Origin of the sequence: Pantoea sp. (assembly GCF_032114055.1) — a bacterium.
Taxonomy (GTDB): domain Bacteria; phylum Pseudomonadota; class Gammaproteobacteria; order Enterobacterales; family Enterobacteriaceae; genus Pantoea.
The window spans coordinates 220,880-336,222 of the sequence record NZ_DAMCTB010000004.1; the positions used below are offsets into that span (position 1 = coordinate 220,880).

At 55.4% G+C, this 115,343-nt stretch carries 97 protein-coding genes, 1 riboswitch and 1 other annotated feature (2 of these 99 running past the window's edge); of the genes, 50 read left to right on the forward strand and 47 right to left on the reverse strand.

What is annotated here, in order from left to right:
* Positions 1–936: the 3' portion of a PTS fructose transporter subunit IIBC gene (gene fruA / locus RT657_RS09240; protein WP_313653972.1), read on the forward strand. It extends 783 nt beyond the left edge of the window; 936 of the gene's 1,719 nt are visible here — the last part of the coding sequence; its start codon lies beyond the left edge, outside the window; its stop codon occupies positions 934–936.
* A gap of 159 nt (positions 937–1,095) precedes the next feature.
* Here fruA and nfo read toward each other — a convergent pair whose 3' ends face one another.
* Positions 1,096–1,941 carry a deoxyribonuclease IV gene (nfo, locus tag RT657_RS09245; RefSeq protein ID WP_313653974.1) on the reverse strand — a complete coding sequence of 282 codons (846 nt, stop codon included), beginning with the start codon at positions 1,939–1,941 and terminating at the stop codon, positions 1,096–1,098.
* Between the two features lie 51 nt (positions 1,942–1,992).
* Complete coding sequence (locus tag RT657_RS09250) at positions 1,993–3,048, reverse strand: YeiH family putative sulfate export transporter (protein WP_313653976.1); 1,056 nt, start codon at positions 3,046–3,048, stop codon at positions 1,993–1,995.
* 106 nt (positions 3,049–3,154) lie between these two features.
* Between RT657_RS09250 and RT657_RS09255 the strand changes: the two genes are divergently transcribed.
* The 5 genes from RT657_RS09255 (at position 3,155) to RT657_RS09275 (ending at position 8,230) form a co-directional block, all read left to right on the forward strand.
* Positions 3,155–3,529 carry a YkvA family protein gene (locus RT657_RS09255; RefSeq protein WP_313653977.1) on the forward strand — a complete coding sequence of 125 codons (375 nt, stop codon included), beginning with the start codon at positions 3,155–3,157 and terminating at the stop codon, positions 3,527–3,529.
* A gap of 9 nt (positions 3,530–3,538) precedes the next feature.
* Complete coding sequence (gene yieE / locus RT657_RS09260; RefSeq protein ID WP_128086512.1) at positions 3,539–4,405, forward strand: DNA-binding transcriptional regulator YeiE; 867 nt, start codon at positions 3,539–3,541, stop codon at positions 4,403–4,405.
* A gap of 116 nt (positions 4,406–4,521) precedes the next feature.
* On the forward strand, positions 4,522–5,988 hold the full coding sequence (locus RT657_RS09265) for an amino acid permease (protein ID WP_313653978.1): 1,467 nt from the start codon (positions 4,522–4,524) through the stop codon (positions 5,986–5,988).
* A 377-nt stretch (positions 5,989–6,365) separates the two neighbouring features.
* Positions 6,366–7,442, forward strand: coding sequence for an iron ABC transporter permease (locus RT657_RS09270; protein ID WP_313653980.1), 1,077 nt, complete (start codon positions 6,366–6,368; stop codon positions 7,440–7,442).
* Entirely contained in the window at positions 7,442–8,230 is a 789-nt protein-coding gene (locus RT657_RS09275; RefSeq protein ID WP_313654164.1) for an ABC transporter ATP-binding protein, read from the forward strand. The genes RT657_RS09270 and RT657_RS09275 overlap by 1 nt, the downstream gene beginning before the upstream one ends.
* Positions 8,231–8,332: 102 nt before the next feature.
* Here the strand turns inward: RT657_RS09275 and fghA are convergent, their stop codons facing one another.
* The 3 genes from fghA to ptrR all read right to left on the reverse strand — a co-directional run bounded on the left by fghA (position 8,333) and on the right by ptrR (position 11,324).
* Positions 8,333–9,175, reverse strand: a complete 843-nt coding sequence (gene fghA / locus RT657_RS09280; protein WP_313653982.1) for an S-formylglutathione hydrolase — start codon at positions 9,173–9,175, stop codon at positions 8,333–8,335.
* A 12-nt stretch (positions 9,176–9,187) separates the two neighbouring features.
* Entirely contained in the window at positions 9,188–10,312 is a 1,125-nt protein-coding gene (locus RT657_RS09285) for an S-(hydroxymethyl)glutathione dehydrogenase/class III alcohol dehydrogenase (protein ID WP_313653984.1), read from the reverse strand.
* 100 nt (positions 10,313–10,412) lie between these two features.
* Positions 10,413–11,324: a putrescine utilization regulator PtrR gene (gene ptrR, locus RT657_RS09290; RefSeq protein ID WP_140917204.1), complete on the reverse strand. Its 912-nt coding sequence runs from the start codon at positions 11,322–11,324 to the stop codon at positions 10,413–10,415.
* A gap of 117 nt (positions 11,325–11,441) precedes the next feature.
* Here ptrR and RT657_RS09295 point away from each other — a divergent pair, with 117 nt between their 5' ends.
* The 7 genes from RT657_RS09295 to mglC all read left to right on the forward strand — a co-directional run bounded on the left by RT657_RS09295 (position 11,442) and on the right by mglC (position 19,682).
* A complete protein-coding gene (locus RT657_RS09295) occupies positions 11,442–12,569 on the forward strand; it encodes a YbfB/YjiJ family MFS transporter (protein WP_313653986.1) in 1,128 nt (375 codons plus the stop codon).
* Between the two features lie 125 nt (positions 12,570–12,694).
* Positions 12,695–13,360 (forward strand): GTP cyclohydrolase I FolE, encoded by a 666-nt coding sequence (gene folE / locus RT657_RS09300; protein WP_061062924.1) that lies wholly within the window; start codon positions 12,695–12,697, stop codon positions 13,358–13,360.
* Between the two features lie 50 nt (positions 13,361–13,410).
* Positions 13,411–14,571 carry a DUF418 domain-containing protein YeiB gene (gene yeiB / locus RT657_RS09305; protein ID WP_313653988.1) on the forward strand — a complete coding sequence of 387 codons (1,161 nt, stop codon included), beginning with the start codon at positions 13,411–13,413 and terminating at the stop codon, positions 14,569–14,571.
* 147 nt (positions 14,572–14,718) lie between these two features.
* Positions 14,719–15,759: an HTH-type transcriptional regulator GalS gene (gene galS, locus RT657_RS09310; RefSeq protein ID WP_313653990.1), complete on the forward strand. Its 1,041-nt coding sequence runs from the start codon at positions 14,719–14,721 to the stop codon at positions 15,757–15,759.
* Positions 15,760–16,067: 308 nt separating this feature from the next.
* The gene (gene mglB, locus RT657_RS09315) at positions 16,068–17,063 is read left to right on the forward strand and encodes a galactose/glucose ABC transporter substrate-binding protein MglB (protein ID WP_313653992.1); all 996 of its coding nucleotides are present in this window, start codon (positions 16,068–16,070) and stop codon (positions 17,061–17,063) included.
* A 68-nt stretch (positions 17,064–17,131) separates the two neighbouring features.
* Positions 17,132–18,652, forward strand: a complete 1,521-nt coding sequence (gene mglA / locus RT657_RS09320) for a galactose/methyl galactoside ABC transporter ATP-binding protein MglA (RefSeq protein WP_313653993.1) — start codon at positions 17,132–17,134, stop codon at positions 18,650–18,652.
* A 19-nt stretch (positions 18,653–18,671) separates the two neighbouring features.
* Positions 18,672–19,682: a galactose/methyl galactoside ABC transporter permease MglC gene (gene mglC, locus RT657_RS09325; protein ID WP_313653994.1), complete on the forward strand. Its 1,011-nt coding sequence runs from the start codon at positions 18,672–18,674 to the stop codon at positions 19,680–19,682.
* Positions 19,683–19,952: 270 nt separating this feature from the next.
* Here the strand turns inward: mglC and RT657_RS09330 are convergent, their stop codons facing one another.
* The 7 genes from RT657_RS09330 to metG all read right to left on the reverse strand — a co-directional run bounded on the left by RT657_RS09330 (position 19,953) and on the right by metG (position 27,483).
* The gene (locus RT657_RS09330; protein WP_313653996.1) at positions 19,953–20,288 is read right to left on the reverse strand and encodes a hypothetical protein; all 336 of its coding nucleotides are present in this window, start codon (positions 20,286–20,288) and stop codon (positions 19,953–19,955) included.
* Between the two features lie 54 nt (positions 20,289–20,342).
* A complete protein-coding gene (gene sanA / locus RT657_RS09335; protein ID WP_313653997.1) occupies positions 20,343–21,062 on the reverse strand; it encodes an outer membrane permeability protein SanA in 720 nt (239 codons plus the stop codon).
* A gap of 136 nt (positions 21,063–21,198) precedes the next feature.
* Positions 21,199–22,896 carry an NAD-dependent malic enzyme gene (locus tag RT657_RS09340; protein WP_313653998.1) on the reverse strand — a complete coding sequence of 566 codons (1,698 nt, stop codon included), beginning with the start codon at positions 22,894–22,896 and terminating at the stop codon, positions 21,199–21,201.
* Positions 22,897–23,164: 268 nt separating this feature from the next.
* Entirely contained in the window at positions 23,165–24,055 is an 891-nt protein-coding gene (gene cdd, locus RT657_RS09345; RefSeq protein WP_313653999.1) for a cytidine deaminase, read from the reverse strand.
* Between the two features lie 120 nt (positions 24,056–24,175).
* Positions 24,176–24,868, reverse strand: a complete 693-nt coding sequence (locus RT657_RS09350) for a CidB/LrgB family autolysis modulator (RefSeq protein ID WP_313654166.1) — start codon at positions 24,866–24,868, stop codon at positions 24,176–24,178.
* Entirely contained in the window at positions 24,861–25,253 is a 393-nt protein-coding gene (locus RT657_RS09355) for a CidA/LrgA family protein (RefSeq protein ID WP_313654001.1), read from the reverse strand. The genes RT657_RS09350 and RT657_RS09355 overlap by 8 nt, the downstream gene beginning before the upstream one ends.
* Positions 25,254–25,449: 196 nt before the next feature.
* Positions 25,450–27,483, reverse strand: a complete 2,034-nt coding sequence (metG, locus tag RT657_RS09360; protein WP_313654004.1) for a methionine--tRNA ligase — start codon at positions 27,481–27,483, stop codon at positions 25,450–25,452.
* A 177-nt stretch (positions 27,484–27,660) separates the two neighbouring features.
* On the opposite strand from metG, the gene apbC reads away from it, so the two are divergent.
* The gene (gene apbC / locus RT657_RS09365; protein WP_313654007.1) at positions 27,661–28,773 is read left to right on the forward strand and encodes an iron-sulfur cluster carrier protein ApbC; all 1,113 of its coding nucleotides are present in this window, start codon (positions 27,661–27,663) and stop codon (positions 28,771–28,773) included.
* Here apbC and RT657_RS09370 read toward each other — a convergent pair.
* Positions 28,770–29,225: a GNAT family N-acetyltransferase gene (locus tag RT657_RS09370; RefSeq protein ID WP_313654009.1), complete on the reverse strand. Its 456-nt coding sequence runs from the start codon at positions 29,223–29,225 to the stop codon at positions 28,770–28,772. The genes apbC and RT657_RS09370 overlap by 4 nt on opposite strands.
* Before the next feature lie 236 nt (positions 29,226–29,461).
* On the opposite strand from RT657_RS09370, the gene ahpC reads away from it, so the two are divergent.
* A complete protein-coding gene (gene ahpC / locus RT657_RS09375; protein WP_313654011.1) occupies positions 29,462–30,025 on the forward strand; it encodes an alkyl hydroperoxide reductase subunit C in 564 nt (187 codons plus the stop codon).
* Between the two features lie 71 nt (positions 30,026–30,096).
* Positions 30,097–31,665: an alkyl hydroperoxide reductase subunit F gene (gene ahpF, locus RT657_RS09380; protein ID WP_313654013.1), complete on the forward strand. Its 1,569-nt coding sequence runs from the start codon at positions 30,097–30,099 to the stop codon at positions 31,663–31,665.
* 61 nt (positions 31,666–31,726) lie between these two features.
* Here ahpF and RT657_RS09385 read toward each other — a convergent pair whose 3' ends face one another.
* Positions 31,727–32,686: an AEC family transporter gene (locus RT657_RS09385; RefSeq protein WP_313654015.1), complete on the reverse strand. Its 960-nt coding sequence runs from the start codon at positions 32,684–32,686 to the stop codon at positions 31,727–31,729.
* Positions 32,687–32,782: 96 nt separating this feature from the next.
* Entirely contained in the window at positions 32,783–32,980 is a 198-nt protein-coding gene (locus RT657_RS09390) for a hypothetical protein (RefSeq protein WP_313654018.1), read from the reverse strand.
* 292 nt (positions 32,981–33,272) lie between these two features.
* Positions 33,273–33,369, forward strand: a riboswitch (TPP riboswitch).
* Positions 33,370–33,403: 34 nt separating this feature from the next.
* Between RT657_RS09390 and thiM the strand changes: the two genes are divergently transcribed.
* Together thiM and thiD are read left to right on the forward strand one after the other, a co-directional pair.
* On the forward strand, positions 33,404–34,201 hold the full coding sequence (gene thiM / locus RT657_RS09395) for a hydroxyethylthiazole kinase (protein ID WP_313654168.1): 798 nt from the start codon (positions 33,404–33,406) through the stop codon (positions 34,199–34,201).
* Complete coding sequence (thiD, locus tag RT657_RS09400) at positions 34,188–34,988, forward strand: bifunctional hydroxymethylpyrimidine kinase/phosphomethylpyrimidine kinase (protein WP_313654019.1); 801 nt, start codon at positions 34,188–34,190, stop codon at positions 34,986–34,988. Before thiM ends, thiD begins: the two co-directional genes overlap by 14 nt.
* A gap of 37 nt (positions 34,989–35,025) precedes the next feature.
* Here thiD and RT657_RS09405 read toward each other — a convergent pair whose 3' ends face one another.
* The 13 genes from RT657_RS09405 to RT657_RS09465 form a co-directional block, all read right to left on the reverse strand.
* A complete protein-coding gene (locus tag RT657_RS09405; protein WP_313654020.1) occupies positions 35,026–35,712 on the reverse strand; it encodes a GntR family transcriptional regulator in 687 nt (228 codons plus the stop codon).
* A 55-nt stretch (positions 35,713–35,767) separates the two neighbouring features.
* Entirely contained in the window at positions 35,768–37,273 is a 1,506-nt protein-coding gene (locus tag RT657_RS09410) for a mannitol dehydrogenase family protein (protein WP_313654021.1), read from the reverse strand.
* Positions 37,274–37,339: 66 nt separating this feature from the next.
* Entirely contained in the window at positions 37,340–38,623 is a 1,284-nt protein-coding gene (locus RT657_RS09415; protein ID WP_313654022.1) for an MFS transporter, read from the reverse strand.
* A gap of 76 nt (positions 38,624–38,699) precedes the next feature.
* On the reverse strand, positions 38,700–39,710 hold the full coding sequence (locus RT657_RS09420; protein ID WP_313654023.1) for a Zn-dependent oxidoreductase: 1,011 nt from the start codon (positions 39,708–39,710) through the stop codon (positions 38,700–38,702).
* Between the two features lie 10 nt (positions 39,711–39,720).
* Complete coding sequence (gene manD, locus RT657_RS09425) at positions 39,721–40,935, reverse strand: D-mannonate dehydratase ManD (protein WP_313654025.1); 1,215 nt, start codon at positions 40,933–40,935, stop codon at positions 39,721–39,723.
* A gap of 208 nt (positions 40,936–41,143) precedes the next feature.
* Positions 41,144–42,043 (reverse strand): lipid kinase YegS, encoded by a 900-nt coding sequence (gene yegS, locus RT657_RS09430; RefSeq protein WP_313654026.1) that lies wholly within the window; start codon positions 42,041–42,043, stop codon positions 41,144–41,146.
* Between the two features lie 218 nt (positions 42,044–42,261).
* Positions 42,262–43,644, reverse strand: a complete 1,383-nt coding sequence (gene yegQ / locus RT657_RS09435; protein WP_313654027.1) for a tRNA 5-hydroxyuridine modification protein YegQ — start codon at positions 43,642–43,644, stop codon at positions 42,262–42,264.
* 122 nt (positions 43,645–43,766) lie between these two features.
* A complete protein-coding gene (gene baeR / locus RT657_RS09440) occupies positions 43,767–44,474 on the reverse strand; it encodes a two-component system response regulator BaeR (RefSeq protein WP_313654028.1) in 708 nt (235 codons plus the stop codon).
* Between the two features lie 6 nt (positions 44,475–44,480).
* On the reverse strand, positions 44,481–45,869 hold the full coding sequence (gene baeS / locus RT657_RS09445; RefSeq protein WP_313654030.1) for a two-component system sensor histidine kinase BaeS: 1,389 nt from the start codon (positions 45,867–45,869) through the stop codon (positions 44,481–44,483).
* Positions 45,866–47,272 carry an MFS transporter gene (locus RT657_RS09450; RefSeq protein WP_313654031.1) on the reverse strand — a complete coding sequence of 469 codons (1,407 nt, stop codon included), beginning with the start codon at positions 47,270–47,272 and terminating at the stop codon, positions 45,866–45,868. The genes baeS and RT657_RS09450 overlap by 4 nt, the downstream gene beginning before the upstream one ends.
* A 52-nt stretch (positions 47,273–47,324) precedes the next feature.
* Positions 47,325–50,399 carry a multidrug efflux RND transporter permease subunit MdtC gene (gene mdtC, locus RT657_RS09455; RefSeq protein ID WP_313654032.1) on the reverse strand — a complete coding sequence of 1,025 codons (3,075 nt, stop codon included), beginning with the start codon at positions 50,397–50,399 and terminating at the stop codon, positions 47,325–47,327.
* The gene (locus RT657_RS09460; protein WP_313654033.1) at positions 50,396–53,518 is read right to left on the reverse strand and encodes an MdtB/MuxB family multidrug efflux RND transporter permease subunit; all 3,123 of its coding nucleotides are present in this window, start codon (positions 53,516–53,518) and stop codon (positions 50,396–50,398) included. The genes mdtC and RT657_RS09460 overlap by 4 nt, the downstream gene beginning before the upstream one ends.
* Positions 53,518–54,753, reverse strand: coding sequence for an MdtA/MuxA family multidrug efflux RND transporter periplasmic adaptor subunit (locus RT657_RS09465; RefSeq protein ID WP_313654035.1), 1,236 nt, complete (start codon positions 54,751–54,753; stop codon positions 53,518–53,520). Before RT657_RS09465 ends, RT657_RS09460 begins: the two co-directional genes overlap by 1 nt.
* A gap of 221 nt (positions 54,754–54,974) precedes the next feature.
* Between RT657_RS09465 and RT657_RS09470 the strand changes: the two genes are divergently transcribed.
* Both RT657_RS09470 and RT657_RS09475 read left to right on the forward strand, forming a co-directional pair.
* The gene (locus RT657_RS09470; protein ID WP_313654037.1) at positions 54,975–55,136 is read left to right on the forward strand and encodes a hypothetical protein; all 162 of its coding nucleotides are present in this window, start codon (positions 54,975–54,977) and stop codon (positions 55,134–55,136) included.
* A 285-nt stretch (positions 55,137–55,421) separates the two neighbouring features.
* Entirely contained in the window at positions 55,422–56,759 is a 1,338-nt protein-coding gene (locus tag RT657_RS09475; protein ID WP_313654039.1) for a carbohydrate porin, read from the forward strand.
* 200 nt (positions 56,760–56,959) lie between these two features.
* Here the strand turns inward: RT657_RS09475 and yegD are convergent, their stop codons facing one another.
* The 3 genes from yegD to RT657_RS09490 form a co-directional block, all read right to left on the reverse strand.
* Positions 56,960–58,312 carry a molecular chaperone gene (gene yegD, locus RT657_RS09480; RefSeq protein ID WP_313654041.1) on the reverse strand — a complete coding sequence of 451 codons (1,353 nt, stop codon included), beginning with the start codon at positions 58,310–58,312 and terminating at the stop codon, positions 56,960–56,962.
* A gap of 75 nt (positions 58,313–58,387) precedes the next feature.
* Complete coding sequence (locus RT657_RS09485; protein WP_313654043.1) at positions 58,388–61,720, reverse strand: diguanylate cyclase; 3,333 nt, start codon at positions 61,718–61,720, stop codon at positions 58,388–58,390.
* A gap of 163 nt (positions 61,721–61,883) precedes the next feature.
* The gene (locus tag RT657_RS09490) at positions 61,884–62,498 is read right to left on the reverse strand and encodes a phosphatase PAP2 family protein (RefSeq protein ID WP_313654045.1); all 615 of its coding nucleotides are present in this window, start codon (positions 62,496–62,498) and stop codon (positions 61,884–61,886) included.
* A 283-nt stretch (positions 62,499–62,781) separates the two neighbouring features.
* On the opposite strand from RT657_RS09490, the gene udk reads away from it, so the two are divergent.
* The 3 genes from udk (at position 62,782) to asmA (ending at position 65,918) form a co-directional block, all read left to right on the forward strand.
* Positions 62,782–63,423 carry a uridine kinase gene (gene udk / locus RT657_RS09495; protein ID WP_313654046.1) on the forward strand — a complete coding sequence of 214 codons (642 nt, stop codon included), beginning with the start codon at positions 62,782–62,784 and terminating at the stop codon, positions 63,421–63,423.
* A gap of 80 nt (positions 63,424–63,503) precedes the next feature.
* Entirely contained in the window at positions 63,504–64,085 is a 582-nt protein-coding gene (gene dcd / locus RT657_RS09500; protein WP_111139190.1) for a dCTP deaminase, read from the forward strand.
* A 12-nt stretch (positions 64,086–64,097) separates the two neighbouring features.
* Complete coding sequence (asmA, locus tag RT657_RS09505; RefSeq protein ID WP_313654047.1) at positions 64,098–65,918, forward strand: outer membrane assembly protein AsmA; 1,821 nt, start codon at positions 64,098–64,100, stop codon at positions 65,916–65,918.
* A 25-nt stretch (positions 65,919–65,943) separates the two neighbouring features.
* On the opposite strand, the gene RT657_RS09510 is transcribed toward asmA, so the two are convergent.
* Positions 65,944–67,515, reverse strand: a complete 1,572-nt coding sequence (locus RT657_RS09510) for a TerC family protein (RefSeq protein WP_313654048.1) — start codon at positions 67,513–67,515, stop codon at positions 65,944–65,946.
* A gap of 796 nt (positions 67,516–68,311) precedes the next feature.
* Between RT657_RS09510 and wbaP the strand changes: the two genes are divergently transcribed.
* The 25 genes from wbaP (at position 68,312) to gndA (ending at position 100,260) form a co-directional block, all read left to right on the forward strand.
* A complete protein-coding gene (wbaP, locus tag RT657_RS09515) occupies positions 68,312–69,745 on the forward strand; it encodes an undecaprenyl-phosphate galactose phosphotransferase WbaP (RefSeq protein WP_313654049.1) in 1,434 nt (477 codons plus the stop codon).
* Positions 69,746–70,028: 283 nt separating this feature from the next.
* Complete coding sequence (locus tag RT657_RS09520; protein WP_313654050.1) at positions 70,029–71,168, forward strand: polysaccharide export protein; 1,140 nt, start codon at positions 70,029–70,031, stop codon at positions 71,166–71,168.
* Between the two features lie 9 nt (positions 71,169–71,177).
* Positions 71,178–71,612, forward strand: coding sequence for a protein tyrosine phosphatase (locus RT657_RS09525; protein ID WP_313654051.1), 435 nt, complete (start codon positions 71,178–71,180; stop codon positions 71,610–71,612).
* Positions 71,613–71,624: 12 nt separating this feature from the next.
* Complete coding sequence (gene wzc, locus RT657_RS09530; protein ID WP_313654052.1) at positions 71,625–73,808, forward strand: tyrosine-protein kinase Wzc; 2,184 nt, start codon at positions 71,625–71,627, stop codon at positions 73,806–73,808.
* A gap of 274 nt (positions 73,809–74,082) precedes the next feature.
* Positions 74,083–75,219 (forward strand): EpsG family protein, encoded by a 1,137-nt coding sequence (locus RT657_RS09535; protein WP_313654053.1) that lies wholly within the window; start codon positions 74,083–74,085, stop codon positions 75,217–75,219.
* 124 nt (positions 75,220–75,343) lie between these two features.
* Entirely contained in the window at positions 75,344–76,261 is a 918-nt protein-coding gene (locus RT657_RS09540; RefSeq protein ID WP_313654054.1) for a glycosyltransferase family 2 protein, read from the forward strand.
* Positions 76,262–76,331: 70 nt separating this feature from the next.
* Positions 76,332–77,084, forward strand: a complete 753-nt coding sequence (locus RT657_RS09545) for a glycosyltransferase family 2 protein (protein ID WP_313654055.1) — start codon at positions 76,332–76,334, stop codon at positions 77,082–77,084.
* A gap of 46 nt (positions 77,085–77,130) precedes the next feature.
* Entirely contained in the window at positions 77,131–78,165 is a 1,035-nt protein-coding gene (locus RT657_RS09550; RefSeq protein ID WP_313654056.1) for a glycosyltransferase, read from the forward strand.
* A gap of 82 nt (positions 78,166–78,247) precedes the next feature.
* The gene (locus RT657_RS09555; RefSeq protein ID WP_313654058.1) at positions 78,248–80,464 is read left to right on the forward strand and encodes a phage tailspike protein; all 2,217 of its coding nucleotides are present in this window, start codon (positions 78,248–78,250) and stop codon (positions 80,462–80,464) included.
* Between the two features lie 157 nt (positions 80,465–80,621).
* Positions 80,622–81,884 carry a colanic acid biosynthesis pyruvyl transferase WcaK gene (wcaK, locus tag RT657_RS09560; RefSeq protein ID WP_313654061.1) on the forward strand — a complete coding sequence of 421 codons (1,263 nt, stop codon included), beginning with the start codon at positions 80,622–80,624 and terminating at the stop codon, positions 81,882–81,884.
* 4 nt (positions 81,885–81,888) lie between these two features.
* Positions 81,889–83,112 carry a glycosyltransferase gene (locus RT657_RS09565; protein ID WP_313654062.1) on the forward strand — a complete coding sequence of 408 codons (1,224 nt, stop codon included), beginning with the start codon at positions 81,889–81,891 and terminating at the stop codon, positions 83,110–83,112.
* Positions 83,109–84,449 (forward strand): lipopolysaccharide biosynthesis protein, encoded by a 1,341-nt coding sequence (locus RT657_RS09570; protein WP_111139201.1) that lies wholly within the window; start codon positions 83,109–83,111, stop codon positions 84,447–84,449. The genes RT657_RS09565 and RT657_RS09570 overlap by 4 nt, the downstream gene beginning before the upstream one ends.
* 278 nt (positions 84,450–84,727) lie before the next feature.
* Entirely contained in the window at positions 84,728–85,630 is a 903-nt protein-coding gene (gene galF, locus RT657_RS09575) for a UTP--glucose-1-phosphate uridylyltransferase GalF (protein ID WP_313654064.1), read from the forward strand.
* A 42-nt stretch (positions 85,631–85,672) separates the two neighbouring features.
* Positions 85,673–86,686: a UDP-glucose 4-epimerase GalE gene (gene galE, locus RT657_RS09580; protein WP_313654066.1), complete on the forward strand. Its 1,014-nt coding sequence runs from the start codon at positions 85,673–85,675 to the stop codon at positions 86,684–86,686.
* A gap of 434 nt (positions 86,687–87,120) precedes the next feature.
* The gene (rfbB, locus tag RT657_RS09585; RefSeq protein ID WP_313654067.1) at positions 87,121–88,200 is read left to right on the forward strand and encodes a dTDP-glucose 4,6-dehydratase; all 1,080 of its coding nucleotides are present in this window, start codon (positions 87,121–87,123) and stop codon (positions 88,198–88,200) included.
* Positions 88,200–89,087, forward strand: a complete 888-nt coding sequence (rfbD, locus tag RT657_RS09590; RefSeq protein ID WP_313654068.1) for a dTDP-4-dehydrorhamnose reductase — start codon at positions 88,200–88,202, stop codon at positions 89,085–89,087. The genes rfbB and rfbD overlap by 1 nt, the downstream gene beginning before the upstream one ends.
* 44 nt (positions 89,088–89,131) lie before the next feature.
* On the forward strand, positions 89,132–90,010 hold the full coding sequence (gene rfbA, locus RT657_RS09595) for a glucose-1-phosphate thymidylyltransferase RfbA (protein WP_313654069.1): 879 nt from the start codon (positions 89,132–89,134) through the stop codon (positions 90,008–90,010).
* Positions 90,011–90,012: 2 nt separating this feature from the next.
* The gene (gene rfbC / locus RT657_RS09600) at positions 90,013–90,561 is read left to right on the forward strand and encodes a dTDP-4-dehydrorhamnose 3,5-epimerase (protein WP_313654071.1); all 549 of its coding nucleotides are present in this window, start codon (positions 90,013–90,015) and stop codon (positions 90,559–90,561) included.
* Between the two features lie 172 nt (positions 90,562–90,733).
* Positions 90,734–91,555 carry an ABC transporter permease gene (locus tag RT657_RS09605; RefSeq protein WP_313654072.1) on the forward strand — a complete coding sequence of 274 codons (822 nt, stop codon included), beginning with the start codon at positions 90,734–90,736 and terminating at the stop codon, positions 91,553–91,555.
* The gene (locus RT657_RS09610) at positions 91,545–92,915 is read left to right on the forward strand and encodes an ABC transporter ATP-binding protein (RefSeq protein WP_313654073.1); all 1,371 of its coding nucleotides are present in this window, start codon (positions 91,545–91,547) and stop codon (positions 92,913–92,915) included. Before RT657_RS09605 ends, RT657_RS09610 begins: the two co-directional genes overlap by 11 nt.
* Entirely contained in the window at positions 92,905–94,866 is a 1,962-nt protein-coding gene (locus RT657_RS09615) for a class I SAM-dependent methyltransferase (RefSeq protein WP_313654074.1), read from the forward strand. The genes RT657_RS09610 and RT657_RS09615 overlap by 11 nt, the downstream gene beginning before the upstream one ends.
* 1 nt (position 94,867) lies before the next feature.
* Positions 94,868–96,481, forward strand: a complete 1,614-nt coding sequence (locus RT657_RS09620) for a glycosyltransferase (protein WP_313654076.1) — start codon at positions 94,868–94,870, stop codon at positions 96,479–96,481.
* 15 nt (positions 96,482–96,496) lie between these two features.
* Positions 96,497–97,753, forward strand: coding sequence for a glycosyltransferase (locus tag RT657_RS09625; protein WP_313654077.1), 1,257 nt, complete (start codon positions 96,497–96,499; stop codon positions 97,751–97,753).
* A 111-nt stretch (positions 97,754–97,864) separates the two neighbouring features.
* Positions 97,865–98,677 (forward strand): glycosyltransferase family 2 protein, encoded by an 813-nt coding sequence (locus RT657_RS09630; RefSeq protein WP_313654078.1) that lies wholly within the window; start codon positions 97,865–97,867, stop codon positions 98,675–98,677.
* 173 nt (positions 98,678–98,850) lie between these two features.
* Positions 98,851–100,260, forward strand: coding sequence for an NADP-dependent phosphogluconate dehydrogenase (gndA, locus tag RT657_RS09635; protein WP_313654079.1), 1,410 nt, complete (start codon positions 98,851–98,853; stop codon positions 100,258–100,260).
* 38 nt (positions 100,261–100,298) lie between these two features.
* Here gndA and RT657_RS09640 read toward each other — a convergent pair whose 3' ends face one another.
* The 12 genes from RT657_RS09640 to hisL all read right to left on the reverse strand — a co-directional run bounded on the left by RT657_RS09640 (position 100,299) and on the right by hisL (position 110,374).
* On the reverse strand, positions 100,299–101,594 hold the full coding sequence (locus tag RT657_RS09640) for a M14 family metallopeptidase (protein WP_313654080.1): 1,296 nt from the start codon (positions 101,592–101,594) through the stop codon (positions 100,299–100,301).
* Positions 101,595–101,699: 105 nt separating this feature from the next.
* Positions 101,700–102,491, reverse strand: coding sequence for an ABC transporter substrate-binding protein (locus RT657_RS09645; protein WP_313654081.1), 792 nt, complete (start codon positions 102,489–102,491; stop codon positions 101,700–101,702).
* A 66-nt stretch (positions 102,492–102,557) separates the two neighbouring features.
* Positions 102,558–103,034 (reverse strand): YbaK/prolyl-tRNA synthetase associated domain-containing protein, encoded by a 477-nt coding sequence (locus RT657_RS09650; RefSeq protein ID WP_313654082.1) that lies wholly within the window; start codon positions 103,032–103,034, stop codon positions 102,558–102,560.
* A 114-nt stretch (positions 103,035–103,148) separates the two neighbouring features.
* On the reverse strand, positions 103,149–103,760 hold the full coding sequence (gene hisIE / locus RT657_RS09655; protein WP_313654085.1) for a bifunctional phosphoribosyl-AMP cyclohydrolase/phosphoribosyl-ATP diphosphatase HisIE: 612 nt from the start codon (positions 103,758–103,760) through the stop codon (positions 103,149–103,151).
* Positions 103,754–104,530 carry an imidazole glycerol phosphate synthase subunit HisF gene (gene hisF, locus RT657_RS09660; protein ID WP_128084194.1) on the reverse strand — a complete coding sequence of 259 codons (777 nt, stop codon included), beginning with the start codon at positions 104,528–104,530 and terminating at the stop codon, positions 103,754–103,756. The genes hisIE and hisF overlap by 7 nt, the downstream gene beginning before the upstream one ends.
* A complete protein-coding gene (gene hisA, locus RT657_RS09665) occupies positions 104,512–105,249 on the reverse strand; it encodes a 1-(5-phosphoribosyl)-5-[(5-phosphoribosylamino)methylideneamino]imidazole-4-carboxamide isomerase (RefSeq protein WP_313654088.1) in 738 nt (245 codons plus the stop codon). Before hisA ends, hisF begins: the two co-directional genes overlap by 19 nt.
* Positions 105,249–105,839 (reverse strand): imidazole glycerol phosphate synthase subunit HisH, encoded by a 591-nt coding sequence (gene hisH, locus RT657_RS09670; RefSeq protein ID WP_313654090.1) that lies wholly within the window; start codon positions 105,837–105,839, stop codon positions 105,249–105,251. Before hisH ends, hisA begins: the two co-directional genes overlap by 1 nt.
* Positions 105,839–106,906, reverse strand: a complete 1,068-nt coding sequence (gene hisB / locus RT657_RS09675; protein ID WP_313654092.1) for a bifunctional histidinol-phosphatase/imidazoleglycerol-phosphate dehydratase HisB — start codon at positions 106,904–106,906, stop codon at positions 105,839–105,841. Before hisB ends, hisH begins: the two co-directional genes overlap by 1 nt.
* Positions 106,903–107,979: a histidinol-phosphate transaminase gene (gene hisC, locus RT657_RS09680; RefSeq protein WP_313654093.1), complete on the reverse strand. Its 1,077-nt coding sequence runs from the start codon at positions 107,977–107,979 to the stop codon at positions 106,903–106,905. The genes hisB and hisC overlap by 4 nt, the downstream gene beginning before the upstream one ends.
* A complete protein-coding gene (gene hisD, locus RT657_RS09685) occupies positions 107,976–109,280 on the reverse strand; it encodes a histidinol dehydrogenase (RefSeq protein ID WP_313654094.1) in 1,305 nt (434 codons plus the stop codon). Before hisD ends, hisC begins: the two co-directional genes overlap by 4 nt.
* 3 nt (positions 109,281–109,283) lie before the next feature.
* Positions 109,284–110,183 carry an ATP phosphoribosyltransferase gene (hisG, locus tag RT657_RS09690; RefSeq protein ID WP_313654096.1) on the reverse strand — a complete coding sequence of 300 codons (900 nt, stop codon included), beginning with the start codon at positions 110,181–110,183 and terminating at the stop codon, positions 109,284–109,286.
* A gap of 47 nt (positions 110,184–110,230) precedes the next feature.
* Positions 110,231–110,351: a sequence feature (His leader region), on the reverse strand.
* Positions 110,327–110,374 (reverse strand): his operon leader peptide, encoded by a 48-nt coding sequence (hisL, locus tag RT657_RS09695; RefSeq protein ID WP_118665699.1) that lies wholly within the window; start codon positions 110,372–110,374, stop codon positions 110,327–110,329. (Overlaps the previous feature by 25 nt.)
* 179 nt (positions 110,375–110,553) lie before the next feature.
* Here hisL and RT657_RS09700 point away from each other — a divergent pair, with 179 nt between their 5' ends.
* Complete coding sequence (locus RT657_RS09700) at positions 110,554–111,381, forward strand: SDR family oxidoreductase (protein WP_313654097.1); 828 nt, start codon at positions 110,554–110,556, stop codon at positions 111,379–111,381.
* Positions 111,382–111,546: 165 nt separating this feature from the next.
* Here the strand turns inward: RT657_RS09700 and RT657_RS09705 are convergent, their stop codons facing one another.
* The 3 genes from RT657_RS09705 to puuD are packed head-to-tail and all read right to left on the reverse strand — an operon-like array spanning position 111,547 to position 114,161.
* Complete coding sequence (locus tag RT657_RS09705; RefSeq protein WP_313654098.1) at positions 111,547–112,824, reverse strand: FAD-binding oxidoreductase; 1,278 nt, start codon at positions 112,822–112,824, stop codon at positions 111,547–111,549.
* Between the two features lie 19 nt (positions 112,825–112,843).
* Complete coding sequence (puuR, locus tag RT657_RS09710) at positions 112,844–113,401, reverse strand: HTH-type transcriptional regulator PuuR (RefSeq protein ID WP_313654100.1); 558 nt, start codon at positions 113,399–113,401, stop codon at positions 112,844–112,846.
* Positions 113,394–114,161 carry a gamma-glutamyl-gamma-aminobutyrate hydrolase gene (gene puuD / locus RT657_RS09715; RefSeq protein WP_313654102.1) on the reverse strand — a complete coding sequence of 256 codons (768 nt, stop codon included), beginning with the start codon at positions 114,159–114,161 and terminating at the stop codon, positions 113,394–113,396. The genes puuR and puuD overlap by 8 nt, the downstream gene beginning before the upstream one ends.
* Before the next feature lie 204 nt (positions 114,162–114,365).
* On the opposite strand from puuD, the gene RT657_RS09720 reads away from it, so the two are divergent.
* Positions 114,366–115,343, forward strand: partial view of a glutamine synthetase family protein gene (locus tag RT657_RS09720; RefSeq protein ID WP_288474920.1) — the 5' portion only. 438 nt of this gene lie beyond the right edge of the window; 978 of the gene's 1,416 nt are visible here — the first part of the coding sequence; the start codon lies at positions 114,366–114,368; the stop codon falls past the right edge of the window.

Genomic DNA, 115,343 nt, shown 5'->3' on the forward strand with positions numbered 1-115,343 from the left:
TCGTTCGCCTTTGGTATCACCGCTTTTAAAGAGCCGGGCACGCTGGCAGCCGCGCTGATGCAGATCGGTGGTGGCAGCGCCTTTGCCCTGATGGTACCGGTGCTGGCGGGCTTTATCGCTTTCTCCATCGCTGACCGTCCGGGTCTGACGCCGGGTCTGATTGGCGGTATGATCGCCACCAGCATCAACGCAGGCTTCCTGGGCGGGATTATCGCGGGCTTCATTGCCGGTTATGCGGCGAAGCTGATCAGCGGCAAAGTGAAACTGCCGCAGAGTATGGAAGCGCTGAAACCGATACTGATTATTCCGCTGTTCGCCAGCCTGATCACCGGCCTGCTGATGATCTATGTGGTCGGTAAACCGGTAGCGGGCATTATGAACGGCCTGACGCACTGGCTGGCAAACATGGGTACGGCGAATGCGGTCCTGCTGGGTGCGATTCTGGGCGGCATGATGTGTACCGACATGGGTGGCCCGGTGAACAAGGTGGCCTACGCGTTTGGTGTCGGCTTACTGAGTTCGCAGACCTATGCACCGATGGCCGCCATCATGGCAGCCGGTATGGTACCGCCGCTGGCGATGGGGCTGGCAACGCTGGTTGCGCGTCGTAAATTCAACAAAGGTCAGCAGGAAGGGGGTAAAGCGGCACTGGTTCTGGGTCTCTGCTTTATCTCTGAAGGTGCGATTCCGTTTGCTGCCCGTGACCCGATGCGCGTGCTGCCATGCTGTATCATTGGTGGCGCAGTGACCGGTGCTATCTCAATGGCGATTGGTGCCAAACTGATGGCCCCACACGGCGGACTCTTTGTTCTGCTGATCCCAGGCGCGATTACGCCGGTCGTGGGTTATCTGATGGCGATTGTCATCGGCACCGCGATTGCCGGTCTGAGCTATGCGGTTCTGAAACGTCCGGAAGAGCAGCTGGCGAAAGCCTGATTAACACTGCGGAAGTGAATATAACAGGGAGCCGGATGGCTCCCTGTTTGTTTTTGCAGAGGGCGCAGGCAGAGTATTAGGGAGCAGGGATGGCAGGGCACAGATTCTTTGAAGCCGCAGGCGATGCCAGCAAAAAGGGAGCCTTCAGGCTCCCTTTTATTATCCCTGCTGCTCAGCTTTCAGCCAGGCAATCTCATCTTTCCAGATATCAGGATTGATGGTTTCCAGAATCAGCGGGATCCCGTCAAACCGGGGATCTTTCATCAGCCAGCTGAACACCGTCCGGCCAATGTTGCCTTCACCCAGGCTGTGGTGGCGATCAACGCGGCTGTCAAACGCACTTTTGGCATCGTTGAGGTGCATACCGCGCAGATAGTCGAAGCCCACGACGCGCGCAAACTCGCTGAAGGTCGCTTCACAGTCGGCTTCGGTGCGCAGGTCATAACCGCCGGCAAACGCATGGCAGGTGTCAATGCAGACCCCGACGCGCGACTTATCTTCGACGTGCTCAATGATGGTCGCGAGGTGCTCGAAGCGAAAGCCCAGGTTGCTGCCCTGGCCTGCGGTGTTTTCAATCACAGCAGTCACGTTCTGCGTCTGGTCAAGCGCGACGTTAATCGACTCGGCAATCCGCTTCAGGCAGGCTTCTTCCTCGATCTGATGCAGATGGCTGCCGGGATGGAAGTTCAGCAGCGTCAGTCCCAGCTGGTCGGCCCGGCGCAGTTCGTCGATAAAAGCCGCACGGGACTTCTCCAGCGCCTCCTCAACCGGATGACCGAGGTTAATCAGAAAACTGTCGTGCGGCAGGATTTGCTGCGGACTGAATTTATAGGTCTCGCAGGCGGTGCGAAAAGCATCAATCATCTCTGTAGAGAGCGGGGCGGCCTTCCACTGACGCTGATTTTTAGTAAAGAGGGCGAAGGCGGTGGCTTCCAGTTCATGGGCACGGATCACGGCCTGATCCACGCCCCCTGCGGCACTCACATGTGCGCCGATATATTTCATGCCTTTCTCCTGGGGCTATGCACGAATGAAACGGCATGATACCTGATGGCGTCAGCCCAGGAAATGTTGCACCAGCAGATTGATGGTGCCGCCGCCCGCAATTAACCAGCCAAAGACCAGCGCGCCCAGCAGCAGCGGCCTGACACCCGCCTCGCGCAGTGACCCGAAACGGGTAGTCAGTCCCAGCGCGGCCATCGCCATCGCCAGCAGCAGCCCGGCAAGCTGATTCAGCGTGGTCACCAACGCCGCGGGTAGCAGCTGGAGTGAGTTAAACAGGGCCACGGCAATAAACAGCAGCGCGAACCACGGAAAGGTGACCGGCTGACGGGCGTTGCCTGCGTGGCGTTTGCCGCGCATAACCGCACTCAGGCAGAGCAGGAAGGGGGCCAGCATCATCACCCGCAGCATTTTCGCGATCACCGCGCTGTTTTCCGCCTCCGGGCTGATACTGTGCCCGGCGGCCACCACCTGCGCCACTTCATGAATGGTGGAGCCGGTGAAGACCCCGAACCGGGCCGCACTCAGTCCTGGAAAGAGATGATGAGCCAGCGGCCACAGCAGCGGATAGACGAAGATCGCCAGGGTGCCGAACAGTACGACGGTCGCGATCGCCACCGCGACTTTCGACGGCGCGGCTTTCACTACCGGTTCGGTCGCCAGTACGGCTGCGGCACCGCAAATACTGCTGCCCGCGCCAATCAGCCAGACGGTATCGCGATCCAGCTTCAGCAGCCGGATACCCAGCAGGCAGGTCACAAAGAACGTACTGGTTAGCGTCAGCGCATCGATCAGGATGCCACTGAAACCGACATCCGCAATCTGTTGTAAAGTGATACGAAAGCCAAACAGGATAATACCCAGCCGCAGCAGCTTCTGTTTCGCCAGTATCACGCCGCTGTCGCAGCGGGAGGCCAGCAGGGGATAGACGCTGTTGCCGGCCACGATGCCCAGCATAATCGCCAGGGTCAGCGAGCCCAGCCCCAGCGAGGCGATCAGGGGCTGCTGCGCCAGCCAGCTGGCCGCTGCGGCAATGGCGGCGGTCAGCAGCAGGCCAGGGAACCAGAGCGAAAGGGGGTGGTGCGGTTTAGCGATGCTCAGTTCAGTCATGGTGGTCACTCCTCCTGGTTGAGTTATGATCATGAAGGCGAGTAGCTTAAAAGTGAAATTGATAATATATTTATAATTAACCAGAATTAACGATAAGGCTGCTGTCATGATAGTGTCACGTCTGCGCCGCTGGGCGACGCTGGTCAAACGCGATGTGTTGGTGCTGGGGTTCGCCTTCCGCGATCCGCGCACGCCCTGGTGGAACAAGCTGGGGATGCTGGGGCTGGTCGCGTACGGCATCAGCCCGATCGATCTTATTCCGGATGTGATCCCCTTTGTGGGACTGCTGGATGACGCAGTCATCATCCCGACTGGCGTCATGCTGCTGCTGCGGTTACTGCCGAAAGAGGTGCGCCAGAGCAGCCTCGATCGGGCAGATGCGCAGCGCAGCCGCGGCAAAAAGATCGCCGGCTGGCTGGTGGTCATTGGACTGATCTGGCTGGCGCTGATCGTCTGGCTCATCAGGCAATCACTGAGTTAAGAGGCAACGATGCACATTACGCTGCGACAGATTGAAGTGTTTACCGAAGTGCTTAAGAGTGGTTCCACTACCCAGGCGTCTCAGCTACTGGCTCTGTCGCAGTCGGCGGTCAGTGCGGCGCTGGCCGATCTGGAGAGTCAGCTCGGGGTGCAGCTGTTTGACCGGGTCGGCAAACGGCTGGTGCTGAATGAACATGGACGGCTGCTCTATCCGCGTGCGGTAGGGCTGCTGGAACAGGCGGGCGAGATCGAGCAGCTGTTTAAAGAGGACAACGGCGCAATCCGCATTTTTGCCAGCAGCACCATCGGTAACTATCTGCTGCCCGGGATGATGGCGGCCTACCGCCGCGATTTTCCCGGCCTGCCGCTGGAGCTGAGCGTCGGCAACAGTCAGGATGTGATTCAGGCGGTGTCCGATTTCCGCGTCGATGTGGGACTGATTGAAGGACCGTGCCACATGACTGAGCTGGTCAGCGAACCCTGGCTGGAGGATGAGCTGGTGGTGTTTGCCGCGCCCGATGCGCCGATTCTGCAGCAGCCGGTGACGCTGAAAACCCTGGCGGAGGCACCGTGGATCCTGCGCGAACGCGGCTCCGGCACCCGGGAGATCGTTGATTACCTGCTGCTGTCACATCTGCCCAGCTTTCAGCTGGGGATGGAGCTGGGCAATTCCGAAGCCATCAAACATGCGGTGCGTCACGGCATGGGGATCAGCTGCCTGTCACGCCGGGTGATAGCCGATCTGCTGGAGGCAGGCACACTGACCGAACTGGCGATCCCGCTGCCGCGGCTGACCCGCACGCTCTATCGTATTCATCACCGGCAGAAGCATATTTCAAAAGCCCTGACCCGCTTTCTCTCCTACTGCCGTGAGTGACTGCTAATAATCCGGGCGCGATCATGAACTTAACTAATAACAGCATGGCATCGCTATACAGAGGCGGTCTGGCTGCTACAATCGCGCCTCATTTTTACCCAGCGTAGCGTTAACACATGCATAATGACTCAAAAACAACACAACAACCTGCATTACGACGTGCGTTAAAAGCCCGTCATCTGACGATGATTGCCATCGGCGGCTCCATCGGTACCGGCCTGTTTGTGGCTTCCGGTGCCACCATTGCCCAGGCCGGACCCGGCGGGGCACTTCTCTCCTATATCCTGATCGGTCTGATGGTCTACTTCCTGATGACCAGCCTGGGCGAACTGGCCGCCTTTATGCCCGTGTCAGGCTCCTTCGCCACTTATGGCGCAAAATATGTTGAAGAGGGCTTTGGTTTCGCGCTCGGCTGGAACTACTGGTACAACTGGGCGGTGACCATCGCGGTTGACCTGGTGGCCTCACAGCTGGTGATGAACTACTGGTTTCCCGACACGCCCGGCTGGATCTGGAGCGCACTGTTCCTGGGACTGATGTTCCTGCTCAACTACATCTCGGTAAAAGGCTTTGGCGAGGCGGAATACTGGTTCTCGCTGATCAAAGTGGCGACCGTGATTATCTTTATCGTGGTTGGCGTGCTGATGATTACCGGCATTATGCGCGGCGCGGAGCACGCGGGCTGGCATAACTGGCAGGTCGGGGATGCGCCGTTTGCGGGGGGCTTTGCCGCAATGATTGGCGTGGCGATGATTGTCGGATTCTCCTTCCAGGGCACCGAACTGATCGGTATCGCGGCGGGCGAATCTGAAGATCCGGCGAAAAACATTCCGCGCGCGGTCCGCCAGGTTTTCTGGCGTATCCTGCTGTTCTATGTCTTCGCTATTCTGATCATCAGCCTGATTCTGCCTTACACCGACCCACAGCTGCTGCATAACGATATCAACGATATCAGCGTCAGCCCGTTCACGCTGGTCTTCCGCAATGCCGGTCTGCTCTCCGCGGCGGCGGTGATGAATGCGGTGATCCTGACGGCGGTGCTGTCGGCGGGTAACTCCGGCATGTACGCCTCAACGCGCATGCTGTACAACCTGGCCTGCGAAGGCAAAGCGCCGCGCATTTTCGCGAAGCTCTCAAAGGGCGGCGTGCCGCGCAATGCACTCTGGGCGACTACCGTCGTGGCAGGCCTCTGTTTCCTGACCTCAAAGTTCGGGAATCAGGAGGTCTACCTGTGGCTGCTGAATACGTCCGGCATGACCGGCTTTATCGCCTGGCTGGGCATTGCCATCAGCCACTATCGTTTCCGCCGGGGCTATATCGCCCAGGGGTATGACCTGAACGATCTGCCGTACCGTTCCGGCTTCTTCCCGCTGGGGCCGATTTTCGCTTTCGTGCTCTGTTTGATCATTACACTGGGTCAGAACTATCAGGCGTTTCTCAACGAGAGCATCGACTGGTACGGCGTGGCGGCGACCTACATCGGCATTCCGTTGTTCCTGATCATCTGGTTCGGCTACAGGCTGGTACGCGGCAGCCGTCTGGTGAAGTACAGCGAGATGACGTTCCCGGTTCACAAAGCGTAACGCGGTTCCGTCAGATGCCTGACACCGTGCGTGGCGGTTGCGCCAGACCTTATGGCGAGGGGAGCAGACCGCCGAAGCAAAGCAGCGCACCGCCCGGACAAAAACCCGGCAGCGTTTTTTGGAAAACCTGAAGCGTTAACCCGGCGACAACGCACCTCACGGATGAGGTGCGTCGTCGCCCGCGTTCGTGCTGAACCTCGCATTTACAAAAGCGCCGTGCGTCCTGAGCAGATGTTCCATCTGCCACTCTCCCGCCCATAACAACACCCTTTTTTACTGTTTTTTCACGTCTCGCTTGCGCTAACGAATTGATAATTATTATCACCTGGACTATTGTGGCTGCGTTTTCTGACGTGATAGCCACACAGGGTTAAAACATGACTACCGAAACTTCGCTGCTGGTGGGGGAAGAGACGCTTCACCACACCATGCAAAACTATCACCAGGTGCTGCGCCGCCGCCTTGTCTGGATTGGCGTGCTGCTGCTGGCGATCGTCGCTTCACTGATTCTCGATTTCACGCTGGGGCCCGCCGGGCTCTCGCTGGAAACGCTGTGGAATACGCTGCTCAATCCTGACAATGTTGATGCCGGCACCCGCGTCATCGTCTGGGATATTCGTCTGCCCTATGCGCTGATGGCGCTGGTGGTGGGACTGTCACTGGGCCTGGCGGGCGCGGAAATGCAGACCATCCTCAATAACCCGCTGGCGAGTCCGTTTACCCTGGGCGTTTCATCGGCGGCAGCCTTTGGTGCGGCGCTGGCCATCATTCTTGGCATAGGGATCCCCGGCATTCCCGATCAGTGGTTAATCTCGGCCAACGCCTTTGTGTTTGCGCTGTTTGCCGCGCTGATGCTCGATGCCGTCACCCGCTGGACGCAGGTTTCCTCGGCGGGTGTGGTGCTGTTTGGCATTGCGCTGGTCTTCACCTTTAACGCGCTGGTCTCCATGATGCAGTTCATCGCCAGCGAAGATACCCTGCAAGGTCTGGTCTTCTGGACCATGGGCAGCCTGGCACGCGCCTCCTGGGAGAAGCTGGGCGTGCTGAGCCTGGCGCTGGTTATCCTGGTGCCGTTCTCGATGATGAGCAGCTGGAAACTCACGGCGCTGCGTCTGGGCGAAGATCGAGCGGTGAGCTTTGGTATTGATGTACGTCGTCTGCGCCTGGCCACCTTGCTGCGCATCAGCGTCCTCTCCGCGCTGGCCGTGGCCTTTGTCGGGCCGATCGGCTTTATCGGCCTGGTTGCCCCGCACATCGCCCGCATGATGTTTGGTGAAGATCACCGCTTCTATCTGCCTGCCAGTGCGCTGGTCGGCGCGCTGGTGCTGTCGCTGGCGTCGGTCGCCTCGAAAAACCTGATCCCTGGCGTGATCATCCCGGTCGGCATCGTCACCTCACTGATTGGCGTACCGTTCTTCCTGAGTATTATTCTGCGTCATCGGGGGACAGTATGATGGAACAGGGTCTGACCTTACGCGGCTTCAGCGCCGGGTATCCCAAACACAAAGTCATTGAAAATCTGAATATCGCGCCGCTGCCGCGCGGCGAGATCACGGTGCTGCTGGGGCCGAATGGCTGTGGTAAATCGACGCTGCTGCGTGCGCTGGCGGGGCTGAACAAAGGACAGGGCGAGATGTGGCTGAACGGCGAGGATCTGATAACTCAGCCGTTTGCCCGTCGTGCAAAGAACGTCGTCTATCTGCCGCAGTCGCTGCCTGCGGGTGTCCATCTGCATGTGCTGGAGTCCATTATCGTGGCGCAGCGCGCCTCGGGCGGACTGCACAGCGCCGGTAGCGAAGCGGAAATCATGCATCTGCTGGAGCAGCTCGGCATCGCCCATCTGGCGATGCGCTATCTCGATCAGCTCTCTGGCGGCCAGAAGCAGCTGGTCGGGCTGGCGCAGTCGCTGATCCGTCGCCCGGCGCTGCTGCTGCTGGATGAGCCGCTGAGCGCACTGGACCTCAACTATCAGTTTCACGTCATGGATTTAGTGCGGCGCGAAACGGCCCTGCGCAACATCGTCACGGTGGTGGTGGTGCATGATATCAATATCGCGCTGCGTCATGCGCAACATGCCCTGATGCTGAAGCAGGGCGCGCTGGTGGCGGAAGGGCAGCCGGATAAGGTGATTACGCCTGACACGCTGGCGAAGGTCTACGGGGTTAATGGGCGTATCGAACACTGCTCACGCGGCATTCCGCAGGTGATGATCGATGGGCTGACCGGCCCGGCGCTGGTCTGACAGGACGGGACGTCCCGGCTGAAGAGAGGAAACGAGCGGCAGTCACGTTAATTCGCCTCTCCGGTAAATATTCAGGGCCGCATTGGCGGCCCTGATGGTCAGCTATACCAGCAGATGCTGGGCATGGAAGCGCAGGTGATCTTCCACGAAACTGGCAATAAAGAAGTAGCTATGGTCATAACCCGGCTGAATGCGCAGGGTCAGCGGGAAACCCACGTCGCGGGCAACCGCGTCTAACCGCTCCGGTTGCAGCTGGTCGGCCAGGAACTGATCGCTGTCGCCCTGGTCAATCAGCATCGGCAGTCGGTGCGACACCTCCGCCATCAGCTGGCAACTGTCATACTCCCGCCACGCCGCACGATCCTCACCCAGATAGGCCGTAAACGCTTTCTGCCCCCAGGGCACCTGCATCGGATTAACGATCGGTGCAAAAGCGGAAGCCGAGGCAAAACGGTTGCCCAGTCGCAGCGCCAGCATCAGCGCGCCGTGGCCGCCCATAGAGTGACCCATAATCGACTGACGTTCACTGACCTTGAAGTTATCCGCAATCAGGGCGGGCAACTCGCTGCTCAGATAATCGAACATGCGGAAATGGCTGGCCCAGGGCTGCTGCGTGGCGTTGAGATAGAATCCCGCGCCCTGGCCCAGATCGTAAGCCTCGTCATTCGGGACCTCTTCGCCGCGCGGGCTGGTGTCCGGCATAATCAGCACCAGACCCAGTTCCGCTGCCACCCGCTGCGCGCCCGCTTTGGTGGTGAAGTTCTCATCGTTGCAGGTCAGCCCGGCCAGAAACCAGACCACTGGCGGCGGCGCGTCACCCTGCGGATCGGGCAGATAGATGCTGAAGGTCATCGGGCAGTTCAGCAGCGCTGACGGATGCCGCCAGCGCTGCTGCCAGCCGCCAAAGATACGGTGTTCTTCCAGTAGCTCCAGAGTAGATGCCATAACGCCTCCTGATTACTTATTAAAATGCACGACCGAGCGAATCGATTTCCCTTCATGCATCAAATCAAAGGCGTCATTAATCTCTTCCAGCGGCATGGTGTGGGTGATGAAATCGTTCAGTGCAAATTTGCCGTCGAGATAATCCTGCACGATGCCCGGCAGCTGCGAACGGCCTTTCACGCCGCCAAAGGCGGAGCCGCGCCAGACGCGTCCGGTCACCAGCTGGAAAGGACGGGTGGCGATCTCCTCACCGGCACCGGCGACGCCGATAATCACGGACTCGCCCCAGCCCTTATGGCAGCACTCCAGCGCGGAGCGCATCACGTTGACGTTCCCGATACATTCAAACGAGAAGTCCACGCCGCCGTCGGTCAGCTCAACAATGACATCCTGAATCGGCTTATCGTAATCTTTCGGGTTGATCAGATCGGTGGCACCCAGCTTGCGCGCCAGATCGAATTTGCTGGTGTTGAGGTCGATAGCGATGATGCGGCCCGCCTTCGCCATCTTCGCACCGATCACAGCGGAAAGACCGATGCCGCCGAGACCGAAGATCGCCACGGTGTCACCCTCTTTGACTTTGGCCGTATTCATCACCGCGCCCATGCCGGTGGTGACGCCGCAGCCCAGCAGGCAGACCTCTTCCAGCGGCGCTTCTTTGCTGATTTTGGCCAGTGCGATTTCCGGGATAACGGTGTACTCAGAGAAGGTCGAGGTGCCCATGTAGTGGAAAATCGGCTTGCCATCTTTAAAGAAGCGGGTAGTGCCATCCGGCATCAGCCCTTTGCCCTGGGTGGCGCGGATAGCCTGGCAGAGGTTGGTTTTGCCCGACAGGCAGAACTTACATTTACCACATTCTGGCGTGTAGAGCGGGATCACATGGTCCCCCACTTCCACGCTGGTCACGCCTTCGCCCACGGCTTCTACGATGCCGCCACCCTCATGGCCAAGGATTGCCGGGAAAACGCCTTCCGGATCGGTGCCGGAGAGGGTGTAGGCATCGGTATGGCAGACGCCGGTCGCGACAATACGCACCAGCACTTCGCCTTTCTGCGGCGGCATTAAGTCCACTTCCTCAATTTTCAGTGGCTCGCCAGCAGCCCAGGCAACAGCGGCACGGGTTTTGATCATGTTCATGCAATCCCTCTTCCAGTCAGATTGTGGCGCGCAGGCGCGCCGGGTGGTCGTGATGATTCAGGGCCGGATAGGCCAGACTCTTAAACATAGCGCGGAACACTTATTCCGCCGCCTGCAACGGGTGCATCAGCTCATCATTGAGCGGACGATCGTCAAACTGTTCGATAATCAGGTACTTCAGCGCCTCAACATTAGGCGTAAAGGCGTCGCGTCGCCACATCAGCCAGGTGGCCGTATCGCGGTAAGCGGGCGGCAGCGTGTGCGCCTGGACGCGCGACCGATCCGCCATCTGCTTCAGCACCGACGCCGGGATCATTGCGACACCGGCTCCGCCCGCTACGCAGGCCAGCATGGCGTGATAGGACTGGATCTCCATCACATTATCGGGCGCGGTCTGGCTGTCGCGATACCAGCTCTCCAGTTTGACCCGGTAGGAGCAGCTGTTGCGGAAGGCGAACAGGGTGTCGCCCTGAACGTCGCGCGCCGTGGTAATCGGCGCATGGTCGAGCCCGGTGATCAGCACCATCTCCTCACGAAAAGCGATGCAGCCATTCAGATCGTCGTGGGCAACGGGGCCATCCACCAGCGCGGCGGCCAGCGTGCCTTCACGCACCCGATCGATGATTTCGCCCGACGTGCCGGTGATCAGCGACAGCGCCACCGCCGGAAAACGCTGGTGATAGGCGGCGAGCAGTCCGGGCAGACGGGTCGCCGCGGTGCTCTCCATAGAGCCGAGCGCAAAGTTGCCCGCCGGTTTGCCGGTGCGGGTCATGCTCATCGCCTCTTCGCTCAGTGTCAGAATGCGCTGCGCATAGTTGAGAAAATTATGGCCCATCGGCGACAGGCGAATGCGCTGCTTCTCACGAATAAAGAGATCCACGCCTAATTCTTCTTCCAGCTGGCGCAGCCGCGTGGTGAGATTAGAGGGAACACGATGCAGCTGCTCTGCCGCGCGAGCCAGTGAACCCGTTTCGGCGACGGAACAGAACATACGCAGCTGAACCAGATCCATATCTTCTCTTCCTGTAAACAAGTTGGTTAATAATATTCACTTTCCGTGAGTTTAGTCATCCTGCATGCTGTTAGCAAGTCAGATGAGATCACCGGGCAGACCAGCAGGAGTTCAGCAATGGCGTTACGCGTCGCGCTCAGCGCGTTTTTAACCTTATTTGTGGCAATGGGGATTGGCCGCTTTGCCTTTACGCCCCAGGTGCCGCTGATGATTCAGGCGCATCAGCTGACGCTCACCAGCGCCAGCCTGGTCGCCGCGTTCAACTATCTGGGCTACCTGTGTGGCTCGTTTGATGCCATGCGGGCACACAGACGGGTCGAGCTGCGGCTGCAGGCAGGTGTGTGGGGCGCGGTGATCCTGACCCTGCTTTCCGCGTTCGCCAGCGGGCCGTGGCTGCATGGCACAATCCGCTTTCTGATTGGCTGGGCCAGCGGCTGGGCGATGGTGCTGGTGGCGGCGTGGAGTAATGAACAACTGCATCGTCACGGACGGGCGGGCCTTTCGGCCGCAGTGTTTGCAGGACCAGGTTGTGGCATTCTGATCAGCGGTCTGCTGGGCGTGCTGCTGCAATCGCTGCAGGTCTCAGCCGGGGTGGCCTGGGCCGCCTATGGTGCGCTGGCGCTGCTGCTGATTGTGCTCATCACCCGGCATCTGCCGCGTCAGGGTGAACTGCATCGTCCCGATCAGGCGCCTGCGCCGCTGGTGCTGGATCGCAATCTCAAACGTCTGGTTGCAAGTTACAGTCTGGCGGGCTTTGGCTACATTCTGCCCGCGACCTTTTTGTCGCAGATGGCGGCTACGCGCTTTCCTGACGGCATCTTTGCTCAGTTCGTCTGGCCCGTTTTCGGGGGCGCAGCGGTGATCGGTATCGGGCTGGGGATCCTGACGCGGCGCTGGGGACACAGTCACGTCCGGCTGGCGCTGGTGCTCTGGGCGCAGGCGCTGGGCGTCTTTGCCGCGGCGCTGCTGCCGGGCTTCAGCGGCCTGCTGGCTGGCGCGCTGCTGGTGGGTGGCGGCTTCCTCAGCGTGGTGCAGCTTTCTATGCTCTGCGCCCGTGAGCTGGCACCCAGCCATCTGCGCTACATGGCGGGTCTGCTGACCACCGGCTATGCCATAGGACAACTGGCGGGACCGCTGCTCTCATTTATGTCGGCCATGTTGTGGCATCGGCTGGAGCCTGCCTTGTGGGTCGCCGGGGGCAGCCTGATCGGGGCGGGACTGCTGGTCTGGCGACGGGCCGGCTAAAAAGCTTTCTTCACCAATCTGATTGATTGCTGGATTCCCCGCAAAGAAAGTTTCACAATACGCGCCTGATTACAGGGCCCGCAGGCAAAGGCGTGCGGGCGCAACACCAGCCGGAGAAGAGTACGATGAGCACCTTAAGTCAGGAAGCTGCTCTGGTCCATGAAGCGCTGCTGGCGCGAGGACTGGAAACGCCGTTACGTGCACCGACGCGCGACATTGATGACGAAACGCGTAAAAGCCTGATTGCCGGGCACATGACGGAGATCATGCAGCTGCTGAATCTGGATCTGGAAGATGACAGCCTGATGGAAACGCCACACCGCATCGCCAAAATGTATGTGGATGAAGTCTTTTCCGGCCTCGACTATGCCAACTTTCCCAAAATCACCGTTATCGAAAATAAGATGAAGGTCGATGAAATGGTGACCGTGCGTGACATCACGCTGACCAGCACCTGTGAACACCACTTCGTGATCATCGATGGTAAAGCCACCGTCGCCTACATTCCCAAAGAGAAGGTGATTGGCCTGTCGAAAATCAACCGCATCGTCCAGTTCTTTGCCCAGCGTCCGCAGGTGCAGGAGCGTCTGACGCAGCAGGTTCTGGTCGCACTGCAGACGCTGCTCGGCACTAACAATGTCGCCGTTTCTATTGATGCAGTGCACTACTGTGTGAAAGCGCGTGGCGTGAAAGATGCCACCAGCGCCACCACCACGACCTCACTGGGTGGTCTGTTCAAATCCAGCCAGAATACCCGTCAGGAATTTTTGCGCGCGGTGCGCCATAGTTGAGTTTACGGCGGGCGCATAACGCTGCCCGCCTCATTGGGGCAGGGTGCCGCATGCAACGCTATCACGCGCTGGATTTCATTCGTGGCTGTGCCATTCTTGGCATTCTGCTGCTCAATATCGTCGGCTTTGGCTTGCCCTCAGCCGCCTACCTTAATCCCGCCTGGCAGGGGAGTGTCAGCCTGAGTGACGCCTGGACCTGGGCGCTCTCTGATACGTTCGCCCAGCTCAAATTTCTCACCCTGTTCGCGCTGCTGTTTGGCGCGGGTCTGCAGCTGCAGCTGCCGCGCGGCGGCCGCTGGCTGACGGCCAGACTCTCTCTGCTGGTGGTGATCGGGTTTCTGCACGGGCTCTTTTTGTGGGAGGGCGATATCCTGCTGGATTACGGTGTGATCGGGCTGGTGGTCTGGCGGGTGTTGCGCGACGTTCCCTCTACCCGCAGCCTGATGAACACCGGTATTCTGCTCTATCTGGTGGGCTGCGGCGTGCTGCTGGTGTTTGGATCCCTCTCCGATCCTGAACCCACCCGCTCCTGGCTGCCAGGCGCCGCCGATCTGCAATATGAACAGTACTGGAAACTGACCGGCGGCTGGGAAGCCGTACAGAACCGGCTGGATCATCTCTCCTCCGGGCTGATGGCGCTGGCGGCGCAGTATGGCTGGCAACTGGCGGGACTGATGATGATCGGCGCTGCGCTGCTGCGCAGCGGCTGGCTGACCGGCCAGTTTTCCACACAGCATTATCGCCAGTCGGCGGCATGGCTACTGACCATCGGGTTTTCGATTGCGGTGGCCGGCGTGGCCGCGCAGTGGCTGTTACACTGGGAGTTTCGCTGGAGTGGTTTCTATCTGCAGACGCCACGTGACCTTGCCAGCCCGCTGATCAGCCTGGGTTATGCTGCGCTCTGCCTGGCTTACTGGCCGCAGATTGCGCGCTGGCGCATCAGCCATGCCATTCAGTGCGTAGGGCGCATGGCGCTGACCAACTATCTGCTGCAGTCTCTTCTCTGCACCACGCTCTTTTATCGCGTTGACCTCTATATGCACTTCACCCGGCTGGAGCTGGTGCTGATGGTGCCGCTGATCTGGCTCATCAACATTCTGTTTTCACTCATCTGGTTACATTTCTTTGCTCAGGGGCCGCTGGAGTGGCTGTGGCGGCGGCTGACGCTGCTCTCTGCCGGTAAATCACACCTCACCGATCGCGCAGGATAATGACCGCCATCACAAAGGTTACATAATTGTATGTAACCGTTTTCATTGATGTGACGTAATTCACGCTGCACGTTGTATCCCCCTGACAAAATAGCGCCGGTGTACAACCCGGCGTGATGCCCTATTTTTCCTTTCTGGAACTGCTGCATGATAACAATCCGTGATGTTGCCCGTCAGGCTGGCGTATCCGTAGCGACCGTGTCGCGCGTCCTCAACCAGAGCAGCGCCGTCACCTCTGACACCCGCGACGCCGTGTTACAGGCAGTCGAAGCGCTGGGCTATCGCCCCAATGCCAACGCCCAGGCGCTGGCGACGCAGGTCAGCGATACCATTGGGGTGGTGGTGATGGATGTTTCCGACCCCTTCTTCGGGGCGCTGGTGAAAGCGGTCGACACTGTGGCGCAGCGCGTTCACAAGCATGTATTGATCAGCAACTCCTGGCATCAGGAAGAGAAAGAGCGTCATGCGATTGAGGTACTGATCCGGCAGCGCTGCAGCGCCCTGGTGGTACATGCCAAGACCCTGCCGGATGCGGAGCTGGCGGAGTTTATGCAGCATGTACCGGGCATGGTCGTCATTAATCGCATCGTGCCCGGCTTTGAGCATCGCAGCGTCAGCCTGGATAACGTTACCGGGGCGCTGATGGCATCACGCACCCTGTTACAGCAGGGACATAGCCGCATCGGTTATCTCTGCTCCAGTCATCCCATTGAGGATGTGGCGCAGCGTCGCGACGGCTGGATGCAGGCAATGGCAGAGCAGGGCATCCGGCCTCAGGAGAGCTGGATTGCCAGCGCGGAACCCGATATGCAGGGGGGCGAAGCCGCGATGGTAGAACTGCTCGGACGAAATCTGAATCTCAGTGCAGTATTTGCCTATAACGACGGTATGGCGGCGGGCGCACTCACTGCGCTGAAAGATAACGGCATCCAGGTGCCACAGCATTTTTCTGTCATTGGTTTTGATGACATTCCCATCTCACGTTACACCGATCCACAACTCACTACTGTCCGCTATCCCATTATTTCTATGGCAAAAATTGCCACTGAGCTGGCATTGCAGGGCGCGGCCGGGCTGCTTGATGACACGGCAACCCACATCTTTATGCCGACGCTGGTGCGGCGTCATTCGGTGGCGCAGCGGCAAAGTGTGGAGTCCGTCACTAATTCAGGCGATTCAGGCATGTAACCGTTTTCAATCTGTGATTACATTCACAGTTAATTAACATTGCCCTCACTATGATGGCAGCGTCTTACCGGACTGAAACATTATGTAACGCCAGTGTAACGGCATCAGTTGTGGTCTCAGTAGCCGGTTATCGGGTTTACACCCGTCTCATGGAAGCGTTCTGGCACAGGGAAGTCAGGTTTGAGATGGCGTTTCACGGCTTAGCCCCTTATTACATCAGCCAACGCGTCAATCTGTTTTACCGATTGTACTGCCGCCTGATTGTGCGGCAGCGCTAAAAGACCCTGCATAATAAAACCGGAGATACCATGAATAAGAAGGTTTTCACGCTTACCGCCCTGGTTGCCAGCATGATGTTTGGCGCAACCGCTCACGCAGCTGATACCCGCATCGGCGTGACCATTTACAAATATGATGACAACTTCATGTCAATGGTGCGCAAAGATATCGAGAAAGAAGCAAAAGCCATCGGTGGCGTGCAGTTGCTGATGAATGACTCGCAGAACGACCAGTCCAAACAGAACGATCAGATTGACGTCCTGATGGCAAAAGGCGTGAAAGCGCTGGCGATTAACCTGGTTGACCCGGCAGCGGCGGCGGTAGTGGTGGATAAAGCACGTGCCAACGACGTGCCGGTTGTCTTCTTCAACAAAGAGCCGAATGCCAAAGTGCTGGCCGGTTACGACAAAGCCTATTACGTAGGTACTGACTCTAAAGAGTCCGGCATCATTCAGGGCAAGCTGATTGAGAAACACTGGAAAGCGACGCCGGCCTGGGATCTGAACAAAGATGGCACCATCCAGTTCGTGTTGCTGAAAGGCGAACCAGGCCATCCGGATGCGGAAGCCCGTACCAAATATGTGATCGATACCCTGAACAAAGATGGCCTGAAAACGCAGCAGTTAGCGATGGACACGGCGATGTGGGATACCGCACAGGCTAAAGATAAGATGGATGCGTGGCTATCTGGCCCGAACGCGAAGAAAATTGAAGTGGTGATTGCGAACAACGACGCCATGGCGATGGGAGCGGTTGAAGCGCTGAAAGCGCATAACATGACCTCTATTCCGGTCTTCGGCGTCGATGCCCTGCCAGAAGCAATGGCGCTGGTGAAATCCGGTGCGCTGGCCGGTACCGTGCTGAACGATGCAGAAAACCAGGCGAAAGCGACGCTGGATATTGCTAATAACCTGGCGAACGGCAAAGCAGCAACCGACGGAACCAACTTTAAAATGGTTGATAAAATTGTCCGCGTTCCTTACGTACCGGTTGATAAAGAAAACCTCGCTCAGTTCCAGAAATAAGATCGATTACGGGCGCGACCGCTGTCGCGCCTTTTTTATGTCACCACCGTTTTTTAGCCAGGTAAATTATGGCCAGTGATAACACGACCGCGCAGCGAGAATATCTGCTGGAAATGACGAATGTCTCTAAATCATTTCCCGGTGTTAAAGCGTTAGATAATGTGAATTTAAAAGTGCGGCCTCACTCTGTTCATGCATTAATGGGCGAGAACGGTGCCGGGAAATCCACCTTATTAAAATGCCTGTTTGGTATTTATAAAAAAGATACCGGCAGTATCCTGTTTCAGGGTAATGAGATCGATTATAAGAGTTCTAAAGAGGCGCTGGAAAATGGCGTGTCGATGGTGCATCAGGAATTAAACCTGGTTCTGCAACGTACGGTCATGGATAACATGTGGCTGGGACGTTATCCGCGCAAAGGATTCTTTGTCGATCAGGACAAAATGTACCAGGACACCAAAGCAATTTTTGACGAGCTGGATATTGATATCGATCCGCGCGACAAAGTAGCCAATCTTTCTGTCTCGCAGATGCAGATGATTGAAATTGCCAAAGCGTTCTCTTATGACGCGAAAATTGTGATTATGGATGAGCCGACCTCCTCGTTAACCGAGAAAGAGGTTAATCATCTGTTCACGATTATCCGTAAGCTGAAAGATCGCGGCTGCGGCATTGTTTATATTTCGCACAAAATGGAAGAAATTTTCCAGCTGTGTGATGAGATCACGATTCTGCGTGATGGTCAGTGGATCACGACTCAGCCGCTGGAAGGGCTGGATATGGATAAGATCATCGCGATGATGGTCGGCCGTTCACTGAACCAGCGTTTCCCCGATCGTACCAACGTGCCGGGCGAAACGATTCTTGAGGTGCGCAATCTGACCTCTCTGCGTCAGCCTTCCATTCGCGACATCTCGTTTGACTTACGTAAAGGGGAGATCCTCGGCATTGCCGGGCTGGTGGGCGCCAAACGTACCGATATCGTCGAAACGCTGTTTGGCATTCGCGAAAAATCGGGCGGCACCATAAAACTGCATGGCAAACCGATTAATAACCACAGCGCCAATGAAGCCATTAACCACGGCTTTGCGCTGGTGACGGAAGAGCGTCGTTCAACCGGTATTTATGCTTACCTCGATATTGGATTTAACTCGCTTATTTCCAATATTAAAAAATATAAAAACAGTATGGGGCTGCTGGATAATAAACGCATGAAGAGCGATACCCAGTGGGTGATCGATTCAATGCGGGTAAAAACGCCCGGCCACCATACCCAGATTGGTTCGCTTTCGGGCGGTAACCAGCAAAAAGTGATTATTGGACGCTGGTTATTGACCCAGCCTGAAATCCTGATGCTTGATGAACCTACGCGCGGTATTGACGTAGGGGCAAAATTCGAAATTTACCAGCTGATTGCTGAGCTGGCGAAAAGAGAGAAGGGCATCATTATTATCTCATCCGAAATGCCGGAACTGTTGGGCATTACCGACCGTATTCTGGTAATGAGCAACGGTCTGGTAGCAGGCATCGTTGATACCAAAACAACCACGCAGAACGAAATATTGCGTTTAGCGTCATTACACCTTTAATGAAGCAAGGGCTGTTAACATGAAAGCGACTACAAAAAAGAATGCGCTAACCTGGTTAAAAGAGGGCGGCATTTATGTCGTTCTGCTGGTATTGCTGGCTATTATTATTTTCCAGGATCCGACATTTTTAAGTTTAATGAACCTGAGTAACATCCTCACCCAATCTTCGGTGCGCATTATTATTGCACTGGGCGTAGCGGGCCTGATTGTCACCCAGGGTACTGACCTGTCAGCCGGCCGTCAGGTGGGCCTGGCGGCGGTGGTGGCCGCAACGCTGCTGCAGTCGATGGACAATGCCAACAAAGTTTTCCCGACGCTGGACACGCTGCCGATCCCGCTGGTTATCCTGACCGTGTGCATCATTGGCGGGGTGATTGGTCTGGTCAACGGGGTGATCATTGCGTACCTGAAGGTCACGCCATTCATCACTACCCTGGGCACCATGATCATCGTTTACGGTATCAACTCCCTCTATTACGATTTTGTTGGCGCATCACCGATTGCCGGTTTTGATGCCGGGTTCTCTAAATTCACTCAGGGCTTCCTGCGTTTCGGTGATTTTAAACTGTCGTTCATTACCTTTTACGCCGTAATCGCGATTGTCTTCGTCTGGGTGCTGTGGAACAAAACCCGCTTCGGCAAAAACATTTTTGCTATCGGCGGTAACCCGGAAGCGGCGAAAGTGTCTGGTGTGAACGTGCCGCTGAACCTGATCATGATCTATGCGCTGTCAGGTGTCTTCTATGCCTTTGGCGGGATGCTGGAAGCGGGTCGTATCGGTTCGGCCACCAACAACCTCGGCTTTATGTATGAGCTGGATGCGATTGCTGCCTGCGTGGTCGGTGGCGTCTCCTTCGCCGGGGGTGTGGGTAGCGTGGCGGGTGTGGTTACCGGTGTGCTGATCTTCACCGTGATCAACTACGGTCTGACCTATATCGGCGTTAACCCTTACTGGCAGTACATTATCAAAGGCGGCATTATCATTTTCGCCGTGGCGCTGGATTCACTGAAGTATTCGCGCAAGAAGTAGGGCTGATTCAGCAACAGGAAAGCGACCTTCGGGTCGCTTTTTTTATGGGTCAGACAGGGAGAAAGCTGTCAGGCGTAGCAGGCGCAGGGAACCGGGGCAGATCGGAAGATGTAAATCCCGTTCATGAGATGGCTGTCAGCCGGAGCAGGCGCAGGGAACAGGGTCCGATCGGAAAGACGCAAAACCTGTCATCCATGACATGCCTGGCCCGCGTGATTACGCATCTCATCCCTGAGATGCGCCCGTTGCCGGGCCAACGCGTTGCGTTGTTCAAAAACGCTCCCGGCGTTTTTGTCCCTGACGCGGGACGCTTTCCTCTTCTGACCCTGTTCCCTGCGCGCTGAGCTTACTCATTGCGGTGAGAATTACCGGGCCGTTCGCGTTGAGCTTACTCATCGCGGTGAGAATTACCGGGCCGTTCGCGCTGAGCTTACGCATCGCGGTGAGAAGTACCGGGCCGTTCGCGCTGAGATTACGCATCGCGGTGAGAATTACCGGGCCGTTCGCGCTGAGATTACGCATCGCGGTGAGAATTACCGGGCTCTGCGCGCTGAGCTTACGCATCGCGGTGAGAATTACCGGGCCGTTCGCGCTGAGCTTACGCATCGCGGTGAGTATTACCGGGCCCCGCGCATCAGTGCCGCAACGGCTTTTCAGGCGCTATTTCTTCAGCTTCTGCTCTAATTCCAGCAGTTGCTCCGGCGTCACAGCCGGGTAACTCTGCGTATCCTCGGGCACATCACGGATGGCAGGAATCGGCACCAGCGGGCCCAGGAAGCGGGGTTCGCGTTTCAGCAGGAAAAGATCCGCCAGCGCACCCAGCCGGGCCCCCACCTCGCGGAAACGTACGCTAAGCATATTTTTAGGCGATGGCACGGCATAGCATTGCGCCTGAATGCCGAGCTGCAGGGCGATAAATAGAGCCCGCTCACAATGAAAGCGCTGCGTGATAATAATGAAGTCGTTGGTATCGAATACTTTGCGGGTGCGGACTATCGAATCCAGTGTACGAAAACCGGCATAGTCGAGCACGATATCGGCCGGATCGACACCGGCTTTGATGAGATCACGACGCATGGTCATCGGTTCGTTGTAGCTCTGCTGAGCATTATCACCGCTCAGCAGCAGATAGTTTACCCTGCCGCTGTTATAGGCATTCAGGGCACCCTGAATACGGTAGAGGTAATACTGATTGATGACGCCGGTCCGGTAATATTTCGCCGTTCCCAGCACCACACCAACCTGACGATGGGGTAAAGAGGCGACATCCTCGTAAATAAAAGGCGCCGTTTTCCAGCTGATCCAGCGATCAAGGCCGAGCGCAGTCGCTATCATCAATAAAATGATGAAAAGCAGACCAATGAGAACGCGTTTCAGCATGCGCCTGGAGACTCGATATCAGAATGTTGAGATGGGACAAGGCTACTTGAGCTGCTGCATTGAAGCAAGTCGGAGGCGGCTGGCTGTGCTCTTTTTGAACACTGCCGGATCGAAACCCGATCCGGCAGTCAAAGGATTAAATCGAGGTACGACGATAATGACGGTACTGCGGCAGCCAGAAGTTATTGGCAATCGCCTGCGACAACACATCTTCAGAGGTCACTACGGCAACGCCAGCCAGCTGCGCGGCTTTGCCCACTTCCATGGCGATAATCTTCGAGACGCCCTGAATATCTTTGATTTCAGGCAGAACCGGACCTTCACCTTCGTTGACCAGCGGAGAGCAGTCGGCGAGCGCACGGCTGGCGGTCATCAGCATCGAATCGGTCACGCGGCTGGCACCCGATGCAATCACGCCCAGACCAATACCCGGGAAGATATAGGAGTTGTTGCACTGCGCAATCGGATAAGTTTTACCATTCCAGCTTACCGGTGAGAACGGACTGCCGGTAGCCACCAGTGCGGCACCGTCTGTCCACGCGATGATATCAGCAGGCGTCGCTTCCACACGTGAGGTCGGGTTCGACAGCGGCATCACGATAGGGCGGCTGCAGTGCTTGTGCATCTCGCGGATGATCTCTTCGGTGAACAGGCCCGGCTGGCCGGAAACGCCAATCAGGATATCCGGTCTGGCATTGCGCACTACATCCAGCAGGGAGATAGCGTCGTTAGTGACATCCCAGCCCTGCAGGTTTTCGCTCTTCTGCACCAGTTTGCTCTGGAAATCGAGCAGGTTTGGCAGTTTGTCCGTGAGCAGACCAAAGCGGTCCACCATCAGAACACGGCTGCGCGCTTCATCATCACTCAGACCTTCTGACTTCATCTGCGCGATGATCTGTTCCGCGATGCCACAACCGGCGGAACCGGCACCCAGGAACACCACTTTCTGCTCACACAGGCGGCTTCCGGCGGCGCGACTCGCGGCGATCAGTGTGCCTACAGTCACGGCAGCAGTACCCTGAATGTCATCGTTAAAGCAGCAGACTTCATCGCGATAGCGATCCAGCAGCGGCATTGCGTTTTTCTGGGCGAAATCTTCAAACTGCAGCAGCACTTTTGGCCAGCGGCGTTTAACGGCCTGGATAAACTCGTTCACAAACGCATCATACTCTTCGCCGGTGATGCGTGGATGACGCCATCCCATGTAGAGCGGATCGTTCAGCAGCTGCTGATTATTGGTACCCACATCCAGCACCACCGGCAGGGTATAAGCCGGGCTGATGCCACCACAGGCGGTGTAGAGAGAAAGTTTACCAATCGGGATGCCCATACCGCCGATACCCTGATCGCCGAGGCCCAGGATACGCTCGCCATCGGTGACGACAATCACCTTCACGTTCTGTTTGGTGGCGTTCTGCAGCATGTCTTCAATGCGATCGCGGTTAGGATAAGAGATGAAGACCCCGCGCGCACGACGGTAAATTTCAGAGAAGTGTTCGCAGGCAGCACCCACGGTCGGGGTGTAGATAATCGGCATCATCTCTTCGAGATGATTATCCAGCAGGCGGTAGAACAGCGTTTCGTTGGTGTCCTGGATGTTTCGCAGGTAAACATGCTTATCGTTATTGTTTTTGAAGTCCTGGAACTGACGCCAGGCGCGCTTCGCCTGCTCTTCGATCGACTCTACCGCTTCTGGCAGCAGACCGTTGAGGTTGAATTCGTTACGTTCTTCGAGGGTAAAGGCGCTGCCTTTGTTCAGAAGGGGAAATTCCAGCAAAATCGGGCCAGCATAAGGGATATACAGCGGGCGTTTACTTTCGTATTCGAGTTCCATGCAGTGATGCTCCGGTTGCAGTGTTGTCTGGCGTCACGCCGGACAGGTAGCGCCAGTTTTTTTACCCCTCATAGCTCAGACTGCAGATCTGGCAACGGCAGCGCGATGCTGCCGAAAAATTCACGACCGTGCTGCCATCCCGCAACCTGAATTATTCAGAGTAATTTGTAATGACGTGAATTCTGGCGCCAGATCCTATGAAATTTCCCACAGAAATACAGCGTTTTTTCATAAAAGCTCACAAAAGTGTGGCCGCCCTGACAGCGGGTTATGCTTTGTTCAGCGTCACCTGTAGCAGCTCACGGCAACCAAATGTCTGAAGCGTCGCCTGTGTGGCGGCGAACTGGCTTAACGTGGCATTTTCTGCTTCCGCCAGGACCGCTTTTTTTATCTGATGCACATCGCCACCCTGCATATTCAGCAGCACCAGCGCCGCCTGAAGCGGCGGGAAGCTCGGATTAAACGCCGCGTTTTCGGCATAGCGGCCGGCGACAATCGTGCCGGTTTCAGTCAGCAGCGCCACGCCCGCGTGTGACTGACTGTAGGGCGCGTGGCTGGCATTGGCTGCCGCCACTGCCGCCTGCACCAGCGCGTCGCCGGCGGCCACATAGCCATGATCCACCTCATCCATCAGGAAGGTGGTGATAGCAAGATCGCGCGGGCCAAACGCATCCGGCAGATAATCAGCCAGTGTACTGACCGCGCGTTGCGGCAGGCTGATGCGAATACCGGTGCCGCTGTTCAGCTCGTTCATAAACTGACGGCAGTGGCCACACGGCGTGTAGTTCACGGTGATCGTCTCTATCTGACGCTCGCCCCGTAGCCAGGCATGCGTAATGGCGCTCTGCTCGGCGTGCACCGTCTGTTGCATAGGCGTGCCGACAAATTCCATATTGGCCCCAAAGTACCAGTTGCCACTCACGCCACGGGCGATAGCGCCGACGTTAAAATGGGAAACGGTAGCAACCGCACAGGCCGCTGCCAGCGGCAGCAGCGCCAGCGCCAGCGCGTCGGCTTCCATCCGGGTCTGTTGCAGCAGCAGGTTAACCTGGTCGGCACTGAGTACCGCCTGAAAATCGGGATCGTTCAGCAGGGGAGCGAGAGCGGTCTGTAGCGTTGACGGCAATGCTTCAAACGCAGAGAGGAAACGGGATTGCATGTGAGCCTCATTAAAGTCAGCAGGGCAATGTGCCAGTCAACGGTTTATATGTGATCTACATCGCTCTGACAATGTAACCTGTGTTGCATGTTTCAACTTTGCGAGATCTCTCGCAAAGTTTTAGCTTAACCCGTGCAGCAGCAGCGGAAAAATAAAGGGTGCCAGCAGTGAGGTGATAATGCCGCAGATCACCAGCGCCAGTGAGCTGAATGCTCCTTCCTGAAAGTCGAGTTCAGCGGCCCGCGCAGTGCCAAGCGCATGCGAGGCGTTACCAATTGCCAGTCCACGCGCCGCTTTCGATTTCACGCCCAGCAGATTCAGCACCGTATGGCCGAAAACGGCACCCAGCACCCCGGCAATCAGCACACAGATTGCACTGATGGCAGGAATGCCATGCAGCGATCCGGAAACGGCCATGGCAATAGGTGTCGTCACCGATTTAGGAACAATCGTGGCGGCAATTTCCGGAGTTGCTCCGAGCCACAGCGCAATGGCCGTACCGGAAGTCATGGCGCTCAGGCTGCCGATAAAGCAGACGCCAATGATCGATTTCCAGCGGGCACGAATCTGGTGCATCTGCTCATACAGGGGCAGCGCCAGCGCAACCACCGCAGGCTGAAGGAGCTGATTGAGGATCTGACTGCCCGCGAAATAGCGTGAGTAGGGCAGATGCAGCAGCAGCAGAATCGGAATGATGATCGCCATGGCGACCAGCAACGGGTTAAGCAGCGAAATTTTCAGCCGCATCGCCAGCCTGCGCGCCAGGAAAAAGGCAACCAGCGTCAGCGGCAGTGACCACCACATTTCACTCATCATCAGGTTCTCCTGCCGGACGACGGCTGTGCAGATGCTGGGCGCTCACACCGACAATGGAGAGCACCAGAAACGTGCTGACGACACAGGAGATGACGATTGGCCCGAACTGGGCGGTCAGAACATCGGTATAACTCATCACCCCGACGCTGATTGGCACAAACAGCAGCGCCATATAGCGAATCAGCAGATGGCAGCCCGGCTTAACCCAGCTTACCGGCAGGATCTGTGAGGCCAGCAGCGCGAACAGGATCAGCATGCCCAGAATACTGCCGGGCAGTTTAATGGGCAGCAGGGCGGCGAGGCCGATTCCGGCGTACAGGCAGAGATAGATAATGATAAAGGCGCGAAGATAACGGCCGCAGACAGAGAGTAGGGTGCGCATGGCAGGCTCCTGTTTTTACTGCGTATCATCATACGCATTAACCGCTTAGCGTGCTAGCGATCACATTTACAGGGCGGAGAGGCAGAAGGACGAGGCGTGTTCAGCGGAAGAGAATGACCCTTTGCGCCTGCGGGCAGACGCAAAGGGGAGAGCATTGCACGTCACTGCGGTTTACACGGTGACGGCGTGCACGGCTTTATTTGACCGGCATACCCGGAACGGCACCGCTGTCGACGGAAAGGACAAACAGATCCTTGCCGCCCGGTCCGGCGGAGAGCACCATGCCTTCAGAGATACCAAAGCGCATTTTACGCGGCGCGAGGTTAGCGACAATGATCGTCATCTTACCGACCAGCACAGCGGGATCGGGATAGGCCGCGCGAATGCCGGAGAAAATCTGGCGCTTTTCACCGCCCAGGTCGAGCTGCAGACGCAGCAGCTTGTCCGAGCCTTCAACCAGTTCCGCCTGCTCAATCAGGGCGACGCGCATATCCACTTTGGCAAAGTCATCGATGGTGATGGTGTCACCAATCGGTGCATCGGCCAGCGGCCCGGTGACGGCTGGCGCATTGGCAGCGGCGGCATCCTCTTTCGAGGCTTCAATCAGTCCGTCCACCTTCGCCATTTCGATGCGGCTGTAGAGGGCTTTAAACGGCGCCACCTGATGATCCAGCAGTGGCTGTGCAATAGCATCCCAGCTCAGTTCCGTGTTCAGGAAGCCCTCTGCGCGGGTGCTCAGTGAAGGCAGTACCGGCTTCAGCCAGGTCATCAGAATGCGGAACAGGTTGATCCCCATTGAGCAGATCGCCTGCAGATCGGCATCACGGCCTTCCTGCTTCGCCACCACCCAGGGAGCCTGCTCATCAACATAACGGTTTGCCAGGTCGGCCAGCGTCATGATCTCGCGGATCGCGCGGCTGTACTCACGGCTGGCCCAGGCGTCGCCAATCTTCTCTGAGGCTTCAACGAAGGTCTGGTAGAGCGCCGGATCGGCCAGTTCCGCTGCCAGTTTGCCGTCGAAGCGTTTGGTGATGAAACCCGCGTTACGTGACGCCAGGTTAACGACTTTATTGACGATGTCGGCATTCACGCGCTGCACGAAATCTTCCAGGTTAAGGTCGATGTCGTCAATACGGGAAGAGAGCTTCGCCGCGTAGTAGTAACGCAGGCTGTCGGCATCCAGATGCTGCAGCCAGGTGCTGGCTTTAATGAAGGTGCCGCGCGACTTCGACATTTTGGCGCCGTTGACGGTGACATAGCCGTGTACAAACAGGTTGTTCGGCTTGCGGAAGTTGCTGCCTTCCAGCATCGCTGGCCAGAACAGGCTGTGGAAGTAGACGATATCTTTGCCGATGAAGTGATAAAGCTCGGTGGTGGAGTCTTTACGCCAGAATTCATCGAAGTCGATATCGCCGCGCTTGTTACACAGGTTCCTGAACGAGCCCATGTAACCGATAGGCGCATCCAGCCAGACGTAGAAATATTTGCCTGGTGCGTCCGGGATTTCAAAACCGAAGTAAGGCGCATCGCGGGAGATATCCCACTGCTGCAGGCCGGATTCAAACCACTCCTGCATCTTGTTCGCCACCTGATCCTGCAGCGCACCGGAACGGGTCCAGGCCTGCAGCATTGCGCTGAACGACGGCAGGTCAAAGAAGAAGTGCTCGGAATCGCGCATCTCCGGCGTCGCGCCAGAAACCACCGATTTCGGCTCAATCAGTTCGGTCGGGCTGTAGGTCGCGCCACATACTTCGCAGTTATCGCCATACTGATCGGCTGCTTTACATTTCGGGCAGGTGCCTTTCACAAAACGGTCCGGCAGGAACATCCCTTTTTCCGGATCGTAAAGCTGGGAAATGGTGCGGTTCTTGATAAAACCGTTCTCTTTCAGACGCCCGTAGATCAGTCCGGCCAGTTCGCGGTTCTCGTCGCTGTGGGTCGAGTGATAGTTGTCGTAGCTGATCTCAAAGCCGGCAAAGTCCGCTTCATGTTCGCTTTTCATTTCGGCGATCATCTGCTCTGGCGCGATCCCCATCTGCTGAGCTTTCAGCATGATAGGTGTGCCGTGCGCATCATCGGCGCAGATGAAAAAGACCTGATTGCCACGCATTCGCTGATAACGCACCCAAATATCTGCCTGGATATGCTCGAGCATGTGGCCGAGATGGATTGATCCGTTCGCGTAAGGCAGTGCGCACGTTACCAGAATTTTTTTAGCGACTTGAGTCATAGTTTGCGTAGCTTTCTGTTGATTGAAAAAACGGGCTTAGATGGTAACTGAAGGCTTCTCCTGCGTAAACACAAGGGATTCGCCCCTGCCAGTCGCCGCGAACCGGCGGGCATCTGATATCATTGAGATTACATCGCTGAGACACAGCGTAAGCACAGCAGAAATAAGGAGCAGGGGATGACAGCACAATCCCGGGAAACGCATACGCCAGAAGGGCTGCGCGCCATCGTCGCGGGCGTATTAAGAAGTTTTGAGCATCCGACCCTTAAACAGAATCTCACCGCCCTGAAGGCGCTGCATCATGTGGCGCAGCTCGACGGAACGCTGCACATTGAACTGCTGATGCCGTTTGCCTGGGCCAGCGGCTTTGACGCGCTGAAAGAGCAGGTCAGCGCCGAGCTGCTGCGTCAGACCGGCGCGCGCGCTATCGACTGGCGGCTCAGTCACGAGATTGCCACCCTGAAGCGGGTAAAAAATCAGCCTGGCGTGAACGGCGTCAAAAACATCATTGCGGTCAGCTCTGGCAAAGGCGGCGTCGGCAAATCCAGTACCGCCGTAAACATGGCGCTGGCGCTGGCTGCAGAAGGCGCTCGGGTCGGTATTCTTGACGCCGATATCTACGGTCCGTCAGTGCCGGACATGCTCGGCACTCAGGACCAGCGGCCGACCTCGCCGGATGGCACCCACATGGCCCCGATAATGGCGCATGGGCTGGCGACCAACTCGATCGGCTATCTGGTCACCGATGACAACGCGATGGTGTGGCGCGGGCCAATGGCCAGCAAAGCCCTGATGCAGTTGCTGAACGAAACGCTGTGGCCAGAACTGGATTATCTGGTGCTGGATATGCCACCCGGCACGGGCGACATCCAGCTGACGCTGGCGCAGAATGTGCCGGTCACCGGCGCGCTGGTGGTGACGACGCCACAGGACATTGCGCTGATCGATGCCCGCAAAGGGCTGGTGATGTTTGAGAAGGTCAACGTGCCGGTGCTCGGTGTGGTGGAAAACATGAGTATGCATATCTGCAGCCAGTGCGGCTTCCACGAGCCGATTTTCGGCACCGGCGGCGCTGAAAAACTGGTCAGGGATTACCAGACGCAGCTTCTGGCGCAGCTGCCACTGCATATAGATTTGCGTGAAGATCTTGATGAGGGAGAGCCGACGGTCATTCGCCGGCCGGAGAGCGAGTTCACCACGCTCTATCGCCAGCTGGCCGGACGGGTCGCTGCCCAGCTCTACTGGCAGGGCGAGGTCATCCCTGGCGACATCGCGTTCCGCGCGATCTAAGCCTGGCCCGACCCGCTGGCATAGTGTGACGCCAGCGGGTAGTGCATCAATACATAGCCGCCATGCTCGCCTTCACCCTGCGAAATTTTCTTCCAGCCATGCTTCAGGTAAAACGCCTGCGCCGCGGTGTTTTTCAGCAGACACTTCAGCGCCCCGGTTGAGGTAAAATGCGCCTCGGCTGCTCTGAGCAGGGCGCTGCCGATGCCGCGACCTTGCCATTCAGGATCCACATAGAGGCTGTGCAGGAAGTTATCGTTCTCCAGCAGGCCGGCAAAGCCAGCACGCCGTCCATCCGCGTCGGCGACCAGCACGGTTTCTCCCAGAATCACCTCATCAAAATCTTCCAGTTGCCAGTCACTGCCGTCCAGCCAGTGCCAGTTATGCCTGCGTGCCGCCAGGAAGAGGGTACGCAAAAAGGGGCGATCGGCTTCAGTAAACGGGCGAATCTCCACAAGTCAGCTCCTTTATCGTCAGGTCTTACAAAATTAGCAGCGATTTGCGGAAATGGCTGTGGATGATAAAGCGGGTTTAATGTCAGGAAAATCGCTGTACACTGCCTGCCGGGCCAGAAAGCATGAGGCTTTCAGCGTTTGATAGCTTTCGTTAATCAGATTGATAACGTCTGCATATTAGATGTTGGCCCGGAAATTATGTAACCTGCATCACATATTTTAACGGAGGCCACCAGATGTCTATTATCAATACCAAAATTAAGCCGTTCAAAAACGCAGCATTCAAAAACGGCGAATTCATCGACGTAACCGAGAAAGACGTTGAAGGTAAATGGAGTGTGTTCTTCTTCTATCCAGCTGACTTCACCTTCGTCTGCCCGACCGAACTGGGCGACGTGGCTGACCACTACGAAGAGTTCCAGAAACTGGGTGTAGATATCTACTCTGTTTCTACCGACACCCACTTTACCCACAAAGCCTGGCACGGTTCTTCTGACACCATCGCAAAAATCAAATATGCGATGATCGGTGACCCGACTGGCGCGCTGACCCGTAACTTCGAAATCATGCGTGAAGACGAAGGCCTGGCTGACCGTGGTACATTCATCGTTGACCCGCAGGGCGTTATCCAGGCTATCGAAATTACCGCTGAAGGCATTGGCCGTGACGCTTCTGACCTGCTGCGCAAAGTGAAAGCAGCGCAGTACGTGGCTTCACACCCAGGCGAAGTCTGCCCGGCAAAATGGAAAGAAGGTGATGCTACCCTGGCACCATCTCTGGACCTGGTGGGTAAAATCTAATTCCGCTTCGGCCTTTCGACCATTCTCCAATCGGGTGCTGCGGCACCCGATTTTTTGACCAGGATATCACTATGCTCGACACTAATCTGAAGACGCAGCTCAGGGCCTACCTTGAGAAATTAACCAAGCCTGTTGAGTTGATTGCCACCCTGGATGAGGGCGCTAAATCAACCGAGATCCGTGAACTGTTGGTTGATATCGCTGAGCTGTCTGAGAAAGTCAGTTTCCGCGAAGAGAACGATCGTCAGGTGCGCAAGCCCTCATTCCTGATCACTAACCCAGGTTCGAACAGCGGCCCGCGTTTTGCCGGTTCGCCACTGGGTCACGAATTTACCTCACTGGTGCTGGCCCTGTTGCAGACCGGTGGACATCCTTCGAAGGAAGCACAGAGCCTGCTGGATCAGATCGCGGCGCTGGATAGCGACTTCCATTTTGAAACGTACTATTCGCTCTCCTGTCATAACTGCCCTGACGTTGTGCAGGCGCTGAACCTGATGGCGGTCATTAACCCGCGCATCAGCCACACTGCTATCGACGGCGGCCTGTTCCAGAACGAGATTCAGGAACGGAACGTCATGGGTGTGCCAGCGATTTTCCTGAACGGCAAAGCGTTTGGCCAGGGCCGCATGAGCCTGGCGGAGATTGTCAGCAAGGTTGATACCAACGCAGACAAGCGTGCGGCTGAAGAGCTGAACAAGCGTGACGCCTATGACGTGCTGATTGTTGGCAGCGGCCCGGCGGGTGCAGCAGCAGCGGTCTACTCTGCGCGTAAAGGGATCCGTACCGGCCTGCTCGGCGAGCGCTTTGGCGGCCAGGTGCTGGACACGGTCGATATCGAAAACTATATCTCCGTCCCGAAAACAGAAGGGGCAAAACTGGCAGGGTCACTGCGCGCTCACGTTGATGATTACAACGTAGATGTGATTGAGAGCCAGAGTGCGATCAAGCTGATTCCGGCCGTGAAAGAGGGCGGTTTGCACGCCATCGAAACGGCTTCAGGTGCGGTGCTGAAATCCCGCAGCATCATTCTGGCGACCGGTGCGCGCTGGCGTAACATGGGCGTGCCGGGTGAAGAAGAGTATCGCACCAAAGGCGTGACCTACTGCCCGCACTGCGATGGTCCACTGTTTAAAGGCAAGCGCACGGCAGTCATTGGTGGCGGTAACTCCGGTGTGGAAGCCGCTATTGATCTGGCAGGCATTGTTGAACATGTGACGCTGCTGGAGTTTGCAGGTGAAATGCGTGCCGACAAGGTGCTGCAGGATAAGCTGCGCAGCCTGAAAAACGTCGACGTGATCCTGAATGCGCAGACCACCGAAGTGAAAGGCGACGGCAGCAAAGTGACCGGCCTGCATTACCTCGATCGTACCACGCAGACCACCCATGAGCTGGCGCTCTCCGGTATCTTCGTCCAGATCGGTCTGCTGCCGAATACCCCATGGCTGGAAGGCGCGGTTGAACGTAACAGGATGGGTGAGATCATCATCGATGCCAAATGCGAAACCAGTCTGAAAGGCGTGTTTGCTGCAGGTGACTGCACCACCGTGCCGTACAAACAGATTATTATCGCCAGCGGTGAAGGCGCCAAAGCTTCTCTCAGTGCGTTTGACTATCTGATCCGGACGAAGTCGGCGGAATAACGCCGTACAAGTCAGATAAAAGCCCTGCAGCATCCATGCTGCGGGGCTTTTTTTTAGCCTGTTAATAGCCCGCCAGTGTCATCAGCATCATCCAGACTGGCGTCGTCACCGCCGCAAACAGCGTAGAAAAGAGCATGCTTGCCGCCGCCGGGCCGGTAATGACATTAAATTTCTGCGACATCAGATAAACATTGACCCCGACCGCCATCGATCCCAGCAGCACCACCACTTTGCTCTCCAGCGGGGGTAAGCCGGTCAGCCAGGCCAGTGCCCATACCGTCATCGGTTGCAGTATCAGTTTCAGCAGGCAGATCGTGTAACTCGCCTTTAAGCCGTCCCGCACCCGATAGTGCGCCAGACTCATACCCAGCGTCACCAGCGACAGAGGCGCGGCCAGCGAGGCCAGCATCCTGAGCGGTTCAGCGGCCAGCAGGGGCAGGGGGCGCTGCAGAAAACTCCACGCGGTACCGCTGAGAATGCCGATAATCAGTGGATTCTTCAGCACGCCAGTCAGTGTGCGGTAAAGACCTTGCGGCGAAAAGCTGCCCTGTTTTGCCCACTCGACGGACACGGTAAGTAAGCTCCAGAGAATCAGGCTGTTAAAAACCAGCACCAGCGCCACGGGCGGCAGTGCATCGGGCCCCAGCAGAACCGTCGCCACCGGGATACCCAGCATGACGTTGTTGGAAAAAATACCGCCCAGTGCAAATACCGACGCCGCCACGCCATCCAGATGGAACAGTCGTGTCGCCAGCACACGTCCCACGATGAATACCAGCAGGCAACCGCCAAAAAAAGCCAGCAGCAGACGGGCATCCACAGGCGGGCTTTGCGAAAAGGTACTCATTACCCGAAACAGCATGCAGGGCAGCGCGACATTAAAGACAAAACGGTTCATACCCTCGCTGATACTGACGGGCCAGTCGCGCAGGCGTGTCAGACAATATCCCAGCAGGATCAGAATAAAGAGGGGCGCTGACAGATAAATCTGGTGGATCAGGTGTTCAGACAGGTGTGACATAGACGCGATCAATTCAGGCGATGAATAATGAACAGGCTAACAAATTGTTAAGCGAATGTTAATCTAAGTGGGCCCGACGTTATCGCAGTCGGAAAACTAGCCTAACCAGCGACGGGCCTGCTGGTCACTGATATCACGATAGTAAACGCGGTAAATGATCTCGCCGCAGCCCGGACAGTGGGCAGAAAGAGACGTAGAGAGATAGGATCGGCCGTTTGGCGCTACGGCCCCCTGGCGTCTGATAATAATATTCTGCCACTGGTGGCGGTGAGGAATAAGCGCTAAAAATCGCATCATACATCCTGAATAGTATGAAGTCCGGCTTCAGACGTTTTCTGACGCCACGAGATGAAGGGTTTTTCACGATCAGGCGTTGAGCAGATTAGTGAGGTTGAGGTAATCCGAATCGCTGCAGAAATCGTCTTCATCAGCATGGCCGGAGTACCTATAAAGAGGTACGCCAGCACCCCGCGCATTTAGCCTTTTTTTGTCCCGCCGGGCGTTGACCGGGATCATTGAAGCTGATTCGGTTCCCGATAATTTTCAGGCTTGCTTTAACAGGATGGCTTGCCTATGCTGCAAGCCGTAACACGACTCGGGGTGCCCTTCTTTGTGAAGGCTGAGAAATACCCGTATTACCTGATCTGGATAATGCCAGCGTAGGGAAGTCTGATGCCTGACCGCATTCGCCTTCTTGTCCGCCGGTTGGGAGCTATGATGTCACAGCAATCTCAACACCTTTCCCCCGCGCACTTTGCGCCTTTTCTGCACACGTTTCGCCGTCAATCACCGCTGGTCCACTGTATGACCAATGAGGTGGTACAGAATTTCACCGCCAACGTGCTGCTGGCGCTGAACGCCTCTCCGGCGATGATTATTGATGCTGGCGAAGCCGCAGCGTTCAGCCGTTATGCCGATGCGCTGCTTATTAATGTCGGCACACTGACCCGTGAGCGTCAGCAGGCGATGCAGGCCGCCGTCACCGCCGCCAGAGACACGGGCACCCCCTGGACGCTGGACCCGGTCGCTGTCGGTGCTCTGACGCTGCGCAGTGACTTCTGCCAGCAGTTATTGAGTCAGCAACCAGCTGCGATCCGTGGCAATGCATCGGAAATTCTGACGCTGGCCGGACAGGCGACTGGCGGACGCGGCGTGGATACACAGCATCAGGCGGATGCGGCGCTCGATGCCGCGCAGCAGCTTGCCACCACCTGGCGCACACTGGTCGTCATCAGCGGGGAAGTGGACTATGTCACCGACGGCGTACGGACCGTTGCCGTGCGCGGCGGCTCGCCGCTGATGACGCGGGTGGCAGGAACCGGCTGTGCGCTCTCTGCGGTCGTGGCAGGGTTCAGCAGCCTGCCCGGCGACCGGCTGTTAAACGTTGCTGCAGCCTGTCAGGTCATGTCGTCAGCCGGCGAGCAGGCGGCGTCTCAGGCCGCCGGGCCGGGCAGTTTTGCCACGGCGTTTATCGATGCACTCTGGACGCTGGAGGCGCAGCATGAAACGCATTAATGCGCTGACGATTGCCGGCACCGATCCCAGTGGCGGCGCGGGCATTCAGGCCGATCTTAAGACATTCTCCGCGCTGGGTGCCTATGGCACCAGTGTCATCACCGCGCTGGTGGCGCAGAACACCTGCGGCGTTCAGTCGGTCTGCCGCGTTGATCCGGACTTTGTGACCGCTCAGCTCGATTCGGTACTGAGCGATGTCCGCATCGACAGCGCGAAAATGGGCATGCTGTCGGAAACGGCTATCGTGGAGCAGGTGGCCGCCCGCCTGAAGCAGGCGACAATCCCCTTTGTCGTGCTGGACACGGTGATGGTAGCGAAAAGCGGGGATGCGCTGCTTTCACCGGACGCCGTGGCCAGTGTCCGGGAGCTGTTACTGCCGCAGGTTTCGCTGATCACGCCTAATCTGCCGGAGGCCGCCGCCTTACTGGATTGTGCTCTCGCCACCAATGAGGCGGAGATGCGTGAGCAGGGACGGGCGCTGCTGGCATTGGGCTGTCAGGCCGTGTTGATGAAGGGCGGTCACCTGACGGCGGGCGAGAGTCCGGACTGGCTGATCGCGCCCGATGCAGAGCAGCGATTCAGCACGCCGCGCGTTAACACCCGCCATACGCACGGCACAGGCTGTACGCTGTCAGCGGCGTTAACGGCCCTGCGTCCACGCCATGCTGACTGGGCAGAGACCCTCGCAGAGGCGAAAAGCTGGCTGCAGCAGGCGCTGCTGCAGGCAGATTCACTGGAGGTCGGGAAGGGCATCGGGCCGGTTCACCATTTTCATCAATGGTGGTAGTGATGCAGGCACTCATCGTCCTGGCGGACGGTGAGCATCAGGGCGTTTCGAACCAGTCGCTGTTGCGTTCGGCAATCGGGGTGATGGAGAAGATCATCTCCTGCAGATGAAGACGCATCGCGGCTTCGGCCGCATCCGCATCGCCAGATTTAAGGGCGGCGAAAATGGCGTCATGCTGCTCAATCAGTCTTTCCGGCGGGGAAACTTCGCTCAGCGTCAGAAACCGTACCCGATCCATCGTCGCTTTAATGTTCTCCACCGTTTCCCAGGCGAGCCTGCAGTCGATGCTTTCCGCGATCAGGCGATGAAACTCATCGTCCAGGCTGAGGAACGCCTGGCTGTCATGGCGTGTGGCGGCCATGCGCTGCAGCTGCAGGTTATGCTCCAGCGCCATCAGGCCCTGTACGGTGATCGTCTGCGCTGCACGCCGCACGACCGAAATTTCCACCGCCTCCCGGATAAAGCGGCCATCCGCCACCCGTTTAGCGGAAATTTTGCGCACGAAGGTGCCGCGCTGTGGCAATACCTGTACCAGTCCCGCTTCGGCCAGCTTAATAAACGCTTCACGTACTGGCTGGCGCGACACATTAAAGCGTGCGGACACCTCTTTTTCTGAGAGCAGCGAGCCCGGCTGGATGGCGCAGGTGACGATATCTTTGCGCAGATAGCGATAAATCTGCTGATTCACCGGTTCGCTGGTTGTAATGGTATAGGCGATCGACATGCAGCAATATCCATATTACGGCTGGCCGGAGCCAGCACCATGGGAAAGTGTCAGTCTAATCAGCACGCTGCGTCTGCGCCAGCCCTTTGTTTACCTGCTGCTGGCGACCATCCAGACAGCGATGCACCGTTGTACGCGCGCCCTGCGTGCAGAGTTGCTGATACCAGTCGGTCAGCCGGGCGACCACGTCGGCGTTCTGCAGCAGATCCTCGCCAAATATCTCACGCAGGGAAAGCAGGGCCCGTACACGCGCCTCACCCTCTTCGCTGGCGGCCACACACGCCGCCAGTTGTTTCTGCATCGGATCGCGGATTGTAATCGCCTGACCCTGCTCGTCCACGCCACCGACGTAGCGCATCCAGCCCGCCACACCCAGCAGCAGCAGGTCGCAGTCGCTACCGCGCTGCAGATGCCAGCGCAGGCTGTCGAGCAGGCGCTGAGGCAGCTTCTGGCTGCCGTCGGTGGCGATTTGCCCGGTGCGGTGTTTAATCGCGCGGTTCTCATAACGGGCAATCAGTGAGTCGGCATAGGCGTTAAGGTCCACGCCCGGGGTGCGCAGGGTAGGCGCCTGTTCATCCACCATCAGTGAACGGGCAGCGGCGCGGAAGTGGGGGTCGGCCATACAGTCGCTGATATGTTCATAGCCTGCCAGGAAGCCGAGATAGGCCAGGAAAGAGTGGCTGCCATTCAGCATGCGCAGTTTCATCTCTTCATAGGGCAGGACATCGCTGACCAGCTCTGCGCCCGCTTTCTCCCACGCCGGACGGCCATTGACGAAGTTATCTTCAATAACCCATTGAAAGAAAGGTTCTGCTTCGACGGCGACCGGATCGTGAGAACCCAGCCGCGCGCTAAGCGCGGTAAACGCGGCATCGGTCATGGCCGGCACGATGCGATCCACCATGGTCGACGGGAAGGTAACCTGCTGCTGAACATAGTCGGCCAGCGCCGGGTCCTGAAGCCGGGCAAGCTGTACAATAACGTTGCAGGTAACGTGGCCATTTTCCGGCATGTTGTCACAGGACATCACGCTGAAGGCGGGCAGATTCCGATCCCGGCGGCGGCGGATTGCGGCCAGAATTAACCCTGGCAGCGAGCGCGGTGCGTCCGGATTCTGCAGGTCGTGGACGATATCGGGGTGATCCGGGTTTAAGTGACCACTGGCAGGCTGGTGGCAGTAGCCTTTCTCGGTCACGGTCATTGACACGATCGCCACATCAGGCTGAGACATCGCCTCGATTACTGCCTCAATCCCGTCGCTTTTAGCGTGCAGCGCCTCGGTAACGACGCCAATCACCCGGGTCTGCAACGCGTCATCGGCCATCTCTGTCAGGGTATAGAGCAGATGCTGATCACGCAGAGCCTGAATCAGCGCGCCGCTGTTGAGGTTAACTTCGCAATATCCCCAGTCGCTGCCCTGATCCGCCAGTTTGTCGCTGCACAGGGCCTGATGGGCACGATGAAAGGCACCGAAACCGATATGCACAATGCGGGTTTTTAACTGGCTGCGGTCGTAAGCAGGGCGCCTGATCTCTGCGGGCAGGCGATCAATCTGTAACATAATCCGTCCTTATGGCAAACGGGGCGAAAAACGCCCCAAATCATGATTCCGCTAGCGGAATAACACTCAGACCGAAACCGGTTTATCGCGGGCTTTCGGACTGCGAATGACAAACAGCACGAGGAAAGCCCCCAGCGCCGCAACACACCCGGCCAGGACAAAAGCGCTGTCGAATTTGCCGGTGTGCTGAACAATAAAGCCGGTGACAACAGGCCCGATAATGCCGGAGAGGCTTCCTGTCAGATGGATAAAACCGCTGATGCTGCCGATGCGGCTCTTGTGAACGACATCCTGAATAATGGCCCAGTAAATCGCGCCGGTGATGTAGAGAAAGAAGATCGACACTGACATCATCATCACTGCGGGAACCACCTCTTTTATCGTACCCGCCAGCGCCACACAAATTGCGGCGGCCAGCAGTGAGACGACCAGCACAATTTTGCGCGACAACAACAGCTTGCCGGTGAGATTAAAGATTTTATCGGAGATCCAGCCGCCCAGCGCCAGGCCAACGAAGCCCACGATCCACGGAATCATCGTGGTGATACTCATCGATTTGATATCCAGTCCATGCGCCTGTACCAGATAGGCCGGGAACCAGCTCAGAAAGAAGAACAGGATGTAGTTGTAGCAAAAGAAGGCAAAGGCGGTGACCAGAATAATCGGCTGACGCAGATAGTAGCCAAAGGGATGCGGTGTCTCGGCAAGATCAACCTCATCATTCGGCGTGGCGCTCTTCAGGCGCGCGATCAGCTGACGCTCCTCATCCGTCACCCGTTTGCTTTTCGCCGGATTGTCTGCGGCAAAAAAGAGCCAGAATGCCATCCAGACCAGACCAATACAGCAGACGATGATGAAGGCCGGCCGCCAGCCGAAAGCCAGTGCCAGATAGCCAATGATCGGGCCAGCGACAGCGCCTCCCAGCGGCGAACCGGCACTCAGCAGGCCCATCGCTGTCGCGGCCTGTTTCCGGGGAAACCAGCCGTTAATCGCTTTGTTCGCCGAAGAGCAGATCGGCCCTTCCGCCATGCCAAACAGGATGCGCAGAATCAGCAGCGACCAGAAGCCGGTGGCCAGGGCGGTCATGCCGCAGAAGACAGACCAGGCGCCTACCGCCACGGCCAGTACGATTTTGGGGCCGAAGCGATCGGTGGCCAGTCCGCCGACAAAGTTAAACAGGGCATAGCCAAAGAAGAAGCTGCCGAAGATGATGCCGAACTGTTCAGCATTAATCGCCAGATCTTTTTCAACCAGCGGAACCGTCAGCGACAGGGCAACGCGGTCCAGGTAGTTAATCATGTAGACCAGGAACAGCAGTAAAACGAGGGTCCAGCGCAGATTCTTGAACATACAAACTCCGGGGTCTGTTTTATCGTTTTAAAGGTGCCCGCGGACATGCACCGGCACCGTTTCGGCACACCGGGCGTTAATCCATTTGCAGGATCACTTTGCAGCAGGTGCGCGGATCTTTCTCGAACAGGGTCATTGCACGTTCCGCGTCCCTGAGCGGAAAGGCATGCGTAATCAGCTTTTCGGGCTGGAGTAACTGCTGTTCCATCCAGCCGATGACCTGCGGAAAACGATTGCTGTTAAGGCGGGAGGTAAACAGCGACAGCTCTTTGCTGGTCAGGCTTTGCTGCGTAATGCTGCAGGGTTCGCCAGAGAAGCCCAGCAGGCCAATGCGGGCAGCCGGTGAGGCGAGCGCCGCCGCTTCAGCCAGAATGGCGGGATGGCAGGCGGCATCAATAATCAGCGTTGGCTGCACGCCGCTGAGCTGGTCAGCCAGCGGAATTTCACGGTTATCAAAACAGTGGTCTGCACCGCTCTGCGCGGCCAGTGCCAGCCGTTCCGGCAGCCGATCCGCCACCATCACGCTTTTCACACCATAGACGCCCTTCAGGACCTGCACGGCGGTGAGCCCCATCGGACCGGCACCGTAGATCAGGGCGATATCGTCTGGCTGCGGCTGAAGAAATGCCGTGATGTTGGCGGCGACAGTAAAAGGCTCGATCAGGCTGGCGAGCCGATCGGGAATCGTGTCCGGCAACGGCCAGGCATTACGGGCAGGCGCCAGCGCATAGTCGCTGAAGCCGCCGTCGCGGTGCACGCCAATCACCTGCAGTGTGGTGCAGACATTGGGCCGCCCGACGGAGCAGGGATAGCAGTTGCCGCAGCTGATAACCGGATCGACGGCAACGCGCTGACCCAGGCGGGCCGCATCCACCCCGTCGCCCACCGCATCAATCACACCAAAAAACTCATGGCCGATGACCCGGGGATAGCGAGCAAACGGATTGTGGCCGTGCCAGATATGGATGTCCGAGCCGCAGATACTGGCGCAGGTCACCTTTACCCGCACTTCGCCCGACGCGGGTTGCGGCAGGGGCCGCTCCACGATCGTCAGTTGACCCGGCTGTTCAATCACAACGCTTTTCATCCGTTTCTCCTTACCAGTTCCAGAGGGTGCCATCTTCAAGACGGGCAACCGGCAGATAAGCAGGCTCATAGGGGTATTTCGCCGCCAGCTTTTCATTAAAGTCGATGCCGAGGCCGGGTTTGTCGCCAGGATGCATGTAGCCCTGATCAAAGCGCCAGCTGGCATCAAACAGCTCCATCATCTGTTCAGAGAAGCCCATATACTCCTGCACGCCAAAATTCGGTACCCAGAGGTCAAAGTGCAGCGCCGCCGCCATGCAGACCGGCGAGAGATCGGACGGGCCGTGCGAGCCGGTGCGCACCTGATAAAGCGAGGCAAAATCCGCGATGCGCCGCATGCCGGTAATGCCGCCCGCATGGGTGAGGGTGGTGCGGATATAGTCGATCAGCTGTTCTTCAATCAGCTGCTTGCAATCCCAGATGCTGTTGAACACTTCTCCCACCGCAATCGGGGTCACGGTATGCTGGCGGATCAGACGGAAGCAGGCCTGATTCTCCGCAGGTGTCGGATCTTCCATCCAGAACAGGCGATAATCTTCCACGCTTTTGCCAAAGCGCGCCGCTTCTATCGGCGTCAGGCGATGGTGCATGTCATGCAGCAGATGCTCATCGAAACCGAATTTGTCGCGGATCGCGGCGAACAGTTTTGGGGTGAAGTCGAGATACTTTTCTGTTGACCAGAGCTGCTCTTCCGGCCAGTTGCCTTTGGTCGCTGGCTCATAGGCCAGCCCTTTGCCTTTCGCCATACCATAGGTGGTTTTCATCCCCGGTACGCCGCACTGTGCGCGAATCGCCCTGAAGCCCATTTCTTTGTGCTTCGCATAGTCATCCATGACTTCATCGATAGAGTGGCCGGTGGTGTGGCAATAGACCATCACCCCGGTACGTGAAGCGCCGCCCAGCAGCTGATAAAGCGGCATACCTGCGGCTTTGCCTTTGATATCCCACAGCGCCATATCGACAGCGGAGATGGCGGACATCGTCACCGGGCCGCGACGCCAGTAAGCGCCCTTGTAGAAGTATTGCCAGATCTCTTCGATCTGATGGGCATCGCGGCCGATCAACTGTGGACAGACATGATCTTTCAGATAGGAGGCGACCGGCAGCTCACGGCCATTCAGCGTGGCGTCACCCACGCCAGTCAGCCCCTGGTCGGTTGTAATCTTCAGCGTGACAAAGTTCCTGCCCGCGCAGGTGACAAAGACTTCCGCATTAACAATTTTCATTCCGGGTACCTTCCGTCGGTGTTCAATGACGAAAAAGTACGCGCTTTAATACTACCATACAAGTAAGGCTGGCAGAGTTGTGAAGAGAGTCACAGGATGTCGCTGAGCGTGACAAAGCGGGGCAGAAAAGAGGTAATCAAAGAGGCGCTGGCGCAGAGCAGGGCAGAAACGGAGAGCTAAAGGGGGCTGACGCCCCCGTTCGCGGTTATCAGGAAAGCAGATCACATTGTGGCGGCAGGCGGCAGCTCAGTGCGCCTGCCATGACCTCAATCACAAACTCGCGGCCGGAAAGCGGCTCACCGTCCAGGTTAAAGGTCATCTCATGCGGAGAACGGATAGTCAGGGATGCCAGCTGTGTGGTGACGATACCTGGATTGTCGTCGTCACCAGTCAGGGAGTGCAGCAGCGTCGGCAGCAACTCCTGAGCGGTGACGATGCTGACATCGAGTCGGCCATCGTTGATCAGGGCAGACGGGCACAACCGCTGGCCGCCGCCCGCCTGGCGTCCATTACCGATACCGATTACCAGCGCGTCGCCCTGCCAGGCGAAATCGGGGCCGCTGATTTCACAGGTGTCGGGTTTCAGCGTATCCATGCGCATCAGGCCGTGAATAAAGTAGGAGACGCCGCCCAGCGCCGACTTCAGCTTTTCCGGCGTTTCGGTGGTGATGCGGGTGCCGAATCCGCCGGTTGCCATGTTGATAAAGTAGTGGCTCTGGTTGACCCGGGCCAGATCGATAGCATGCGCTTTCCCCTGAATCGCCAGCCGCAGAGCGTGCTCCATCTCTTCCGGAATGCCGACGCTGGTGGCGAAGTCATTGGCGGTGCCCAGCGGCAGAATGCCCAGCACCGGACGATACTCCGCATCGGATGCGGCCAGCGCCGTCGCAATTTCGTTGATGGTGCCATCGCCACCGCCTGCCACGACGGTTTCCGCCCGCAGCGCAATCGCCTCTTTGACGTAACGGTCGCCGTCCCCTTTTTCAAACGTGACACGCACCGCAATGTCGAAACCTTGTTCACGCAGGGCAGTAATTGCGTCGCGCAGATCTTCATTACCCGCGCCTTTTCCATTCAGGATGAGCAGCGTTAGCGGTTTATTATCCATTTTGCGTTCCTTGAGGATCTACAGAGTAAGAAAGGAGTTTATAACATAGCTGCCAGCAGCAATTTATTGGAGAAAGGGAGAAAAAAGAAAACCCGCACGGGGGAGCCGGGCGGGTAAATGAGGTGGTTCCTGGTAAATCTGCCGTTTGTTGTTACTCGTTAGCAGCAGGCGGGACTATAAAGCAGTGCCCGGCAGGGGTCTGTGATCCTGTTCTGATTTCAACAAATTGTTTCCGTTGGTAAACGGTTATGCGGATCGCGGGTATCTTCGCCGTGATCGAAGTTACGCAGCAGCAGGGCAAACTGCAGCTCCACCTCTTGAGGAACCTGCAGCCAGACGCGATGACCATCGCCCGGCGCAACCTCGGTGGGCTCACCACGGGCACTCTGCAGGGCATCAATCCGGCACTGCAGGTTCCCTGCTGGCGTCATGATCTCCACACTGTCGTGCAGCATAAACTTGTTTTTCACTGCTACTTCCGCCCACTCACCGCGCCGCTCGCCGGTAAATTCACCGACAAACTGCTGGCGATCGGAAACCGAAAAGCCCTGCTGGTAGTTCTGATAGCTGTCATGGGTATGGCGGCGCAGGAAGCCTTCGGTGTAGCCGCGATGGGCCAGTCCCTCCAGGGTCTGCAGCAGCGAAGGATCAAACGGTTTACCGTCGGCGGCATCGTCAATCGCCCGACGATAGACCTGCGCGGTGCGGGCGCAGTAGTAGTAGGACTTAGTGCGGCCCTCGATTTTCAGCGAATGCACGCCCATTTCGCTAAGCTGCTCCACATGGGCGACCGCGCGCAGATCGCGCGAATTCATAATGTAGGTGCCGTGCTCATCTTCGAACGCACTCATGAGCTCACCGGGTTTCATCTTCTCTTCCAGCAGGAAGACCTTATCGGTCGGCTGGCCCACGCCCAGCGTGGGGGTGACATCCTGCACCGGGATGGGTTCATGAATACCCACGATATTACCCACCTCATCCTGCTGACCTTCGGCCACTTTGTACTCCCAGCGGCAGGCGTTGGTGCAGGTGCCCTGATTAGGATCGCGTTTGTTCATGTAGCCCGACAGCAGGCAGCGACCGGAATAAGCCATGCAGAGCGCGCCGTGAACAAAGACTTCCAGCTCCATCTCCGGCACCTGCTGGCGGATTTCGGCGATCTCTTCCAGCGACAGCTCGCGCGACAGGATCACCCGGCTCAGCCCCATCTGCTGCCAGAATTTTACCGTCGCCCAGTTGACCGCGTTGGCCTGCACCGACAGATGAATCGGCATCGCCGGAAAGGCCTCCCGCACCAGCATAATCAGGCCGGGATCGGACATGATCAGCGCATCGGGCTGCATAGCCACCACCGGCATCAGGTCGCGGATAAAGGTTTTCAGCTTGGCGTTGTGCGGCGCAATGTTGACGACCACATAGAACTTTTTGCCCAGTGCGTGGGCCTCGCTGATGCCCAGCGCAAGATTTTCGTGAGTAAATTCGTTGTTGCGCACCCGCAGGCTGTAGCGCGGCTGGCCGGCATAGACGGCATCGGCACCATAGGCAAAGGCGTAACGCATGTTTTTCAGCGTGCCGGCAGGGGAAAGAAGTTCAGGTTTCATGTTGTTCTCACTGATGTCAGGTCAGCATGCCGCCGCAGGCGGCAGGTGCAGGGCGTTAAGCCCTGCAAAAGGTGCGGAATTGTAGGCAGTGAGAAAAGGGAAGTAAATTGATCGGGATCAAACTAGATCAAATGACAGGCATCCGCCTCCCAGCGGTAACCCATGCCGTAGACAGCGCGGATAAAGGGCTGCTCACTGTCGAGCGTCTCCAGCTTGCGGCGCAGATTCTTGATGTGGCTGTCGATGGTGCGATCCGTCACCACGCGATAGTCATCATAGAGGTGGTTAAGCAGCTGTTCGCGTGAAAAGACTTTGCCCGGTTCCAGCGACAGCGTTTTCAGCAGGCGGAACTCTGCGGGCGTGAGGTCGATCGGTTTGTCGCGCCAGCTGGCGGAGAAGCGGCTCTCATCGACCCGCAGCAGCGAGGCGCTCTGCGGTTCTTCTGCCGAACGTCTGACCCGGCGCAGAATGGTTTTGACCCGCGCCACCACCTCACGCGGGCTGAAGGGTTTGCAGATGTAGTCATCTGCACCCAGCTCCAGACCGAGAAGCCGGTCGATCTCTTCGGTGCGCGCCGTCACCATAATAATTGGCAGGTCAGAATGGCGGCGGATTTCGCGGCACAGCGTCAGGCCGTCAATGCCGGGCAGCATTAAATCCAGCAGCATCAGGTCGGGTGGCGTCTGGCGGACATACTCCAGAACCGCATTGCCGTCGGCGATGTGATGGGTACGGTAATTTGAGGCGAGCAGATAATCGATCATCAGCTGCGCCAGTTTCGGCTCATCTTCGACCACCAGAATCAGCGGATCGGGGGTTTCCAGGCTCATAAGCGTCTACACAGGGGGAACATAGCGCAAGTGTAGCGCGATTTTCAGTCCACCTAAATCAGAGTGCGCCGCATGCAGGTCGCCGCCGTGCGCTGCCGCAATATTTTTGCAGATGGCGAGGCCGAGGCCTGAGCCGCCGCTGGCACGGTTGCGCGACCCTTCTGTGCGGAAGAATCGCTCAAAAATCTGCGCCTGATATGCCTTGTCCACACCCGGCGCACTGTCATCAAATTCGATATGCCAGTCAGGCGACTCGTACCGCAGTGTGACCTCCACCCGGCCTCCGCTGTCGGTATAGCGCAGGCTGTTCTCCAGCAGGTTGGTGAAGAGTTGCATCAGGCGGTCGGGATCGCCAAAGAAGGGCGCCTGGTCGGGCAGATTCAGTTTCAGCGTCAGCTGATGCGCGCGATAGCGTTCGGCGAAGCTGCCCGCCGTCACCTCCAGCAGCTGCACCAGATCGGTCGCCTGTTTGCGGTAGGCGAGGGCGCCGACATCGGACAGCGACAGCTGATGCAGGTCATCGACCAGCTTGCTCAGCACCACGACTTCACTCTGCAGCGAGGCGATCGCTTCCGGCGTCAGTTTGCGTACCCCATCCTGCATCGCTTCCAGTTCACCCCGCAGAATCGCCAGCGGCGTCCGCAGCTCGTGAGAAATATCGGCCATAAAGGCACGGCGCATGCTTTCATTTTTCTCCAGCGAACGGGCAAGAAGATTAAAGTCGCCCGCCAGCTGACCCAGTTCATCCCGGCTGCTGACCTCGACGCGGGTGGCAAAATTACCGGCCGCCAGATGATGGGTGCCATCGACCAGCCGCTTAACCGGGGCCAGCAGACCGCGTGCCATCAGCCAGGTGGCCAGCGCCGCCAGCAGGGTCGACAGGCCGACGATGATCCAGCTGGTGCGTCGCTGCTGAAGATCAAAGTTAATGTCGGTACTGCGCGTCAGCCGCTCCGGTGGAGAGCCGATCACCCAGCCGACTATCTTGCCCGTGCTGGTGGTGATATTGCGCCGCGTGCCTTCCGGCGGCACCGGCCCCGGCGGGCCAGCCATCACTTTATAGTGCTGATCGAGCACCCAGAACTGGGTGCGCCAGCCGTGAGGCGGCAGCTGGCTGCTGCTGTCCGGGTTCTGCTCAAGCGAACGCAGCATGGTGAAGATCAGCCGGTCGTTGTGACGTAAAAAGTCCCAGTTGCCGTGCTGCTCATACTGATCGGCCAGCGCATCGCTGAGCAGGTTCAAACGCTGCTGATTGCCGCGCTTGATATAATCGACAAAGCCATGCTCGAAGCTGAGCCGCACGCCCCAGTGCATAGTAATCAGTACCAGCATGCAGGTGGCAAAGATCGCCATAAACAGTTTCGCCCCGATACCCAGGCGCAGGTTCACTCTCATTTTTTTCTCCGGCGTCGCAGATCGATATTGGTACTCACCTGGGATGGCACACGCCAGAACACCAGCGCAGGCAGGATGATAATCAGCGACATGCAAAGGTAGGTATAAATAAACATCTGATGTTCCGCCGCGCTGCCCGCTGCGCTCTCCTGGGCAAACGCCCCCAGCAGCAGCCCGGCCACAGTGACGCCAATACTCATCGACAGCTGCATGATCATCGACAGCAGGCTGTTGCCGCTGGAGGCCAGCTCATCAGGCAGCTCCTTCAGCGTCAGGGTATTCATCGACGAGAAGCGAATGGCATTAACCATCCCTTGCAGAAATAGCACCAGCGGCAGCAGCCAGATCCAGCCCAGCATGGCCGTCAGCGGGAACAGCAGTACCACCAGCGCCAGCGCCACGGTCGACGTCACCAGCACCCGGCGATAGCCATAGAGATTGACGATGCGCACCACGATGCGCTTCATCCCCATGTTGCCCAGCACCATCGGAATCATCATCAGACCAGCGTGAAACGGGCTGTAGCCCATGCCGAGCTGCAGAAAAATAGGGGTAATAAAGGGCAGCATGCCACTGCCGATGCGGCCGGTGAAGCTGCCGAGCAGGCCAATCGCGTAAATCGGGTTATCAAACAGCTTCAGGCTGAACAGCGCGTTATCGTTACCGCGGGCATGCAACAGATAGAAGAGCAGCGCGAAGGTGCCCGCCAGAATCATGCCGCCCAGCAGGAGAGGAGAGCCGCCGCTGCTGCGCTGACCATCCAGCGCCAGGGTCAGGGTCGCCATCCCGGCGGCCAGCAGAACAAACCCGGTAAAATCGAAGCGCCGCGTCTGCATACTGTAGTTGGGCATCAGCATCAGGGTTGCGATAGCGCCCATGATGCCGACCGGGATATTGATCAGAAAGATCCAGTGCCAGCTGGCGTACTCCACCAGCACACCGCCCAGCGCAGGGCCGAGCAGCGGGCCAATCTGGCCGGGCAGGGTGACAAAGGTCATCGCGGACATGTACTGCTCACGCGGCACGATTTTCATGACCGTCAGACGGCCCACCGGCACCATCATCGCGCCGCCAATCCCCTGAACCACCCGCGACAGCACCAGCTGATCCAGCGTGGCGGAGAGGGCGCACAGCAGCGATCCCAGACTGAACAGCACAATGGCGCTGAAGAAAATGTTACGCACGCCAAAGCGGTCCGCCAGCCAGCCGCTGACCGGCAGCATGACCGCCACCGTCAGCACGTAATAGACGATCACCGCGTGCATGTGCAGCGGGCTGACACCCAGATCGTGCGCCATCGAGGGGATCGCGGTATTCACGATGGTGGTGTCCAGCGTCTGCATAAAGAAGCCGATGGCAACAATCCATAACTGCCAGCGGACGTTAGTGCTTTGCGTACTCATCGATTCCCCCCGATAACGGCGTGACTCCCGATGTCTGACGCCACTGCACCTGTCACGGCTGCTGCGTGGCGACCCGCGGACGTTTTTTACGCCGCAGTTTATCCATCATCAGATAGACCACCGGCGTCGTGTAAAGCGTGAGCAGCTGGCTCATCACCAGGCCGCCCGCGATGGTAATCCCCAGCGGCTGACGCAGCTCAGCGCCATCCCCACTGCTCAGCACCAGCGGCAGCGCGCCAAACAGCGCAGCCAGCGTGGTCATCATAATCGGCCTGAAGCGCAGCAGGCAGGCCTGGAAGATCGCTTCCCGCGCACTCAGCTGACCGTTACGCTCCGCTTCCAGCGCAAAATCGACCATCATGATAGCGTTCTTTTTCACGATGCCGATGAGCAGCAGAATGCCAATCAGTGCAATCAGGCTGAAAGGCGTATCGAACAGTTCCAGCGCCAGCAGCGCCCCCACGCCCGCCGAGGGCAGGGTAGAGAGGATCGTCAGCGGATGCACATAGCTTTCATAAAGGATCCCCAGCACGATATAGACCGCCCCGATCGCCGCCAGCATCAGCCAGAGCTGGCTGCTTTGCGACTGCTCAAACACCTGCGCCGTGCCGGCAAAGCTGCCCCGCACGCTGGAGGGTACGCCAAGCGCCGTCATGGTGCGCTCAATCGCTTCCGACGCCTGGGACAGCGACACCCCTTCCGGCAGGTTAAAGGAGATGGTCGACGCAGCTGACAAGCCTTCATGATTCACCGACAGCGGCGCGTTGGCTGGCTGCCAGTGCGCGAACCACGACAGCGGAATCGCTTTACCTGCGTCATTAATCACAAACATCTGCGACAGGGCGCTGATATCCTGGGTATAGCGCGGATCAACCTCCATCACCACTTTATACTGGTTCATCGGCTGGTAAATGGTTGAAATCTGCCGCTGACCAAAAGCGTTATTCAGCAGATCGTTAGCCTGTGAAACCTCGATCCCCAGCCGTGCCATGCTCTCCCGGTCATAGGTCAGCGCCATCTCACTGCCCTTGTCCTGCTGATCGGAGTTAACATCCGCCAGCTGCGGCAGCGCAGAGAACGCTTTACGGATTTTCGGCTCCCATGTCCGCAGTGCGCCAAGATCGTCCGACAGCAGCGAATATTGATAAGTGGCATTCGACTCCCGTCCGCCAGCACGCAGATCCTGCACGGCATTCAGATAAAGACTGGCACCCGGCTCTTTTGCCAGCTTGCCGCGCAGGCGGGCAATAATCGCCTGTGCGCTCTCTTTACGCTCGGACAGGGGTTTCAGCGAGATAAACATCGAGCCGCTGTTGGTCTGCATACCGCCGGTAAAGCCCACCACGCTCTCGACCGCCGGATCGGCCCCGACAATCTCCATAAAATCCTGCAGCTTACTGCGCATCGCCTGGAATGAAATACTCTGGTCAGCGGAGATAAAGCCGGAGAGCCGCCCGGTATCCTGCTCCGGCATAAAGGTTTTCGGCACATGCACAAACAGCCAGCCGGTCAGGACGATCGTGGCGACAAACAGCAGCATGACCCAGCGCGCATGGTTCAGCACCACCCGGAGCGAACGCCCATACCCCTGCTGAATCGCCATCAGCAGACGACCCACTCCGCGGCGGCGTGGCTGGCTGCGTGGCGCATGGGGCTTTAGCAGATAAGCGCACATCATCGGCGTCAGGGTAATTGAGATGAACAGGGAGATGACAATAGCCACCGACAGGGTAATAGCAAACTCTGAGAAGAAGCGGCCAATCAGCCCGCCGAGCATCAGCAGCGGCAGGAACACCGCCACCAGCGACAGGCTCATTGACAGCACCGTAAAGCCGACCTCCTGCACGCCTTTCAGCGCGGCTGCCAGCGGTTTCATACCCGCTTCAACGTGGCGGGCGATATTCTCCAGCACCACAATCGCATCATCCACCACAAACCCGGTAGCAATAGTCAGCGCCATCAGCGACAGGTTATTCAGGCTGAAGCCGCAGAGATACATGGCGGCGAAGGTGCCGATCAGCGAAACCGGCACGGCGACGGCGGGGATCAGCGTGGCCCGGCCCGAACGCAGGAAGAGAAACACCACCATGATCACCAGCACCACGGCGATCACCAGCGACTGCTCAACCTCATGCAGAGACGCGCGAATGGTGGGTGAGCGATCCTGCGCAATCTGCAGATTGATCGCGGCCGGGATCACCTCATGCAGCCGGGGCATTTCGGCACGGATCCGGTCCACGGTGTCAATGACGTTCGCGTCCGGCGTTTTGCGGATCAGCAGCAGCACCGCCGGTTTACCGCGCGACATCCCGGCGTTGCGCACATCCTGTACCGAGTCCGCCACCGTGGCCACATCTGACAGCCTGACGGCTGCGCCATTGTGATAATGAACGATCAGCGGCTGATAGTCGCGGGCGGTCTGCAGCGCGTCGTTGGTCCGGAGCTGCCAGCGCCGCTGGTCATCATCCAGAGCGCCCTGTGGACGGCGCTGATTAGCACTGGAAATGGCAGTGCGCACATCATCCAGAGAGACGCCCTGATTAAACAGCGCCTGTGGATTCAGTGCGACGCGAACGGCAGGCAGCGAGCTGCCGCCCACGGTCACATCACCCACGCCCTGAATCTGCGACAGTTTCTGTGCCAGCTGGGTTGAGGCGTAATCGTAGAGCTGACCCGGACTGTAAGTATCTGACGTCAGCGTCATGATCATGATCGGCGCATCGGAAGGGTTAACCTTGCGCCACGTCGGACGCGACGGCATGCCGGTCGGCAGCAGGCTCTGCGCCGCGTTAATCGCAGCCTGCACGTCGCGTGCGGCGCCATTGATATCACGGTCAAAATCGAACACCAGAATGATGCGGGTGCTGCCCAGCGAGCTGGTCGAGGTCATTTCGCTGACGCCTGAAATACGTCCCAGTGAACGCTCCAGCGGCGTGGCCACCGACGAGGCCATGATCTCGGGCGCTGCACCCGGCAGCGAAGCGGAGATCACAACCACGGGGAAATCGACCTGAGGCAGCGGGGCCACCGGCAGCAGGCGGAAACCCAGTATTCCGGCCAGCGTAATGGCGAGCGTCAGCAGGGTGGTTGCCACAGGCCGATGAATAAACAGGGCAAAAAACCTCACTCTGCGGCCTCCGTGCGGCGGAAGCGGCGGCGCGTCGCATGGGCCAGCCGGTCGAACAGCAGGTAGATCACGGGCGTCGTGAAGAGAGTCAGCACCTGACTCAGAATCAGTCCGCCGACCATCGCAATGCCCAGCGGATGACGCAGTTCGGCACCGACCCCCGTACTGAGCATCAGCGGCAGCGCACCGAGCAGCGCCGCCAGCGTGGTCATCAGTATCGGACGGAAACGCAGCAGGCAGGCCTGGAAGATCGCGTCATAGGGTTTCATTCCCTGTTCACGCTCGGCCGCCAGCGCAAAGTCGATCATCATGATGGCGTTCTTTTTCACGATGCCGATCAGGAGGATAATGCCGATGATCGCCACAATATCCAGCTCATTACCGCTGAGCATCAGCGCCAGCAGTGCGCCGACCCCGGCGGTGGGCAGCGTGGACAGAATCGTGATTGGGTGAATAAAACTCTCATAGAGTACGCCCAGCACGATGTACATCGCCACGATGGCTGCCACAATCAGCCAGACCGTGCTGCTCAGCGCCGCTTCAAACGCCAGCGTGCTGCCCTGGAACTGGGTCATCATCTCCGCAGGCATACCCAGCGCGGCTTCCGCCCGCGACACTGCCTTCACCGCCTCTTCCAGCGAATAGCCTTCGGCCACATTGAACGAGAAGGTCGCCGACGGGAACTGGTCGAGATGGTTAATCGTCAGGGGCGCGAAGCGCTGTTCAATGCGGGCAATGGCGCTGAGCGGCACGCTGCCGCCGTCGCTGCTGTTGAGGCGGATCGCCTCCAGACTCTCCAGCCCCGGGGTGGCGTGATTATCCTGCTCCAGCACCACGCGATACTGATTGGCCTGAGTATAGATGGTGGAGATGAGCCGCTGACCAAAGGCGTTGTAGAGCGCATTATCCACGTCCGCCATGCTGATGCCGAGGCGGCTGGCGCTGTCGCGGTCGACGTTAACGTACGCTTCCAGTCCCTGATCCTGCCAGTCGCTGCTGATATCGCGCAGTTCAGGCAGCGTATTCAGCCGGGTCAGCAGGGCCGGAACCCAGGTGCTGAGGGACGTCAGTGAGCCTGACTGCAGCGTAAACTGATAAGGGGTGCGGCTCGTCTGCGTATCAATGGTCAGATCCTGTACGGCCTGCAGCCAGAGCTGCACACCCGGTACCTGACTCACCGCCGCCTGCAGACGCTGCTGAATGTCAGGGATGCGGTCTTCACGCTGATCCAGTGGTTTAAGGTTGATCTGCAGACGGGCACTGTTGAGCGCGGCGTTGGTGCCATCCACACCGACAAACGAGGTCAGACTCTCAACGGCCGGATCTTTCATAATAATAGAGGCCACATCGCGGGTACGCTGCGCCATGCTGGCGTAGGAAACTGACTGCGGTGCCTGCAGTGTGCCCTGAATAATGCTGTTGTCCTGCTGCGGGAAGAAGCCTTTCGGGATGATCACCCACAGCATCAGCGTCAGCATCAGGGTGCCCAGCGCCACGGAGAGCGTCAGCCAGGGGTGATTCAGCACCCGGCGCAGGCAGCGGCCATAAAAGGCGACGATGCGGTCAAACATCGCTTCGCTGGCGCGTGAAAAGCGGTTCTGTTTACGCAGTGACTCTGCGCTCAGCATCCGGGCGCACATCATCGGTGTCAGGGTCAGCGAGACGACCGCCGAGATCAGGATCGCCACCGCCAGCGTCACGGCAAATTCGCGGAACAGCCGGCCTATCACATCCCCCATAAACAGCAGCGGGATCAACACGGCGATCAGTGAGAAGGTGAGTGAGATGATGGTAAAGCCGATTTCGCCGGCCCCTTTCAGCGCCGCGGTCAGCGGTTTTTCGCCTTTTTCGATATAGCGCGAGATGTTCTCAATCACCACGATAGCATCATCGACGACAAAGCCGGTGGCGATAGTCAGTGCCATCAGCGTCAGGTTATTAATTGAGAATCCAAGGAAATACATGGCGGCGAAGGTGCCGATTAGCGACAGAGGAACCGCCACCGCCGGGATCAGCGTGGCAGGCACATTACGCAGAAACAGATAGATAATCATCACCACCAGCGCCATCGCCAGCACCAGCTCAAACTGGGTGTCACTGACCGATGCACGGATGTTGGTGGTACGGTCGGTAAGCAGTGTGACCTCGACGGACTTTGGCAGGGTCGCCGTCAGTGCGGGCAGCATGGCGCGGATGTTATCCGCTGTGGCGATGATATTGGCGCCAGGCTGGCGCTGAACGTTAAGCACTATCGCCGCATCGCGGTTGGCCCAGGCGCCCAGCCAGCTGTTTTCCGCGCCCTGTTCAATCGTCGCTACGTCGCCAAGCCGTACCGGGGCGTTGTTTTTATAACTGATAATCAGCTGCCGGTAATCTTCGGCCGACTTCATCTGGTCATTGGCGGACAGGGTGACAGAGCGGGTCGGCCCATCCAGACTGCCTTTAGCAGAGTTGACGTTGGCATTGCTGATCGCGGTCCGCACTGTTTCGCTGGTCAGGCCAAGCGCCGAGAGCGCCTGTGTATTCAGCTTAACCCGCACCGCCGGACGCTGTCCGCCTGACAGTGTAACCAGTCCGACGCCACTGACCTGCGAAATTTTCTGCGCTATCCGGGTTTCGATCATGTCCTGCACCTGCGTCAGCGGCATACTGCGGGTAGTGACGGCCAGGGTCATGATGGGTGGATCGGCGGGATTCACTTTGTTATAGACCGGCGGATTAGGCAGGTCGCTGGGCAGCAGGTTGGTGGCGGAGTTGATCGCCGCCTGCACTTCCTGCTCTGCCACATCCAGCGGCAGCGTCAGCTGAAACTGGAGCGTCACCACCGAAGCACCGCCGGCACTTTGCGACGACATCTGTTTCAGGCCGGACATCTGGCCAAACTGATGCTCCAGCGGGGCAGTGATCGACGAGGTGACCACATCCGGGCTGGCACCCGGATAGAGGGTGACGACCTGAATGGTCGGATAATCCACTTCTGGCAGCGCCGAAACCGGCAGAAAGCGGTAACCCAGCACGCCAGCCAGCAGAATCGCAATCATCAGCAGTGACGTGGCGACCGGCCGCAGAATAAACTGGCGCGACGGTCCGCCATGCTGATCGGGAGGCATCACCTGCATTACTCACGCTCTCCTTTTGACGGCAGCGTGGCGCGGCTGCTGTGCGGCGCACTGCTCTGTGCTGCCACCACCTCGACTTTTGCCCCCTCTGTCAGGCGGTCCAGACCATCGGTCACTACGCGCTCGCCTTCCTCCAGACCGGCAGTGATCACCACCTTCTGGCTATCCTGCAGACCGGCTACCACGCTTTTCTTGCTGACTTTGTTGTCGCTGTTAACGACCCAGACAAAGTTCCCCTCGTTGCCCATCTGGAGTCCCGCAGGCGGGATGACAATCGCATCCTGCAGGGTGTTGACCTTCAGGCGCACATTGACGAACTGATTAGGAAACAGCGCATCGTCCTGATTATCAAAACGTGCCTTGATTTTGATGGTGCCGGTGGTGACATCGATCTGGTTGTCGAGGCTCAGCAGTTTGCCGCTGGCGATCAGGTTCTGATTACTGCGATCCCAGGCTTCCACCAGTAGCGGCTGGCCGCTTTTCTGCGCCTTAAGAATGGGGCTGATGCTGTTCTCCGCCAGGGTGAAGATCACATCAATCGGGTGCGTCTGGGTGATGACCACGATGCCGGTGCTGTCACCGCTGGTGACGTAGTTACCCACATCGACCTGCTTCAGGCCGACCCGTCCGGCGATCGGCGCCGTAATCCGGCTGTAGGTCAGGTTAAGCTGTGCGCTGGCAACGCTGCCTTCATCCGCTTTCAGCGTGCCGAGCGTTTCGGCCACCAGTGAACGCTGAGTATCAAGATCCTGTTGCGACACCAGTGAGGTTTTTGCCAGTTTCTCATAGCGTGCCAGGTCGCGCCGGGCGTTGGCCAGCGTGGCCTGATCTTTAACGACCTGACCCTGAGCCTGGGCTAATGCCACCTGATAAGGGCGCGGATCGACTTCCGCCAGAAGGTCGCCGGCTTTGACCTGATCACCTTCAGTGAAATGGATGGCCAGCAGATCGCCATTGACCCGGCTGCGCACGGTGGCTGTATTGGCGGCGGTGACGGTTCCCAGTCCGCTGAGGTATTGCGGCACGCTCTCGCGGGTGGCGGTGGCGGCCTGAACCGGGGCCAGTGGACGGCGCGCGCCCTCACCGTGGCCTTTGCCGCCCGGCGCAGACGCATCCTGCTGGTTGCCACTTTGCGGCGCGGTACTGCGCTGCCAGCCATAATAGCCGCCCGCCACGACGGCGATCAGGGCCAGCACAATCAGGGTTTTCTTCATAACAGGGTGTCGGGTGCTCATGATTCTGATGCTCTCCAGCAGTGACGTAGTCCCAGGCGCAGACAGCAAAAGGTTAGCCTGCAAACGACAGAGTGTAGTCGCCTCTGACGGGCAAAAGTTGAAGGAAATAAGGAATCTCTGTCAGGGCGGGGTCATTATGCCTGTTCTTTCATGAATCGCAGCACAATCGTCATAAAGAGGGGAAATCCTTTTGCAGTGCTGAGAAACAGGCCGTATGTCAGATGAGCCAGAAGTCAGAAAAGCGTCAGAACCAGACCCGGCAGTCAGGTGACAGTGGTATTGCCGTTCCGCGACTGACGTCTGACGGCAAGCCTCTGGCTGAACAGTGGACCAGGCTGCTTCATTTTCTCTGCTGGATACGCTGGCAGAGCGGGGGGATGTAATGCTACGGGCGACGTCTGTTCCTGCTCAATGCCGGGCAGCAGGATGCCCCGGCAACCCCCGACGAGGCGAGCCGTTAAGCGCAGGGGCCATAGCGCATCGGTTTCCCGTAACCAGGCAGAACGTGCCGTTTCTGCCTGAAGAATAACCTGCAAGCGATCCCGGTCACAGTTATGCAAACAATCTGTTGTTTCCGGAAATTATGCGCACGTATTTACAAAAACCGCTGAGAAGCCAGCACTATCCTCTGCGCGTTACTTTCCGCCACTTACATAAGAATCAGCAAGATGAAAAACAGAAAAGCCCGCTTTCCCTCTGCCCGTGTGGCAACCGGTACCCTGCTTATAACGATGCTCTCTGCGCCCGCCCTGGCTGCAGATGCGCTCAGTCCCGACTCCGAATGGATGTTGGGTGACTGGGGTGGCTACCGGACGCAGTTGCAGGATGACGGCATTAAGTTTGACGTCAACTACACCATGGAAAGTGCGGCCAACCTGGGCGGCGGTGCAGACAGCAACACCACCATGCGCTACAGCGACCAGTGGACGTTCGGCACCAATTTCGATCTGGAAAAGCTGCTGAACTGGCAGGATGCCGAGTTTCAGATGACCGTCACCAATCGCGACGGGCAGAACGTGTCGGATCAGGTAGGGGACAGACGCGCCGGGATGCTCTCTTCGGTTCAGGAGGTCTATGGTCGTGGCCAGACCTGGCGCCTGACTCAGTTCTGGCTGCGCAAAGGGCTGTTTGACGATGTGGTCGATGTGAAAGCCGGTCGGGTCACGGTAGGTGAAGACTTCGATAACTTCGATGGCAATCTGTTCCAGAACCTGGCGCTGGGCAGCGGACAGGCGGGGAACTGGCGCGGCGATCGCTGGTTCAACTGGCCAGTGTCGCAGTGGGGCGGTCGCATCAAGTTTAATCTCACCCCTGAGCTTTTCTTCCAGGTGGGTTTCTACAACCAGAACCGGGCTAACTACGATCGCGGCGACGGCTTCCGTCTGGATACCCGCCATTCCGAAGGCAATCTGGTGCCAATCGAGCTGGGCTGGAAACCGACCTTCGGGCCGGAAAAACTGCCAGGTAACTACCGCATCGGTTACTACACCTCGTCGGTGGATGGCGATGTCTATAGCAGCTGGCGCAACGGCGGCTATCAGGATCAGGCGCGTGCCTACGGCGGCTATCTGTTACTGCAGCAGCAGCTGACCGCGCAGGGTGGCGATGCACACCGTGGTCTGGGCGTTCGCGTACAGGCGGTAATGAACGACCACAAGACGTCGAAGACCGATAACTATCAGTCACTTGCTTTCACCTGGACCGGGCCGTTTGACGCCCGTCCGCAGGATGAGATTGGCGTAGGTGCGTCACGTATTCATGTGAACAGCGACTATACCCGTTCCCTGCGTCAGCAGAATCAGGCGAACGGGGAGAGCCGTTTCGACAGCCCGACCTGGCTGCCGATTCAGGAAGGGGCGGAATATGACTATGAGATCTACTACAACGCCAAAGTGACAAACTGGATGTCACTGCGACCTAACCTGCAGTATGTCGTCGCGCCGGGCGCGGTCAGCGAAGTGAAAGATGCGTTTATCGGCGGTATCAGCGCCAATATCGCGTTCTGATAACGGCTAATAGGCTGACGTGCCGGCCAGGCGGCTCAGAAGTGCTGAGCGACAGAAGCCTGCACCGGCAGCAACGTATAAGTTTGGGCGGGCTGTGCATCTTTGCGAAAGGCGCAGGCCGCCAGGTTCTGTTCATCGTTGTCCGCAAATCAAAACGGCACCCTCGGGTGCCGTTTTGATTATTGCCGTGCAAAGCCGGTTTAGCGGAACATGACTTCCGCCCAGCGGGCCAGTCCGGCAGTGACCGAGGCGAAATCGTCGCCGCCCGCAATCGGCGTATCCGGCAGCATCTGCTGCAGGGCCGCGCGCAGCAGCGGCGAACGCGCGCTGCCGCCGGTCAGGTAGATCACGTCAGGTCTAATCTGGCTGGTGGCCAGCGCCAGCTGCACCTGCTCCAGGATTTTCTCCAGCGGCTGACTGATCGCCTCCTGCAACTGATTTACCGCAATCTCTGTCTGCAACGCTGCGGCAACAAAATCGAGCGAAGCGGTATGCGACGGGCTGGATGACAAGGCGATCTTGCTCTCTTCAGCCACCCGTACCAGGCGATAGCTCAGTTTCTGCTGCCACACCTTCAGCAGGCGGGCAACGATGTCACTCTGTTCGGCATCCCGAACCAGATCCCGCAGCCATTTCCCACAGGCGGCACTGTAAAAGTCGCTCTGGGCCGGAACGTCATTGATGGCGATCGCATTCCACCACGGCAGAGCGGGCAGGGCGGTGCCTTTCTGAGTATTACCGCCAAGACCCAGTAAGGGCATCAGGGTCTTGAACGCCAGCATGATGTCCAGATCGTTTCCGCCAACGCGGCAACCGCTGTGACCCAGCAGGCTTTCACGGCGGTCCGCTTTGTCACGCCACTCCGGCCCCATCAGCAGCATGGAACAGTCAGTGGTTCCGCCGCCGATGTCGACCACCAGTACCCGCGTCTCCTGCTGCAGCGTCGCCTCGAAATCCAGACCGGCTGCGACCGGCTCAAACTGAAACTCGACGTCGCGGAAGCCAGCACGGTGCGCGGCGCGCAGCAGAATACCTTCAGCCTGCTGGTTAGACTCTTCGCTGCCTGACCCCTGGAAGTTGACCGGCCGCCCGATGACCGCCTGCCGGATGGTCTGACCGAGCTGGCTTTCGCCCTGCTGACGGATGTGCAGCATCATGGCGCAGACCAGATCTTCAAACAGGGCAATCTGTTGAGGCTTCAGGCCACTGGCACCGAGGAACGATTTAGGGGATTTAACAAACCAGACATCTTCCGGATCGACCATGTAGTGCTGCAGCGCGGTCAGGCCAAACTGCACGCTGTTGGGCTGAACCTCAATATCCTCTTCGCGGTTGAAGCGCAGTGCGCGCTGCAGCAGCGCCGTGGTTTCGCTGTCCGGCGTCGCCACCTGATGATGGCGATAGAGCCATTCGCTGACCGACTCGCGGGTAGGCGCACAGATCATTGACGGCAGCAGGCGCTGATCGTTCTCCAGCGTTAACAGGCGTGGCGCGCCATTTTCGCTGACTGCAATGGAGCAGTTAGCCGTACCGTAATCGAATCCTATGAACATTTTCGCCCCCATGCCGGAAAAAAGGGGGCGACTTTAGCGCAGCTTCAGCGGGGTGGCAAGCGGCCAGCGCGGGAATTAACGGATGGCGAAGATGCGATCTTCGGCCAGCGAACGCAGCGGCTGACGCCCGGCGACAGCACTGCCCCAGACGCCATCCACGTCGAGCGTTGCCAGAGTATTCAGCATGGCCGGCACGGACACCGGACCCGCCAGCACCGAAACATCCCGCTGCGATGCCTGGCCCTGAATAATGGTCAGCAGCATCTCATCCATCAGGTTGGTATGCACGTTCGCCACCAGATCAGGCGCCAGCACCAGATAATCAACGATGTCATCACTCAGCAGATTAAAGGCATCCAGATTACGGCCAAACTGCTGCAGGACGATACGGCAGCCGCACTGCCGCAGTTGCCGCAGCGCCGCATACACCTGATCGCCTTTACCAATGACGCTCGCTGCCGGGAAAGCAAAGCCGCTGCGGCTGTGGGCCAGCCCTGCGGCGACAAAGCGCTGACAGAGCTGCTGCACAAAGGCGGCATCACTCAGTATCTGCGCATTCAGCGGCAGGATGACCGACATGCCTTTGTGATTCAGCGCCTGCACATCGTGGCGGAAAAAAGCGGCCAGAATGTTGTTATCCAGCCGGCGACGCAGCGTCTCATCGGTAAGGTTACTGCGCAACAGCGTCTCATCCATCAGCAGCCCGTCAGTAGTTAACAGCTGGACATCCAGCAGCCAGAGAAAGGCCGCCTGCGGCGTTTTCGGCGGCGCAACGGCCCAGGCGGGCAGTTCGATCTGCAGGGCATCGATCATCCCGGCATCCAGCCCCTGATGATGACCCGGCAGCGGCAGGCGATGCTGTTCATAGATCATCAGCTGTCCGCGCCCGCTGCGTTTGGCGTTGTAGCAGGCGATATCCGCCTGCGACAGCACGTCACTGCTCTGACAGTTTTCGGCGGAGATTTGCGTCACCCCGGCGCTGGCACCGACCTGGTAGAGACGACCCAGCCACTGGAAGCGGTAATCATTGACCGCGGCAACGATACGTTGCACCACGTCATGCGCCTGCGCGACTTCGCAGTCGGGCATCAGCAGGGCGAACTCATCGCCGCCCAGTCGTGCCAGGAAGTCGCTACTGCGCAGATGGTGCTGCATCAGCTCTGAGAGTTCGCGCAGAAGCGCATCTCCGGCGGCATGTCCGGCACTGTCATTGACAGCCTTGAATTTGTCCAGATCGATAAAGACCAGTACATGATGATGACGGTGTTCTGCGGCATCAAACAGCAGACGCTTAAGCTGCAGTTCGAAGCTGGCGCGGTTGGGCAGGCCGGTCAGGGTGTCATGCAACGCGCTGTAGCTCAGGCGCTTCATCAGCTTACGTGACTCACTGACATCCTGAATAATCATCACGGCACCCTGTTCCAGACCCGCTTCTGAACGCAGCGGGGTAATGCTGTAGTGAATATCGATATGGCTACCGTCCGGGGCATGCAGCACCAGATCTTCCGCAAAATCAGGTGTGATCTTTTCCGGCGGCAGCTGGCACAGCAGCAGGTTTTCAACCTCGGGGCCGTTGCGGCCCTGAGTGATGTGCAGCACCTTATTCAGCGGCTGACCGGTGGCCTGCTCCTGCGACCAGCCACTCATCTTCTCCGCGACCGGGTTCATAAAGGCCACGCACATCTCTTTGTCGGTGCTGATCACCGCCTCGCCGATAGAATCCAGGGTGATGGCCATGCGCTCTTTCTCCTGAAACAGCGCCTCATTCAGATTGCGCAGCGGCGTGATGTCCTGACAGATACCCAGCATCCGCTCGATACGTCCTTCTTTACTCAGCAGCCGGTTAGCCTGGGTGCGCACCCAGCGCTGACCCTGACTGTCGACCACACGATATTCCATGTGAAAGGCGCTACGCATCTCAATCGCCTGCTGCACCGTCAGCGCCGCGTATTCGCGATCGGCGGGGTTCAGCAGATGGATCCAGAGGTCATAGCTGGGTGACTCATGGGGCGCCAGGCCAAACAGCGCATACATGCGTTTATCCCACAGCATCTCGCCGGTCAGCAGATTCCACTCCCAGACGCCGATGCCGCCCGCCTCGTTGGCCAGCGTGATGCGCTCCATGAGCCGACGGTTTACCTGTTCGCTCTGCTTCAGCTCGGAGATATCGATAATCTGCGCAATAAAGTAGAGCGGGGCGTAGCTGCTATCCCGCACCAGCGACACCGTCAGGCGCGCCCAGACGATTTCACCATCTTTGCGAAAATAGCGTTTTTCAAAGGTATAGGTGTCGATGTCGCCTTCCAGCAGTCGGTTCGCATGCTGCATATCCAGCGAGAGATCGTCGGGATGGGTAATCTGCTGAAAGGTCAGCCGCTTCAGCTCTTCAGCCGGATAGCCGAGAATCTGACAAAGTGAGCGGTTCACCTGCAGCCAGTTACCCTGTGGGGCAACCAGCGCCATACCGATAGCAGAATACTCCATGGCATGACGGAAGCGGGTTTCACTATCGGAGATATGCAGTTTTTCGCGCCGGAAAGCATCCATCACCAGTGACATGATGTGGCTGGGGATGAGCACCAGCAGAAACGGCAGCCAGCTGGAGACCGGGCCCAGTGCGCTGTTATTACTGACCACGCTGACCAGATCTAAAGCCAGCAGCATCGAGATAAAACTGGCGTTCAGGAAGAACAGGATAAACGCCTGCAGCTTAGGCAGACGCACGGCGCACCAGAACAGAATCACCACAATAAAGGTAAATGGCCACGGCAGAAAACGCAGTGACAGGTAACTGGCCCCCAGAGTGATCAGCAGCGTCAGGGCGAGTTCGGCCAGACGCAGATCGCGAAACTGTGCACGACGCAGAGGCCAGGGCAACAGCAGCAGCATCGGGCCAAGCACCAGCATGCCAATGATTTCGGAGATCACCCAGGTATAAAAGAAGGGGTACAAGGCCTGGCCGCTGACCTGAAGCGCCCAGATCGCCAGCAGGCCGCCCAGTACCGGCGTCATAATGCCGACCGACACCACCATTCGTGCCCAGTCTCTTAGCGAATCCAGCGGTGCGCGCCGGTCCAGCAGGGCGCGCAGCAGCATACCGCCGATCCCGGCCTGGATCAGGTTAAGCAGCGTAAACTTAAGATTAGAAAAAGCAGGGCCGATGACCAGGGCGTTAGCACTCGCCGTGCCTAGGACGCAGGCTGTCAGCAGCAAGGGCAACTGACGCGTCGGACAGCGAAATACCACCACGGTCATCAGCGTGGTCGGGAACCAGAGCGGAGAGATTCTCCCGCTGACCACGATCAGTTCAAGACAGAACAGCGTCATGAAAAACAGAACCCCGCCCAGGACCAGCGCCTGGATCCAGCTATTGGGCGAGTTGTTCTGCGGGGATAAAGTCTCAGTCATGCGGGCTTCCGGCAAGGTGCAGGGCTCCGCAAAAGCGAATCAGGCACCAGTCATTCTCTGACTGCATGCTAGCACATTCGGCAAAGAAAAAAGGGAGGAAATCAAATTTGCCCGTTATTCGGCGAATTGACGGGCAGGCAGCACTGACCAGGCAGCTGATTGATTACTGGCGAAAAAGATCGGCCCGGGTATAAGGTTTCTCCATTCCCGCGAGACTGGCAGATACCCGCTCCAGAAACTGCTGCGTGGTGGCCACACGGCCGTGACTCATCAATATAAATGGCACGACCAGTGCCGCACCGATCTGCGGCCAGCTGAAACCTTTTAGCGTGGTGCGCCGCTGGGAGATCAGAAACGCCGTGCTTAGCGTAAAGCCCAGCAGCAGGCCGGTCGCCACTTCACTTCGGGAGTGCGCATGGATGACGAGGCGGGAGAATCCCACCATTAGCGGGATCAGATAGCCGACCGCGATCGCTATCACGCGACCAGGCAGCGACCAGCGCCCGGAGATCAGCCACAGCATCACCGGCCACAGCGTAGCGGACATTGCGCTGTGACCACTGAAGCCGGTGAAATTAAAGCGGGCGCTGCCGATGCCGAACCCCAGAAACAGAATTTTCGAGATACTGACCGTGAGTCCGGCCAGACCGAATGCCACAAGCCAGTAAAGGACAGTAAGACGGTTGTCACTTTTCCACGGCAGAATCAGCGCAATAATCACGGCTGTCGGGATCAACAGCATGCTGTCGCCAAAATAGGTCAAACTCTTCCAGTGCATACTACTCCTGAGGCATTTTCGGGTCGTTATGTCAGCCCCGCGCACTGTCTGCACAGCACACATCCGGGCCATTTTAGTTATGATTGGCGGTGACAATAGTTTATCGGTGAAACGAGTGGCGTCCAAAGGGGAAAGTCTGAAAAGTCGCCGACGCCATTTCTCTGGCATCAAAAGGCCGAAATCCCTATACTTAGCGCGAACACACCCTCTCCATTTCGGCCCGTCCGCTGCCCGCGTAATGTGTGTCCAGTGGCAGGCTCCAGTTATCAGGTCTTAAAAAAGTATGACTGACAAGTCTCATCAGTGCGTGATTGTAGGCATTGCCGGCGCTTCCGCATCCGGTAAAAGTTTAATTGCCAGCACGCTCTATCGTGAAATCCGTGATCAGGTAGGTGACGAGCATATCGGGGTGATCCCGGAAGATGCTTATTACAGAGATCAAAGTCACCTCACCATGGAAGAGAGGGTTAAAACCAATTATGACCATCCGAGCGCGATGGATCATGATCTATTACTGCAGCATCTGCAGGCGGTGAAAGCCGGGCAGGATATCGAACTGCCGGTTTACAGCTACGTTGAACACACCCGTACACAGCAGACTCAGCATCTGAAAGCCAAAAAGGTGATTATTCTTGAAGGCATTCTGCTGCTCACCGACGCCCGTCTGCGTCAGGAACTCAACTTTTCTATCTTCGTGGACACGCCACTCGATATCTGTCTGATGCGTCGTATGAAACGCGACGTCAATGAGCGCGGGCGCTCAATGGATTCAGTAATGAGCCAGTATCAGAAGACGGTCCGTCCTATGTTCCTGCAGTTTATCGAGCCGTCAAAGCAGTACGCCGATATCATCGTGCCGCGCGGGGGCAAAAACCGTATCGCCATTGATATCCTCAAGGCGAAAATCAATCAGTTCTTTGAATAATCCACGTCCGGCAGGACGTGGCGCAGACCGGCGGCAGGCAGGCACGTCGGTTTGCTACACTTTGTCATGGAGTTACCGCAATGAGATTATGCGATCGCGATATTGAAGCCTGGCTGGATAGTGGCAAACTGGCCATTGAGCCACGCCCACCGGTCGAACGCATTAATGGCGCCACGGTCGACGTGCGACTGGGTAATCAGTTTCGTACGTTCAGCGGACATACCGCAGCCTTTATCGACCTGAGCGGCCCGAAGCAGGAAGTGAGCGCCGCCCTGGACCGGGTCATGAGCGATGAGATCGTGCTGGCTGAGGGCGAAGCCTTCTTTCTGCATCCGGGCGAGCTGGCGCTGGCGGTGACGCTGGAGTCGGTGACGCTGCCTGATGACCTGGTTGGCTGGCTGGATGGGCGCTCGTCACTGGCGCGTCTGGGGCTGATGGTGCACGTGACGGCGCACCGCATCGATCCGGGCTGGCAGGGTCGCATTGTGCTGGAGTTCTATAATTCCGGTAAACTGCCGCTGGCACTGCGTCCAGGGATGTTAATCGGCGCGCTGAGTTTTGAACCGCTTTCCGGCCCGGCTGCGCGCCCTTACAACCGCCGTGAAGATGCGAAATACCGCGGTCAGCAGGGTGCAGATGCCAGCCGTATCGACAAAGATTGATCTGAGGATGTCATGAAAAGAGTGATAACCACGCTGGCCATCCTGTTAGTGGTGGTCGTATCGGGAATGAGCGCGCTGGTGCTGCTGGTCAATCCCAACGACTTTCGCGCCTATATGGTGCAACAGGTTGAACAACGCAGTGGTTATCGGCTGGAGGTCAGCAGCGATCTGCGCTGGCACGTCTGGCCTCAGCTCAGCATCCTCGCCGGCCGGATGAGCCTGACCGCGCCAGGGGCCAGTCAGCCTCTGGTGTCGGCGGAAAACATGCGGCTGGACGTCAATCTCTGGCCGCTGCTTTCACATCAGCTCAGCGTCAGTCAGGTCATGCTGAAAAATGCCATCGTGCGTGTCACCCCCGACAGCAGCCCGCAGCCCGCAAAAAATGCGCCGCAGGGACCGCGTGATGCCGAGCCTGCGTCTTCCGCCAATGGCTGGTCATTTGATATCGCAAAGCTGCGGGTCGCTGACAGCCTGCTCATCTGGCAGCAGCCAGGCGGGGATGAATACAATTTCCGCGATCTCAATATCAGCATGGATCAGGATGCCAGCAATCAGGCAACGCTGGCATTAAGCACCAGCCTGATGCGCAACCAGCGCAATGTGACCCTGTCGCTGAAAGGTCAGCTCGATGCCTCACAATATCCTCATCGTCTCAGTGGCCAGTTGCAGCAACTTGATTACACCTTGTCCGGGGCGGATATTCCGGCTCAGGGGATTAAAGGCTCGCTAAGTTTACAGGGCGAGTGGAACGGTGACCGCCAGCGGTTTGACTTCAGCAACCTGCAGCTCACCGCCAATGACACGACACTGACCGGGCAGGGCAGCGGCCACCTTGCACCGCCACAACAGCTGGCGCTGGATCTGAAAGCCAGCACGCTCAATCTTGATAGCTTGCTGACCAGCGCGCCTGCGTCTGAAACACAGGGGACGCAACATGCGACGGTGGCCCGTTCACCCGTGATCGCGGCGCCACGCGAACGCACCAATGCCGACTCCCCGCTGAACGACATGGATCTTGCGCTGAAACTGCAGGCGGACAGCGTAATCTGGCGCGGTCTCGCCCTGACCGGTCTGACGCTCGATGCCAGCAATCAGCAGGGGCTGATGATACTTAATACGCTCAGCGGCAAGCTGGGTAATGGCAGTTTCTCGGTTCCCGGCCGCATTGATATCCGTCAGCCAGAAACGCAGGTGATGCTGAAACCGCAGCTCCGGCTGATTGCCATTCAGCCCCTGCTTAAAGCCTTTGATCTGCCGGACAGTCTGCAGGGCAACCTGAGTCTCGACGGTGACCTGGCAGGCGACACGCTGAGCGTCGAGGCGGCTAAACGTCGCTGGCAGGGCAGGGCGACCCTGAGCGCCAGCAATCTGAAGCTGGCGCAGCTGAATCTGCAGCAGATGGTGCAGCGCGCCGTGGCGCGCGTGAGCGACAAAGTCAGCCGTGACGATGCTGAGGATGCCGCAGATGAGGGCATTGAGTCGATTAGCGGTCAGGCGACGCTGAACAAGGGTGTACTCAGCTTCAGCGATATCAGTGGCAACGGCCATAACCTCGGCCTGCAGGGCGCCGGTAAAGTTGACCTGGCGCAGCAGCAGCTGGACGTGACGCTCGGGCTGAAACTCAGCGGCTGGCGTGGCGCGGAGACCCTGGTGAAAGCGCTCGCCGATCAGCCGGTTCCGCTGCGCATTTACGGTGACTGGAACAGCCTGCAATATTCGTTACCCGTGGATGACGTGCTGCGCGAGCGCCTGCAAAGTGAGGCCAGAACAAGGCTGAATCAGTGGATCGATCGTCAGAAAGAAGAAGGTAACAAACCGAATCTGAAGAAGTAGCCGCGCCCGTGACGGGCGCAGCGGCTCAGGCGTCGTACTCCATATCGGGCTGCAGCAGGATTTCGACCTTCTGCACCCGGTGATTTTCGACCTGCAGGGTGCGCAGCTGATAACTCTCCAGCTGCAGCACCTCGCCCTCCTGCGGGATATGCTGCAGCCTGTCCATGAGCAGACCGGCCAGCGTGTGGTAGTCGCGCTGCTCATCCAGCGGTAATTTCACATAGTGCGCCAGATCTTCCAGCGGCATGTGACCGTTGGCAATCCAGTGGCCTTCGCCCTGAATCTGAATATCGTAACGGGCATCCGTTTCACCCGCCTCATTCGGCAGGTTGCCGGCGATGGTTTCCATCACATCACTCAGGGTCACGACGCCTTCAACGGAACCAAACTCATCGACGACGAACGCAAAGTGCGTGTGCGCCTGGCGAAACTGCTCCAGCGCCTGCAGCACCGTCAGTCGTTCAGGGAAAACCAGCGGCTGGCGGATAAGGGCACGTAAATCAAGCGAATGATGGTGCAGCGACTGGTGCAGCAGATCGATAACGTGGACCACGCCCAGCGGTTCGCTGGAGTTATCGGTAATCAGGATACGCGTATGCTGGTTGCGGTCCAGCCGGGCCATAATGGCTGCCGGGTCCTCACTGAGGTCGATATGCTCCACATCGTGACGCGATGTCATGATGCTGTTGACATGACGCTGACCCATACCCAGCACCCGGGCAATCATTACCCGCTCCTGCCGGTTGAACAGCACACTGGCATCGCTATCAGCGATCAGCGATGAGGTTCCCGCATCCAGCTCTGCCGGTTCCGCCGCGCCGCGCAGCATCCGCAACACCGCCTCCGCCGTCCGCTGCCGTAGCGGGCGACCCGCTGACAATACCCGCCGGCGATTGAAGTGCGCCAGCTGGTTCAGCGCCTCAATGATGACCGAGAAACCGATAGCGGCGTAGAGATAACCTTTGGGGATTACAAAGCCAAACCCTTCTGCCACCAGGCTGAAGCCAATCATCAGCAAAAAGCTCAGGCAGAGGATGACGATGGTGGGATGGCTATTCACAAAGCGGGTTAAAGGTTTGCTGGCGAGCAGCATCAGCAGAATGGCGATTGTCACCGCTATCATCATGACCGGCAGATCATTGACCATTCCCACGGCCGTGATCACCGCATCCAGCGAGAAGATGGCATCCAGCACCACTATTTGCGCCACCACCGGCCAGAATTTAGCGCCGCCTTTTTGTTGACCGGCAGCCTCATCATGTCCCTCAAGGCGCGTATTTAACTCTGTAGTAGCTTTAAATAGCAGGAAAATCCCGCCTGACAGCAGCAGAAGATCGCGCGCACTAAAGGGGTGACCGGCCAGCGTAATCCAGGGTGCCTTGAGCGTAACCAGCCAGGAAAGCGAAGCGAGCAGCAGGATCCGGCATACTAACGCCAGCAGCAATCCGATGACGCGCGCCCGGTCGCGAAGGGGCCCTGGCAGCTTCTCAACCAGGATGGCGATGAAAATCAGATTGTCGATGCCTAAAACCAGTTCCAGAACGATTAGCGTTACTAATCCTGCCCATACCGAGGGATCGGTCATTACCTCCAGCATCTCTTATTCACCTGAATGTCTCAAATTACGTTTTCTCTGATGATAGTGGAGTGCCTGGTCGGGCACAAATGGCAGGGCAGGGGAGAAACGCGTCATCCGGGCCACGGGATTGTGCGAAATATGACCACGAGTGTGCGAGGTTTTGATTAATTCCGCAGAGGTGAACCGGAAAAATAGTGAAGCGTGTTGTCCAGGAAAGAGGATATTCACCTGCCGGGCTTATGCGATTTATCTTAACGCGGGTATGGCATTAATCCGAATTATGCGCAAAGGATTGCGCTGCCCGTCCGGCATCAATACTAATTGCTGGTAGTCTTTTTCCTAAAATAGTCGAGGGATGGCGGGACCTGCTTGTAAACAAGCCAGTAATAACTAGTATAGCAACAAGTTAGCAAACTCTGCCCCAGAGTCGTAATTTGCGTACCGATTCGACGTTATCCGTTATGTCAGGAATACGTAATTCATCATTGAACGTCAGATGGTGTGTTTTGGAAACGCTGCGCATTCCGGGGAGCAATATGAATGATGACAGCGATATTGGCAGCGACAGCCAAGGGCGGTAGCGTGCCTGAATCGCGTTTTTCGTTGATAAAATGAGCAGTGCTGGCGAAGGTTAAAGTCAGAGTAATCTGTTGGTATTCATCACAATATTACTGGTTTTATGGTTAAGATCACGGGCGTAAACGCCGCAGGAGCTCCCCTCAGAAACGGCTTGGTCTTGAGAGGTTTTCATCGCTCAATGATTAAACAGGCGATGGCCGTTGCGGGTTAAAGGAAATAAAATAAAGAGTTAAATATGCGCGATACAGAATTTACGTTTAAAAGTCTTATTACCAAATTAATGCTGGCCTGTTCAGATTTAATTTGTTTCAACGCAGCGTTATTTATAGCGATGATGCTAATTAATGTTCAGTCGAATTCGCCTCTGGCAGATATTTCTGAAAAAGAACTGCATTTAAAAATTGCTACGCACATTTGTCTGTCAGTAATTTGTATTGGCTGGTTCTGGGTAAGGCTTCGTCACTACACCTACCGCAAACCTTTCTGGTTCGAATTAAAAGAAGTTTTTCGTACCATTCTGATATTTTCTGTTATCGACCTGTCGATTACCGCGCTGTCTCAGTGGCAGATGTCGCGCTTCGTCTGGCTGCTGACCTGGGTACTGGCACTGATTTTAATTCCAACCTGTCGTGCGCTGGCTAAACGGCTGCTGAACAAAAAGGGGCTGTGGAAAAAGCAGACCATCATTATCGGCAGCAGCAAAAACGCGCATGAAGCCTGGCAGGCGCTGCAGAGTGAAGAGGTGATGGGTTTCGACGTTATCGCCTTTTATGATGTTGATGGCACCTGTCCGCAGGAGATCCTGAACGGCGTGCCGGTGTTGCGTGATGAGCAGGAGCTCTGGAACCTGACGAGCAGCGAAACCCAGTTTATCGTGGCCGTAGAGTATGAGCAGAGTCAGTATCGCGACATGTGGCTCAAGTCGCTGGCAATGCATAACTGCCGTTCAGTCTCGGTCATCCCGACGTTGCGTGGTGTACCGCTGTACGGCACGGATATGGCCTATATCTTCAGCCATGAAGTGATGATCCTGCGGGTGCAGAACAACCTGGCGAAACGCACTTCACGCTTCCTGAAGCGCACATTCGATATCGTCGGTGCACTGTCAATTATCCTCATGCTGATGCCTGCGCTGCTGGTACTGGGCTTCCTGGTTGGCCGTGATGGCGGACCGCCGATTTATGGCCATGAACGCGTCGGCATGAACGGTCGTAAATTCAAATGCCTGAAATTCCGTTCGATGGTCATTAATTCCAAAGAGGTTCTGGAGGAAGTACTGCGAACTGACCCGGTGGCCCGTGCGGAGTGGGATAAAGATTTTAAACTCAAAAACGATCCCCGTATTACGAAAGTGGGTCACTTTATCCGTAAAACCAGCCTTGATGAGTTACCTCAGCTCTGGAACGTGGTACGCGGTGATATGAGTCTGGTCGGTCCTCGTCCGGTCATTGAAGATGAACTCTGTCGTTATGCAGGCGATGTTGATTATTACCTGATGGCAAAGCCAGGCATGACGGGATTGTGGCAGGTCAGCGGTCGTAATGACGTTGACTATGAAACCCGCGTCTATTTCGACTCGTGGTACGTGAAAAACTGGTCTCTGTGGAATGACATCGCCATTCTGTTCAAAACAGTGGGCGTGGTACTGAAACGCGACGGTGCTTATTAATCGTGAGTCGGGGGCGTGTTAACGCATGCTCAGAGGGGTTGTGCCGTTGTCAGGCGTGTCGTTGTCGTGACCATCATCAGGGATATCTTCGCGCATCATAAGTTCGTTATGATGCGTGGCATTCTGGACAGACCCTGACAGATGGTCATGCCGTATAACAAGTGGAGCAAGGATAATGAACGACCGGTTCAGAGCTTAAGTCACACAGGATTTACTTTTTGTTGGACGCTTACACAGCGGCGGTTTCGCCTCTATCAATCAATAACTGATAGCGAAGATCTAAATGATTACAATCAAAATGAAATTGATACCCTTACTGGTATCCGCCACAATTCTCAGCGGGTGTACGATTGAACCCGGTCAGCATCTTTCTACATCGGGAAAAAATGTTGTCGAGCAGCAGGATAGCAACTTTGACATTGATAAATATGTCAACGTCTTTCCGTTAACGCCTTCACTGGTTGAGAAGATGCGTCCTAAGCCGCTGGTGGCGCAGACCAATCCTTCTCTGCAGAACGAAATTCAGAACTATGAATACCGTATCGGTGTGGGCGACGTCCTGACCGTGACCGTCTGGGATCACCCGGAACTGACGACCCCTGCGGGTCAGTACCGTAGCGCCAGCGACACCGGTAACTGGGTGCACTCTGATGGCACCATCTTCTATCCCTACATTGGCCGTGTGCGTGTAGCGGGCCGTACCGTTAGCGAAGTGCGTAATGAAATTGCGCGTCGCCTGGCGCAGTACATTGAGAGCCCACAGGTCGATGTGAGCGTTGCCTCCTTTAAATCGCAGAAAGCTTATGTCACGGGTTCTGTCACGACCTCAGGTCAGCAGCCAATCACTAACGTGCCGTTAACGATTCTGGATGCGATCAACGCCGCGGGCGGCCTCGCCGCTGATGCGGACTGGCGCAACGTCGTACTGACGCACAATGGTCGCGAACAGCGTATTTCGCTGCAGGCGCTGATGCAGAATGGCGACCTGAGCCAGAACCACCTCCTCTATCCGGGCGATATTCTTTACGTACCGCGTAACGATGATCTGAAAATCTTCGTGATGGGTGAAGTGAAACAGCAGACCACCCTGAAAATGGACCGCAGCGGCATGACGCTGGCGGAAGCCCTGGGCAATGCGGCGGGGATGGATCAGACCACCTCTGACGCCACCGGTGTCTTTGTTATTCGTCCACTGCACGGTACCGACCGCAATAAGATCGCCAACATCTATCAGTTGAACACCAAAGATGCGGCATCCATGGTAATGGGAACCGATTTCCAGCTGCAGCCTTATGACATCGTCTATGTCACCTCAACGCCGCTGACGCGCTGGAACCGTGTGATTTCGCAACTGATACCAACCATCGCCGGTATCAACGATGCGACGCAGGCCGCATCGCGTATCCGTACCTGGGGAAGATAAGGTCCGTCCATGATTACGTCCGTGCTCGTCGTTTGCGTCGGCAATATCTGTCGCTCGCCTACCGGGGAACGCCTGTTTAAACGCGCGTTGCCAGATTTAGATGTCCGTTCTGCCGGTCTGGGGGCCCTGGTGGGCCACCCGGCCGACAGGATGGCGTCTGAGGTCGCTGCGGCGCAGGGTCTGTCGCTGGAAGGACATCAGGCGCAGCAGTTAACGGCAGAGATGTGCCGCAATGCTGACCTGATTCTGGTGATGGAGAAGCGGCACATCGATCAGGTGAACCGCATCGACCCGGCTGCACGGGGTAAAACCATGCTGCTTGGGCACTGGCTGAATCAAAAAGAAATTGCGGATCCGTACAGAAAAAGCCGTGAGGCCTTTGAAGAGATTTACGGGTTACTGGAAAACGCTACTCAGAAATGGGTCAACGTATTAAGCCGATAGTTGGGATTATCCATGAATATAAAAAATAAGGTCAGTACCGCGCCGGGAGAGGATTCGAATGGATGGGATCTGGCGCACCTTGTGGGACAGCTAATTGATCATCGCTGGATCATTGTTGCCGTTACCGCATTTTTCATGCTGGCGGGAACGCTCTACACACTGTTTGCAACACCGATTTATAGTGCAGATGCGCTGGTTCAGGTTGAGCAGAAGAATGCCAGTACCGTTCTGAACGAAATTGACAGCATTCTGCCACCGACGCCTGCGTCAGATACTGAGATCGAAATTCTGGAATCCCGTATGGTCATCGGCAAAACCGTTGACGATCTGGGTCTGGATACCGTGGTTGAGCAGAACTATTTCCCGGTTATCGGTAAAGGTCTGTCCCGCCTGATGGGTAACAAGCCCGCGACGATTGCGATTTCGCGTCTGGAAATCCCACGCACTATCGACAAACGTAATGTTGAACTGGAAGTGACAGGGCCAGACAGCTACACCGTCTCAAAAGATGGCGATGAGCTGTTCAAAGGCAAAGTTGGCCAGCTGGAGTCGCATGGCGACGTCAGCATGCTGGTCAGCGACATTAAAGCCGATGAAGGCACCAGCTTCACCGTGACCAAGCTGAACGACCTGCAGGCCATCCGTTCCGTGCTCTCTAACCTGACCGTGGCGGACAAAGGGAAAGATACCGGCGTACTGGGTCTGGAGTATCTGGGTGAAGACCCTGAACAGATCAGTAAGGTCCTGAATCAGATCGTAAACAACTATCTGCTGCAGAACGTTGAGCGTAAGTCTGAGCAGGCCGAGAAAAGCCTGGAGTTCCTGCGCACTCAGCTGCCTGCTGTACGCAGCAAGCTGGATGATGCGGAAAACAAACTGAACGCTTTCCGTCGCCAGAACGAATCGGTTGACCTGTCACTGGAAGCGAAATCTGCCCTGGACTCTTCTGTCAGCGTGCAGAGCCAGCTGAACGAACTGACTTTCCGTGAAGCCGAAGTTTCTCAGCTGTTTACCAAAGATCACCCGACTTACCGTGCGCTGCTGGAAAAACGCAAAACGCTGGAAAATGAGCAGGCGCAGCTGAACAAGAAAATTTCAGCCATGCCACAGACTCAGCAGGAAATTCTGCGTCTGACGCGTGACGTGCAGTCTGGTCAGGAGATCTACATGCAGCTGCTGAACCGTCAGCAGGAGCTGGGCATCAGCAAAGCGAGCACCGTAGGTGATGTCCGCATCATCGACAGCGCGCAGACCGCTAATGCACCGGTTGCACCGAAGAAAATGCTGATCATCGCGGCAAGCCTGATTGCTGGTCTGTTCGTGTCAGTGGGCCTGGTGCTGCTGAAAGCCCTGCTGCATCGCGGCATCGAGAATCCGGAGCAGCTGGAAGAGCTGGGCATGAACGTCTATGCCAGCGTGCCACTCTCTGACTGGCAGCGTAAGAAAGATACCGAAGCGCTGGCGCGTCGTGCCAGTAAGTCTAAGTTGAAAACCGACCCGCATGAAACGCTGCTGGCGCTGGGTAACCCGACCGACCTCTCTATTGAAGCGATTCGTAGCCTGCGTACCAGCCTGCACTTCGCGATGATGGAAGCCAAAAACAACATCCTGATGATCACGGGTGCCAGCCCGGGTATTGGTAAAACCTTTATCTGTGCCAACCTGGCGACTCTGATTGCTAAAGCGGGTCAGCGTGTCCTGTTTATCGATGGTGACATGCGTCGTGGCTATACCCACGAACTGCTGGGTGCAGAGAACAAAGCGGGACTGTCAAACGTCCTGTCGGGCAAAACGGCGTTCAGTCCGGCGCTGATTCAGCAGGGTGTGTACGGTTTTGATTTCCTGCCACGCGGTCAGGTTCCACCGAACCCTTCTGAACTGCTGATGCACCGTCGCATGGGCGAGCTGCTGGACTGGGCGAGCCAGAACTACGACCTGGTGCTGATCGATACGCCGCCGATTCTGGCCGTCACCGACGCCTCAATCATCGGTAAGCTTGCGGGCACCTCGCTGATGGTGGCGCGCTTCGAAGCCAACACCACGAAAGAAGTGGATGTCAGCTTCAGACGCTTCGCCCAGAACGGTATTGAGATTAAAGGTGTGATCCTCAACGCCGTGGTGCGTAAAGCCGCGAATGCCTATGGCTACGGTTATGACTACTACGCCTACGAATACGGTAAGACAGATAAAAGCTGATTACTGAGCAATAAACAGGGGGCGGTCTGACCGCCCCTTTTTATCGTCTCTTAATGACGACACGCAACAATTTACACAGGTTATTCTGTCCAACCCACATAAGCGATGAATCTATACATCGCATGGCGAACGTCACTCAACAGAATTCATTACCAGCATGGCATCGCCTGCACACTGGTTGTTACTGTGCTGACAGGCTTGCGGAAAAGCCAGTCGGGAAGGCGAAGCGGGATAATTGCTGGCATGAGCACTTGTGGAATTAAGGAATCACACCATGGCTCCCTATTGGTATGTATCAGGTTTTTTATTGCTGCTTTCACTGTTTGAAATCGCACTTAAAAAAGACGAACGCACAAATCATGTTCTGACCTGGCTGCTCTGTTTTGCCGCCGTTATGTTGATTATTTTTGGGGGGATCCGCGGCCTCGGCACCGGCATGGATGACTTCCAGTACCGTAGTTTCTTTACAGACTTTGTCCGGCGTATCGAGATCAATGGTTTTTTCAAAACCGTTGCGTTTTTCCGCTACGAACCGCTGATTTTTGCGATAGCCTGGGTGTCCAGTGTCTTTTCGCATAATGCCAGCATCTTTCTGTTTATCTTCTGTGCCATTGCCGTTTTCATTAATACCTACTTTTTCAGGAAGATGTCGCCTTTTCCGGTACTGGCACTGGCGCTCTATTCGGCACACATCTTTATCAACAAAGACATCAACCAGATTCGCTTTGGCCTGAGTTCTGCGCTGTTCCTCGGCGTCCTGTGGTCGATTTATCTCAGGCACTACTGGTGGGCATTCGTCTTCTTTATTCTGTCGTTCACGAGTCACAATACCGGTGTCATGGTCGTCACGCTGATTCCGTTCCTGTTTATTCGTGACTGGCGCTGGTGGCCGGTCATTATCATCGTTGCCAGCGTGCCGCTGTCCGTCGTGGGTGGATCCAGCTTTATTGGCCTGATCGCCGGACATCTGGGATCGCTGGGGGAGAGGGCATCGGCCTATAACAATGACGCCTCTTACTCAACAAGTGGCAGCATTCTGGCCGTATCGAACCTGAAAAACATCATGCTGGTGTTTGTCTTCTTCTATTTCATGCTGACCGATGAACTGAAGCGGGAAAACTATGCACTGTATCGCCTTAACTACCTGCTGATTCTGAGCTTTGCTATCGGGGGGGCGATCAGGATCTTCCTCTATAACTTCCCGTCAGGTTCGCGTCTCTCTAACTATCTGCAACAGGTGGAGCCGATCATTCTGACCTCGCTGGTCTATCAGGCCAGACGGTCCTGGAAGCCCATCCTGTTTGGGATGGTGGTCTTCTTCCTGCTCTATTACCTCTACTACAACACCATTTCAACCAAGCAGGCGGTAACCGGTTATGAAGTGGCACGGGAGTTTTGGTTGATCCATTAAATCCGGCGACCGGCTCTGTGTGAATGCGTCACGCAGGGCCGGTCGTCTGTCAGAACACAGGTTTTTCATCGACCTTTGTCGAATGAACGGTTTATTTTTGAACTATTTTAATGAGGTGCTGGCAATGAAGGACATTCGTTTCTCCATCGTAATTCCGGCTTATAACGCGTCAGAATCGATTGTCACGACGCTGGATTGCGTTAAAGCACAGACGTATCGCAATTTTGAAGTCATTATCGTGGATGACAAATCGGCGGATGCCGCGGCGCTGGCGGATGTGGTTCGCAGCGAACGCTATCAGGATCTCGACATCAATCTGGTGCTCTCTGAGGTCAAACTCAACGGCGCAGGTGCGCGTAATAAGGGCATTGAGCTGGCTACCGGGGATTATGTCAGTTTCCTTGATGCCGACGATGAGTGGGCGGCTGACAAACTGCAGCAGGTCAGTGAAAAAATTACGCAGCTGACGGCCCAGGGCAAACAGGACTTCATCATTTTCAGCCAGGTCAATATCTATCAGGATGGATCCTTCCTGAAAGTCATGCCGATGCAGTCACCGGGCAAAAATGAAACCGTTGCCGAGTATCTGTTCGGCTGCTATGGCTTTATCCAGACCAGCACCATTGTACTGAAACGGGAAGACGCAGCGAAAATCCAGTTCGATACCCGCTATATCCGCCATCAGGATTATGACTTCTGCATTCGTGCCGACCGCATGGGCTACGAGTTTGTGATGATCGCCGCGCCACTGGCGAACTACCATCTGATCACAAAATTTGGCTCGAAACACAAAGGCGAATCGGTGAAGTATTCGATGTTCTGGCTTGACACCATGAAGCCGCATCTTACCCCGCGTGATATCCACACCTACAAAGCCTTTAAGCTGCCGCTGCGCTACAAAATGGATGGCCAGTCGCTGATGGCGAGCCTGAGCTTTGCTCGCTACTTCTTCCTCACCAACAAAGACAACCGTGCTTATTTTATGAACCGGGTTAAAGACAAGGTTAAAGCGCGCTTTGGCGGTGAAAAAGCGATCTCCTGACGCGCGTCGCGCCTCGCCTTGCTCCTGATGTCAGGAGCACCTCTCCTTTTTGTTAAATTCAGGGTTGAAGATGAAAACTTCTGTTGGAACCGTTGGCATTGTCATGCCGATGTACAATGCTCGTCAGACAGTGTTACGCGCTGTGCAGTCGGTGATAAATCAGCGCTATACCGACTGGCACCTCTATCTGGTAAACGATAAATCGACGGATGACTCGCTGGCATTTGTGCGTGAACATTGTCAGGACCCGCGCATTACTATTCTGGATAACGCGGTCAATATGGGGGCTGCTGAAACCCGCAACGTCGGACTGCGTGCCGCGACGGAAGAGATTATCGCCTTTCTGGACAGTGACGATGAGTGGCATGCGGATAAGCTGACTCAGCAGGTTGCCGCCATCGCGGCCGGTGATGATTTCGTGATTACTGAATATCACTATAAAACCCGCAAGGCTGAGCACGATATTACTTACGGCAAACCCTATCTGCAGCAGGAAAACTTTGTGAAGAAACAGTATCGCGTCTGTTTCTCTTCGGTCTGTTTCCGTCGTCCACCACAGGGCCTGTTCTTCCAGCGCAAAGGCCACGAAGATTTCCTCTTTTTATATGAATTATTCACCCGCTATAAGCAGGCGCGTGTAATTCAGACGATTCTGGTCAACTATTACGAATTAGGCGATTCCCTTTCACGTAATAAGAACAAAGCCGCCCAGTGGCACCTTGAATTATTAAGAATTATCTATAAAAACAATCCTTTAAAAATCTATTACTATTACGCCTGGTATATGGTGAATGGTGTGCTGTTTACCCTTAAGCATCGTTAAGCCCGTCGGCAGGATTGTCTTTAAAATTTGAGGTGGATAGCGTTTCATGAAAAAAATTGTCCTGGTGATCAAAGATGCTTATTCCTATGCGGGCACCGAGAACATCTGTAACTTCATGTCAGAGTGTCTTGGCGAAACGCATGACGTCACCATCTACTCGCTGGAAGGCAGCGGAAAAACCTTTTACCCGTTTGAACATGTCAGAGAGATTGTCAGCTTCGAAGGGCAGAGCAACCCAATTAAAAGCGCGGTAACCCGGATTAACGAAGAGGGGTTCGATACCGTCTTCCTGATCAGCATGGGTCGCCTGAGCGTGATGTTCGCCTTCTGGAATCTGCTGGCAATGAAGAAGAAGCGGGGCAAAGCCTACGCCTGCGAACATATCGCCATTAACTCCTTCAGCAAACCGATCAAGCTCCTCAAGTTTCTGCTGCTGCGCTACTACGACCGCGTGATCGTTCTGACCGAAAAAGATCATCAGGTGTTCAGCCGCTGGCGCATTCCCAGCATGCCTATCCCCAACCCGGTGGTGTACAAAAACTATCCGCGTCAGACCCGTCATCGTCAGGCGCTGGCGGTGGGCCGTCTGGACAACCAGAAGGGCTTCGATCTGCTGCTGGATATCTGGCGTGACTTCGCCCGCAACCATCCGGACTGGACGCTGGTGATCGCCGGTGACGGCGAACTGCGTCAGCAGCTGCACGACCAGGCAGCGGTACTGGGCATCACCGACAGCGTGAAATTTGTCGGTAAGGTCAGCAACATCAATGACTACTACCGTGACAGCGACATGGCACTGATGACCTCGCGCTATGAAGGCCTGCCGCTGGTACTGCTGGAAGCGAAATCCTGGTCACTGCCGGTTGTCGCGTACGACTGCCCGACCGGACCCCAGGAGATCATTAACCACGGTGAAGATGGTTTCCTGGTGCCGATGAATGACAAAGCCACCTTCCTGGCCCGCATGGAACAGCTCGCTACTGATGATGCGCTGTTCTATGCCATGAGCGAAAAAACAAAACAGACCGCGCTGAAATTCGACGGTAATCAAATCAAGCAAAGCTGGCTGTCACTGGTTTAACCTGAGCTGGAAAAGCTCACTTGCGACGTGCCTCAGGGACACCGCCATGGCCACTGGCCTTATTGACTACGGGAATTGATGCATGAAAAGAAGAGAAGTTTTACAGACCGCCGCCTCCGCTCTGGTGGGGGCTCTCTCCGTGAGCACCTTTTCCAGCTATGCTGCTAAAAGTAACGGTATTGCCCTGAAGCCGGTTGACGCAACGGATGTGCCTAAAGGCGATGTGCCGATCCTGACGCCGGAAAACGTCTACGCGATGCCTCCTCAGTTCTGGCAGGGCTTTGAAGGGAAACTCTGGATCGGCAAAGCCGGCGCGGATGCCAGCAAGCCGGGTAACCAGATCCCGGTCTACCTGCGTGATGCCAGCGGCAAGGTTTCGCAGATCGCCCAGCCTATTGCACTGAATAAAGGCAATTTCGCCCAGTTTATTCAGGATAACGCTGCGCTGATTGCGGACCCTTCGCACTCTATGGCTGTCGAGGATAGCAACGGCCAGACACTGTTTAACATTACCGACGTCAGCCGTCCAGGCGCGGCAGATTTCAGTCAGCGTCTGGCACAGCCCGCGGGCTATCAGCTGATTGGCGAGATCGCTTCCGTGGCGGAGCTGCGCAAAACCCGCCCGCTGTTTGAGGGTGCTAAGGTTAAGCTGAAAAGCTGGCATGAAGGGCGTGAAGTCGGCGGTGGCGAGTTTGTCGGCAGCTTCCAGACTGCGCAGAACGATGGCGGCGTAAACTTTGCCGGAGAGGGCTTTTACTGGCGTCGTGTGGTTGACGATTTCAACCGCCTGACGCTGTTCGATTTCGGTGCGATTGCCGACGGTAAAACCGACTGTGCGCCTGCCATCATGGCGATGTTCCAGTGGTCACAACAGGCTAACCAGCAGATCTGTGTTCAGTTCCCGGCCGGTACCTTTATGGTTTCCGCCTGTAACCTGGGCGACAAATACCTCAACTTCTTCCGCATGTCGGGTGCAATGGTTAACTTCGGCTACTTCCCGGCGACCACGATTGTGTCTGACGGTAAGTCCGATTTCGTTTTCCAGATGAATGCCCGGCGTGTTGAGCTCTCTAATCTGATTTTTAACGGCAACAGCGATAAACATCCGAACCAGCAGGGCTTTTTCCATAATACCTGTCCTGGCGGACAATATTTCCGGGGAGCCTGTCTGCGTTTTAACGCCGTCGGCGGTACGGCCATCAGTCTTCAGGACACGCTCGACTGTAAGATTGACCAGTGGTACGCCTCACGCTGCAGCGGCGATGTGATCAAGTCGGGCTGGTCAGGACAGAAGCAGGGCAAATGGGATCACAGTACGGCGATCGAACTGTCGAACTTTAATGCGCAGCACTGTCGCGGCGGCAAAGTGCTGAACCTGCCACGCTGCGGCCAGTCGATCATTCACAATGGCTGGATTGAGCACTGTGATAATCCGGGCGATCTCTCCAATGGTCAGTGGATCGTCGATGCGCTGAGCCTGGAGGATTGTAAGAATCCGCTTATCGCCCACAATACCCGCCTTAATATGCGTCAGACCAGCCTGCAGTCGGGCAGCTGGATTGACAACTCCATGCAGGGCGACCGTCTGCTCAGTATCTGGGAGATGGGCTCAACCCGCGTAGAGTCCTGGGGCGTCGCACTGGATGGTAGCCTGAAATATAACTACCTCACGTCCCGCTGGCGGCTGGAGAACAACACCAATCAGGAGACCTGGTTTGATCTCGGTTCGCTTTACTCACCGACGGTAGGCGATTCGTGGGAGATTGAAATCTTCGGTCAGGCGCAGTTCAGCAACGGCAGCGGCGACAAGCCACTGATGAACCTGATTGGCGATAAGACTACCGGCGGGCGTGCGGTGATCCGCGTGCAGCGCAAGAAAGATCTTTCGGAAGCGAGCTGGTCAGCAGAAGGCAGCAGCCCGGTTCTTGATGTGCGCTACGTGGCTGAACATGACACCGATGTCCGCCTCTTTGTCAAACTGGCGGGCTGGATGCCCTCGGCTGGCGTGCTGGTGAAAACCAACGCGAAAGATCGCTTCGTCACCGGCCGCTGTGCGCGGATTAATGCCCGCATGGAAAAAAGCAATCCGCCTGCGGGCGACGCCACTAAACGCGCGCCGCAGCGCTTCAGCCTGCACAACGGCAAAGCGGGCGTGGGCGCGAACGAGCAGGGTGATCTGCTGATGGCCTCCCGTCCGCTCTCCGCCGATCAGGTCGATACCAGCAAACCGGAAGGCTTTGTTTCGGTAGTGATCAACGGCAAACAGGTTGCACTGCCCTATTTTGCGATTAAGTCGTAACACCTTGCAGGACGGCCGCCACAACGGAGGCGGCCGGTTTTAAGGAGCAGTACCTTTGGGTGCGTTATCCCGTAAAGCATTACTTTAAATAGAGTCCATTTTGCCCATTTCGGATCCGGGCGGCTTAGAGAATTAAAAAAATTCATTCGGAGTTGTTATGAAAATTTTATTGGTGGGTAACCATACGTGTGGGAATCGCGGGGATGGCGCGATTCTGCGAGGACTGATCGATTCGATGAGGTCCGCACGCAGTGATTTAGACATTGATGTGATCAGCCGTTATCCAACCAGCTCCGGTTATCTGCTCCAGCAGGATATTCAGCAGGATGCGCTCTATCTGCACAACAGTAAGTCAGGCAAAGGCCTGGTCGGTTCGTTTAAGCGTAAGGTCGCCAACCGTCTGATGCCTGACATCATGATGGCGCATCTGGGCAAAGGCGGAATTTTCAAATCTTTCTCTGTGCCGCCGCACCTGAAAGCCTTTACCGAAAGTCTGGCAAACTATGATGCGATCATTCAGGTAGGCGGGTCATTTTTCGTCGATCTTTATGGCGTGACGCAGTTCGACCATGCGCTCTGTGCGCTGATGGCCAAAAAGCCAATCTACCTGATCGGCCATTCGGTCGGACCTTTCCAGAATCCGCGCGTCAATGCGCTGGCGAATTTTGTTTTCGACCGGGTTAACAGCCTGGTGCTGCGCGAATCTGTCAGCCTCGACCTGATGAAACGCGATGGCGTAACCAGCTCAAAAGTGGCGCCTGGTGTTGATACCGCCTTCCTGGTGCAGGCGCGCGAGGTTGAAAATCCGAGTCATAACCTGCTGCACTGGCAGGGCATCATTGACGGACGCAAAACCATCGCCATTACCGTGCGCGAGCTGGCGCCGTTTGATAAACGTCTGGGCGTGACACAGAAAGAGTATGAAGCGGCATTTGGTCGGGTGATCAACGCCATGATCGCTGAAGGCTATCAGGTCGTGGCGTTCTCGACCTGCACCGGTATCGACAGCTACGCCAAGGATGACCGTATGGTCGCGCTGACGCTGCGCGACCATGTCACACAGCCCGAACATTATCATGTCATCATGGATGAGTTTAATGACCTGGAGCTGGGTATTCTGCTGAGCCACTGCCACCTGACCATTGGCACGCGTCTGCACTCGGCGATTATCTCAATGAACTTTGGCACCCCGGCCGTGGCGATTAACTATGAGCATAAGTCGATGGGTGTGATGAACCAGCTCGGTCTGCCGCAGATGGCAACCGATGTGAAAAGCCTGATGGATGGCTCACTGATCGACAAGGTCAAAACCGTTCTTGCCGATTACGACAACATTAAGCTTAAGGTCGACACGGCCGTTGCGAATGAAAGGGAAATTGGCAACCGGATCACTGAAGAGATTCTTAAAGTATTAGGGTAATGTGATGAAACTGACTTTTTTCACCATGCGTTTCCCGGTTGCCTCTGAGACATTCGTTTTAAATCAGGTAACCCACTTTATTGACGCCGGTTACGAGGTGGAGATTATTTCAGTCTTTCCCGGCGATTTAGTGAACCGGCATGCTGCGTTTGACGAATATGGTCTGGCGGCAAAAACCCACTATCTGCTGCCGGAAGAGAAGATCTCGATTGTTGATAAGCTGAATCAGCGTATCAGGCTGGTGCTGCCTAAAGTGACGAAACCTGCACTCCTGCGTTCGCTGAATGTGCGCCGCTACGGTGCACAGTCGAGCAAACTGCTGCTGCCGTCGATTGTGGCTAATGCGAAACAGACCTTTACCGCGGATGTGTTTCTGGTGCATTTCGGCTATGCCGGTGCGCTGGCGAACAAACTGCGTGAACTGGGCGTACTTCGGGGTAAGCAGGCAACGGTGTTTCACGGTGCCGATATTTCCCGCCGCCATATTCTGGAAGAGCATAAACTCGACTACGTTAATCTGTTCCGTCAGAGCGAACTGATGCTGCCTATCAGTCACCTGTGGAAGAACAAGCTGATTGAGATGGGCTGTCCGCCGGAAAAAATTCACGTTACGCGTATGGGCATCGAGCCGGAGAAGTTTAATTTTCAGCCCCGCCAGGCGTTTCAGAAACCGCTGCGTATCGTCTCAGTGGCACGACTGACGGAGAAAAAAGGACTGGATGTGGCGGTTAAAGCCAGCGCCATCCTGAAGCAGCGTGGCGGTCAGTTTCAGTACACGATAATCGGCAACGGCGACCAGGATGAGATGATGCGTGATTTCATCGCCCGCGAGGGAATGGAGGATTGCGTCAGCATGCCGGGCTTTAAGCCTCAGGAAGAGATCCGTCGTGCGCTGAGCGAGGCAGACATTTTCCTGCTGCCATCCAAAACCGCCGCAGATGGCGATATGGAGGGTATCCCGGTCGCGCTGATGGAAGCGATGGCGGTCGGCCTGCCGGTTGTGTCGACCTTCCACAGCGGTATTCCGGAGCTGATTGAGAACAACGTCTCCGGCTGGCTGGTGGATGAGGACGATCCCGAGGCGCTGGCAGAGACGCTGCTGAAGCTCTCTCAGGGGGAAGTGAATGTGGCGCCCGTGGTTGCTGCGGCCCGCCACAAAGTTGAGACTGAATTTAATCAGCATATCGCCTACGGCGAACTGGCGCAGATTCTGGAGCGACTGGTGTGAGTGGATTTAAGTCACAGGCGATTTGGCTGTTTGGCAGCACCTGCTTCTCGGCAGTGCTGCAGGTTGCGCAGCTGAGCTTTCTCGCCCGCAAACTGGAGACCCATGAGCTGGGACTGCTGGCCATCATCAACGCTATCCTGGCGGTGGCGGGGGTGCTGCAGGATATGGGGATGAGCAGTTATCTGGTGCATCGCCAGAACATTACCCGTCGCGAACAGAGCACAATCTATTGGGTGAACGTTTCGCTCAGCTTGTGTACCGGCCTGATCATGCTGCTGATCGCCTTCCCGGTCTCCTGGTTCTATCATCTGCCAGAACTGACAGGGCTGATCATGCTGACCAGCCTGAACTTCCTGGTGCTGGGGCATCTGTCACAGTATCAGGCACACTACATCAAAACCAAGCGGATGGTGTCGCTGGCGAAGATCGAGATGGGCACCAAACTGTTCGCCTTTCTCTGTGTGGTGGCGATGCTGGAGTTCACCTCGCTGACGGTTGCCGCAGCGATCCTCGGTCTGTTTATCAATGCCTTTACCCGTATTCTCTGCATGATTGCGCTGGGAGAGAAGTCGTGGCGTCCAACCTGGGAGTTTGACAAAGCAACCTTCTTCGGGGCGATTCGCTACGGCAGCTATCAGCTTGGGTCGCAGACCATTAACCAGCTGCGCACGCAGGCAGATGCGCTGGTGGTGGGTAAGGTGATGGGGGCAGAGATGCTGGGGGTCTACTCGCTGGCGAAAGAGCTGGTGCTGCAACCGCTGAAGCTGGTGACGCCGGTGATTAACCGTCTGGCGCTGCCACGTTTTGCAGAAAAACAGCACGATCCTGAGCAGCTGAAAAAGCTGTTCCTGAAAGGGACGCTGGGCATTATGCTGTTCAGCAGCGCCATGTACCTGGCAATTGGTATTCTCTCACCGGTGATTGTCCGACTGCTTTATGGTCCTTCACATGAGCAGGTCTATCATCTGATTCCGCTGATGCTGCTGTTCGGGATGCTGCGACCAATGGGCGGGCTGACTGGCGCGATTTCTCAGGCTAACGGACGTACCAACGTCGAGTTCTACTGGAACATCGTGGCAAGTATTGTCGTGCTGGCCGTTCTGGCAACCACCTTTATCTGGCCAAACGTGCTCTATGTGGCGCTGACGCTCTCTATCTCGCAGATCCTGATTTCTGCCCTGGCGCATCCGTTCTTCATCAGACCGGTGATTGGCATCCGGTTTATACCTTATGCCCGCCAGTGGGTCGCGGTTTCGGTGGTGTTTGTTGGCGTTATGCTGCTGGTTAATCACTTTAATCTGTTTGTGATGCCGGAGTGGTTTGAGGGCTGGCTTTAATCACCAGATGAATATCTTCGCGGGCGGCCTCAGGGTCGCCCGTTTTCATTTATGGCTGGACTTAGCTGCGTAGCGCACCTGCACGAAAAAGGGTGAGGCTCTCTCCGATTACTGATTGTCTTTATTCAGTTTATGCTGGTGCTGGCAATGGGCAAAATGCCGAATTTCTAAGTTATGACAGAGAGTTACTGTCCGCTTTTCAGATAAAGATTATACTTGCACTTCCGGCCGATCCTGCATAATCGACCCACATCTTCATTTTATTAAACGGAATAAATATGACCAAGCTTAAAGCAGTAATCCCGGTTGCGGGCCTCGGTATGCATATGCTCCCTGCGACTAAAGCCATTCCGAAAGAGATGCTGCCCGTCGTCGACAAACCGATGATCCAGTACATCGTTGACGAATGTGTTGCCGCGGGTATTAAAGAAATTGTGCTGGTCACGCATGCGTCGAAAAATGCGGTTGAGAACCACTTCGACACCACTTATGAGCTGGAAGCGCTGCTGGAAGCACGCGTGAAGCGTCAGCTGCTGAGCGAAGTGCAGTCTATCTGCCCGCCAGGCGTAACGATCATGAACGTACGTCAGGCACAGCCGCTGGGTCTGGGTCACTCCATTCTCTGCGCCCGCCCGATGATCGGCGATAACCCGTTCGTAGTGGTCCTGCCGGATGTCCTGCTGGATGACTCTACCGCAGACCACATGCGCTATAACCTCGCAGCCATGGTGGCCCGTTTCGAAGAGACCGGTCACAGCCAGGTTCTGGCGCAGCACATGCCCGCGTCTGACCTCTCTGAATATTCTGTTATCACGACCGAAGAGCCGATCGATCACCCGGGTGATATCAGCACCATTACCAGCTTCGTTGAGAAGCCAGAGCATTCGGCTGAACTGAACTCCGATCTGGCTGCTGTGGGTCGTTACGTGCTTTCTGCTGATATCTGGGCCGAACTCGAGCGCACTGAGCCAGGCGCATGGGGCCGCATTCAGCTGACTGATGCGATCGCCAGCCTCAGCAAACATAAAACCGTTGATGTTTCACTGCTGACCGGACACAGTTTCGACTGCGGCCGCAAGCTGGGTTACATGCAGGCGTTTGTCTCCTATGGACTGCGCAATAACACGCAGGGTCGCGATTTCCGCGAAGCGATTCAGACCATTCTCGCCAAACAAAAGTAACCTATTTGCCGCGCGCTGCGCGGCTGATTGAAAGGAGTTCACATGGCCATTTTAGTCACGGGCGGAGCAGGATATATCGGCTCCCATACGGTACTGGCGCTGCTGCAGCGTGGTGATGATGTTGTGGTGCTGGATAACCTCTGCAACGCTTCACGCGAAGCGATCCACCGCGTGGAGAAACTGGCGGGTAAAAAAGCGACCTTCGTTGAAGGCGATATCCGTGACCGCGCCTGCCTGCGTGACCTGTTTGCAGCCAACAGCATTTCTGCGGTTATTCATTTCGCCGCACTTAAGGCGGTTGGTGAATCGACCCGTATGCCGCTGGAGTATTACGAGAACAACGTTGCAGGTACCGTGGTTCTGCTGGAAGAGATGCGGAATGCCGGTGTCTGGAACTTCATCTTCAGTTCGTCAGCCACGGTCTACGGTGCAGATGCGCCGGTTCCTTATGTCGAGACGACCCCGATTGGTGGCACGACCAGCCCTTATGGCACCTCGAAGCTGATGACCGAATTCGTGATGCGCGACTTTGCAAAAGCTGAGCCGAAGTTCAAGGCGATTGCACTGCGTTACTTCAACCCGGTTGGCGCACATGAGTCAGGCGAAATCGGTGAAGACCCAACCGGCATCCCGAACAACCTGCTGCCCTACATTGCCCAGGTGGCGATCGGCCGGCTGGAAAAACTGGGCGTCTTTGGTGGCGATTATGATACGCCAGACGGTACCTGCCTGCGTGACTATATTCATGTGGTTGACCTGGCGGAAGGGCACCTGAAAGCGCTGGATCATCTGAGTCAGGTTGACGGCTACACCGCCTTTAACCTGGGTGGCGGAAAAGGCTTCTCGGTTCTGGAAATGATCAAGGCGTTTGAGAAAGCGTCGGGTAAGGCGATTCCTTTCGAGATCAAGCCACGTCGTGACGGTGACCTGCCCGCGTTCTGGGCCGATGCCTCGCTGGCCAACACGAAGCTTGACTGGCGCGTCTCACGCGGCATCGATGAGATGATGCGTGATACCTGGAACTGGCAGAGTAAGAACCCGAATGGGTTTAAGTAATTGATAAAAAAGGCGAACTCTGGTTCGCCTTTTTTATATCTGAGCCAGATTATTGCAAACGCTGTTTATCACTATTCTGATTGCATCAGCTTGACGCATCAGCAACCATCTTCTACGCCTTTATAGCGCTCATTAGTTGAACTAACACCCCTATAACATTCGCATTTTATTCGTAATAGCTATATCTGAGTGATAGAATTTGCGATTGTTGATTGATAAACCCACTTAAATAATTTCATTAATAAAGTGATATCAATCAACGAAATGCTGATTATGCAACGGATTTCCGTCATCAGCATACTCCTTTGGCCAAAGATAATCAGCATCGTGGGAGCTGTAACCCAGGGGCGGTAGCGTGCTCTGAAAACGCTTTTGATTGTCTGCTTTTTATTCAGGCGCCCATGCCTCAGATAGCTTGTCAGGAATAACACGTTATGAAAATACTTATCACTGGTGGTGCAGGTTTTATCGGTTCAGCGGTTGTGCGTCATATTATTAACAATACCAACGATGAAGTCATAAACGTTGATAAACTGACCTATGCAGGCAATCTTGAGTCTCTGGAAGCGGTGAGCAGTAACCCACGTTACACCTTTAAGCAAATCGATATCTGTGACGGTCAGGCCATCACTGACGCACTGAACGAGTGCCAGCCAGACGCCATTATGCATCTGGCAGCAGAAAGCCATGTAGACCGTTCTATCACGGGTCCGGCGGAATTTGTGCAGACTAACGTGGTAGGAACCTACGCTCTGTTAGAGGCGAGTCGCCAGTACTGGAGTGCTTTGCCAGAAGAGCGCAAAGCCGCATTCCGTTTTCATCATATTTCAACTGACGAAGTATATGGTGACTTACCGCATCCGGATGAAATGGACGGTGAGTTGCCACTGTTTACCGAAGATACGCCCTATGCCCCGAGCAGCCCGTACTCATCAACCAAAGCCGCCAGCGACCACCTGGTCCGCGCATGGGGCCGCACCTATAAGCTGCCGGTCATCGTGACGAACTGTTCGAATAACTACGGACCTTATCACTTCCCGGAAAAACTGATTCCGCTGATTATCAGTAACGCGCTGGAAGGCAAGCCGTTACCCATTTATGGCAAAGGCGACCAGATCCGCGACTGGCTCTATGTCGAAGACCATGCGCGTGCGCTCTACACCGTTGTTAAGAATGCGAAGACCGGCACCACCTATAATATCGGTGGCCACAACGAGAAGAAAAATATCGATGTTGTGCTGAAAGTCTGCGAACTGCTGGATGAGCTGCGTCCAAAAGAGACTTCTTACCGCGATCAGATTACCTACGTTCAGGATCGTCCGGGTCACGACCGCCGTTACGCGATCGATGCCGCTAAGATCGAAAAAGAGCTGGGCTGGAAGCCGGAAGAGACCTTTGAAACGGGCCTGAAGAAAACTGTTCAGTGGTATCTGGATAATGCTCAATGGGTTGAGCATGTAAAAAGCGGTGCTTATCAGAACTGGATTGAACAAAACTACGAGAAGCGTAGCTGATGGAAATTCTCCTTTTCGGTAAAAATGGGCAGGTTGCATGGGAACTTCAGCGTGCACTGGCACCCCTGGGCAACCTGACTGTCGTCGATCGTCATTCCACTGCATACTGCGGTGATTTTGAAAATCCTGAAGGCGTGGCAGAAACTGTTCGCAGGCTCAAGCCAGCCGTAATCGTAAACGCAACAGCCTATACCGCAGTCGATAAAGCCGAGTCTGAACAGGATAAGGCACGTCTGGTTAATGCCACTTCTCTTCAGGCGCTGGCGCAAGCCGCTGAAGAAATCGATGCCTGGCTGATTCATTACTCAACGGATTATGTGTTTAACGGAACCGGTGACAAGCCCTGGCGTGAAGAAGACGCGACCGCGCCGTTAAATGTTTACGGACAGACAAAGCTGGAAGGGGAACAGGCTATCGTCAGTCACATGGCGAAGTACCTGATTTTCCGTACCAGCTGGGTTTATGCCGCAAAGGGTAATAACTTCGCCAAAACGATGCTCAGACTGGCTAAAGACCGGGATACTCTGTCAGTCATCAACGATCAATATGGCGCTCCGACAGGGGCAGAACTTATCGCTGACAGTACGGCGCATGCAATCAGAGTCGCGCTGGTGAACCCCAGCGTCGCCGGACTCTACCACCTTATTGCGTCGGGGGAAACGACCTGGCACGCTTATGCAAGCCGCGTGATCGCGTTTGCAAAAGCGCAGGGTGTGGCACTTCAGGTTGAAACCATCAATGCAGTGCCAACCAGCGCGTTCCCGACACCGGCGAAACGCCCGGCAAACTCAAGACTGAATACAGAGAAGTTCCAGCAGACCTTTGGTCTGACCTTGCCAGACTGGACAGTGGGCGTTGAACGTATGTTACTTGAAACTCTTAACTAATCTCAGCAGGCCGCAAACGCGGTCTGGTCAATGAAGGTGAAATTGTGAAAAAGAATAAAGGTATTATTCTCGCGGGCGGCTCAGGAACGCGTCTTTATCCGGTAACCATGGCAGTCAGTAAGCAGTTGCTTCCGGTTTATGATAAGCCCATGATCTACTATCCGTTAAGCACGCTGATGCTGGCGGGCATTAACGATATTCTGATTATCAGTACGCCGCAGGATACACCTCGCTTTGAAAGCCTGTTAGGTGACGGTTCACAATGGGGGATCTCCATCCAGTATAAAGTGCAGCCGAGTCCGGATGGCCTGGCTCAGGCATTTATCATCGGTGAAGAGTTCATCGGTGATGATTCAGTCGCGCTTATTCTGGGTGATAACATCTTCTACGGACACGATCTCTACAAACAGCTGGAAGCGGCATCCACCAAAGAAGATGGCGCCACTGTTTTTGCGTATCACGTTACTGATCCTGAACGTTATGGTGTTGTGGAATTTGATAGCGAAGGTAAAGCCATCTCGCTGGTCGAAAAACCTGAAAACCCGCGCAGCAATTATGCGGTGACTGGCCTCTATTTTTACGACAATAACGTTGTAGAAATGGCAAAAAATCTTAAGCCATCACCACGCGGTGAACTGGAAATTACCGATATTAACCGCATTTATATGGAGCAGGGCAAACTCTCTGTATCCATTATGGGCCGTGGCCATGCATGGCTGGATACGGGTACGCATCAGAGCCTGATGGAAGCCAATAATTTTATCCATACTATCGAGTCACGTCAGGGGCTTAAAATAGCATGTCCGGAAGAAATTGCTTTCCGGATGGGTTTTATTGATGTGGAAAAGTTAAAAGAATTAGCAGGGCCTTATATGAAAAATGATTATGGCAGATATTTAATGGCAATTTGTGGTGATGCATAAAGATGAAAATAATTGATACCAAAATTCCAGATGTAAAAATTATCGAACCTACAGTCTTTGGCGATGAACGAGGTTTCTTTATGGAAACCTGGAATCAAAAAAAATTCGAAGAACAGGTTTGTCCTCGGAAATTTGTTCAGGATAATCACTCAAAATCGTCGAAAGGGATTTTGAGAGGAATGCATTACCAGATTGATAATACGCAAGGTAAGCTTGTTCGCGTTGTAGCCGGAGAGGTTTTCGACGTGGCTGTCGATATGCGCAAGAGTTCAGCTACATTTGGGCAATGGGTAGGCGTTTACCTTTCTGCTGAAAATAAAAAACAACTCTGGGTTCCTGAAGGTTTTGCTCATGGTTTTTACGTAACTTCGGAAACAGCCGAATTCGTTTACAAATGCACTGATTATTATAACCCTTCAGCTGAACATTCTTTGGTATGGAATGACTCACATGTTGGCATTGAGTGGCCTCTCATAGAAGGTGAACAGCCTGTTCTTTCTGAAAAAGATAAGGTTGGTAAGCTCTTCAATGACGCAGAGTATTTTAAATAATACGGTAACATGCATTCGTATCATAATTAATTTTTTATACCGGCATGTTCTTCAGCAGCGTTAAAGAAAAAAATCAGCCGATATTAAAGATCAGGCTGATTTTGCTTTTATTTATTAAGCGCTGCATGATTAATTCAGCTCTAAAGTTCTGGCGTTAACTGTGGATGCCTTGATGAAAAGTGTTAATAGCGTTGTTCCAACTTCTATAGCTTCCAGTCTTTGGGGTAATAGAAAACTAATTCTGAACCTTACCAAAAGAGAAATCACGGGAAGGTATAAAGGATCCTATTTTGGCATTTTATGGTCTTTCTTCAATCCAATATTTATGCTGGTCGTTTACACATTTGTATTTAGCTTTATATTCAACGCCAGATGGAGCGTTGAAAATGCTTCAAAATCAGAGTTTGCACTGGTTTTATTTAATGGATTAATTATATTTAATTTATTTGCCGAGTGCGCAAATAAATCGCCTTCTATAATTTTATCAAATGTTAATTACGTCAAAAAAGTAATATTCCCGCTTGAAATACTTCCTGTTGTTAACTCATTGTCAGCAGTATTTCATGCTATGATTAGCATTGTTGTCTGGGTACTTTTTTATATTATTGAAGTTGGCATTCCCCATGTAACTATTCTTCTGTTACCCTTATTATTACTGCCTGTTTTTTTATTGATAACAGGGGTAGGCTGGCTCTTTTCTGCAGTTGGTGTTTTCCTGCGTGATATTGGACAGATTATAACCATTTTAGTTACGGCCTTAATGTTTTTATCTCCCATATTCTACCCGATAACGGCTATTCCAGAGAAATACAGGCCGCTTTTGAACATAAATCCTCTGGCTCCGGCAATATCGCAGGCGAGGGAGATAATGTATTGGGGTACGATCCCATCCATCAGTGAATACCTCATTTATCTTGTAAGTTGCTCATTGTTTGCGTGGTTAGGATTTGTGGTTTTCCAGAAATCAAGGAAAGGGTTTGCCGATGTCTTATGATAATATTGCGATAAGTATAAAAAACGTCAAAAAATGCTTTTATATCTATAAGAATCCACAGGACAGGCTTAAACAGTTTCTATTTCCAAAAATAAAAGGACTTGCAGGTAAGCCTCAGGCCAATTATTACAGAGAATTCTGGGCTCTTAATGGGGTGTCCTTTGATGTCAAAAAAGGTGAGACAGTAGGGCTGATAGGAAAAAACGGTAGTGGTAAATCAACTTTACTTCAGATTATTTGCGGAACGTTAACAGCAACCGAAGGCGAAGTTGAGACAAAAGGCCGGATAGCTGCATTATTAGAACTTGGATCAGGGTTTAATCCAGAGTTCACGGGGCGAGAAAATATCTATCTCAATGCTGCCATTCTTGGTCTTTCAAAAGAAGAGACAGACAAGAAATATGATTCAATTATAGAATTTGCAGATATCGGCGACTTCATTGATCAGCCGGTTAAAACTTACTCTAGTGGAATGGTTGTAAGATTAGCTTTTGCCGTTCAGGCACAAGTAGATCCAGATATATTGATTGTTGACGAAGCGTTGGCTGTTGGCGATGCTAAGTTTCAGGCTAAATGTTTTGAGCGATTACGCCAACTCAAGAAAAAGGGTACCAGTATATTACTGGTAACGCATTCCGGCGAACAAATCGTGACTCATTGTGACCGCGCAGTTCTGTTGAGTGATGGCAGGGAAGTCTATCAAGGGATACCTAAAAAAGCCGTTAATCTATACATGGATATTCTGTTTGGTAAAAGCACCAAAACCGAAATTAAGAATGAAGAGGCTAATCTCAAAGCTGACATAAATGGCAAGGATGAGCATCAGCCTGATGAATCTTTGAATTTAGTAAATGATGTATTCGCTACCAAAAGTAATTATAATAAAAATGAGTATCGATGGGGTGATAAGTCAGCTTGCTGGATGGATTATGAACTCATTGTCAATGAAAGAAAAAATCCAGCAACAGTATACGCGGGTGAAAAAGTCAGCTTAAGGTGTTCTGTCCGTTTCGATAAAGATATAAAAAATCCAATTGTCGGGTTTGCTATCAAAACTAAAGAAGGTTTAACAGTTTACAACACAAATTCGCATTTATTGAGTAAGGATACTGGTCAGTTTGGTATTGCAAATACACATGCAATTGTCGAATTTAATTTTCTGAATAAGCTCGGCGCAGGTGATTATTTTATTTCATTAGGTGTGGCCTCTATGCTTAATGACGAAGTAGTACCACATGACAGAAGATATGATGTCATACATTTTCTTGTACCAACCGTGGACTCCTTTTCAGGGATGACGGATCTTTCACTCAATTTTGAAATCACTAATTCTGCCGGGAATGAAAACGATGCTCAATAATACAATCTATAAGTTTCGTCCAGATGCTGGTATATGGGCTCGTAGCGATTATAAAGGCATTCCTTATAGTGATGGCGACAATCATGAAAATCTGCTTCTTGAAATTCTCAAAAACACTAAAGATTTAAGTGTCCAGTCTGGGGAGCTAAAAACACATTGCAATGATTGGGTTACCACTTACCACTTTTCAAGTCTGCGATCTAACTTATTAAGGCCTTTACAATCCCTGTTTAAACCGGGGATCAAAGTTCTGGAAGTGGGGGCGGGCTGTGGTGCTATTACACGCTATATTGGTGAATGTGGCGCGCAGGTTTTAGCATTAGAGGGAAGTTTACGCCGGGCTCAGATCGGGCGCTTAAGAACAAAAGATCTTGAAAATGTAACTGTAGTCAGCGAGCGCTTTGACGATTTTGATATCGACGAAAAGTTTGATGTTATTACACTAATAGGTGTGCTCGAGTACTCAAACTTGTTTAGCGATGGCATCGATAGCGCGGTCGCAATGCTAAATAAAATTAAACAAAAACTGAAACCCGACGGTAAGTTGGTCATCGCTATTGAAAACCAGTTAGGCCTTAAATATTTTGCTGGTGCTGCTGAAGACCATGTTGGTCAAATTATGTATGGGCTTGAAGGTCGATATAATAAAGATCAGGCTGAAACTTACGGGCATCAGGTTTTAGTTGAAAAACTCAAAGAAGTCGGTTTGAATTTCGTAGAGACTCTTTTACCTTTTCCCGATTATAAGTTGCCGGTTTCAGTTGTTACACAAGAAGGTGCGCTGGATAATTATTTCAATGCACATGTATTTGCATCGCAATCAGTACGTGCAGATTTACAATTGCCTGAGAAACTGAATTTTGTGCCTGAATTAGTCTGGCCAATTGTCTTTAAAAACAAACTGGCAGTAGATTTAAGTAATTCATTTCTCCTGGTTGCTGGGAATTCCGGTACAGATTCTTATGATAAAGATATTCTTGCCGTCCATTATGGCAAAGAACGTCATACGCCATTTCAAAAGAAAACCGTGTTCAAAAAGACAGGTATCAGAGATGTAAAAGTCTCCAGAGAAAAAGAAAATGATTTTCTCCCGAATCATAACGAAAAAATAGACTTTTCGCTTGATGGTTATGAAAAATACATATCAGGAAATTTACTTGATGTCGAATTTATTAAAATCGTAACGACACCTGGCTGGAAGATTGAATACGTATCTGGCTATTTTAAATATTACATAGAGTGTCTTGAGAAATCATTGAATGGAGAGGGCGTTTCTTTTGAAAAGTTCGAACAAAATACGCGCCTCCCTCCCGCTTATCTGGATGCTATTCCCTCCAATTTCGTTATTGATGAGGAAGGACACCCCAGGTACTTTGAACGCGAATGGTTAGCTAAGCAAGGCCTTACGCTTGGCCATTTAGTTTTTCGTGCAGTGCTCTCATTATTGGGAAAGATTTCAATCTTTGCCAAACCTGCTCAGCATGAAATTATAACGCGTGGTGATTTTGTTAAACACCTTTTTGAAGAGTTATCTTTCGTTTACAACGATGAACTTTTTGAAGAATATCTCGATCTTGAATCAGAACTTTTTGCATATGCATCCGGAATGCCTCAGGCAAAAATTGACACGTGGTATCCTGATGATGTTTTACCTGGCATGCATAAATTTTATGAAGAAGAAGCGAGAATAAAAGAAAAAAATATACTCGAAGGTCAGCTGGCAGCTTCAGTTGCAGAAAAACACACCTTCGATGAATTATCAGCTATGCAACAACGTGAAATAGCGTCACTTCACGAGAAAATTAACGAACTCCTGACGTCAAATGAAGAGCATAAAAAATTTGCCTCTGCAAAGGCTTTTGAAGCTGAAAGTCTGAGAGAAAAGTTGTCACGACTCGAATCAAAATGGATGATCAGAGTAATTAAAAAATGGACGATAAAGGATAATTAAGATGAATGATCTTCATTGGGCTATTGATTCGTTCACACGCAATAATAGAACAATATTTGGATACGGCTGGGTTTTTAATAAAAACAAGAAAATAAATAAAGTCAGATTTTGTCTCGCAGCAGAACCAGAATCTTTTGTCGATGCTGAATATAATAAAGCAAGACATGATGTTGGCGATTATTTCAAAGATAATGAATATGCTGGTCATTCAGGTTTTTTTGTCTACGGCAGCCTGAATAAGAACTTCGAATCAGAAGAGCTTAAACTGGCTTGTTACTATGATGATAATACGTTTGACCTACTCGATATCCCAGTTAAAGTTATTAATGTAACTGAATCAACTGAAACGCCGGTAATTTCAAAAACAGTAATCCTAAAGCAGTCTCTGGTTTTAATTAAGCGCGCTTTAAATCTGTTACGTAGCGGAAATTATCGTTTGCTTGTTGATAAGATCAAGCGTTATAAAAATAAAGTTCCCTCTAAATCATTGGTTAACCCTGATGATCTGTTAAAGTTTCTGAATAAGAAAGAAGCGAAGAATATTGTTTTTTTCCTGGATCACGACCTGGGTGGTGGAGCAAATCACTATCGCGAAAGAATTGTTGATAAGAGCATAGAGCAAGGCAAGGCCTGTTTGATTCTGGCTTTTACCGTAAATACGCTTTCCTATAAACTTATAGTCGAGAGTAGTAAAGGTAAAAACGTATTCAATATCAGCGGCTATGATTATGTATTTCAGTTATTGAAGTTCATTAAAATAAAAGAAATCATCTATAATACAGGCGTTTCTTTTTGCAATCCCGAAACAATCCCTGATTTTTTGATTAATCTTAAAATCAAAACAAATGCGTCTTTAATTACGCTTGCTCACGATTTGTTTCCTCTTTGCCCTTCGCATTTCCTGATCAATGACAAAGGAAATTATTGTGATATCCCTGATCCTTCTGTATGTTACTCATGTCTGAAAAATAATACGTATGGTTTCACGACATTATTCGAAAGCGGTGACATCAAAAAATGGCGAGATCGATGGGGCAATTTGTTGATAGCGTCTGACAAGATTGTTTCTTTTTCTGAAAGTACTCTTAATCTCTATAAGCGCGTTTATCCTCAGATTGATGATGACAAGACAGCTGTCACACCTCATAAAGTAGATTATTTGCCCCAAAAAGCCCATATCACTCAGACTCGGGATCTCAGGATTGGAGTGGTCGGGCAAATAGGCTATCATAAAGGCTCCAGAATTCTTCAGGCGTTATCTGAAGAAATTCTTCAAAAGAAATACAATATTGAAATCATCGTGATAGGTGCTGTTGAGGCTTCCTGTCCTTCAGAGGTGGTTCGACAAACGGGCCCTTACCGACATGAAGAGCTTAAGATGCTGCTGGAGGAAAATGGAATAAATGTTATTCTGTTCCCATCTATCTGGCCTGAAACCTTCTCTTATGTCGTTCAGGAAATGATCGAGTTGGGTTTCCCCGTTGCAAGTTTCAATCTTGGTGCGCCAGCAGAAAGATTACGAGAGTACGACAAGGGTGTTATTTTATCCTCTATGAACCCTGAAATTGTCGTTCAAGAGTTAATAGATATGCACCGTAAAATCTATGCGAAATGAAATAATGAGGCAGTCATGAGTGAAGTTCACGTATTTACCAGCGCAGCATTTAACTATATCCCTAAAGTAAGGATGCTGTTTCAATCTATCAGGAAATATCATCCCGAATGGAAAATTCATTTAGTTCTTGCTGATGAAAAAAGACCAGAAATCGATCTTAGCAATGAGCCATTTGATGAGATAGTTTCCATCTCTGAGCTGGATATTCCTGACTGGAAAGGTTGGGCATATTGTCACACGATTGTTGAGCTGGCTACTGCTATTAAGCCCTTTATGCTCTCAAGACTTTTACAGCTTCCCGGCTGTAAAAAGGTTGTCTACCTCGATCCTGATACTGTTATTTTTTCACGTCTGGATGATATTCTTGAAGCCCTCGATTCATCGAACGTTGTCTTGACGCCTCATCAGACAAAGCCTGAAACTACCTTGTCAGCAGTTATGGACAATGAAATCTGCAGCCTTAAGCATGGTGTTTATAACTTAGGTTTCTGTGCCGTTGCTGCTACAGAAGTCGGTTTGGCATTTGCTAACTGGTGGGCTGAACGTATTTATCATTTCTGCCGCGCAGATATTCCTAACGGTTTGTTTACTGACCAGCGCTGGATCGACCTTGTTCCTGCGTTCTTTACTGATGTAGCTATCATGCGTTCAAGCCGTCATAATGTTGCAACATGGAATTTAACGACAAGAGAATTCAAAGTCGACAATGATGGCAATTATTTAGTTGATAACGAACCATTAGGTTTTTATCACTTTACTGGTTTCGATAGTGGTGCACATCGCATCATGGCGACGAAAAATGCCGGCGAAAATTCAGATGTTCATAAACTCATCGATTGGTATGAAGATCAAACTAAAAATCTTGCACAGGATCCTTTAGCAAAAGTCTCATGGGCTTTCGGTAAACACTCGGATGGTTCAGCTATATCTAAAGAACAGCGAATTGTTTATCGTGAGCGTCTTGATCTACAGAAAGCGTTCCCTCAGCCTTTTGATGAATCAACTTATAACCAGTGGTGGCTTACGCAGGGCCCTAAAGAGTACGCTGATTTATTTAAAGCTGAGACCAAATCAAATGCACTCGCCAAATTTAGCGAGGTTCTTACTCCAGGCTTCCGCGGCGGAGATATTGGTTTTGACAGAGAGCGTTTTATCAGTCTCGTACGTCGCTCGCTCACTAATCCTCGCGTGGGTTTGACTGTTGGCAAAAGAGGCTGGGAAGTGTTGAAAAATGAAGGCGTTAAAGGTATCAAGCGCCGCTTCCTTAACTAATCCTTACCCTGGGTGTTGTATAATGCAACACCCTTTTTTGATATTGAATTATCATATTTTTCCGGATCCTGATATGCCTACTTTTTTCTTTTAATTTAAGCGGTAACTGAAGTGAAAATAATAGCATCACTGGTATTATATCGTCATGATTATAGTTCAGTCTCCAAAACCATCGATTCGCTTAACGATGAGAGTAGTATTTCAAAAATAGTAATCGTTGATAATGGAGGGTACTGCTCTTGGCTTGATTCACTTTGTATGGCCAAGGTTGAAATCATAAAATTAGAAGATAATCAGGGCTTCGGATCTGGTCACAATGCCGTTTTTGATAAATATAAAAACAAAGCAGAGTATTTTCTGATTTGCAACCCTGATATTGTTTTTAAAAAGGGCGAAGTTGATGCGCTTTATACTTTTAGCCTGGAAAATGTGATTGGTTTATCTATCCCCAAAATTGTATATCCCGATGGGAAATTACAATACAGCTGTAAGCTACTTCCTGATCCCTATCAGCTTTTCATGCGCAGGTTCTTTTTCAATTTCACTGAAACTCTGAACTCCCAGTACGAACTGCAACATGCAGATTACAGCAAGCCTTTTTTCGCACCATCTTTGTCTGGATGCTTTATGCTGATTGATGCAAAGGTATTAAGTAAAGTCGGTGGATTTGATACCAGATTTTTCCTCTATTTAGAGGATGTAGACTTATCCAGAAGAATTGCATTGCAATTTCCAGTCAGTTATTTCCCGGGCTCTGAGGTAATTCATGAGTCACAGAGACGTTCTTATACAGACATAAAATTTCTCTTTTACCATGCTGCCTCCGCAATCAAATACTTCAACAAATGGGGCTGGTTCAGTGACAGACAGCGGAATTATCTTAATAAAAAAGCACTAGAAAGTATAAAATCTCAGCAATCATAGCTGCAGCGCCATTTATTCGTGCTACTTATAAATATAGTTTTCCTTTTCTGTCATTCAAATCTGAAATCGCCGCATCAATTACTACCTTTCCATTAATTATTTGAGTTAACATGTTTTACACTTTTGCTAACTAACCCTAGACAAGTGAAGTGACCTTCAGACAGGAGTATGTAATGTCCAAGCAACAGATCGGCGTTGTAGGTATGGCAGTGATGGGCCGCAATCTGGCTCTTAACATTGAGAGCCGCGGTTACACTGTTTCTATCTTCAACCGTTCACGCGAAAAGACTGATGAAGTTATCGCCGAGAACCAGGGCAAGAAGCTTGCTCCTTTTTACACCGTTGAAGAGTTTGTCGACTCGCTGGAAAAACCACGTCGCATCCTGCTGATGGTTCAGGCGGGTGAAGCGACCGACAAGACTATCGCCTCGCTGACGCCTCATCTGGATAAAGGCGACATCCTGATTGATGGCGGTAATACCTTCTATAAAGACACCATCCGTCGTAACAAAGAGCTGTCTGACCTGGGCTTCAACTTTATCGGTACCGGCGTGTCCGGCGGTGAAGAGGGCGCACTGAAGGGCCCATCAATCATGCCTGGCGGCCAGAAAGAAGCTTACGAGCTGGTTGCGCCGATTCTGGACAAGATTGCTGCGCGTGCAGAAGATGGTGAAGCCTGTGTGGCTTACGTCGGTCCGGATGGCGCGGGTCACTACGTGAAGATGGTCCACAACGGCATTGAATATGGCGATATGCAGCTGATCGCTGAAGCCTATGCACTGCTGAAAGGCGCACTGGGTCTGAACAACGAAGAGCTGGCTGAGACTTTCACCGAGTGGAACAACGGCGAACTCAGCAGCTACCTGATCGACATCACCAAAGATATCTTCACCAAAAAAGATGAAGAGGGTAAATACCTGGTTGATGTGATCCTGGACGAAGCGGCGAACAAAGGTACCGGTAAATGGACCAGCCAGAGTTCTCTGGACCTCGGCGAGCCACTGTCTCTGATCACCGAATCTGTTTTCGCCCGTTACCTCTCTTCACTGAAAACGCAGCGTGTTGCCGCCTCTAAAGTGCTGAGCGGTCCTCAGGCACAGGCCTTTACCGGTGACAAAGCGGAGTTTATCGAGAAAGTGCGCCGTGCGCTTTATCTGGGTAAAATCGTCTCTTATGCGCAGGGCTTCTCACAGCTGCGTGCCGCATCAGAAGAGAACAACTGGGATCTGCACTACGGTGAAATCGCGAAGATCTTCCGTGCTGGCTGCATCATCCGTGCCCAGTTCCTGCAGAAGATCACTGATGCCTATGCAGCAGATGCGGGCATCGCTAACCTGCTGCTGGCACCGTATTTCAAAGATATTGCCGATCAGTATCAGCAGGCGCTGCGTGATGTGGTTTCGTACGCGATTCAGAATGGTATTCCGACGCCGACCTTCTCTGCCGCGATCGCTTACTACGACAGCTATCGTTCAGAAGTACTGCCTGCTAACCTGATTCAGGCGCAGCGTGACTACTTCGGTGCGCATACCTACAAACGCATTGATAAAGACGGTGTGTTCCACACCGAGTGGTTAGATTAATCACTAAAAAGGGCTTCCTCCGGGAAGCCCTTTTTTTATCATGCCAGCAAATCCCCACTCCGGATTTCCTGTTCGCCCGCCAGTCTGACGACCAGCATGCCAGCCGTCGCAAACTTTACCCAGTGCCTTGCATAGAGAATACCGCCATATTCGGCGACCAGCGGCGTAATGTGATCGGTTACGGGATCGACAATCTCGGCAACCACTTCACCAGGCCGGATCAGCGCACCCAGCGGCTTACGATGCAGGATTAGACCTGATACCGATGAGTGGATATATTCACAGGCTGCTAGCGGCGTCGGCGGATTTTTCAGGGCAGGGGAGGTTGCCGCTGCCCCTTCGCTGTGACGCTCCTTAATTACGCCCGTCTCTCCCGGCGCTTCCGCCACCTCCGGCACCGTCAGGCCAATCGGGCCGTCATTAATCGTCACCACATCATCGCCCGCCGCATTTGCCGGTACCAGTTCATCCCCACCAATCACCGGTGCAGCCACCTCCACTGAAATGGCCGGCTCGCTCCAGGCGATATACCCGCCTTCCTGCAGTGCGGAAATAATCGCATCCGCATCCTTCTCCGCCTGTTCAGGCGAAACATCGCGCACGCCACGCAACTCCAGCGTTACCGGCATCAGACCGCGCGGCATCGGATAGGCATCGCCAAAGCGTTCCGCCAGCGTCAGCCAGGGCTCGCAACAGGCTTCATCAAAGGGCTCACCGCCCGAAATCTGCGCCAGCAGCTGGACTTCACTGCCCAGCCAGCGCGCCAGCGGCTCAATCTCCGGCCAGGCATGCGGCGTGGTGTAAAGATGCGGCACGGCTTCCCAGTCACAGTGCAGGTCAATCATCAGGTCGGCCTGACTGGCCATCCGCATCAGCGTATAACGCTGCGCATCCAGTTCAGTTTTTGGCACCGTATCACGGTAGTAACGATCGATTGCCTCACGAATCAGGCTTCGGTTCTGTGACTCGCTCTGCGTCAGGCTGTCGGCCAGACCGGCCGCCAGCGTCGCACCCAGAGAAGGGAAGCGGCGATTAAAGTCCTGACCAGAAAGCGTATGGTATCGGCCGAGGTGGGTTCCGTGCCAGTGCTGTCCCAGCGCCAGAGGATTGGCAACCGGAACGAGCGTGAAAGCGGCTTTAAGATGTCCGGCGGACTCCAGCGCCTGTAGCCGTTGCTTTAGAAACCAGGCCACCGCCATGCCAGGCACCTCATCGCCATGTAATGCAGCCTGGATATAAACCTGACGCTCGTGGTCCGGAGCAAAATGGAAGCTGATGATTTCACGCTGGGTGCCTAAAGAGGCGCTTAACAGTGGATGATGTTGTTGATGCATACCGTGTTAATGTCCTTTAATCGGCAAAAGGACGACAGCGCGCCGTCCCGAAAAAGTAACAGTATAGTGTCGGATCGCGGTGAGGACGAACGGAGCGACCGGACCTTACTGCTGGATAGAGATATCCGTGGCGAAGTAGCGTTTCTGAATCTGGTCAAAAGTGCCGTTCTTTTTGATCTCCGCAAAGGCGTTATCCAGCGTGCTCTTCAGTTCGCTGTCGCCTTTACGCAGGCCGATTGCGGTACCCGGGCCGATAATCGGGTCCTGAATGATCGGACCGGCCAGCTCAAAATCTTTGCCCTGCGGATGCTTCAGGAAGCCAATGGCCGCCTGGGCCGCATCGGTAAAGACGGCATCCAGCCGGCCTGAAACCAGATCGCTTTCTACCTGGGCCTGATCGCCATAGGGCACCACGGTCACCCCATGGGGCTGCCACTTCGCCAGCGCATAGCGTTCCTGAACCGTTCCCTGTTCCACGCCGACGGTTTTGCCCTTCAGAGAGGCTACCGTAGGGAGGATGTTGGCGCCTTTACGGGCGATAAGCTGGGTATGGGTGTCGTAGAGGGGAACCGTAAAATCGATCTGCTTCAGGCGCTCTTCGGTGATCCCCATATCAGAAAGGATGGCATCAAACTTACGCGCTTTCAGAGCCGGGATCATGCCGTCAAACTGGCTTTCAACCCAGACACACTTCGCCTGCATCTGCGCACAGAGCGCATTGCCCAGGTCGATATCAAAGCCGACCAGCTTGCCCTGCGGCGTCTTCGATTCAAACGGCGGATAGGTCGGGTCGACCGCGAAACGGACCTGTTCGATTTTCGCCTGGGCGCTGAACGCGCAGCCTGCCATAACGGCTACAACCAGCGTCTGACGCAGACCTTGAGTGAAAATGTTCATGATTGTGCTCTTATTCTGTCGTGATGAGTGTCTGTGCAGCGTATCGCCAGGCTGCCGGGATAGCAATTACTGCGTGATCTGCACTACTTCCGCCGCGCATAGCGCCCGATAATCCTCAATGTTCAGGATCACCGAGCGTTCCAGCAGGCCGGCGTTGAAGGCAATCTCCGGATAACGTTCAAACAGCGCAGGGTCAACGATCACTCTGAGGTCGGGATGAAAACTAAAGGGCGGGATCGCACCGAAGACGCAGCCGGTCAGCTGGGTGGTCTCCGCCGGACTGGCGAGGGAGGCGCGTCGTCCTCCTGCGGCGGCAGCAACTTTGCCGAGATCGGCCTGCCGGTCGGCTGGTAACACCGCCAGCACATGCTGTTTCACGCCATTGCCTTTCACATGGCAGACCAGCGCTTTTGCGCCCTGGCCGATTTCAGTGCCGCGTATCGCCGCGACCGCTTCACATTTTCCGGTGGCCTCATGCTCCATCAGGCGATAGCGGGCCTGATGCTGGTCGAGCAGAGCAATTAATTTTTCATGGGTGGTCATTATCTTCTCCCAGGAAGATGAGCGGTGTTCATGAAGGGGGAGCGGTGCAGGGTGTGAGAAGAATTCTGCTCAGAATCCGCATAAAACCGAAATTCTGAGCAGTATGTTGCACAGTTACTGATGACGGGCGCGCAGGTTATTAATGATGGCGCTGAAGTCGAGATCCTGATCCTGCAGCAGCACCATCAGGTGATAGACCAGATCGGAGGCTTCATTGGTCAGCTCGTGGCGATCGTTGACGGTTGCCGCCAGGGCGGTCTCAACGCCTTCTTCCCCCACTTTCTGGGCGATACGTTTGGTGCCGCTGGCGTAGAGCCGCGCGGTATAGGAGCTTTCCGGATCGGCCGTTTTACGCGATGCCAGCAGCTGCTCCAGCTGATAGAGGAAGGTCCACTCCGGCGCGGCAGGCGAGAAACAGCTGGTGGTGCCGAGATGGCAGGTCGGGCCAATCGGGTTGGCCAGCACCAGCAGGGTGTCGTTGTCACAGTCAGGCGTGATGCTCACGACCTGCAGAAAGTGACCCGAGGTTTCGCCTTTGGTCCATAACCGGTTTTTGGTGCGGGAGAAAAAGGTGACATTGCCTTCAGCCAGGGTTTTCTCCAGCGCCGCCGGATTCATGTAGCCATGCATCAGCACTTCGCCGGAGACGTTATGCTGCACAATGACCGGCATCATGCCTTCTGTTTTGTCCCAGTCGAGAAGGGCCTGTTGTTGTTCGGTTAGCACGCGCGAATCTCCACTCCGTTGTCGATCAGAAAGCTCTTCAGCTCACCAATATTAATAATCTGTTTGTGGAATACTGACGCGGCTAAGGCGCCATCCACGTTTGCCTCAGTGAAGGCGTCGAGGAAGTGCTGCATCGTGCCTGCGCCGCCAGAGGCGATCAGGGGCACCTTGCAGACGTCACGCATCTTCTTCAGCTGCACCAGGTCGTAGCCGTTACGCACGCCATCCTGGTTCATCATGTTCAGCACGATCTCACCTGCACCCAGTTTCTGCACTTCCTGCACCCAATCCAGCGTTTCCCACTGGGTTACGCGGGTACGCGCTTCGTCACCGGTATACTGATTGACCTGATATTTGCCGCTGGCTTCATCGAACCAGGTATCAATCCCGACCACGATACACTGCACGCCAAAGCGGTCAGCGAGCCGGGTAATCAGCGAGGGATCCGCCAGCGCCGGTGAGTTAATCGAAATCTTATCCGCGCCAAACTCAAGAATACGCGCCGCGTCTTCCGGCGTTTTAATACCGCCCGCTACGCAGAACGGGATATCGATCACTTCGGCGACCCGCGACACCCAGCTCTTATCGACGACCCGGCCATCAGAGGAGGCGGTAATGTCATAAAAGACCAGCTCGTCGGCACCTTCGGCCGCATAGCGCTGCGCCAGCGGCACGATGTCACCGATGATCTCGTGATTGCGGAACTGTACGCCTTTGACCACCTGACCGTCACGAACGTCGAGACAGGGGATTATCCGTTTTGCCAGCATGCGATCGCCTCCGAAACCGTAAATTTATCTTCCAGCAGCGCGCGTCCGACAATCACGCCCTGTACGCCGCAGCCGCGCAGGGCGGCAATATCGTTAATGTCGCCAATGCCGCCCGATGACTGGAAAGCTATCGCCGGGAAGCGTGCCGTCACTTCCTCATAAAGCGCCACGTTCGAACCGCTCAGAGTACCGTCGCGGGAAATATCTGTGCAGAGCACATGCTTCAGGCCCACCTGCTGGAAATCGGCAATCACCTCCTCCAGCGTCACGCCCGCTGCTTCCTGCCAGCCACTGATCGCCACCTCTTTACGGTTGCTGGCGTCAATACGCACATCCAGCGCCAGCACAATCGCCTCTGCACCAAACTCGGCAAACCAGCGTTTAACCTCGTCAGGCTGTTTTACGGCGGTGGAACCCACCACCACGCGACTCGCACCGGCCGCTAACAGCGCCTGAACATCGTCACGGCTGCGAATGCCGCCACCGACCTGCACCGTCACGTCGACGCCGTTCAGCAGCGTTTTCAGCAGCGCAATCTGACGTTTTGCCGGATCTTTCGCGCCGGTCAAATCAACCAGATGGAGCACGATCGCGCCCTGGCTTACGTAATCCTGCAGACGCGGCAGCGGATCGCTGCCGTAGTCGCGCTGCTGGCCATAGTCGCCCTGATGAAGACGCACCACTTTGCCGTCAATTAAATCTAACGCGGGGATAATCATTACATCTCCAGGAAGTTTTTCAGCAGCTGCGCACCGGCTTTACCCGAGCGTTCCGGGTGGAACTGGACGCCATAGAAGTTATCTTTCTGCACCGCGGCGGTAAAGGCTTCACCGTAGTGACACTGCGCGATGGTGCTGGCATTAACCGGCATGGCGTAGCTGTGAACAAAGTAGAAGTAAGAACCTTCATCGATGCCACGGAACAGATGATTACCTGCCTGCGCGGTGATCTGATTCCAGCCCATGTGCGGCAGGGGCAGGCCGTGCGTATCCATCAGCGAAACCGGCTCATCGATAATACCCAGCGTCGGAACGCCACCATTCTCATCGCTGCCGCGTCCCAGCAGCTGCATCCCCAGACAGATCCCCAGCACCGGCTGGGTGCAGGCTTTCACCAGATCGATCAGGTCGCGCGCCTGCAGCTGATCCATCGCCGCCTGCGCGGTGCCAACACCAGGCAGAAAGAGTTTGTCGGCGCGCAGCACCACATCGGAATCGCGGCTCACTTCCGGGGTATAACCCAGACGTTCAATCGCCCATTTTACCGACGACAGGTTGGCGCAACCGGTATCCATGATCACCACGTTCATCACAGCACTCCTTTCGAGCTCGGCAGGGTATTGCCCTCAACGCGGATCGCCTGACGCAGCGTACGGCCAAAGGCTTTAAACAGGCTTTCGACACGGTGATGGTCGTTTTTGCCTTTGGTTTTCAGGTGCAGGGTGCTCATCATGGCGTAGGAGAGCGAGCTGAAGAAGTGCTCGACCATCTCGGTGCTGAGATCGCCGACGCGCTGATAGTTAAACTCGGCCTTAAATTCGATGTGCGGGCGGCCGGAGATGTCCAGCGCGCAGCGGGCCAGACATTCGTCCATCGGCAGCACAAAACCAAAGCGGCCGATACCGCGTTTGTCACCGAGCGCCTTCAGCAGCGCTTCGCCGAGTGCCAGACCGGTATCTTCCACCGTGTGATGATCGTCGATGTAGAGATCGCCTTTGACGTCAATGTGCATGCGGAATCCGCCGTGAACGGCGATCTGATCCAGCATGTGGTCGAAGAAACCGACGCCGGTATTAATTTTGCTGCCACCTTCACGGTCCAGCCACAGTTCGACACGGACCTGCGTCTCTTTGGTGTTGCGCTGCACCAGCGCATGGCGGTCGCGCTGGGTCAGACGCTGCTGAATGGTCTGCCAGGTCTGGCCGTCTGCGCCGTAGCGGATGGACGGAATGCCCATGTTCTCCGCCAGCTGGACATCGGTCAGGCGGTCGCCGATGACATAGCTGTTGCTGGTGTCAAGCGCGCCCTCAGCCAGCCAGGCCTCCACCATCTTTGTTTTCGGCTTGCGGCAGTCGCAGTGATCTTCTGGCAGATGCGGGCAGATCAACACATCGTCAAAGGCGATGCCCTGCGACGTCAGAATCTGCATCATCAGATTGTGCGGGCCATCGAAATCGGCCTGCGGGAATCGGGAGGTGCCAAGCCCATCCTGGTTGGTGATCATCACCAGGCGATAACCGGCGGCCTGCAGCGCCAGCAGCGCCGGGATAACGTCTTGCTCAAACGCCAGCTTATCCATACGGTCCACCTGAAAATCTTCAGGTGGCTCAGAGATTAACGTACCGTCGCGGTCGATAAAAAGGGTCTTCTGGCTCATGCTTGCTCCACAGAAAAGGCTTGCAGCGCGGCGATCACTCGCCCGCACTCTTCACGCGTGCCGATGGAGATGCGCAGGCATCCCGACAGGCCCGGATTTTTGTTCTGATCACGCAGGATAATGCCCTGATCCCATAAGGTTTTGAAGACTTTTGGTGAATCGGTAAAACGTGCCAGCACATAGTTGGTTTCACTGGGGAAAACCTGCTCGACGCACTTCAGCTTCGCCAGTTCGGCCAGCAGCCAGCCACGATTGTCATTCAGCTGGGCCACATGCTCTCGCATCAGGGCGATGCCCTGTTCACTCAGGGCCTGACCCGCCACATCGGCCACCGGCGTCGCCAGCGGATAGGGCGCAATCACCTTCATCAGCAGGTCGATCACCGGCTTGTTTGCCAGCGCAAAGCCGCAGCGCAGGCCCGCCAGCGCAAAGGCTTTGGAGAGCGTGCGCAGGATCACCAGGTGCGGGTAAGCCTTCAGCCAGCCGGTCAGCGTGGCCTGCGGGCAGAACTCAATATAAGCCTCATCCGCCACCACCAGGGCTTTACCGGCGGTCATCGCCAGCAACTGACGGATGTCATCCTGATTAATCAGGTTGCCGGTCGGATTGTTCGGGCTGCAGAGGTAAACAACCTTGACGCCATTCAGCTGCGCCGCAATGGCCGGCAGGTTCAGCTGCCAGTCGCTGAGCGCCGGCACGGTGCGGTATTCGATGCCAATGGTTTCGGCGCTGACGCTGTACATGCCGTAGGTCGGCGGACAGAACAGAATCGCGTCCTGTCCCGGCTCACAGAAGGCGCGCATGATCAGTTCGATCGCCTCATCTGCGCCGCGGCTGACCAGTACCTGCTCCGGCGCTAAGCCTGCATAGGCGGCGTAGCGCTCAATCACCACTTTAGGCTGGCACTCCGGATAGCGGTTCAGCGTCTGCTGCGACAGCTCAAACGGCACCGGCAGCGGAAACTCATTGGCATTCAGCCATACGTCGCCGTTGCCCCCCAGGCGTCGCGCCGACATATAGGGGGTCAGGGCGCGCACATTGGCGCGTGCCAGTTGCTCAATATCCTGACTCATGCTTGCTCCTTGAGTGCGGCAACGCGCAGGGTAACGGCATTTTTATGGGCATCCAGCTGCTCGGCGGCGGCCAGGGTTTCGATCGTCGCGGCCAGGTTCAGGAAGCCCTGAGGGGTCAGTTCCTGCACTGTCATGCGCTTCTGGAAATCGGCCAGTCCCAGGCTGGAACAGGTCGAGGTGTAACCGTAGGTTGGTAAAACGTGGTTGGTGCCGGATGCGTAGTCGCCCGCCGATTCGGGTGACCAGTCGCCCAGGAACACCGAACCGGCGCTGGTGATCGCCTCCACCAGATCGCGCGGCTGACGGGTCTGCAGAATCAGGTGCTCCGGGCCGTATAGGTTGGAAATCTCAACACACTGCGCAAGATCCCGCGCCACGATCAGGCGGCTGCTCTCCAGCGCCTGACGTGCGGTGCTGGCCCGTGACAGCTGAGCCAGCTGCTGCTCAACCGCCTCCGCGACGGCTTCTGCCAGGGGCAAAGAAGGCGTCAGCAGAATCACCTGCGAGTCCGGACCGTGCTCAGCCTGCGAGAGTAAATCGGAGGCGACAAACGCAGGCGTTGCGCCTTCGTCCGCAATCACCAGCACTTCAGAGGGGCCGGCTGGCATATCGATCGCCGCCCCATCCAGACGCTGACTGACCTGGCGTTTTGCCTCCGTCACCCAGGCGTTGCCCGGGCCAAAAATCTTGTCCACGCGCGGCACGGTTTCAGTGCCAAATGCCAGTGCGGCAATAGCCTGTGCGCCGCCCACCTGGAACACCTCTTCAACACCGCAGAGCTGTGCGGCATAGAGGATCTCATCCGCAATCGGCGGCGGCGAACAGAGCACGACGCGGCTGCAGCCTGCGATGCGCGCAGGGGTAGCCAGCATCAGCACGGTTGAGAAGAGCGGGGCGGAGCCACCCGGAATATAGAGGCCAACCGATTTTACCGGACGGGTAATCTGCTGGCAGCGCACGCCAGGCTGCGTTTCTACATCCACCGGCGACAGAATCTGTGCGTTGTGGAACGTTTCAATATTCCCCACGGCCACGGCCATCGCCTGCTTCAGCTCATCGCTCAGACGGGCACTGGCTTCTGCAATCTGCTGCGAAGTGACGCGCAGATTTTCCACCTGGGCTTTATCAAAACGAGCGCTGAATTCGCGCAGGGCCGCGTCACCGTTCAGCTTTACCTGCTCAAGCACATTACGCACCGTCAGCGTGACGTTCTCAGAGGCGGCGATAGCCGGGCGTAACAGCAGCGCCTGCTGCTGTTCGGCAGTACACGCCTGCCACTCGATAGGGGTAGAAAAGGCCATGGCTTACTCCATCATCTTCTCAATAGGCAGCACCAGAATGGAACTGGCACCCAGAGCTTTCAGTTTTTCCATGGTTTCCCAGAACAGGGTTTCGCTGCTGACCATGTGCATCGCCACGCGGCTGACGTCGCCTGCCAGCGGCAGCACGGTCGGACGCTCTGCGCCAGGCAGCAGGCTGATCACCTCTTCCAGACGCTCACTCGGCGCGTGCAACATGATGTATTTCGATTCACGCGCTTTAATCACGCCCTGAATACGGGTCATCATCTTGTCGATTAACTCCTGCTTGGCGGCAGGCATTTCACCGTCGCGCTGGATCAGGACCGCTTTTGAGCGGTAAATCACTTCTACTTCACGCAGGCCGTTAGCTTCCAGCGTCGCACCGGTAGAGACCAGGTCGCAGATGGCGTCAGCCAGACCGGCGCGGGTCGCGACTTCTACAGAACCATTCAGCATACAGGTTTTGAAGCTGACGCCTTTCTTATCGAGGTACTGTTTCAGCAGGTGAGGATAGGAGGTGGCGATGCGGGAATTATCGAGACATTCCGGGCCGGTGTACTCGGCGTCGGTCGCCATCGCCAGTGACAGACGGCAACCGCCGAAATCCAGACGGCGCAGCGTAAAATAGCGGGGATCTTCACCCTGAGCACGGCGCGAGAGCAACTCCTCTTCCAGTACGTTCTCACCAATGATGCCCAGATCAACCACACCATCCATGACCAGGCCAGGAATATCGTCATCGCGCACGCGCAGGATGTCGATAGGCATATTCTCCGCAAACGCAATCAGGCGCTGTTGCTGAAGATTAATTTTAACGCCGCAGCGCGCCAGCAGTTCGCGTGAATCATCACTTAAACGGCCGGATTTCTGCATAGCTATGCGTAAACGGGTGTTATCTAACATGGTTCCTGTCCTCTTAATCCTGTCCTGAATCGATGGTTGCGTCAGCCATAAAAAAACCCCCGGAAGACGATCTTCCGGGGGTTCTCTTGCGTTCACACCACTGGAAGATCTTGAAAGTCTCCCAGCACCAATCGCCTGAAAGACTAGTCAGGATGATGGTGATGATGGTGGTTAAACTGAACGCGTTTCATAATAATCTCGTTGATGAATGAGTATTCATTTGTGGGGTTTAACCTAGCGAAGATGACTGCACTTGGCAACACTTTTTTAAACATGACGTTCGGAAAGCGCTGAAACAGGTTGTTCCGGTTTGCAATCCAGGCGCAAACTACGGTGAAGTCAGGGTTGATGTTTTACGTCAGGAGTCAAAATGAAAAAGGTCGCGATTGTGGGGCTGGGCTGGTTAGGTATGCCGCTGGCCACGGCGTTAACAGCCCGGGGCTGGCAGGTTACCGGCAGCAAAACGACGCCAGACGGGGTGGAGGCGGCGCGCCGCTGCGGCATCGAGGCGTTCCAGCTGGAGCTGACGCCGGAACTGCAGTGTGATGCCGAAGATATTGAGCCGCTGTTCAACGTGGATGCGCTTATCGTCACGCTGCCAGCCAGCCGGACCGCCGAAGGGGGCGAAGCCTATCTGCAGGCGGTGCAGAACGTGGTCGATACCGCGCTGGTCTATAAGGTGCCGCGCATAATCTTTACCAGTTCCACTTCCGTCTATGGCAGCCAGTCGGGACCTAAGCGGGAGAACAGCCCGCTGGACGCCGAAACGGTGGCCGGGAAAACCCTGGTCAGGCTGGAAAACTGGCTGCACGATCTGCCAGGCACCAGCGTGGATATTGTGCGCCTGGCCGGTCTGGTCGGGCCGAAGCGTCATCCCGGGAGGTTTCTGGCGGGTAAGCAGGGTGTGGCCAATGGTTCGCAGGGCGTGAATCTGGTGCATCTGGATGATGTGGTGGAAGCGATTACGCTGCTGCTGCAATCGCCGAAAGGGGGCCGGGTTTACAACCTGTGCGCGCCAGCGCATCCCTCGCGCGACACCTTCTATCCGGCCGTCACGCGCCAGCTGGGTTTACAGCCGCCGCAGTTTGCGCCTGAGGCTGTGAAGGAGAGCGGCAAGCTGATTGATGGGTCGCGGATCTGTACTGAACTCGGTTTCGAGTATCGCTATAGTGATCCGGTGAAGATGCCGCTGGAGTGAAATGCGACGATCGCTTCAGAGCAGGGGCGTTCGCCCCTGCTTTTTAAGTGTACCGCCTTTCCGTTCTGTAGTTACAACATACTAAATGCAGTCAGCAGGAAGGGTGGAAAGTGCCCCGACGAAACGCAATAGCCCGGCGGGGCAGGGGAAAGCGCTGGCCGTGCCTCACACTCCCAGCCGATCCCGCAACGCATACCACACCGCGCCCATCGCGGTCAGCGGCACGCTGAAGCGCCGGCCGCCGGGGAAAGGCAGATGTGGCAGACGGGCGAAAGCATTAAACCGCTCGGCGTTGCCGCGCAGCAGTTCACTGATAAGCCTGCCGGAGAGATGGGTGCTGGTCACGCCGTGACCGCTGTCGCCCTGCATAAAATAGACATTGTTCTCCAGCTGGCCAAACTGCGGCATGCGTGACAGCGTCAGCAGGAAATTACCGCTCCAGCCAAAGTCCAGCTTCACGTTCTGCAACTGGGGAAAGGTGCGCCGCAGCTTGGGCCGGATCAGGGCTTCAACATCAGCGGGTTCGCGTGCGCCATAGACGACGCCGCCGCCATACAGCAGGCGGTTGTCGGCGGTCAGACGAAAATAGTCCAGCAGGTAGTTACAGTCTTCAACACAGTAGTTGTTCGGCAGCAGCGACAGGGCCTGATCGGGCGACAGCGGCTCGGTAGCAACAATCTGCGATCCGCACGGCATGCTTTTCCGGCTCAGCCGCGGTTCCAGCTGGGGCGCCAGATAGGCGTTACCGGCGAAGATCACGAAAGTCGCGCTGACCTCACCCTGGGCCGTTTTCACCCGATTAGGTGAGCCATACACGACTTTTGTTGCGGCTGACTGTTCATAGATGCGCCCGCCATGCCGGCGAATCGCCTCGGCTTCACCCAGCGCCAGATTCAGCGGATGCAGATGGCCGCCGCGCCGGTCCAGCAGACCGCCCGCATAACGCTCGGTCGCGACTTCCCGGCGAATGGCGCGTTCATCCAGCAGTTCCAGGTCGTGGTTGCCATACTGCTGCCACAACGTTTTCTGCTTTTCCAGATGCGCCATCTGACGCGCATTAAAGGCCGCAAAGATGCCGCCAGGCCGGTAATCACAGGCGATCGCATAACGATCGATGCGATCGCGGATGATCGCCGCGCCTTCGAACATCATACTGCCCAGCATCCGGGCACTCTCTTTACCGTAGCGCTGCTCAATCACATCCACATCGCGGCTGTAAGAGTTAACCACCTGACCACCGTTTCGACCGCTGGCACCGAAGCCAACCCGTGCGGCCTCCAGTACCACCACGTCGTAACCCACCTCGGTCAGGTGGAGTGCCGCTGAAAGGCCGGTAAAACCGCCGCCAATAATGCAGACGTCACACTGAATGCTCTCCTGTAATGTCGGCCACGGCGCGTGGGGATTGGCGGTCGCTGCGTAATAACTCTCCACGTACTTCATAACAACCTCCGTAATGCGCCTAAAAGTTGGCTGGCGTATGGGCACTGATAATGCGGCAGGGGGTTTCGGCCCGGTTGGTAAAGCTGTGCGGCAGACCGGTATCGATGACGTAGCTCTCTCCGGCAGTGAGATGAAATTGCTGACCATTAATCACCAGTGTGATTTCACCTTCCAGCAGCGTGCCGGTCTCTTCGCCCGGATGACGCAGCTTCTCGCCCGTGCTGGCACCGGGCTGATACGTTTCCAGCAGCATTCCCAGCGTGCGATGTGCAAGGCCGTTGTCGATCAGCTTAAGCGAAACGCCCTGACTGCCAATTTCCAGCAGGTCGCTGGCGCGAACTATCACACGGGGCGCGGCGTCCGGTTTTGGTTCCGAAAAGAATTCTGACAGTGACAGTCCATAAACTTTCAGCAGCTTTTGCAGGGTGCTGACAGCCGGACTGACCTTATCCTGCTCAATGGTGCTGATGGCGCTGTGGGTGAGTCCGGCCAGTTCCGCCACCCGACGCTGCGACAGGCCCAGCGTCTGCCGGATTTGTGCCAGTCGGCGTCCCGGTGCCAGCGTAGCGTCACTCATCCTTTTTTCCTCTGTGATAGTGAAGGGCGGCCTGAATAAAGCCGCCGAACAGCGCCTGCGATCCCGCCGCCTGTGCAGGCTGCCATTCAGGATGCCACTGCACCGCCAAAGCAAAGGGATGGTGGCGCAGACTCACTGCCTCGATCAGCCCATCCGGCGCGCGCGCTTCAATGCGCAGCTGCGGGCCCGGCTCGCGGACACCCTGATGATGGAGTGAGTTAACCTGCAGCGGCTGGTGACTGTCGAACAGCGTCGCCAGCAGGCCGCCCGGCTCGATGTTGACCGGGTGCGCAGGCGCATACTGCTGATTAAGCGGCAGCGTCTCATCTTCATGATGCCCCCGCAGGCCCGGCTGTTCGCTGAGATCCCGCCAGAGCGCGCCGCCGTTTGCCACCACCAGCTCCTGCATCCCGCGGCAGATCCCGAACATCGGCATTTTGTGACTGGTGGCCCAGGTAATGAGCTGAAAGGCGAGGCGGTCGCGGCCCGGATCGGCGTGCGGTTCCTCGCCCTCTTCACCATAATGCCAGGGTTCGATATTGCTGGGACTGCCGGTCAGCAACAGGCCATCCAGCACTGTCATAGCGTTTTCTGATAGATGAGGTGCTGCGAGCAGGCTGTGAGGCAAAGCGAGAGGAACGCCGCCCGCCTGGACGAGCGCATCAATATATTTGTTGTGAACCGTCTGAGTGGCATGACCGCCCAGATCTTTCTGGCACATCACTACGCCAATCAACGGCTTGTCAAAAATAATGCCCATCTCACGTCCTCGCATCACTGTTCGAAATATCTACCGATAGGGCACGTCTGGCGGTTAAGTGTGCAATATTTTTTCAATCTAGCAATCTGCTGTTTGTTCTTCAAACAGATTTGTTACATTTGCACACTTTTTATGTTGGCGCTATGTTAGTGTTGTGGCCGTTATTTTGAGCATTACGCAAACCTTACAGGGGCGGGTGAGATCATGACTAACCTGGTAGAAGTGGAAGACTTCACGCTTCACAGCGAAGAGAAACGAACCAGCGCGTTCCAGCTTGAGGTGAAAACCTGGCTGGAGCGCCATCCTGACACGCAGTATGTTGATATCCTGCTAAACGATTTGAATGGTGTGTTCCGCGGCAAGCGCATTCCGGTCTCTGCGCTGCCTAAGCTGGAAAAAGGGTGTTATTTCCCCGCTTCGGTGTTTGCAATGGATATTCTCGGCAACACGGTGGAAGAAGCGGGACTCGGCCAGTCACTGGGCGAACCTGATAATCTCTGCCTGCCCGTTTCCGGTACTTTAGTTCCCTCCGCGTCTGACCCACAGCACATTGCCCAACTGCTGCTGACCATGTGTAACCAAGATGGCACTCCCTTTGACGTTGAACCCCGAAATGTCCTGAACCGGCTGTGGCAACAGCTGCGTAACCGCGGGCTGTTTCCGGTGGTAGCGGTAGAGCTGGAGTTCTATCTGGTGGACAAAAAGCGTGATGCCGAAGGCTTTATTCAGCCGCCATGCTCGCCGGGCAGCGACGAACGCAATATGCAGAGTCAGGTCTATTCGGTTGATAACCTCGATCACTTTGCCGATGTCCTGCGCGATATCGACGATCTGGCGCGTCTGCAGGGGATACCGGCCGATGGTGCACTGGCGGAAGCCTCGCCCGGACAGTTTGAGATCAACCTGCATCACACCCGTGACGTTCTGCGCGCCTGCGATCACGCGGTTCAGCTCAAGCGACTGATTCGTCAGGTGGCGGAGAATCACGGCATGACCGCCACTTTTATGGCGAAGCCCTATGAGGAGTATGCGGGCAGCGGGATGCATGTGCACATCAGCATGCTGGACGCGGCTGACCACAACGCCTTCGCCTGCGACGACGGCAGTGATTCCCCGCTGATGAAGCGTGCGCTGGCTGGCATGATCGATCTGATGCCCGCCTCGATGGCGCTACTGGCACCC

What these genes read in the sequence shown, in the direction of transcription:
- yieE (WP_128086512.1), top strand. Translation starts at nt 3,539, where the DNA reads ATGCACATTACGCTGCGACAGATTGAAGTGTTTACCGAAGTGCTTAAG.
- RT657_RS09620 (WP_313654076.1), top strand. Translation starts at nt 94,868, where the DNA reads ATGAATGATCTTCATTGGGCTATTGATTCGTTCACACGCAATAATAGA.
- galE (WP_313654066.1), top strand. Translation starts at nt 85,673, where the DNA reads ATGGCCATTTTAGTCACGGGCGGAGCAGGATATATCGGCTCCCATACG.
- apbC (WP_313654007.1), top strand. Translation starts at nt 27,661, where the DNA reads ATGACAGCACAATCCCGGGAAACGCATACGCCAGAAGGGCTGCGCGCC.
- RT657_RS09625 (WP_313654077.1), top strand. Translation starts at nt 96,497, where the DNA reads ATGAGTGAAGTTCACGTATTTACCAGCGCAGCATTTAACTATATCCCT.
- rfbD (WP_313654068.1), top strand. Translation starts at nt 88,200, where the DNA reads ATGGAAATTCTCCTTTTCGGTAAAAATGGGCAGGTTGCATGGGAACTT.
- RT657_RS09510 (WP_313654048.1), bottom strand. Translation starts at nt 67,515, where the DNA reads ATGCTGGAGGTAATGACCGATCCCTCGGTATGGGCAGGATTAGTAACG.
- hisA (WP_313654088.1), bottom strand. Translation starts at nt 105,249, where the DNA reads ATGATTATCCCCGCGTTAGATTTAATTGACGGCAAAGTGGTGCGTCTT.
- manD (WP_313654025.1), bottom strand. Translation starts at nt 40,935, where the DNA reads ATGAAAATTGTTAATGCGGAAGTCTTTGTCACCTGCGCGGGCAGGAAC.
- RT657_RS09540 (WP_313654054.1), top strand. Translation starts at nt 75,344, where the DNA reads ATGAAGGACATTCGTTTCTCCATCGTAATTCCGGCTTATAACGCGTCA.
- RT657_RS09700 (WP_313654097.1), top strand. Translation starts at nt 110,554, where the DNA reads ATGAAAAAGGTCGCGATTGTGGGGCTGGGCTGGTTAGGTATGCCGCTG.
- RT657_RS09640 (WP_313654080.1), bottom strand. Translation starts at nt 101,594, where the DNA reads ATGCATCAACAACATCATCCACTGTTAAGCGCCTCTTTAGGCACCCAG.
- thiM (WP_313654168.1), top strand. Translation starts at nt 33,404, where the DNA reads ATGTCACAGCAATCTCAACACCTTTCCCCCGCGCACTTTGCGCCTTTT.
- RT657_RS09520 (WP_313654050.1), top strand. Translation starts at nt 70,029, where the DNA reads ATGATTACAATCAAAATGAAATTGATACCCTTACTGGTATCCGCCACA.
- RT657_RS09705 (WP_313654098.1), bottom strand. Translation starts at nt 112,824, where the DNA reads ATGAAGTACGTGGAGAGTTATTACGCAGCGACCGCCAATCCCCACGCG.
- RT657_RS09555 (WP_313654058.1), top strand. Translation starts at nt 78,248, where the DNA reads ATGAAAAGAAGAGAAGTTTTACAGACCGCCGCCTCCGCTCTGGTGGGG.
- hisC (WP_313654093.1), bottom strand. Translation starts at nt 107,979, where the DNA reads ATGAGTCAGGATATTGAGCAACTGGCACGCGCCAATGTGCGCGCCCTG.
- RT657_RS09330 (WP_313653996.1), bottom strand. Translation starts at nt 20,288, where the DNA reads ATGCGTAAGCTCAGCGCGAACGGCCCGGTAATTCTCACCGCGATGCGT.
- RT657_RS09285 (WP_313653984.1), bottom strand. Translation starts at nt 10,312, where the DNA reads ATGAACATGATCAAAACCCGTGCCGCTGTTGCCTGGGCTGCTGGCGAG.
- RT657_RS09415 (WP_313654022.1), bottom strand. Translation starts at nt 38,623, where the DNA reads ATGTTCAAGAATCTGCGCTGGACCCTCGTTTTACTGCTGTTCCTGGTC.
- RT657_RS09265 (WP_313653978.1), top strand. Translation starts at nt 4,522, where the DNA reads ATGCATAATGACTCAAAAACAACACAACAACCTGCATTACGACGTGCG.
- metG (WP_313654004.1), bottom strand. Translation starts at nt 27,483, where the DNA reads ATGACTCAAGTCGCTAAAAAAATTCTGGTAACGTGCGCACTGCCTTAC.
- sanA (WP_313653997.1), bottom strand. Translation starts at nt 21,062, where the DNA reads ATGCTGAAACGCGTTCTCATTGGTCTGCTTTTCATCATTTTATTGATG.
- hisD (WP_313654094.1), bottom strand. Translation starts at nt 109,280, where the DNA reads ATGGCCTTTTCTACCCCTATCGAGTGGCAGGCGTGTACTGCCGAACAG.
- cdd (WP_313653999.1), bottom strand. Translation starts at nt 24,055, where the DNA reads ATGCAATCCCGTTTCCTCTCTGCGTTTGAAGCATTGCCGTCAACGCTA.
- RT657_RS09250 (WP_313653976.1), bottom strand. Translation starts at nt 3,048, where the DNA reads ATGACTGAACTGAGCATCGCTAAACCGCACCACCCCCTTTCGCTCTGG.
- RT657_RS09275 (WP_313654164.1), top strand. Translation starts at nt 7,442, where the DNA reads ATGGAACAGGGTCTGACCTTACGCGGCTTCAGCGCCGGGTATCCCAAA.
- RT657_RS09270 (WP_313653980.1), top strand. Translation starts at nt 6,366, where the DNA reads ATGACTACCGAAACTTCGCTGCTGGTGGGGGAAGAGACGCTTCACCAC.
- wzc (WP_313654052.1), top strand. Translation starts at nt 71,625, where the DNA reads ATGAATATAAAAAATAAGGTCAGTACCGCGCCGGGAGAGGATTCGAAT.
- hisH (WP_313654090.1), bottom strand. Translation starts at nt 105,839, where the DNA reads ATGAACGTGGTGATCATGGATACCGGTTGCGCCAACCTGTCGTCGGTA.
- RT657_RS09255 (WP_313653977.1), top strand. Translation starts at nt 3,155, where the DNA reads ATGATAGTGTCACGTCTGCGCCGCTGGGCGACGCTGGTCAAACGCGAT.
- baeS (WP_313654030.1), bottom strand. Translation starts at nt 45,869, where the DNA reads ATGAGAGTGAACCTGCGCCTGGGTATCGGGGCGAAACTGTTTATGGCG.
- RT657_RS09295 (WP_313653986.1), top strand. Translation starts at nt 11,442, where the DNA reads ATGGCGTTACGCGTCGCGCTCAGCGCGTTTTTAACCTTATTTGTGGCA.
- yegQ (WP_313654027.1), bottom strand. Translation starts at nt 43,644, where the DNA reads ATGAAACCTGAACTTCTTTCCCCTGCCGGCACGCTGAAAAACATGCGT.
- puuR (WP_313654100.1), bottom strand. Translation starts at nt 113,401, where the DNA reads ATGAGTGACGCTACGCTGGCACCGGGACGCCGACTGGCACAAATCCGG.
- RT657_RS09565 (WP_313654062.1), top strand. Translation starts at nt 81,889, where the DNA reads ATGAAACTGACTTTTTTCACCATGCGTTTCCCGGTTGCCTCTGAGACA.
- RT657_RS09610 (WP_313654073.1), top strand. Translation starts at nt 91,545, where the DNA reads ATGTCTTATGATAATATTGCGATAAGTATAAAAAACGTCAAAAAATGC.
- rfbC (WP_313654071.1), top strand. Translation starts at nt 90,013, where the DNA reads ATGAAAATAATTGATACCAAAATTCCAGATGTAAAAATTATCGAACCT.
- rfbB (WP_313654067.1), top strand. Translation starts at nt 87,121, where the DNA reads ATGAAAATACTTATCACTGGTGGTGCAGGTTTTATCGGTTCAGCGGTT.
- ahpF (WP_313654013.1), top strand. Translation starts at nt 30,097, where the DNA reads ATGCTCGACACTAATCTGAAGACGCAGCTCAGGGCCTACCTTGAGAAA.
- hisF (WP_128084194.1), bottom strand. Translation starts at nt 104,530, where the DNA reads ATGCTGGCAAAACGGATAATCCCCTGTCTCGACGTTCGTGACGGTCAG.
- wcaK (WP_313654061.1), top strand. Translation starts at nt 80,622, where the DNA reads ATGAAAATTTTATTGGTGGGTAACCATACGTGTGGGAATCGCGGGGAT.
- RT657_RS09650 (WP_313654082.1), bottom strand. Translation starts at nt 103,034, where the DNA reads ATGACCACCCATGAAAAATTAATTGCTCTGCTCGACCAGCATCAGGCC.
- ahpC (WP_313654011.1), top strand. Translation starts at nt 29,462, where the DNA reads ATGTCTATTATCAATACCAAAATTAAGCCGTTCAAAAACGCAGCATTC.
- RT657_RS09545 (WP_313654055.1), top strand. Translation starts at nt 76,332, where the DNA reads ATGAAAACTTCTGTTGGAACCGTTGGCATTGTCATGCCGATGTACAAT.
- RT657_RS09355 (WP_313654001.1), bottom strand. Translation starts at nt 25,253, where the DNA reads ATGCGCACCCTACTCTCTGTCTGCGGCCGTTATCTTCGCGCCTTTATC.
- udk (WP_313654046.1), top strand. Translation starts at nt 62,782, where the DNA reads ATGACTGACAAGTCTCATCAGTGCGTGATTGTAGGCATTGCCGGCGCT.
- RT657_RS09420 (WP_313654023.1), bottom strand. Translation starts at nt 39,710, where the DNA reads ATGAAAAGCGTTGTGATTGAACAGCCGGGTCAACTGACGATCGTGGAG.
- mglB (WP_313653992.1), top strand. Translation starts at nt 16,068, where the DNA reads ATGAATAAGAAGGTTTTCACGCTTACCGCCCTGGTTGCCAGCATGATG.
- folE (WP_061062924.1), top strand. Translation starts at nt 12,695, where the DNA reads ATGAGCACCTTAAGTCAGGAAGCTGCTCTGGTCCATGAAGCGCTGCTG.
- RT657_RS09550 (WP_313654056.1), top strand. Translation starts at nt 77,131, where the DNA reads ATGAAAAAAATTGTCCTGGTGATCAAAGATGCTTATTCCTATGCGGGC.
- RT657_RS09465 (WP_313654035.1), bottom strand. Translation starts at nt 54,753, where the DNA reads ATGAGCACCCGACACCCTGTTATGAAGAAAACCCTGATTGTGCTGGCC.
- thiD (WP_313654019.1), top strand. Translation starts at nt 34,188, where the DNA reads ATGAAACGCATTAATGCGCTGACGATTGCCGGCACCGATCCCAGTGGC.
- RT657_RS09475 (WP_313654039.1), top strand. Translation starts at nt 55,422, where the DNA reads ATGAAAAACAGAAAAGCCCGCTTTCCCTCTGCCCGTGTGGCAACCGGT.
- RT657_RS09350 (WP_313654166.1), bottom strand. Translation starts at nt 24,868, where the DNA reads ATGAGTGAAATGTGGTGGTCACTGCCGCTGACGCTGGTTGCCTTTTTC.
- RT657_RS09490 (WP_313654045.1), bottom strand. Translation starts at nt 62,498, where the DNA reads ATGCACTGGAAGAGTTTGACCTATTTTGGCGACAGCATGCTGTTGATC.
- wbaP (WP_313654049.1), top strand. Translation starts at nt 68,312, where the DNA reads ATGCGCGATACAGAATTTACGTTTAAAAGTCTTATTACCAAATTAATG.
- nfo (WP_313653974.1), bottom strand. Translation starts at nt 1,941, where the DNA reads ATGAAATATATCGGCGCACATGTGAGTGCCGCAGGGGGCGTGGATCAG.
- baeR (WP_313654028.1), bottom strand. Translation starts at nt 44,474, where the DNA reads ATGAGCCTGGAAACCCCCGATCCGCTGATTCTGGTGGTCGAAGATGAG.
- RT657_RS09405 (WP_313654020.1), bottom strand. Translation starts at nt 35,712, where the DNA reads ATGTCGATCGCCTATACCATTACAACCAGCGAACCGGTGAATCAGCAG.
- galF (WP_313654064.1), top strand. Translation starts at nt 84,728, where the DNA reads ATGACCAAGCTTAAAGCAGTAATCCCGGTTGCGGGCCTCGGTATGCAT.
- yeiB (WP_313653988.1), top strand. Translation starts at nt 13,411, where the DNA reads ATGCAACGCTATCACGCGCTGGATTTCATTCGTGGCTGTGCCATTCTT.
- RT657_RS09410 (WP_313654021.1), bottom strand. Translation starts at nt 37,273, where the DNA reads ATGTTACAGATTGATCGCCTGCCCGCAGAGATCAGGCGCCCTGCTTAC.
- mglA (WP_313653993.1), top strand. Translation starts at nt 17,132, where the DNA reads ATGGCCAGTGATAACACGACCGCGCAGCGAGAATATCTGCTGGAAATG.
- hisG (WP_313654096.1), bottom strand. Translation starts at nt 110,183, where the DNA reads ATGTTAGATAACACCCGTTTACGCATAGCTATGCAGAAATCCGGCCGT.
- RT657_RS09460 (WP_313654033.1), bottom strand. Translation starts at nt 53,518, where the DNA reads ATGCAGGTGATGCCTCCCGATCAGCATGGCGGACCGTCGCGCCAGTTT.
- dcd (WP_111139190.1), top strand. Translation starts at nt 63,504, where the DNA reads ATGAGATTATGCGATCGCGATATTGAAGCCTGGCTGGATAGTGGCAAA.
- RT657_RS09390 (WP_313654018.1), bottom strand. Translation starts at nt 32,980, where the DNA reads ATGCGATTTTTAGCGCTTATTCCTCACCGCCACCAGTGGCAGAATATT.
- RT657_RS09615 (WP_313654074.1), top strand. Translation starts at nt 92,905, where the DNA reads ATGCTCAATAATACAATCTATAAGTTTCGTCCAGATGCTGGTATATGG.
- RT657_RS09605 (WP_313654072.1), top strand. Translation starts at nt 90,734, where the DNA reads ATGAAAAGTGTTAATAGCGTTGTTCCAACTTCTATAGCTTCCAGTCTT.
- RT657_RS09485 (WP_313654043.1), bottom strand. Translation starts at nt 61,720, where the DNA reads ATGACTGAGACTTTATCCCCGCAGAACAACTCGCCCAATAGCTGGATC.
- RT657_RS09525 (WP_313654051.1), top strand. Translation starts at nt 71,178, where the DNA reads ATGATTACGTCCGTGCTCGTCGTTTGCGTCGGCAATATCTGTCGCTCG.
- ptrR (WP_140917204.1), bottom strand. Translation starts at nt 11,324, where the DNA reads ATGGATCTGGTTCAGCTGCGTATGTTCTGTTCCGTCGCCGAAACGGGT.
- hisB (WP_313654092.1), bottom strand. Translation starts at nt 106,906, where the DNA reads ATGAGCCAGAAGACCCTTTTTATCGACCGCGACGGTACGTTAATCTCT.
- yegD (WP_313654041.1), bottom strand. Translation starts at nt 58,312, where the DNA reads ATGTTCATAGGATTCGATTACGGTACGGCTAACTGCTCCATTGCAGTC.
- RT657_RS09450 (WP_313654031.1), bottom strand. Translation starts at nt 47,272, where the DNA reads ATGAGTACGCAAAGCACTAACGTCCGCTGGCAGTTATGGATTGTTGCC.
- galS (WP_313653990.1), top strand. Translation starts at nt 14,719, where the DNA reads ATGATAACAATCCGTGATGTTGCCCGTCAGGCTGGCGTATCCGTAGCG.
- asmA (WP_313654047.1), top strand. Translation starts at nt 64,098, where the DNA reads ATGAAAAGAGTGATAACCACGCTGGCCATCCTGTTAGTGGTGGTCGTA.
- puuD (WP_313654102.1), bottom strand. Translation starts at nt 114,161, where the DNA reads ATGGGCATTATTTTTGACAAGCCGTTGATTGGCGTAGTGATGTGCCAG.
- yegS (WP_313654026.1), bottom strand. Translation starts at nt 42,043, where the DNA reads ATGGATAATAAACCGCTAACGCTGCTCATCCTGAATGGAAAAGGCGCG.
- fghA (WP_313653982.1), bottom strand. Translation starts at nt 9,175, where the DNA reads ATGGCATCTACTCTGGAGCTACTGGAAGAACACCGTATCTTTGGCGGC.
- RT657_RS09645 (WP_313654081.1), bottom strand. Translation starts at nt 102,491, where the DNA reads ATGAACATTTTCACTCAAGGTCTGCGTCAGACGCTGGTTGTAGCCGTT.
- RT657_RS09385 (WP_313654015.1), bottom strand. Translation starts at nt 32,686, where the DNA reads ATGTCACACCTGTCTGAACACCTGATCCACCAGATTTATCTGTCAGCG.
- mglC (WP_313653994.1), top strand. Translation starts at nt 18,672, where the DNA reads ATGAAAGCGACTACAAAAAAGAATGCGCTAACCTGGTTAAAAGAGGGC.
- gndA (WP_313654079.1), top strand. Translation starts at nt 98,851, where the DNA reads ATGTCCAAGCAACAGATCGGCGTTGTAGGTATGGCAGTGATGGGCCGC.
- RT657_RS09340 (WP_313653998.1), bottom strand. Translation starts at nt 22,896, where the DNA reads ATGGAACTCGAATACGAAAGTAAACGCCCGCTGTATATCCCTTATGCT.
- RT657_RS09470 (WP_313654037.1), top strand. Translation starts at nt 54,975, where the DNA reads ATGAGCCAGAAGTCAGAAAAGCGTCAGAACCAGACCCGGCAGTCAGGT.
- RT657_RS09535 (WP_313654053.1), top strand. Translation starts at nt 74,083, where the DNA reads ATGGCTCCCTATTGGTATGTATCAGGTTTTTTATTGCTGCTTTCACTG.